General features: G+C 68.5%; 106 protein-coding genes and 2 pseudogenes (1 of these 108 running past the window's edge). 77 read left to right on the plus strand and 31 right to left on the minus strand.

The genetic code is table 11. The features are described from left to right. From QTI33_RS00005 to QTI33_RS00025, 5 genes and pseudogenes are all read left to right on the plus strand, one after another. Positions 1 to 194 (plus strand): annotated as a pseudogene (locus tag QTI33_RS00005) (methyl-accepting chemotaxis protein); the annotation flags it as partial. An 84-nt stretch (positions 195 to 278) separates the two neighbouring features. Further along, positions 279 to 2,243: a flagellar hook-associated protein FlgK gene (gene flgK, locus QTI33_RS00010; RefSeq protein WP_286503642.1), complete on the plus strand. Its 1,965-nt coding sequence runs from the start codon at positions 279 to 281 to the stop codon at positions 2,241 to 2,243. Between the two features lie 35 nt (positions 2,244 to 2,278). After that, entirely contained in the window at positions 2,279 to 3,490 is a 1,212-nt protein-coding gene (flgL, locus tag QTI33_RS00015) for a flagellar hook-associated protein FlgL (protein ID WP_286503643.1), read from the plus strand. A gap of 409 nt (positions 3,491 to 3,899) precedes the next feature. Beyond that, a complete protein-coding gene (locus tag QTI33_RS00020) occupies positions 3,900 to 4,772 on the plus strand; it encodes a hypothetical protein (protein WP_286503644.1) in 873 nt (290 codons plus the stop codon). Between the two features lie 64 nt (positions 4,773 to 4,836). Next, entirely contained in the window at positions 4,837 to 5,910 is a 1,074-nt protein-coding gene (locus tag QTI33_RS00025) for a TAXI family TRAP transporter solute-binding subunit (protein WP_286503645.1), read from the plus strand. 71 nt (positions 5,911 to 5,981) lie between these two features. Here the strand turns inward: QTI33_RS00025 and QTI33_RS00030 are convergent, their stop codons facing one another. The 15 genes from QTI33_RS00030 to fliF all read right to left on the minus strand — a co-directional run bounded on the left by QTI33_RS00030 (position 5,982) and on the right by fliF (position 18,285). Further along, entirely contained in the window at positions 5,982 to 6,416 is a 435-nt protein-coding gene (locus QTI33_RS00030; protein WP_286503646.1) for a hypothetical protein, read from the minus strand. Positions 6,417 to 6,421: 5 nt separating this feature from the next. After that, positions 6,422 to 6,754 carry a hypothetical protein gene (locus tag QTI33_RS00035; RefSeq protein WP_286503647.1) on the minus strand — a complete coding sequence of 111 codons (333 nt, stop codon included), beginning with the start codon at positions 6,752 to 6,754 and terminating at the stop codon, positions 6,422 to 6,424. A gap of 356 nt (positions 6,755 to 7,110) precedes the next feature. Further along, the gene (gene fliR, locus QTI33_RS00040) at positions 7,111 to 7,905 is read right to left on the minus strand and encodes a flagellar biosynthetic protein FliR (protein ID WP_286503648.1); all 795 of its coding nucleotides are present in this window, start codon (positions 7,903 to 7,905) and stop codon (positions 7,111 to 7,113) included. Further along, positions 7,905 to 8,174: a flagellar biosynthesis protein FliQ gene (gene fliQ, locus QTI33_RS00045; protein ID WP_286503649.1), complete on the minus strand. Its 270-nt coding sequence runs from the start codon at positions 8,172 to 8,174 to the stop codon at positions 7,905 to 7,907. Before fliQ ends, fliR begins: the two co-directional genes overlap by 1 nt. Before the next feature lie 96 nt (positions 8,175 to 8,270). Continuing rightward, positions 8,271 to 9,029: a flagellar type III secretion system pore protein FliP gene (gene fliP, locus QTI33_RS00050; RefSeq protein ID WP_506555359.1), complete on the minus strand. Its 759-nt coding sequence runs from the start codon at positions 9,027 to 9,029 to the stop codon at positions 8,271 to 8,273. Next, positions 9,023 to 9,436 carry a flagellar biosynthetic protein FliO gene (gene fliO / locus QTI33_RS00055; RefSeq protein ID WP_286503650.1) on the minus strand — a complete coding sequence of 138 codons (414 nt, stop codon included), beginning with the start codon at positions 9,434 to 9,436 and terminating at the stop codon, positions 9,023 to 9,025. Before fliO ends, fliP begins: the two co-directional genes overlap by 7 nt. Next, positions 9,433 to 9,867: a flagellar motor switch protein FliN gene (fliN, locus tag QTI33_RS00060; RefSeq protein WP_286503651.1), complete on the minus strand. Its 435-nt coding sequence runs from the start codon at positions 9,865 to 9,867 to the stop codon at positions 9,433 to 9,435. The genes fliO and fliN overlap by 4 nt, the downstream gene beginning before the upstream one ends. Further along, on the minus strand, positions 9,860 to 10,861 hold the full coding sequence (fliM, locus tag QTI33_RS00065) for a flagellar motor switch protein FliM (RefSeq protein ID WP_286503652.1): 1,002 nt from the start codon (positions 10,859 to 10,861) through the stop codon (positions 9,860 to 9,862). The genes fliN and fliM overlap by 8 nt, the downstream gene beginning before the upstream one ends. Before the next feature lie 21 nt (positions 10,862 to 10,882). Further along, positions 10,883 to 11,368 (minus strand): flagellar basal body-associated FliL family protein, encoded by a 486-nt coding sequence (locus QTI33_RS00070; RefSeq protein WP_286503653.1) that lies wholly within the window; start codon positions 11,366 to 11,368, stop codon positions 10,883 to 10,885. Between the two features lie 117 nt (positions 11,369 to 11,485). Next, positions 11,486 to 12,847: a flagellar hook-length control protein FliK gene (locus QTI33_RS00075; protein WP_286503654.1), complete on the minus strand. Its 1,362-nt coding sequence runs from the start codon at positions 12,845 to 12,847 to the stop codon at positions 11,486 to 11,488. A 20-nt stretch (positions 12,848 to 12,867) separates the two neighbouring features. After that, complete coding sequence (fliJ, locus tag QTI33_RS00080; protein WP_286503655.1) at positions 12,868 to 13,323, minus strand: flagellar export protein FliJ; 456 nt, start codon at positions 13,321 to 13,323, stop codon at positions 12,868 to 12,870. Positions 13,324 to 13,339: 16 nt separating this feature from the next. Further along, positions 13,340 to 14,749, minus strand: coding sequence for a flagellar protein export ATPase FliI (fliI, locus tag QTI33_RS00085; RefSeq protein WP_286503656.1), 1,410 nt, complete (start codon positions 14,747 to 14,749; stop codon positions 13,340 to 13,342). 3 nt (positions 14,750 to 14,752) lie between these two features. Beyond that, complete coding sequence (gene fliH, locus QTI33_RS00090) at positions 14,753 to 15,571, minus strand: flagellar assembly protein FliH (RefSeq protein WP_286503657.1); 819 nt, start codon at positions 15,569 to 15,571, stop codon at positions 14,753 to 14,755. Beyond that, entirely contained in the window at positions 15,558 to 16,556 is a 999-nt protein-coding gene (fliG, locus tag QTI33_RS00095) for a flagellar motor switch protein FliG (protein ID WP_286503658.1), read from the minus strand. The genes fliH and fliG overlap by 14 nt, the downstream gene beginning before the upstream one ends. Beyond that, the gene (fliF, locus tag QTI33_RS00100) at positions 16,546 to 18,285 is read right to left on the minus strand and encodes a flagellar basal-body MS-ring/collar protein FliF (RefSeq protein WP_286503659.1); all 1,740 of its coding nucleotides are present in this window, start codon (positions 18,283 to 18,285) and stop codon (positions 16,546 to 16,548) included. The genes fliG and fliF overlap by 11 nt, the downstream gene beginning before the upstream one ends. A 280-nt stretch (positions 18,286 to 18,565) precedes the next feature. Here fliF and fliE point away from each other — a divergent pair, with 280 nt between their 5' ends. From fliE to QTI33_RS00230, 26 genes are all read left to right on the plus strand, one after another. Next, positions 18,566 to 18,883: a flagellar hook-basal body complex protein FliE gene (fliE, locus tag QTI33_RS00105; RefSeq protein ID WP_286503660.1), complete on the plus strand. Its 318-nt coding sequence runs from the start codon at positions 18,566 to 18,568 to the stop codon at positions 18,881 to 18,883. Positions 18,884 to 19,057: 174 nt separating this feature from the next. Beyond that, the gene (locus QTI33_RS00110) at positions 19,058 to 20,707 is read left to right on the plus strand and encodes a FliC/FljB family flagellin (protein WP_286503661.1); all 1,650 of its coding nucleotides are present in this window, start codon (positions 19,058 to 19,060) and stop codon (positions 20,705 to 20,707) included. Between the two features lie 149 nt (positions 20,708 to 20,856). Further along, positions 20,857 to 21,210 (plus strand): flagellar protein FlaG, encoded by a 354-nt coding sequence (locus QTI33_RS00115; protein ID WP_286503662.1) that lies wholly within the window; start codon positions 20,857 to 20,859, stop codon positions 21,208 to 21,210. A gap of 43 nt (positions 21,211 to 21,253) precedes the next feature. Next, on the plus strand, positions 21,254 to 22,705 hold the full coding sequence (gene fliD, locus QTI33_RS00120; protein WP_286503663.1) for a flagellar filament capping protein FliD: 1,452 nt from the start codon (positions 21,254 to 21,256) through the stop codon (positions 22,703 to 22,705). A 22-nt stretch (positions 22,706 to 22,727) separates the two neighbouring features. Next, complete coding sequence (gene fliS / locus QTI33_RS00125) at positions 22,728 to 23,150, plus strand: flagellar export chaperone FliS (protein WP_286503664.1); 423 nt, start codon at positions 22,728 to 22,730, stop codon at positions 23,148 to 23,150. A gap of 32 nt (positions 23,151 to 23,182) precedes the next feature. Next, on the plus strand, positions 23,183 to 23,515 hold the full coding sequence (locus tag QTI33_RS00130; RefSeq protein ID WP_286503665.1) for a flagellar protein FliT: 333 nt from the start codon (positions 23,183 to 23,185) through the stop codon (positions 23,513 to 23,515). Positions 23,516 to 23,533: 18 nt separating this feature from the next. Next, positions 23,534 to 24,817, plus strand: a complete 1,284-nt coding sequence (gene fliK, locus QTI33_RS00135) for a flagellar hook-length control protein FliK (RefSeq protein WP_286503666.1) — start codon at positions 23,534 to 23,536, stop codon at positions 24,815 to 24,817. Continuing rightward, positions 24,814 to 25,107: an EscU/YscU/HrcU family type III secretion system export apparatus switch protein gene (locus QTI33_RS00140; RefSeq protein WP_286503667.1), complete on the plus strand. Its 294-nt coding sequence runs from the start codon at positions 24,814 to 24,816 to the stop codon at positions 25,105 to 25,107. Before fliK ends, QTI33_RS00140 begins: the two co-directional genes overlap by 4 nt. A gap of 327 nt (positions 25,108 to 25,434) precedes the next feature. Further along, positions 25,435 to 25,782, plus strand: coding sequence for a flagellar transcriptional regulator FlhD (gene flhD, locus QTI33_RS00145; RefSeq protein ID WP_286504516.1), 348 nt, complete (start codon positions 25,435 to 25,437; stop codon positions 25,780 to 25,782). Next, positions 25,779 to 26,387: a flagellar transcriptional regulator FlhC gene (gene flhC, locus QTI33_RS00150; protein ID WP_286503668.1), complete on the plus strand. Its 609-nt coding sequence runs from the start codon at positions 25,779 to 25,781 to the stop codon at positions 26,385 to 26,387. Before flhD ends, flhC begins: the two co-directional genes overlap by 4 nt. Before the next feature lie 66 nt (positions 26,388 to 26,453). Then, complete coding sequence (gene motA / locus QTI33_RS00155; RefSeq protein WP_286503669.1) at positions 26,454 to 27,314, plus strand: flagellar motor stator protein MotA; 861 nt, start codon at positions 26,454 to 26,456, stop codon at positions 27,312 to 27,314. A gap of 17 nt (positions 27,315 to 27,331) precedes the next feature. Continuing rightward, on the plus strand, positions 27,332 to 28,267 hold the full coding sequence (gene motB, locus QTI33_RS00160; RefSeq protein WP_286503670.1) for a flagellar motor protein MotB: 936 nt from the start codon (positions 27,332 to 27,334) through the stop codon (positions 28,265 to 28,267). A gap of 52 nt (positions 28,268 to 28,319) precedes the next feature. After that, positions 28,320 to 30,350, plus strand: a complete 2,031-nt coding sequence (gene cheA / locus QTI33_RS00165; RefSeq protein WP_286503671.1) for a chemotaxis protein CheA — start codon at positions 28,320 to 28,322, stop codon at positions 30,348 to 30,350. 75 nt (positions 30,351 to 30,425) lie between these two features. After that, positions 30,426 to 31,763 carry an EAL and HDOD domain-containing protein gene (locus tag QTI33_RS00170; RefSeq protein ID WP_286503672.1) on the plus strand — a complete coding sequence of 446 codons (1,338 nt, stop codon included), beginning with the start codon at positions 30,426 to 30,428 and terminating at the stop codon, positions 31,761 to 31,763. Positions 31,764 to 31,825: 62 nt separating this feature from the next. Next, the gene (locus QTI33_RS00175; protein ID WP_286503673.1) at positions 31,826 to 32,695 is read left to right on the plus strand and encodes a CheR family methyltransferase; all 870 of its coding nucleotides are present in this window, start codon (positions 31,826 to 31,828) and stop codon (positions 32,693 to 32,695) included. Then, positions 32,692 to 33,351: a chemoreceptor glutamine deamidase CheD gene (cheD, locus tag QTI33_RS00180; protein WP_286503674.1), complete on the plus strand. Its 660-nt coding sequence runs from the start codon at positions 32,692 to 32,694 to the stop codon at positions 33,349 to 33,351. Before QTI33_RS00175 ends, cheD begins: the two co-directional genes overlap by 4 nt. Continuing rightward, the gene (locus tag QTI33_RS00185) at positions 33,348 to 34,433 is read left to right on the plus strand and encodes a protein-glutamate methylesterase/protein-glutamine glutaminase (protein WP_444814786.1); all 1,086 of its coding nucleotides are present in this window, start codon (positions 33,348 to 33,350) and stop codon (positions 34,431 to 34,433) included. Before cheD ends, QTI33_RS00185 begins: the two co-directional genes overlap by 4 nt. A 30-nt stretch (positions 34,434 to 34,463) precedes the next feature. Continuing rightward, positions 34,464 to 34,853 carry a chemotaxis response regulator CheY gene (cheY, locus tag QTI33_RS00190; RefSeq protein WP_286371658.1) on the plus strand — a complete coding sequence of 130 codons (390 nt, stop codon included), beginning with the start codon at positions 34,464 to 34,466 and terminating at the stop codon, positions 34,851 to 34,853. 4 nt (positions 34,854 to 34,857) lie between these two features. Further along, positions 34,858 to 35,499, plus strand: coding sequence for a protein phosphatase CheZ (gene cheZ, locus QTI33_RS00195; protein ID WP_286503675.1), 642 nt, complete (start codon positions 34,858 to 34,860; stop codon positions 35,497 to 35,499). A gap of 111 nt (positions 35,500 to 35,610) precedes the next feature. Continuing rightward, on the plus strand, positions 35,611 to 36,750 hold the full coding sequence (gene flhB / locus QTI33_RS00200; protein WP_286503676.1) for a flagellar biosynthesis protein FlhB: 1,140 nt from the start codon (positions 35,611 to 35,613) through the stop codon (positions 36,748 to 36,750). After that, on the plus strand, positions 36,747 to 38,840 hold the full coding sequence (gene flhA, locus QTI33_RS00205) for a flagellar biosynthesis protein FlhA (protein WP_286503677.1): 2,094 nt from the start codon (positions 36,747 to 36,749) through the stop codon (positions 38,838 to 38,840). The genes flhB and flhA overlap by 4 nt, the downstream gene beginning before the upstream one ends. Positions 38,841 to 38,842: 2 nt before the next feature. Continuing rightward, complete coding sequence (gene flhF, locus QTI33_RS00210) at positions 38,843 to 41,365, plus strand: flagellar biosynthesis GTPase FlhF (protein WP_286503678.1); 2,523 nt, start codon at positions 38,843 to 38,845, stop codon at positions 41,363 to 41,365. A gap of 10 nt (positions 41,366 to 41,375) precedes the next feature. After that, the gene (locus QTI33_RS00215; protein WP_286503679.1) at positions 41,376 to 42,257 is read left to right on the plus strand and encodes a P-loop NTPase family protein; all 882 of its coding nucleotides are present in this window, start codon (positions 41,376 to 41,378) and stop codon (positions 42,255 to 42,257) included. 41 nt (positions 42,258 to 42,298) lie between these two features. Next, entirely contained in the window at positions 42,299 to 43,033 is a 735-nt protein-coding gene (locus tag QTI33_RS00220) for an RNA polymerase sigma factor FliA (RefSeq protein WP_286503680.1), read from the plus strand. 83 nt (positions 43,034 to 43,116) lie between these two features. Continuing rightward, positions 43,117 to 44,220, plus strand: a complete 1,104-nt coding sequence (locus QTI33_RS00225; protein WP_286503681.1) for a porin — start codon at positions 43,117 to 43,119, stop codon at positions 44,218 to 44,220. A gap of 118 nt (positions 44,221 to 44,338) precedes the next feature. After that, positions 44,339 to 45,703: a hypothetical protein gene (locus tag QTI33_RS00230; RefSeq protein WP_286503682.1), complete on the plus strand. Its 1,365-nt coding sequence runs from the start codon at positions 44,339 to 44,341 to the stop codon at positions 45,701 to 45,703. Here the strand turns inward: QTI33_RS00230 and QTI33_RS00235 are convergent. Beyond that, positions 45,687 to 46,331 (minus strand): DUF2238 domain-containing protein, encoded by a 645-nt coding sequence (locus QTI33_RS00235; RefSeq protein WP_286503683.1) that lies wholly within the window; start codon positions 46,329 to 46,331, stop codon positions 45,687 to 45,689. The two genes, QTI33_RS00230 and QTI33_RS00235, sit on opposite strands and share 17 nt — an antisense overlap. Before the next feature lie 10 nt (positions 46,332 to 46,341). Further along, complete coding sequence (locus QTI33_RS00240; protein ID WP_286503684.1) at positions 46,342 to 47,319, minus strand: LysR family transcriptional regulator; 978 nt, start codon at positions 47,317 to 47,319, stop codon at positions 46,342 to 46,344. Between the two features lie 101 nt (positions 47,320 to 47,420). On the opposite strand from QTI33_RS00240, the gene QTI33_RS00245 reads away from it, so the two are divergent. Genes QTI33_RS00245 through QTI33_RS00255 form a run of 3 tightly spaced genes read left to right on the plus strand, consistent with a single transcriptional unit; the run spans position 47,421 to position 50,741 of the window. Next, entirely contained in the window at positions 47,421 to 48,215 is a 795-nt protein-coding gene (locus tag QTI33_RS00245) for a gamma-glutamyl-gamma-aminobutyrate hydrolase family protein (RefSeq protein WP_286503685.1), read from the plus strand. A 24-nt stretch (positions 48,216 to 48,239) separates the two neighbouring features. Continuing rightward, positions 48,240 to 49,361, plus strand: a complete 1,122-nt coding sequence (locus QTI33_RS00250; RefSeq protein WP_286503686.1) for a M14 family metallopeptidase — start codon at positions 48,240 to 48,242, stop codon at positions 49,359 to 49,361. Positions 49,362 to 49,409: 48 nt separating this feature from the next. Beyond that, positions 49,410 to 50,741 carry an MFS transporter gene (locus tag QTI33_RS00255; RefSeq protein ID WP_286503687.1) on the plus strand — a complete coding sequence of 444 codons (1,332 nt, stop codon included), beginning with the start codon at positions 49,410 to 49,412 and terminating at the stop codon, positions 50,739 to 50,741. Here the strand turns inward: QTI33_RS00255 and QTI33_RS00260 are convergent. From QTI33_RS00260 to QTI33_RS00270, 3 genes are all read right to left on the minus strand, one after another. Beyond that, a complete protein-coding gene (locus QTI33_RS00260; protein WP_286503688.1) occupies positions 50,683 to 51,606 on the minus strand; it encodes a hypothetical protein in 924 nt (307 codons plus the stop codon). The two genes, QTI33_RS00255 and QTI33_RS00260, sit on opposite strands and share 59 nt — an antisense overlap. A 254-nt stretch (positions 51,607 to 51,860) precedes the next feature. Then, positions 51,861 to 53,036, minus strand: a complete 1,176-nt coding sequence (locus QTI33_RS00265) for a M20 aminoacylase family protein (RefSeq protein WP_286503689.1) — start codon at positions 53,034 to 53,036, stop codon at positions 51,861 to 51,863. A 7-nt stretch (positions 53,037 to 53,043) separates the two neighbouring features. Continuing rightward, positions 53,044 to 54,021 (minus strand): tripartite tricarboxylate transporter substrate binding protein, encoded by a 978-nt coding sequence (locus QTI33_RS00270; protein ID WP_286503690.1) that lies wholly within the window; start codon positions 54,019 to 54,021, stop codon positions 53,044 to 53,046. Between the two features lie 143 nt (positions 54,022 to 54,164). On the opposite strand from QTI33_RS00270, the gene QTI33_RS00275 reads away from it, so the two are divergent. Next, positions 54,165 to 55,049, plus strand: a complete 885-nt coding sequence (locus QTI33_RS00275) for a LysR family transcriptional regulator (RefSeq protein WP_286503691.1) — start codon at positions 54,165 to 54,167, stop codon at positions 55,047 to 55,049. Between the two features lie 40 nt (positions 55,050 to 55,089). Here the strand turns inward: QTI33_RS00275 and QTI33_RS00280 are convergent, their stop codons facing one another. Next, positions 55,090 to 56,631, minus strand: coding sequence for an alpha/beta hydrolase family protein (locus QTI33_RS00280; protein ID WP_286503692.1), 1,542 nt, complete (start codon positions 56,629 to 56,631; stop codon positions 55,090 to 55,092). A gap of 222 nt (positions 56,632 to 56,853) precedes the next feature. On the opposite strand from QTI33_RS00280, the gene QTI33_RS00285 reads away from it, so the two are divergent. Then, positions 56,854 to 57,156 carry a hypothetical protein gene (locus QTI33_RS00285; RefSeq protein ID WP_286503693.1) on the plus strand — a complete coding sequence of 101 codons (303 nt, stop codon included), beginning with the start codon at positions 56,854 to 56,856 and terminating at the stop codon, positions 57,154 to 57,156. Positions 57,157 to 57,172: 16 nt separating this feature from the next. Here QTI33_RS00285 and QTI33_RS00290 read toward each other — a convergent pair whose 3' ends face one another. Continuing rightward, complete coding sequence (locus tag QTI33_RS00290) at positions 57,173 to 57,961, minus strand: helix-turn-helix transcriptional regulator (RefSeq protein WP_286503694.1); 789 nt, start codon at positions 57,959 to 57,961, stop codon at positions 57,173 to 57,175. Between the two features lie 165 nt (positions 57,962 to 58,126). Here QTI33_RS00290 and iaaH point away from each other — a divergent pair, with 165 nt between their 5' ends. Genes iaaH through QTI33_RS00315 form a run of 5 tightly spaced genes read left to right on the plus strand, consistent with a single transcriptional unit; the run spans position 58,127 to position 64,044 of the window. Beyond that, positions 58,127 to 59,533: an indoleacetamide hydrolase gene (gene iaaH / locus QTI33_RS00295; protein WP_286503695.1), complete on the plus strand. Its 1,407-nt coding sequence runs from the start codon at positions 58,127 to 58,129 to the stop codon at positions 59,531 to 59,533. A gap of 34 nt (positions 59,534 to 59,567) precedes the next feature. After that, positions 59,568 to 60,716 carry a substrate-binding domain-containing protein gene (locus QTI33_RS00300; RefSeq protein WP_286503696.1) on the plus strand — a complete coding sequence of 383 codons (1,149 nt, stop codon included), beginning with the start codon at positions 59,568 to 59,570 and terminating at the stop codon, positions 60,714 to 60,716. A 7-nt stretch (positions 60,717 to 60,723) separates the two neighbouring features. Continuing rightward, positions 60,724 to 61,578, plus strand: a complete 855-nt coding sequence (locus QTI33_RS00305; RefSeq protein WP_286503697.1) for a branched-chain amino acid ABC transporter permease — start codon at positions 60,724 to 60,726, stop codon at positions 61,576 to 61,578. After that, positions 61,556 to 63,355: a branched-chain amino acid ABC transporter ATP-binding protein/permease gene (locus tag QTI33_RS00310; protein ID WP_286503698.1), complete on the plus strand. Its 1,800-nt coding sequence runs from the start codon at positions 61,556 to 61,558 to the stop codon at positions 63,353 to 63,355. Before QTI33_RS00305 ends, QTI33_RS00310 begins: the two co-directional genes overlap by 23 nt. A 5-nt stretch (positions 63,356 to 63,360) precedes the next feature. Further along, positions 63,361 to 64,044 carry an ABC transporter ATP-binding protein gene (locus tag QTI33_RS00315; RefSeq protein ID WP_286503699.1) on the plus strand — a complete coding sequence of 228 codons (684 nt, stop codon included), beginning with the start codon at positions 63,361 to 63,363 and terminating at the stop codon, positions 64,042 to 64,044. A 20-nt stretch (positions 64,045 to 64,064) separates the two neighbouring features. On the opposite strand, the gene QTI33_RS00320 is transcribed toward QTI33_RS00315, so the two are convergent. Then, the gene (locus QTI33_RS00320; protein ID WP_286503700.1) at positions 64,065 to 65,876 is read right to left on the minus strand and encodes an acyclic terpene utilization AtuA family protein; all 1,812 of its coding nucleotides are present in this window, start codon (positions 65,874 to 65,876) and stop codon (positions 64,065 to 64,067) included. A 153-nt stretch (positions 65,877 to 66,029) separates the two neighbouring features. On the opposite strand from QTI33_RS00320, the gene QTI33_RS00325 reads away from it, so the two are divergent. Next, complete coding sequence (locus QTI33_RS00325) at positions 66,030 to 66,590, plus strand: DUF2889 domain-containing protein (RefSeq protein ID WP_286503701.1); 561 nt, start codon at positions 66,030 to 66,032, stop codon at positions 66,588 to 66,590. 6 nt (positions 66,591 to 66,596) lie between these two features. On the opposite strand, the gene QTI33_RS00330 is transcribed toward QTI33_RS00325, so the two are convergent. Both QTI33_RS00330 and QTI33_RS00335 read right to left on the minus strand, forming a co-directional pair. Then, positions 66,597 to 66,887 carry a hypothetical protein gene (locus tag QTI33_RS00330; RefSeq protein ID WP_286503702.1) on the minus strand — a complete coding sequence of 97 codons (291 nt, stop codon included), beginning with the start codon at positions 66,885 to 66,887 and terminating at the stop codon, positions 66,597 to 66,599. Between the two features lie 237 nt (positions 66,888 to 67,124). After that, positions 67,125 to 67,667, minus strand: a complete 543-nt coding sequence (locus QTI33_RS00335; RefSeq protein WP_286503703.1) for a hypothetical protein — start codon at positions 67,665 to 67,667, stop codon at positions 67,125 to 67,127. 216 nt (positions 67,668 to 67,883) lie between these two features. On the opposite strand from QTI33_RS00335, the gene QTI33_RS00340 reads away from it, so the two are divergent. From QTI33_RS00340 to QTI33_RS00350, 3 genes are all read left to right on the plus strand, one after another. Beyond that, the gene (locus tag QTI33_RS00340; RefSeq protein WP_286503704.1) at positions 67,884 to 69,059 is read left to right on the plus strand and encodes an acyl-CoA dehydrogenase family protein; all 1,176 of its coding nucleotides are present in this window, start codon (positions 67,884 to 67,886) and stop codon (positions 69,057 to 69,059) included. Positions 69,060 to 69,227: 168 nt separating this feature from the next. Further along, positions 69,228 to 70,037 carry a TIGR03084 family metal-binding protein gene (locus tag QTI33_RS00345; protein ID WP_286503705.1) on the plus strand — a complete coding sequence of 270 codons (810 nt, stop codon included), beginning with the start codon at positions 69,228 to 69,230 and terminating at the stop codon, positions 70,035 to 70,037. After that, positions 70,034 to 70,903 carry a phosphatidylglycerol lysyltransferase domain-containing protein gene (locus QTI33_RS00350; protein ID WP_286503706.1) on the plus strand — a complete coding sequence of 290 codons (870 nt, stop codon included), beginning with the start codon at positions 70,034 to 70,036 and terminating at the stop codon, positions 70,901 to 70,903. The genes QTI33_RS00345 and QTI33_RS00350 overlap by 4 nt, the downstream gene beginning before the upstream one ends. A gap of 308 nt (positions 70,904 to 71,211) precedes the next feature. Here QTI33_RS00350 and QTI33_RS35055 read toward each other — a convergent pair whose 3' ends face one another. Continuing rightward, the gene (locus QTI33_RS35055) at positions 71,212 to 71,682 is read right to left on the minus strand and encodes a hypothetical protein (RefSeq protein ID WP_353506302.1); all 471 of its coding nucleotides are present in this window, start codon (positions 71,680 to 71,682) and stop codon (positions 71,212 to 71,214) included. A 201-nt stretch (positions 71,683 to 71,883) separates the two neighbouring features. Here QTI33_RS35055 and QTI33_RS00355 point away from each other — a divergent pair, with 201 nt between their 5' ends. Genes QTI33_RS00355 through QTI33_RS00380 form a run of 7 tightly spaced genes read left to right on the plus strand, consistent with a single transcriptional unit; the run spans position 71,884 to position 79,047 of the window. Beyond that, the gene (locus tag QTI33_RS00355; RefSeq protein WP_286503707.1) at positions 71,884 to 72,213 is read left to right on the plus strand and encodes an AMP-binding protein; all 330 of its coding nucleotides are present in this window, start codon (positions 71,884 to 71,886) and stop codon (positions 72,211 to 72,213) included. Between the two features lie 48 nt (positions 72,214 to 72,261). Next, the gene (locus QTI33_RS00360) at positions 72,262 to 73,413 is read left to right on the plus strand and encodes an amino acid adenylation domain-containing protein (RefSeq protein ID WP_286503708.1); all 1,152 of its coding nucleotides are present in this window, start codon (positions 72,262 to 72,264) and stop codon (positions 73,411 to 73,413) included. Then, positions 73,413 to 74,501, plus strand: coding sequence for a class I SAM-dependent methyltransferase (locus tag QTI33_RS00365; RefSeq protein WP_286503709.1), 1,089 nt, complete (start codon positions 73,413 to 73,415; stop codon positions 74,499 to 74,501). The genes QTI33_RS00360 and QTI33_RS00365 overlap by 1 nt, the downstream gene beginning before the upstream one ends. Then, positions 74,498 to 75,847: a condensation domain-containing protein gene (locus QTI33_RS00370; protein ID WP_286503710.1), complete on the plus strand. Its 1,350-nt coding sequence runs from the start codon at positions 74,498 to 74,500 to the stop codon at positions 75,845 to 75,847. Before QTI33_RS00365 ends, QTI33_RS00370 begins: the two co-directional genes overlap by 4 nt. A gap of 57 nt (positions 75,848 to 75,904) precedes the next feature. Next, positions 75,905 to 77,266 (plus strand): MFS transporter, encoded by a 1,362-nt coding sequence (locus QTI33_RS00375; RefSeq protein ID WP_286503711.1) that lies wholly within the window; start codon positions 75,905 to 75,907, stop codon positions 77,264 to 77,266. Beyond that, a complete protein-coding gene (locus QTI33_RS35060) occupies positions 77,256 to 77,516 on the plus strand; it encodes an acyl carrier protein (protein ID WP_353506303.1) in 261 nt (86 codons plus the stop codon). Before QTI33_RS00375 ends, QTI33_RS35060 begins: the two co-directional genes overlap by 11 nt. After that, entirely contained in the window at positions 77,503 to 79,047 is a 1,545-nt protein-coding gene (locus QTI33_RS00380) for an amino acid adenylation domain-containing protein (protein ID WP_286503712.1), read from the plus strand. The genes QTI33_RS35060 and QTI33_RS00380 overlap by 14 nt, the downstream gene beginning before the upstream one ends. A 616-nt stretch (positions 79,048 to 79,663) precedes the next feature. Here QTI33_RS00380 and QTI33_RS00385 read toward each other — a convergent pair. Together QTI33_RS00385 and QTI33_RS00390 are read right to left on the minus strand one after the other, a co-directional pair. Continuing rightward, positions 79,664 to 80,872, minus strand: coding sequence for a substrate-binding domain-containing protein (locus QTI33_RS00385; RefSeq protein ID WP_286503713.1), 1,209 nt, complete (start codon positions 80,870 to 80,872; stop codon positions 79,664 to 79,666). A gap of 28 nt (positions 80,873 to 80,900) precedes the next feature. Beyond that, the gene (locus QTI33_RS00390; RefSeq protein WP_286503714.1) at positions 80,901 to 82,787 is read right to left on the minus strand and encodes an acyl-CoA synthetase; all 1,887 of its coding nucleotides are present in this window, start codon (positions 82,785 to 82,787) and stop codon (positions 80,901 to 80,903) included. 198 nt (positions 82,788 to 82,985) lie between these two features. Here QTI33_RS00390 and QTI33_RS00395 point away from each other — a divergent pair, with 198 nt between their 5' ends. From QTI33_RS00395 to QTI33_RS00440, 10 genes are read left to right on the plus strand one after another with little or no spacing between them, the layout of a single operon-like run. Then, positions 82,986 to 84,605, plus strand: coding sequence for an acyl-CoA carboxylase subunit beta (locus QTI33_RS00395; RefSeq protein WP_286503715.1), 1,620 nt, complete (start codon positions 82,986 to 82,988; stop codon positions 84,603 to 84,605). A 10-nt stretch (positions 84,606 to 84,615) separates the two neighbouring features. Further along, positions 84,616 to 85,770: an acyl-CoA dehydrogenase family protein gene (locus tag QTI33_RS00400; protein WP_286503716.1), complete on the plus strand. Its 1,155-nt coding sequence runs from the start codon at positions 84,616 to 84,618 to the stop codon at positions 85,768 to 85,770. A 28-nt stretch (positions 85,771 to 85,798) separates the two neighbouring features. Further along, positions 85,799 to 87,802, plus strand: a complete 2,004-nt coding sequence (locus tag QTI33_RS00405; protein ID WP_286503717.1) for an acetyl/propionyl/methylcrotonyl-CoA carboxylase subunit alpha — start codon at positions 85,799 to 85,801, stop codon at positions 87,800 to 87,802. A gap of 14 nt (positions 87,803 to 87,816) precedes the next feature. Beyond that, entirely contained in the window at positions 87,817 to 88,599 is a 783-nt protein-coding gene (locus tag QTI33_RS00410; RefSeq protein WP_286503718.1) for an enoyl-CoA hydratase/isomerase family protein, read from the plus strand. Continuing rightward, on the plus strand, positions 88,584 to 90,152 hold the full coding sequence (locus QTI33_RS00415; protein WP_286503719.1) for an acyl-CoA synthetase: 1,569 nt from the start codon (positions 88,584 to 88,586) through the stop codon (positions 90,150 to 90,152). Before QTI33_RS00410 ends, QTI33_RS00415 begins: the two co-directional genes overlap by 16 nt. Before the next feature lies 1 nt (position 90,153). Beyond that, entirely contained in the window at positions 90,154 to 90,765 is a 612-nt protein-coding gene (locus QTI33_RS00420) for a methyltransferase domain-containing protein (protein ID WP_286503720.1), read from the plus strand. 13 nt (positions 90,766 to 90,778) lie between these two features. Then, positions 90,779 to 91,993, plus strand: coding sequence for an acyl-CoA dehydrogenase family protein (locus tag QTI33_RS00425; RefSeq protein WP_286503721.1), 1,215 nt, complete (start codon positions 90,779 to 90,781; stop codon positions 91,991 to 91,993). Then, positions 91,990 to 93,039, plus strand: coding sequence for a phosphotransferase family protein (locus QTI33_RS00430; RefSeq protein WP_286503722.1), 1,050 nt, complete (start codon positions 91,990 to 91,992; stop codon positions 93,037 to 93,039). Before QTI33_RS00425 ends, QTI33_RS00430 begins: the two co-directional genes overlap by 4 nt. A 16-nt stretch (positions 93,040 to 93,055) precedes the next feature. After that, positions 93,056 to 93,826: a glucose 1-dehydrogenase gene (locus tag QTI33_RS00435; protein WP_286503723.1), complete on the plus strand. Its 771-nt coding sequence runs from the start codon at positions 93,056 to 93,058 to the stop codon at positions 93,824 to 93,826. A gap of 24 nt (positions 93,827 to 93,850) precedes the next feature. Beyond that, the gene (locus QTI33_RS00440; RefSeq protein ID WP_286503724.1) at positions 93,851 to 94,849 is read left to right on the plus strand and encodes an NADPH:quinone oxidoreductase family protein; all 999 of its coding nucleotides are present in this window, start codon (positions 93,851 to 93,853) and stop codon (positions 94,847 to 94,849) included. Position 94,850: 1 nt separating this feature from the next. On the opposite strand, the gene QTI33_RS00445 is transcribed toward QTI33_RS00440, so the two are convergent. Next, positions 94,851 to 95,615 carry an SDR family oxidoreductase gene (locus QTI33_RS00445; protein WP_286503725.1) on the minus strand — a complete coding sequence of 255 codons (765 nt, stop codon included), beginning with the start codon at positions 95,613 to 95,615 and terminating at the stop codon, positions 94,851 to 94,853. Between the two features lie 161 nt (positions 95,616 to 95,776). Here QTI33_RS00445 and QTI33_RS00450 point away from each other — a divergent pair, with 161 nt between their 5' ends. From QTI33_RS00450 to QTI33_RS00495, 10 genes are all read left to right on the plus strand, one after another. Continuing rightward, a complete protein-coding gene (locus tag QTI33_RS00450; RefSeq protein ID WP_286503726.1) occupies positions 95,777 to 96,832 on the plus strand; it encodes a zinc-binding dehydrogenase in 1,056 nt (351 codons plus the stop codon). Positions 96,833 to 96,902: 70 nt separating this feature from the next. Next, positions 96,903 to 99,014, plus strand: a complete 2,112-nt coding sequence (locus tag QTI33_RS00455; protein ID WP_286503727.1) for a 3-hydroxyacyl-CoA dehydrogenase NAD-binding domain-containing protein — start codon at positions 96,903 to 96,905, stop codon at positions 99,012 to 99,014. A gap of 20 nt (positions 99,015 to 99,034) precedes the next feature. Continuing rightward, positions 99,035 to 100,219: an acetyl-CoA C-acyltransferase gene (locus tag QTI33_RS00460; protein WP_286503728.1), complete on the plus strand. Its 1,185-nt coding sequence runs from the start codon at positions 99,035 to 99,037 to the stop codon at positions 100,217 to 100,219. Positions 100,220 to 100,221: 2 nt separating this feature from the next. Further along, positions 100,222 to 101,787, plus strand: a complete 1,566-nt coding sequence (locus tag QTI33_RS00465) for a long-chain-fatty-acid--CoA ligase (RefSeq protein ID WP_286503729.1) — start codon at positions 100,222 to 100,224, stop codon at positions 101,785 to 101,787. A 67-nt stretch (positions 101,788 to 101,854) separates the two neighbouring features. Beyond that, positions 101,855 to 103,048, plus strand: a complete 1,194-nt coding sequence (locus QTI33_RS00470) for a substrate-binding domain-containing protein (protein ID WP_444814802.1) — start codon at positions 101,855 to 101,857, stop codon at positions 103,046 to 103,048. Positions 103,049 to 103,050: 2 nt separating this feature from the next. Further along, entirely contained in the window at positions 103,051 to 103,848 is a 798-nt protein-coding gene (locus QTI33_RS00475; RefSeq protein WP_286503731.1) for an ABC transporter ATP-binding protein, read from the plus strand. Continuing rightward, a complete protein-coding gene (locus QTI33_RS00480; RefSeq protein ID WP_286503732.1) occupies positions 103,841 to 104,587 on the plus strand; it encodes an ABC transporter ATP-binding protein in 747 nt (248 codons plus the stop codon). The genes QTI33_RS00475 and QTI33_RS00480 overlap by 8 nt, the downstream gene beginning before the upstream one ends. A gap of 17 nt (positions 104,588 to 104,604) precedes the next feature. Further along, entirely contained in the window at positions 104,605 to 105,639 is a 1,035-nt protein-coding gene (locus QTI33_RS00485) for a branched-chain amino acid ABC transporter permease (protein ID WP_444814803.1), read from the plus strand. Between the two features lie 9 nt (positions 105,640 to 105,648). Further along, complete coding sequence (locus QTI33_RS00490) at positions 105,649 to 106,719, plus strand: branched-chain amino acid ABC transporter permease (protein WP_286503733.1); 1,071 nt, start codon at positions 105,649 to 105,651, stop codon at positions 106,717 to 106,719. Then, positions 106,716 to 107,486: a crotonase/enoyl-CoA hydratase family protein gene (locus tag QTI33_RS00495; RefSeq protein ID WP_286503734.1), complete on the plus strand. Its 771-nt coding sequence runs from the start codon at positions 106,716 to 106,718 to the stop codon at positions 107,484 to 107,486. The genes QTI33_RS00490 and QTI33_RS00495 overlap by 4 nt, the downstream gene beginning before the upstream one ends. A gap of 10 nt (positions 107,487 to 107,496) precedes the next feature. On the opposite strand, the gene QTI33_RS00500 is transcribed toward QTI33_RS00495, so the two are convergent. Continuing rightward, positions 107,497 to 108,195: a GntR family transcriptional regulator gene (locus tag QTI33_RS00500; protein WP_286503735.1), complete on the minus strand. Its 699-nt coding sequence runs from the start codon at positions 108,193 to 108,195 to the stop codon at positions 107,497 to 107,499. Between the two features lie 197 nt (positions 108,196 to 108,392). Here QTI33_RS00500 and QTI33_RS00505 point away from each other — a divergent pair, with 197 nt between their 5' ends. From QTI33_RS00505 to QTI33_RS00525, 5 genes and pseudogenes are all read left to right on the plus strand, one after another. Then, positions 108,393 to 109,178, plus strand: a complete 786-nt coding sequence (locus QTI33_RS00505; protein ID WP_286503736.1) for an enoyl-CoA hydratase-related protein — start codon at positions 108,393 to 108,395, stop codon at positions 109,176 to 109,178. Between the two features lie 69 nt (positions 109,179 to 109,247). After that, the gene (locus tag QTI33_RS00510) at positions 109,248 to 110,327 is read left to right on the plus strand and encodes a phosphotransferase (RefSeq protein ID WP_444814787.1); all 1,080 of its coding nucleotides are present in this window, start codon (positions 109,248 to 109,250) and stop codon (positions 110,325 to 110,327) included. Between the two features lie 36 nt (positions 110,328 to 110,363). Further along, positions 110,364 to 111,566: an acyl-CoA dehydrogenase family protein gene (locus QTI33_RS00515; RefSeq protein WP_286503737.1), complete on the plus strand. Its 1,203-nt coding sequence runs from the start codon at positions 110,364 to 110,366 to the stop codon at positions 111,564 to 111,566. A 68-nt stretch (positions 111,567 to 111,634) separates the two neighbouring features. Further along, a complete protein-coding gene (locus QTI33_RS00520) occupies positions 111,635 to 112,489 on the plus strand; it encodes a helix-turn-helix transcriptional regulator (RefSeq protein ID WP_286503738.1) in 855 nt (284 codons plus the stop codon). A gap of 15 nt (positions 112,490 to 112,504) precedes the next feature. Then, a pseudogene (locus QTI33_RS00525) lies at positions 112,505 to 112,648 on the plus strand (SDR family oxidoreductase); the annotation flags it as partial. 23 nt (positions 112,649 to 112,671) lie between these two features. Here QTI33_RS00525 and QTI33_RS00530 read toward each other — a convergent pair. Next, positions 112,672 to 112,922 carry the final stretch of an intradiol ring-cleavage dioxygenase gene (locus QTI33_RS00530; RefSeq protein WP_286503739.1) on the minus strand. The gene runs 601 nt beyond the window's last position, so only the last 251 of its 852 coding nucleotides appear in the window; the start codon falls outside the window, past its right edge; the stop codon is at positions 112,672 to 112,674.

Raw genomic sequence — 112,922 nt, forward strand, 5'->3', positions numbered from 1 at the left:
AGACCTCGGGGATCGAGCAGATCAACCAGGCGATCACGCAGATGGACCAGGTGACGCAGCAGAACGCGGCGCTGGTGGAAGAAGCAGCAGCCGCGGCCGCATCGCTGCAGGGCCAGGCCGGCGGCCTGTCGCAGGTGGTGGGCGTGTTCAAGCTGCGGGAGTCAGGCGTCGTTCAGCCTTCAACTTTCGGCTGAGGCGGCCGATATAGACCCTGAGGGCATTGCAGCGGCGATGCCGAGAAGCAACACCCACCCACACCCAACCAGGTAATCGATCCCATGTCAGGAAACTTGTTCTTCACGGGTCTGAGCGGCCTCAATGTCGCCCGGACCGCGCTGATGACGACGGCCCACAACACGGCCAACGTCTACACCACCGGCTACAGCCGGCAGGTCGCCGAGGTCGCCACCAACGCAGCGGTCGCCACCGGCTCGGGCTACGTCGGCACCGGCGCCGGCGTCACCACGATCAGCCGCAGCTACGACCGCTACCTGACCTCGCAGCTGGCCACGGCACAGTCCTCCTCGGCGGCCCTGAATGCCTACGGCACCGAGATCAACCGCATCGACTCGCTGCTGGCCGACAAGACCTCCGGCATCAGCGTGCTGATGCAGACCTTCTTCACCGCGGTGCAGGGCGTCGCCAACACGCCGGCCGACTCGGCCGCGCGCCAGCAGCTCATCAGCTCGGCGCAATCGCTGTCGAACAAGTTCCGTTCGACCGACCAGTACCTGAGCGACCTCAACGCGTCGGTCAACGACCAGATCTCGGGCAGCGTCTCGCAGATCAACACCTACTCGAGCAAGATCGCCAGCCTCAACCAGCAGATCAGCATGATGACCGCCGTCGCCGGCGGCCAGCCGCCGAACGACCTGCTGGACCAGCGCGACCAACTGGTGAGCGAGCTGAGCCAGATCGTCGACGTCAAGGTGCTCGAGCAGGACAACGGCAAGTACAACGTGTTCATGGGCAACGGCCAGTCGCTGGTGACCGGCGACCAGGCCGCGACCATGAAGGCCGTGCCTTCGGCCGCCGACCCGACCCGCACCACGGTGGCGCTGGTGGGCATCGCCGGCAACGTCTCGGAGCTCGGCAGCGACGTCATCACCGGTGGCTCGCTGGGCGGCCTGATGAACTTCCGCACCCAGACCCTGATCCCGGCCCAGAACGCCATCGGCCGGCTGGCGATGGCGGTCTCGGGTGCCTTCAACGATCAGCACGGCCTGGGCGTCGACCTCAACGGCGCGCTGGGCACCGACTTCTTCACCACCGCCACCCCCGGCGTGTTCTCGAACGCGAAGAACACCGGCAACATGGTGCTGTCGGGTGTCGTGACCGACACCGACAAGCTCAGCACCAGCGACTACTCGGTGCAGGTCACCAACGTGGCGGGCACGCTGAACTACTCGGTGACCCGGCTGTCGGACAAGCAGTCGATGGGCACCTTCACGAGCTTCCCGATCAGCTTCGACGGCGTGAGCCTGTCGCAGGCGAGCGGCACGGCGCAGGCCGGCGACTCCTTCCTGGTGCAGCCCACCCGCACCGGCGCGCGCGACATGGACGTGCTGGTGCTCGACCCGGCCAAGGTGGCGGCCGCCTCGCCGATCGTGACCGGCAACAGCGCCGGCAACCAGGGCAGCGCCAAGCTGGGCCCGGCGACCGTCGACGCGAGCTACCCGGCGACGCCGCTGGCCGCCAACCTGACGCTGAGCTACGACTCGGCGACCGGCGCGCTGTCGGGCTTTCCCGCCACCTCCGCCGTCACCGTGACGCTGGCCGACGGCACCGCGACCACCTACGCGGCCGGCGCCGCGGTGCCCTACACGGCGGGTGCCCAGATCAGCTTCGACGGCCTCAGCATGACGATGACCGGCACGCCGGCCAACGGCGACACCTTCACCATCGGCAAGAACGCGGGCGGCGTGTCCGACGGCAGCAACGCGCTGCTGCTCGGCGCCCTTCAGCGCCAGACCACGATGGGCAACGGCACCACCACCTTCAACGGCGCCTACTCGCAGCTGGTCAGCGAGGTCGGCAACAAGGCGATGGAGATCAAGGTCGCCACCAAGACGCAGGAGAGCGTGACCAGCCAGATCAAGGCCAGCCAGCAGTCGATCTCCGGCGTCAACCAGGACGAGGAAACCGCCAACCTGCTGATGTTCCAGCAGATGTACCAGGCCAACGCGAAGGTCATCCAGACCGCCTCGACCATCTTCGACGCGATCCTCGGCATCAGCAGCTGAAGCGCGCCGAACCCACCCAGATCCAAGGAGCCGTGATGCGTATCAGCACCAGTTCGTTCTACGAGCAGAACACCCTCGCGATGGGCCTGCAGCAGCAGAATCTCTTCAACGTCCAGCAACGCCTGTCGGCGGGCACGAAGTTCCTGACCGCCGGCGACGACCCGGTGGGTGCCGCGCGGGCACTCGGCGTCGCCCAGACGCTGGCCGAGTCGTCCCAGTACGCCACCAGCCGCGAGCGCGCGACCCTGTCTCTCAAGCGCGAGGAAACCGCGCTCGACAGCACCACCCTGATCCTGCAGAACATCAAGACCCTGACCGTGCAGGCGGGCAACGGCACCCTGTCGGATGCCGACCGCGCCTCGCTGGCCACGGCGATCCAGAGCAATCTCGACCAGCTGGTGGGCATCGCGAACTCCGACGACGGCAACGGCCAGTTCCTGTTCGCCGGCTACAAGAGCGCCAGTCCGCCGTTCGCGGCCCAGGCCGGCGGCGGCGTGCAGTATGTCGGCGACCAGGGCCAGCGCCTCATGCAGGTCGACGTGGCGCGCCAGCTGGCGACCTCCGACGACGGCCGCACGGTGTTCCAGTCGGTGCAGGGCGGCGCGGGCTACGTGACCTCGGGCGCCGCGGCCAACACCGGAACCGCCGTCTTCGGTGCGGTCAGCGTGGTCGATGCCACCCAGGCCAGCTACGGCCAGGACTTCACGATCAGCTTCTCGGGCGGCAACTACACGGTGTCGACCAACGAAACGCCCCCCGTGGTGGCCGCCAGCGGCGCCTTCACGGCCGGCTCGCCGATCTCCTTCGCCGGGCTGCAGATCAGCATGACCGGCACGCCGGCGGACGGCGACACCTTCAACGTCACGACCGCCAAGAATGCCGGCACCGACATCTTCGCGACCATCGGCGAGCTGGTCACGGCGCTGCGCACCCCGCTGAGCGGCGGCGGCGCAGCGGCGCAGGCCAAGCTGCAGAACGCCCTGAGCACCGCCAACGTCAAGGTCACGAACGCGCACGACAACGTGCTGACCGTGTTGTCGTCGGTGGGTTCGCGCATGAACGAGGTCGACGCCCTCGACGATGGCGGCGCGTCGCGCGTGCTGATGGACAAGAGCTACCTGTCCTCGATCGAGGACCTGGACCCGGCCAGCGCGATCTCGGAGTTCTACCAGCGCCAGACCTCGCTGCAGGCGACCCAGCTGACCTTTGCCAAGCTGGCGTCGATCTCCCTGTTCAACTATCTTTGAGGAAGAGGCGGTTGGCCGCTTGCCGACACATGCGGGTCGCTGCTTCGGCAGGTCGACCCGCAGGCCTTGGTCGCGGCCGAAGAAGGCATCCGGCAGATGGCGGTTCTTCTCTTGGCCGGCGCCGGCGCTGGCGGCCGCGGCTTGCGGCGACATGCCGATCGCCTGATCCGGCGTCATCCCCGCCTTTGCCACCCTCTGTTCAAGGAAGCCCGGGTCCATGGTGCGGCCCGGTGCCAGAGGCGTCGAAGTCCTGGGCCTGAACCCGGCTACGTCGAATTGCCGGCGGCACCTTGAGCGACGACGCCTTGGACGAGTTGGCTGCCCGGATGGAGGGCGGTCGGCCCTGACGGGCTTGGATCGAGGTTAAAGTAGGTACAAAATCATTACATCGCTCAATCCTGGCGCGAGCATGAACCTTGTTCCGAAAATGGCGAACCTGGCCGATCTGGATCCATCGTTCTCGGTGCCCTGCAGGCGGTGTGCTGCCATGCTGCAGAAGGGGAACCGGTTTTGCCCTTTTTGTTTCGAGGATCAGCTGGCGCCGGCCGACACCGGCGATGCCGACATCGGGCCGCCGCCGGCCACGCCCGGCCGCGGCCTCTCCGTGGCCAAGGAGGTGCCGGCCCCGATGGTCATCGACTTCAGGGACACGGTGCAGCCGGAAGCGGACGAAGTCATCCATATTCCCGGCCCCACGGGCACGGCCGAGCGGGAGGCCGACGCCGAGATCGGCATGGTCCGGCCGGGCGCCTTCTGGCAGACCGACGTGCCGGGCGGCGGCAAGTCGAGCTGGCTGGCCCGCTTCGCGACCCCCCAGCGCATGGTGGCGGGCATTGCACTCGCCCTGGTCGTGGCCGGGCTCGCCGTCGTGGGGCTCGAGCGCGTCTATGTCAGCGGTGAGAACGAAGCCGGCAGGGAGCGTGCGTTCAGAAACGATGTCGAGCGGGTGCAGGGCGCCCTGAAGCGCGGCGACCTGACCACCGCCGAGCAGGTGCTCGAGGGTCTGGACGCCGAGCATTCGGACGATCCGGCGGTGCAGGCGCTGTGGCAGGCTTTCGACCAGCGCGCGCAGGCGCAGGCCGGGGGCGGGGCGCCCCTGCCGGACGTTCCGCTGAAGGCGTCCAGGGCGATCCGGCTGGAGCAGGCCGCTGCGCCCCCGGGCCCCACGCGGCCGGAAGCGCCGGTGGAGCCCGCGCCGGCGCCGGCCGCCGGCGCGGCCGCGCCGCAGGACCCGGGGTGCAGTGAGGCGTTGGCGGCGCTGGCCCTGTGCGCGAAGAAATAGAGCGAGCAAGCAACCATGAGCCAGGCATCTCCTGGCGGTGTCAGCAACCTTCGACGGAGCCAACATGCCAACAAGAATCCTGTCCATCGGGCTGTTGTGGATGGCCTTTCTCGCGTGCGCGGCCGCGGCCCCCCGGGCAGAGTACAAGATCGTCACCGCGTCGAAAACCGGCACCTACATCCAGATCGGTCGGGATCTCGCGACCTGGATCGCGGACCCGGCCGACATCGATCTCGAGGTCCTCGAGTCGAAGGGGTCGGCCGAGAACGTTCAGCGCATGCGCTTCGAGCCGGGCGTCAAGCTGGCGCTGGTGCAGTCCGACGTCTACCAGGCCTTCCTGGACGAGGCGAAGGCGGGCAACGCCGAGGCCGGCAACATCATCCGTCCGCTGCGCCTGATCATGCCGCTCTATGACGAGGAGATCTACTTCGTGGCCCGCGCCGACTCGCCGCTCAACAGCATCCACGAGATCAAGAACCAGAAGATCGGCGTCGGCCCGCTGGGCAGCGGCACCGCGCTCACCTCGCGAACGCTCTACCAGCTGATGTTCGGCGAGCCGCTGCCGCCCGCCAACGCGCAGTACCTGACCAACGAAGAAGCGCTGGCCAGGCTCACCGTCGACAAGTCGATCGACGTCGCGATCATCGTCGCCGGGCAGCCGGCCAAGCTGTTCACGGACATGAAGGCGGAGGCGCGCAACTACATCAAGATCCTGAAGCTCGACGAGGCGGCGCCGGAGACGGCGCGGGCGAAGAAGACCTACTTCCCGGCCGTGATCCGCGCCTCCAGCTACTCGACATGGCTCAAGGCCGACGTGCCCACCCTGACCGTGAAGGCCTACCTGGTCACCTACGACTACGGCCTGCAGTCGACGGTGGGCGCCCTGAGCCGCTTTGCCGACTCGCTCTGCACCAACTTCGACAAGCTGCAGGCCAACGGCCATCCCAAATGGAAGCAGGTGCGCCTGGAACTGCCGCCGCTGAGCCAGGGGTGGCGCTACTACGGGCCGATGGAAAAGCGCATGCGCAACTGCATCGCCCACCGCAGTGCCGTCAGTGCAGCGGCAGCGGCGGCGCCACCGCCGCTGCCGCGCAACTGCACCGAGCAGGAGCTGGTGCTGGGCATCTGCAGGCGGTGAATCGGAAGGGTGTCGCCGCTCGCTGTGCATGCCATTGCCTTGCCGTGCTTGTCCAGGATGGATCGGGCGGATCATTTCATCGTGAATTCAGCAGTCCAGGCATTGGTCATGGCGTTGATGGATGTAATCCTGGCTGTGCATATTGCGCCGTTGCTGGGTGTGACGGTAGCGTTGCGGACGAGAGTGCCACCGGTCGAAGTCGTATTCACGTAGACCGTACCGAAGGCGCATCGCTTTCTCCCCATGACATACTGAACAGTCGCCGTGGTGGCGTCGGGGCTCAATCGACTCGTGACCGTGTAGCTGTCGTTGAACAATGGTCTAACGGTCTTGGCAGGCTTGGGCGACGCATCTCTCTCGGTCGAACTTTGATTGACGTTTTCTACGGTGTAGTTTGCGGTTTCTGTGGTGTTGAGATTTTTGAACGTGATGGTGACTGACGGTCCGGCTTGAGCTGCGGCAGCAAGAAAAGTCGAGGCGATCACGAGAAATTCAAGAAGCTTCATTATTTTCACTCCCTGTTGAGTAATGCGGATATATTGCGTTCGTGAATTCTTGGAAACCCACTGAGTTTCCTTTGAACAGTATGTCGATTTGGCACGCTTCCTCCTGCCACCCTCGCCTTCAAAAAATCCGTTGCCTGCCGGGCACGCTCCAATAATTCCGGATCATCAGTGGCGGGAACCTCCTTGTCGCGTTGCTCATGGAGCGAGAGGTCCCAGGCCGACGCAGCGAGCGCCTTTCCGAATTCGCCAGCCTTTTCGGCCAATTGCGAACGGGTGAGCGTCTTCGCGCGTTCATCCGCAATTGCCGCCCTGGCTTCCATGATTGGCTCTTTTTTCATGGGAAAAAGGTATATCCAATAATTAGGACGAAGATCAGTTCGACGCCGGCAATTCAACGTAGCCCGGCTTCAGCCAAAGACCTTGTGGACTGTTCTCGATCGCAGGACCAGTCTCAACCCTCCATGGGTCGGGTCGCTGGCCGGCCTTCACCTGCCTGCTTGTCCGTTGGATTTCCATGTGACCTGGCGGTGGTCGGCCGCGACGTCGCCAGCCATGCATGCAAGTCGCGCCGATCCGGTGGCCAAGAAGCCGCAACGCGGCCAGGATCGGACGCAGGCAGTGACTCGTGCCGCACGCCACCGCGTGCAATGCGTCGCCCCGCAAGACGGCCTGGCCAGCGCCGGCCGCACCGATCTCAGCGCCGCAAGGCCCCCGCGAATTGCACCATCGCATCGAGCCCGGCCGCGAAGCGCGGCTCCAGGAACGCGCCCAGGTGCGGCATCAGCAGCTGCAGCATGCCGATGCCGGCCAGCAGCGTCAGCGGGAAGCCCACGGCGAAGATGCTGAACTGGGGCGATGCGCGGTTCAGGATGCCCATCGCCAGGTTCAGGATCAGCAGGGCGGCCACCAGCGGCAGCGAGAGCATCATGCCGCTGGCAAAGATGCGGCTCGCGCCCGAGACCAGGACCATCCAGCCCTGCGCCGACAGCGGTGCATCGGCGATCGGCAGGGCCTGGAAGCTCTCGGCCAGCGCGGCGATCATCAGCAGGTGGCCGTCGACCGCGATGAAGATCAGCATCGCCAGCATGTTCAGCAGCCGCGCCACCACCATCGTGGCGCCGCCGTTCATGGGGTCGAAGAAGGAGGCGAAGGACAGGCCCATCTGCAGGCCGATGTACTCGCCCGCGGCGAGCACGGCGGTGAACACCATGCGCATCGTGAAGCCCATGGCGACGCCGACCAGCACCTGCTGGATGATGATCCAGACGCCGCCGGCGGAGACCACCGGCACGTCGGGCATCGGGCCCAGCGTCGGCGCCAGCACCAGCGCGAGCATCGCCGCGATCGCGACCTTGATCCGCCGCGACACCCACGTTTCGCCGAAGATCGGCGCCGTGCTGACCAGCGCCAGCATCCGCACGAACGGCCACAGGAAGCCCACCAGCCAGGCGGTGAGCTGCGCCGAGGTGACCTCGAAGACGGGGGGCATCAGCCTACGAGCTGGGGAATGCTCATGAAGAGGGCGCGGATGTAGTCCAGCATCTGGCCGAGCATCCAGGGGCCGGCGATGACCATGGTCGCGAACACCGCCAGCAGCTTCGGGATAAAGGACAGCGTGGCCTCGTTGATCTGGGTCGCCGCCTGGAAGATGCTGATGACGAGGCCGACGACCAGTGCCACCAGCAGCAGCGGTGCGCCGAGCGCGAGCGACACCATGATCGCCTGGTTGCCCATCGACATGATGGTTTCGGGGGTCATGTCGGGCCTCCCGCCGGGCCGCCCCAAGGGAGGCCTGCACCCCCTCGGGGGGCAGCGAAGACACGAAGTGCGGAGCGTGGGGGCATTCAGTCTCTTTCAGGTATAGAAGCTCTGCGCCAGCGCGCCGATCAGCAGCTGCCAGCCATCGGCCAGCACGAACAGCATCAGCTTGAAGGGCAGGGCGATGCTGGCCGGCGGCACCATCATCATGCCCATCGACATCAGCACGCTCGCCACCACCAGGTCGATGATCAGGAACGGAATGAAGATGGTGAAGCCGATCTGGAAGGCGGTCTTCAGTTCGCTGATCACGAACGAAGGCAGCAGGATGCGCAGCGGCACTTCCTCGGGGCCCTGCATGTCGGGCACCTTGGCGAGCTTGGCGAACAGCGCCAGGTCGTTCTCGCGGGTCTGGCGCAGCATGAAGGTCTTGAAGGGCTCGATGCCGCGTTCCAGGGCCTTGTCGGCGCTGATCTTGTTTTCGGAGAAGGGCTTGTAGGCCTCGGTGTAGACCTTGTCGAACACTGGGGACATGACGAAGAAGGTCAGGAACAGCGACAGCCCGACCAGGATCTGGTTCGGTGGCGACGACTGCGTGCCGATCGCGGTGCGCAGCAGCCCCAGCACGATCAGGATGCGCGTGAAGCTGGTCATGCACAGCAACAGGGCCGGCAGGAAGGACAGCGAGGTCAGCAGCACCAGCGTCTGGACGCTGAGCGACCAGGTCTGGCTGCCGCCGGGGCCGGGCGTGCTGATCAGCCCGGGCAGGCCCTGGGTCCAGGCGGCCATCGGCAGCGCGGCCGCGAGCAGCACCAGGCCGGCCTGCAAGCCGCGGCGAAGAGGCCTGTTCACCATGACGCGGGACGGGCCTTGCCGGTCAGCGATTCGCGCAGCTTCTGCGCGAACAGGTCGACCGGGTTGCGTGCCGCCGAAGCCGGCTCGGCGGCGGCGCTGGCCACCGCCTGCGCGGGCAGCGAATGCAGGGTGTGGACCTGGCTGGCCGTCACGCCCAGCACCAGCCAGGTGCCCGCGACCTCGACCACCACCACCCGCTCGCGCTGGCCGACGCTGGCGCTGGACACGACCTTGACCACCTGGCCGCCGCCGCCGAAGCGCTGCAGCCCGAAGCGGCGCGCCAGCCAGGCGCAGCCGAAGATCAGGCCGAGCACCACCAGCATGCCGAAGCCGGCCTGCAGCAGGCCCGAGGCGCCGACCGCCGGCGCCATCTCGACCGCATGGGAAGGCACCGTGGGCAAGCTCATGAACGTGCCAGCTTCTGCATCCGCTCCGACGGCGTGATGATGTCGGTCAGCCGGATGCCGTACTTGTCGTTGACGACCACCACTTCGCCCTGGGCGATCAGGTAGCCGTTGATCAGCACGTCGAGCGGCTGGCCGGCCAGGCCGTCGAGCTCGACCACCGAGCCCTGCGACAGCTGCAGCAGGCTCTTGATGGTGATGCGCGTGCGGCCGATCTCGGCGGTCAGCTGCACCGGCACGTCCATCACGCGCGCGATGTCCACGGCGGAGACGCTGGCGGTGGAGGCCGGCTCCTGGATCTGCTGGAAGACCTGTGCCGCGGCGGGCGCCGGCACGGGTTCGGCCGCCGGTGCGGCGGGCGTGGCGGCGGTCTGCTCGGCCAGCGCGCTGGCCCAGTCGTCCGCGTCGCTGGCGGAGGAAATGTTGTCAGTCATGGTCGTTCTTCACATCGCTGTCTTGGTGGGAGATCATGTTTTGCACGCGCAGGGCGTAGCGGTCGTTCGAGGTGCCGAAGCCGCACTCCATCACCGGCACGCCGTCGACCCGGGCGATGACGGAGGACGGCAGCTCGATCGGCAGCACGTCGCCGACCTGGAGCTTCAGGACCTCGCCGATGGTCGAGGACATCTTGACGAAGTCCGCGGTCAGCTCGACGTCGGCGGCCTGCATCTGCCTGGACATCTGCTTGACCCAGCGCTTGTCGATCTCGACCTCGTCCTGGATCGGGTTCGACAGCAGGTCGCGGATCGGCTCGATCATCGAGTAGGGGATGCATACGTGCAGGAAGCCGCCGATGGGGCCGAACTCGATCTGCAGCGTGGTGTTGATCACCACCTCGTTGGGCGCCACGATGTTGGCCAGCTTGCCGTGCATCTCGGCGCGCACGTAGTCGAAGTCGAGCGGGTAGACCGGCTGCCAGGCCTCGCCATAGCACTGCAGCGAGAGGTCGAGCAGGCGCTTGATGATGCGCTGCTCGGTGCGCGTGAAATCGCGCCCCTCGACCCGCACGTGGTAGCGGCCATCGCTGCCGAAGAGGTTGTCGACCACCAGGAAGACCAGCTTCGGATCGAACACGAACAGCGCCGTGCCGCGCAGCGGCTTCATGTGCATCATGTTGATGTTGGCCGGCACCGGCAGGTGGCGCACGAACTCGGCGTACTGCTGGATCTGCACCGGCCCGACCGAGATGTCGGGACTGCGGCGCATGAAGTTCAGCAGCGCGCTGCGCAGGCCGCGCGCGAAGCGTTCGTTGATGACCTCCAGCGTGTGCATGCGGCTGCGCACGACCCGGTCGGGCGCGCCGAGGTCGTAGGCCGGCAGGCCGTCCGACGGCTTGGCCGGCTTGGAGGTCTGGTCGACGCTGCCGCCGGTGACGCCTTGCAGCAGGGCATCGACCTCGTCCTGCGAGAGGACTTGTTCATAGGCCATGGGTGGCTCGCCTGTTGGGGGTCACTGCACCACGAAGGTGTTGAAGGCGACGCTGGTGATGCCCTGCTCGGGCAGGTCGGCGTTGAGCGGCCGGTTCAGCTCGGTGCGGATCTCCTCGGCCAGCTTGGACTTGTCGTCCGGCGAGACCAGCGAGTCGGCGGTCCGGTTCGACATCAGCATCAGGGCCCGGCTGCGCAGCTCCGGCATGAACTCGGTGATCTGCGCCTTCGATGGCTCGCCGCGCACCTTGAGCGCCATGCCGACGTGCAGGAACTTGGCGCGGCCTTCGCCCTGCAGGTTGACGGTGAACGGTTCCAGGGTCACGAAGATCGGCTTTTCGGGCACCGGCTTGGCGGCCTCGGTCGGGTGCGCCGCGGCGGCCTTGGGGCCGAGGAAGACGTAGGCGACCGCGCCGGCGGCCAGCAGGCTGACCCCGATCAGGAGGCCGATCAGCAGCTTCGAGGAACGAGGCGCGGCGGCGGTGGAAGCGTTGGGAGTGGTGGCCATGGTGAAGTTCGATTAACTTGTTCGGTCTATTCTTTGCGAACTGAAGGCTGGGCGAACGGTCGATCAGGGACGGAAAAGCGCCTCAGATCCGTTCATTGCCTTCTGTCTCGCAAGCGCTCAGGCGAAGGTGTCCAGGCCGGCGTTCGCCGCCCGCGAGGCACGGGCCGGGGACACAGGCTGCTCTGCGGCCGCGGCGGCATCGACGCCCTGTCCGGCACCGGGGTAGGCCGGCTGGCCGGACGAGCGTCCCGGGTTCTGCTCGGCGAACCCGCCCTGCGGCGAGGGCTGGCGGCTTTCGGCGCCGACCGAGGTGTGGCCCAGGCTGATGCCCTGGTCGGCCAGCGTCGTGCGCAGCTGCGGCAGGGCGGCCTCGACCGCCTTGCGCACGCCTTCGTGCGCCGAGACGAACATCGCCTGGGCCTGGTTGTCGCCCATCGTCAGCGTCACCTTGAGCGGGCCGAGGCCGGCCGGGTTGAGGTTCAGCTCGGCCACCTGGTGGCCGCTGGCGCTCATGCGGATCATCTGCTGGCCGATCGCGGGGCCCCACTCGTGGCTGCCCACGGGCGGGGCGACCGACAGCACGGGCGTGGCGTTGGCGGTGGCGGCGGCACGGTCGGCCGTGGCCGGCAGCGCCGAGGCGACGGGCTGCAGCGTCGGCGCGCTCGATGCAGCGTCGGCGTCGAGCGGCTCGGCGGCCTTGGGCCCGGCCGCGACCGCGATCGAGGTCGCGGCGCCGGCGGCGGCCTGGACCGTCGCGGTCTTGGGCGCGTCGGTGGGCGCCGCGGCGGCTGCGGCGACGGCCTCGCCGGCGGCCGGTGTCGCGGCCTTGGCGCCAGCCACCGGCGGCACGAACGAGGAAGCCAGTGGCGCGGCGGCCGGCTGCGCAGCAGCTTGCGCGGCGTCGGCCGCCGGTTGCGCCACGGCGGTCCGGCTGGCCGCATCGGCCGCGCCGGCGGTCCGGGCCGCGGGGACAGCGGCCGGGGCATCGGCCTTCGCCTGCGGGTCGCCGGCCGCAGCCGGCGCCGCCGCTTCGGCGTCTGCGGCCTGCGAGGCCACGGCGGCCGCGTCCTCGGCGGTGGTCAATGGGGTGGCCGAGGCGTCCGCCGCGGCGCCGTCCGGCAGCACGCCGGTGGGGGCGGTGCCGGCGCCGGCCGCGTTGCCGGTGGCCCGGCGGCCATCGGCCGGGGTGCCGACGATCGGCGCCGCGATCGGCGCGGCCAGCGGTGCCAGCATGGCCAGCACGTCGGCCGCGCTGAGTTCGCTCTTGCGCTCGCCGTCGCGCACCGGGCGCCGGGGCGCGGTGGTCTCGGTCGCGGCATCGGCCGCGGCCGCCTTCGGGGTGCCGCTGCCGGCGCGCGAGCGCTCGAGCATCGCGCCGAAGCTGCGGCCGTCGGGCTCCTCGGCACTGCGGCCACGGGGCCCGGCCTGCGAGGCTTGCGGGCTGGCGAGATTGACGGAGGGCGAAATGAGTGTGGGCATGGGCGAATCCGGTCGGGACTTCAAAGGGTCGGATGGGCGGCGCGGTCGAAGAACTTCCGGGCCGCGCGTTCGTCGCTGTCGCGCTGTTCGCGCTTGGCCTGCAACAGCATTTCCTGGCGGCGCACGCGCTCGGCCAGGGTGTCGAAGGAGTTGAGGCGGCGCTTGTGGTGCTGCCAGTCGCTGCGGCCGTGGTCGAGCCGGCTGTCGGCCTGGGCCACGATCGCGCGCTGCTGCTCGATCGCGCCGTCGAGGGTGCCGAGGAAGGCCTGGAAGTTGCGCCACTGGGCGGTCGGCAGGCCCTTGTTCATGAGCTGGTGCAGCTGGTCGTAGTAGTCCTGGCGGTACTGCAGCAGCAGTTCGAGCTTCTGGCCGGCCCCGAGCCGGGCGCTCTGCAGGGCGCCGAGGCGGCGCGCGGCCTCGTCGGTCTGGGTCCGTGCCAGATCGGTCAGGGTGTCGAGCGGGAGTTTCTGGGCCATCGGTGTCCTTCCTTGCTCAGGCGGGTTCGAACAGCTTCGTCATGCGCGCGATCGACGCCGGGTAGTCGGTGGCCTCTTCCATCGACTGCTGCAGGAAGGCCTCGATGCGCGGGTACATCGCGATCGCCTGGTCCAGCTGCAGGTCGTGGCCGGGCGCGTAGGCGCCGACGCTGATCAGGTCGCGGTTGCGCTGGTAGCGCGACAGCATCTGCTTGAAGCGGCGCACGGTGTCGAACTGCGAGGGCGGGATCAGCGCCGTCATCGCCCGGCTGATCGAGGCCTCGATGTCGATCGCCGGGTAGTGGCCGGCCTCGGCCAGGGTGCGCGACAGCACCACGTGGCCGTCGAGGATGGCGCGGGCCGAGTCGGCGATCGGGTCCTGCTGGTCGTCGCCTTCCGAGAGCACGGTGTAGAAGGCGGTGATCGAGCCGCCGCGGCCGTCGGCATCGCGGGCACCGTTGCCGGCGCGCTCGACCAGCGCCGGCAGCTTGGCGAACACCGAGGGCGGATAGCCCTTGGTGGCCGGCGGCTCGCCGACCGCGAGCGCGATCTCGCGCTGCGCCATCGCATAGCGCGTGAGCGAGTCCATGATCAGCAGCACGTCCTTGCCGAGGTCGCGGAAGTACTCGGCCAGGCAGGTCGCGTAGGCGGCGCCCTGCAGCCGCAGCAGCGGCGAGTTGTCGGCCGGCGCGGCGACCACCACCGCCCGCGCCAGGCCTTCCTCGCCGAGCGTGTTCTCGATGAAGTCCTTGACCTCGCGGCCGCGCTCGCCGATCAGGCCGACGACGATCACTTCGGCGCTGGTGTAGCGGGCCATCATGCCCAGCAGCACGCTCTTGCCGACGCCGGAGCCGGCGAACAGGCCCATGCGCTGGCCGCGGCCGACCGTGAGCATCGAATTGATGGCGCGCACGCCGACGTCCAGCACCGAGTCGATCGGCGCCCGCGTGAGCGGATTGACCGGCGGCGACGACAGCGGCACCTTGCGGCTGATGTCGAGCGGACCCAGACCGTCGAGCGGCCGGCCCACGGCGTCGACCACCCGGCCGAGCATGCCCTCGCCGACCGGCAGCCGCTTGGTGTGGGCCTCGCCGGCCAGGCCCGAGCCGGGCGCGGCGCTGCGCGGAAACACCCGGGCGCCGGGCACCAGCCCGGCCACTTCGGTCTGCGGCATCAGGAACAGCCGGTCGCCGGCGAAACCGACCACCTCGGCCTCGGCATGGCGCTGCGGATGGCCGGGCGGCAGTTCGATCAGGCAGTCGCTGCCGACCGGCAGCTGCAGGCCGACGGCCTCCAGCACCAGGCCGACGGCGCGCGTCAGGCGGCCCGAATGGGCCGTCATCGCGCACTGGCTGACATCGCTGCGGGCCCGCGCGAGCGTGCTCAGCAGCGATTGCAGATGGGGGTTGGGCGCGAGGCTGGTCATGGCTCAGACCTCCTGGGCGTCGACGTCGCGGTGCAGGGCCGCGGTCACGCTCTTCCAGCGGGTCTCGAGGCTGGCGTCCATCTCGCCGGTGGCCGACTGCACGCGGCAGCCGCCGCGGGTCATCGTCTCGTCGGGCCGGACCTGCCAGCCGGCGGCCTGCAGCTCGTTGCCGAGGCTGTTGCGGACCAGCGCCACGTCGTCCGGATGCAGCAGCAGCCGCGGCTCGCCCTGCAGCGCCGGTTCGGCATGCAGCAGGTCCTGCACCATCGGCAGCACCCATTCGGGTTCGGCGCGCAGGGTGCGATGCACCACCTGGCGCGCGACGTCGAGCGCCAGCGTGAGCACCGCGTCGGCCAGCTCGCTGTCGGCGCGCCGCAGCGCGGCGGGCAGGCTGGCGGCCAGCGCGCGCAACTGTTCGGCATGCACGCTGGCCGCGGCCAGGCCGGCCGCCAGCCCCTCGGTGCGGCCCTGCGCATAGCCTTCGGCATGGCCCTTGGCGTGGCCTTCGCGCCGGCCTTCGGCGTCGCCGGCGCTGCGCGCCTCGCGGCGCAGGCTCACCAGCTCGGCGGCATGCAGCAGCGCCACCGACGGCGGTGCTTCGACAGCCGGCGGCACGCTGCCGCGGCCGGCGGGGCCCGGGGCAGGGCGCGGCGCCGGTTCGTCCAGCGTGTCCATCTCCCAGCGTTGCCAGGCCGACAGCACCGGCTTGGCCGGCTTGGCGCTGGCCGCGCTGCGCACGGGCGGCGCGTAGGCCGTGGCCATGCGCGAGCGCGTGCCGAAGGGCGACGCGGCGGCGGAGGAGGGGTACTTAGACGAAGTCATCGGTGCCCGGCGCAGCAATCACGATTTCGCCGGCTTCCGCCAGGCGGCGCGCGACCTGCAGGATCGCCTTCTGTTCGGTCTCGACCTGCGAGACGCGCACCGGCCCGCTGAGCTCCATGTCCTCGCGCAGCGTCTCGGCGGCGCGCTGCGACATGTTGGCCAGGAACTTGTCGCGCAGCTCTTGCGGCGCGCCCTTGAGCGCGATGATGAGCGAGTCGGATTCGATGTCCTTGAGCAGGCGCTGGATGCTGCGGTCTTCCAGGCTCAGCAGGTTCTCGAACACGAACATCTCGTCGATGATCCGCTGCGCCAGCGCCTCGTCGTGCTCGCGCACATGGGCGATCGCTTCCTCTTCCTGGGTGCTGTTCATCAGGTTGACGATCTCGGCCGCGGTCCGCACGCCGCCCAGGCGGCTGCGCTTCAGGCCCTGGCCCGAGAGCATCTCGGTCAGCACGTCGGTCAGCTCGTGCAGCGCCGACGGCTGGACGCCGCCGAACGTGGCCACGCGCATGATGACGTCGTGGCGCAGGCGCGTCGGCAGCTTCTCGAGCACCTCCGAGGCCTTCATGCGGTCCAGGTGAATCAGCACGGTCGCCAGGATCTGCGGATGCTCGTCGCGGATCAGCTCGGCCACCTCGCTGGCCTCGAGCTGGTTCAGCCGCTCGATGCCGCTGTGCGGCTCGTCGTTCTGCAGGATGTCTTCCAGCAGGTTGCTGGCGCGGTCGTCGCCCAGCGCCTTCTTGAGCACGGCGCGGATGTAGCTGCTGGAGCCCAGGTGCAGCGCCGACAGCTGCTCGGTCTCGTGGCGGAACTCGGACAGCACCGTGTTCAGCTCGTTCTTGGAGACCGAGGCGAGCTTGGCCATCGCCAGGCCGAGGGTCTGGACCTCGCTGGTGGCGAGGTGGGCCAGCGCCGCGGCGGCGCGGTCTTCACCGAGGGCCATCAACAGGATGGCGCTCTTGCGGGTTCCGATTTCACTGATCATGGTTGTTCATCCAGTGCTGGATCAGCGTGGCGACCAGCTTGGGATCCTGTTCGGCGAGTTGATGGGCATAGTCGAGGTCGGCCTTCTGGCGCAGGGCCTCGCGCTGGCGCAGGGCCTCTTCGGCCGAGATCGCCGGTTCATCGGACTCGGGCGACGGGTCGCCGGCGGCTTCGCCGTCCGCGCCGGGTTCGACCGCGGCCGGTTCCGCAGCGGGTGGCGGCGCCAGGTGCTTGCGCAGCAGCGGCCGCAGCACCGCGAACCAGGCGAACAGGGCCAGGAAGGCGAGCAGCAGGTACTGGCCGATCGACTTGCCGAGGTCGAGGTTGTCGCGGTCGCGCCAGAACGGCACCGCGGCGGCGGTCGGCTCCTTGTTGTCGTCCGCGAAGGCGCTGTTCACCACGTTGAGCGAATCGCCGCGGTCCTGGCTGAAGCCCATGGCTTCGCGCGCCAGGTTGCGGATCTGCTCGATCTCGACCGGGGTCAGCGCCCGCGGGCTGCTCTTGCCGGCGCCGTCGGTCGCGTCCTTGTAGTTCACCACCACCGCCACCGACAGCCGCTTGATGCCGCCGGCACCCTGCTGCACGTGGCGGATCGAGCGGTCGAGCTCGTAGTTGGTCGTGACGTCCTTGCGCGTGCTGCTCGGCCCGGTGGCTGCCGAAGTGGTCGTGCTCGCCGTGTTCGCGGCGCCCGGCGCCGCCGCCGGGGCGCCGGGCGTGCCGGGCCTGGGAGCGGTGGTGATCGGCGCGCTCGGCGTGCCCGGCGGCTGGTTCGACAGCGCCCCGGGGACGCCGCCGGGCGGCGTGCCGCCCTGCTGGTTCGATTCGCTCGACTGCTGGCTGCGCATCGCGGCCTTGCCGGGCTCCTGGTTGGGCTTGTACTTCTCGTCGGTGTGCTCCATCACCGAGAAGTCGATGTCGGCCGCGACCTGGGCGCGCACGTTGTTGGCGCCCACGATCGGCTGCAGGATGGCCTCGATGCGGCGGATGTAGCCCTGCTCGATTTCCTGCACGTACTTGAGCTGGCTCACGTCCAGGCCGCGCGCGCTGCTGTTGGCCGCCGACAGCAGGTTGCCGCGCTGGTCGACCACCGTGACGCTCTTGGGGTCGAGTTCCGGCACGCTGCTGGAGATCATGTGGACGATGGCGCTGACCTGGCCCTCGTCGATGCTGCGGCCGCGCTGCAGGGTCAGCACCACCGACGCCGAAGGCTTCTTCTGCTCGCGCACGAACAGCGAGGGCTTGGGCAGGGCGAGGTGGACCCGGGCCGACTCCACCGTGCCGACCGATTCGATCGAGCGCGCGAGCTCGCCTTCGAGAGCGCGCTGGTAGTTGACCTGCTCGGCGAACTGGCTGGTGCCGAACTTCTGGTTGTCCATCAGTTCGAAGCCGACGCCGCCGGCCTTGGGCAGGCCCTGGGCCGCCAGCTTGAGCCGGACCTCGGGCACCTTGTCGCCGGCGATCAGGATCGCGCCGCCGCCCTCGGCGAACTTGTAGGGCACGTTCATCTGCTGCAGCGACGCGATGATCGCGCCGCCGTCGCGGTCCGACACGTTGGTGTAGAGCACCTTGTAGTCGGGGCCGCGGTTCATCAGCGTGAACGCGGCGGCGGCGGTCACCAGCGCGGCCGCGCCGATGATCATCGGCAGCTTGGGCTGGGCGCGCAGGCGCTCGAGCAGCGGAGGCAGCGTGGACGCCGCGGGCGCGGCGATCGCGGGGGCCGTCGCGCTCATGGGCGAATCCCCGCCATGGCCGGTGCGCCGGGACGGTGCGTGGTCATGCAGAGGGAGAGGTTTTGTTGTTCAGAGGTCATGCCGTAGGCCGTTGAAGTCGTCAGCGGGCTTGTCGTTTCGCGGTTGATTGTGAGCAGCCGTAACAAATTCGATGGACCGAACAACGGTGGGTTTAGCCGTCTGTTGGCTGCTTGTATCGGGGTCTTCCCTTGCTACGCTGAAAGGACGACGGAGCGCCTGGGCGCTTCTATAGCAACACCAAAGTAATCAAAGGAAAGCCATGTCGATCACCGCCATCGAATCCGTCCTGCAGCAGATGCGGGCCACCGCCGTGCAGGCCGGGTTCTCGCCCGCCGCCGCCGCGCCCGCCGAGAGCGGGGGCTTCGCGGCCGAACTCAAGCGCTCGCTGGACAGCATCAGCGGCGCCCAGACCAAGGCCTACGGCCAGGCCGAATCCTTCGAACTGGGCAAGCCCGGCATCGCCCTGAACGACGTCATGGTCGACCTGCAGAAGGCCAACGTGGCGTTCCAGACCGGGCTGCAGGTGCGCAACCGGCTGGTGAGCGCCTATCAGGAAGTGATGAACCTGCCGGCTTGAGCCGCCGGGGTCGTGAACCGGGGGCTGGCGATTTTTTGTGCCGGGTCCCTAAATGTTTCAAAGGGTGTGCCGATAACTGAACCAACGGTGGCCTGAGTCTCACGGTGAGAGAAGGTCCAACGTTACGGCCAGAGGCCGGAAGTAGTCCACAACCTTTGTAAACAGGAGTCGAGCATGGCGCAAGTCATCAATACCAACAGTCTCTCGCTGCTCACGCAGAACAACCTCAACAAGTCGCAATCGTCGCTGAACACCGCGATCGAGCGTCTGTCGTCCGGCATGCGCATCAACAGCGCGAAGGACGATGCCGCCGGCCAGGCCATCGCGAACCGCTTCACGGCCAACATCAAGGGCCTGACGCAAGCATCGCGCAACGCCAACGACGGCATCTCGATCGCTCAAACGACCGAAGGCGCGCTGACCGAAGTCAACAACAACCTGCAACGCGTTCGCGAACTGTCGGTGCAAGCCGCCACGGGCACGAACTCGCAGAGCGACCTGGACTCGATCCAGGGTGAAATCACGCAGCGCCTCGACGAAATCAACCGCGTCTCGGAACAGACCCAGTTCAACGGCGTGAAGGTCCTCTCGGCCGACGCCGGCAAGCTGACGGTGCAAGTCGGTGCCAACGACGGTGAAACCATCGACATCGACCTGCAAGAGATCAGCGCCAAGACGCTGGGCCTCGACGGCTTCAACGTCAACGGCAAGGGCTCGGCCAACAAGACCGCGACCGAATCGGATCTCCTGGTCGCAGGCTGGAACAAGGGCGCGACGACCAACGGCGCCACGGCCTACACGAAGGGCACCACCGCCGCCACGGCCAACGACGTGCTCGGCAAGATGCAGGACAAGGGCACCGTGGCGGTCGGCAATGCCACCTACACCTACAGCGCCGCATCGAAGAGCTACACGGTCGCCGAAACGGGCCGCAGCGGCTCCGCGCTGACCGACTCGCTGAAGCCGCCGGCCGGCCAGAGCTACTCGGCCACCGTGACCCTGGGCGGCAAGGCGACCGACATCAAGATCGACAGCTCCGGTGGCATCACCGCAGCCGACGGCTCGGCACTGTTCGTCGACGCCACCGACGGCAACCTGACGCCGACCGACAACGGCGGCACCGCCGTCGCTGCGACCGTCTCGTCGCTGACTCAGGCCATGGCGACCGCCGGCGACACGATCAAGCTCAACAACACGGGCACCGTGTTCACGGCCACGGCGACCGCCGGCACGATGGACGTCAAGGGCGAGCCCGCAGCGGCCTCGACGGTCAACGCACTGGTCAACACGCTCGCGGCAGCCGCCACGATCGACATCGACGGCGCCGCCGGCGGCACCGTTGCCTACACCGTGGCGCAAACCACGGGTGCCGTCTCGAACGGTGCCGCGCAGTTCGTCGACATCAGCGGCACGCTCACCGCCGCCACGTCGGAAACGATCACGATGCAGCAAAACGGCGTCGTGACCGACAGCAAGGCGAACACGGTCTACGCGGACTCGGCCAAGGTCGGCAAGCTGACCACCAACGCGGTCAGCAACACCACCGCGACGGCCGACCCGCTCGCCGCCATCGACTCCGCCCTGTCGAAGGTCGACAAGCTGCGCAGCTCGCTGGGTGCGGTGCAGAACCGTTTCGACTCGACGATCGCCAACCTCGGCACCACCATCACCAACCTGTCCTCGTCGCGCTCGCGCATCGAAGACGCGGACTACGCGGTGGAAGTGTCGAACATGACGCGCGCCCAGATCCTGCAGCAAGCCGGTACCTCGGTGCTGGCCCAGGCCAACCAGACCACGCAAGGCGTGCTGTCCCTCCTGCGTTGATCAACTAACCGTCAATGAAAGGAATGCCAGGTCCCTCCCGCAAGGGAAGGTCCTGGCGGCGCCAGGCCTCGCGGCCTGCGCTGTGCTCTGCGGCCATGCCCGCGGCGAGGCCCCAGAGCACAGCGAACCCCGCAACCAAGGTGGAAAAGATGTCGAACCCGCTTGCCCCGATTCCCGCGAAGGACAACCCATGGACGCAGCTGCTTGCCGGTCGCGCCACGGGTGCCGCCGCCGGTGCGGCGGCCGCGGACGAGGCGGCGCAGCCGGTCGAGGAAGCGACGCCGGCGCAGATCGAGACCGCGGTGCAGGCGGTCAATGCCTCGCTGGAAACGCGTTCGATCAGCCTGCAGTTCGAGATCGACAAGGACACCGACAAGGTCATCGTCAAGGTGGTCGACCAGACCAACGGCGTGGTGATCCGCCAGATCCCGACCGAGGAAGTGGTTCGCATCGCGAAGGTCATGGGCGAGGCGCCCGGGATGCTGGTGAGCCAGCAGGCTTGAGCCGGGTCTTCTCTCTTCACACGTAATTCAGGAAAGCAACAAGATGGCAACGATCACCAGCCTGGGCGTCGGCTCCAACCTCGACCTGGCCACCCTGCTCACCCAGCTCCAGACGGCGGAGAGCCAGCCGCTGGTGGCCCTCGAGGCGAAGGCGAAGAGCTACACCAGCAAGCTGTCGGCCTATGGCACCTTGCAAAGCGCGCTCGGCGTGCTGCAGACCGCCGCCAAGAAGCTGTCGGACCCGGCGCTGTTCCAGACGGTCACCGGCACCCCGACCGTGAGCGGCATCCTGGCCGCCACGTCCAACGACGCCAGCTCGGCCGGCAACTACAGCATCACGGTGTCGCAGCTGGCGCAGTCGCAGTCGGCGATCGCGGCCGGGCAGGCGAGCACCACGGTCCCGATCGGCAGCGGCAAGATCACGATCGACTTCGGCACCGTCACCGGCGGCACGCTGGACCCGGCAACCGGCAAGTACAGCGGCGCCAGCTTCGCCGCCGACACCTCGCGGGTGGCCAAGCCGATCACCATCGACGCCAGCAACAACACGCTGGCCGGCATCCGCGATGCGATCAACGGGGCCGATGCCGGGGTCACGGCCAGCATCGTCAACGACGGCAGCGGCATGCCCAATCGGCTGGTGCTGGTGTCGACCCAGACCGGCGAGGCTTCGAGCATGCGGATCTCGGTGGACGGCGACGCGGCCCTGCAGAACCTGCTGGGCAACGACCCGGCCGGCACCCAGAACCTGCAGCAGACCGTGGCGGCCCAGAACGCCAAGCTCACGGTCAACGGGATCGCGATCACCAGCGCCAGCAACACGGTCAAGGAAGCGATCCAGGGCAGCACGCTGACGCTGGTGAACACCGGCACGACCGGCTTGTCGATGAAGGCCAACACCAGCTCGGTGACGACCGCGATCAACGATTTCGTCAAGGCCTACAACAGCCTGCAGAGCACGGCGACCACCCTGACCGCCTATGACGCCGACACCAAGACCGGTGCCGCGCTGATGGGCGACTCGACCCTGCGCAACCTCCAGACCCGCATCCGCCAGGCGCTCACGACGCCGCAGGCCGGCGGCACCGACGGCTTCAAGGTGCTGACCGAGATCGGCGTCAGCTTCCAGAAGGACGGCACGCTGGCGGTCGACTCGACCAAGCTCGACAAGGCACTCAGCAGCAACCTGGAAGGCGTGTCGAAGCTCTTCGCCAGCGCCACCGGCAGCACCGCCGGCTACGGCAAGCAGATCGACGCCCTGGTGACCGACCTCAACAGCACCGGCGGCTCGCTCAAGGTGGCCTCGGATGGCGTCACGGCGACGATCAAGCAGCTCGACGAGCAGTACGACGCGATGCAGACGCGGGTCGACGACACGGTGGCGCGCTACCGCACGCAGTTCAACCAGCTCGACGTCCTGGTCAACAGCATGAACAGCACGATGAGCTACCTGAAGCAGCAGTTCGATGCGATGAACGCCAGCGCCAGCAGCTAACACCCTTCACGGAAAGCCGTCGATGTACACACCCCACACCTTCAGGACCGGCGCCGGCGCCTATGCGCGCGTCGGCGTGGAAACAGGCGTCATGAGCGCCTCGCCGCACCAGCTGATCTGCATGCTGTTCGACGGCGCCCGGTCGACCATCGGCATGGCCCGCCACCACATGTCGACGGGCGACATCGGCCCCAAGGGTCAGGCGATCTCCAAGGCGGTCGACATCGTCGACAACGGCCTCAAGGCGGCGCTCGACGCCAAGGCCGCGGGCCCCGAAGGCGAGGCCCTGGTGGCCAACCTGTCGGCGCTCTACGGCTACATCATCCAGCGGCTGCTGCAGGCCAACCTGCGCAACGACACGCAGGCGCTCGACGAGGCCGACGCGCTGCTCGAAAACATCGCATCGGCATGGCGCGAGATCGAAGCCGGCCCGGCGCGCGCCTGACGCGCGCCCGAACAACGACACAAGGGAACACCATGGCGACCAGGAGTGAAGTCGTGCATTGCTACGGGCAGCTGGCCTCGGGCGTTGCGCTCATGGCGGAACTGGCCCGCTCCAAGGAGTGGGGCCGGCTGCCGGCGCTCGAGGAGCAATGCGCCGCGATCGTCGAACGACTCAAGGTGCTGGTGCCGCTCGAAGCGCTGGAGCCGAGCCAGTTCGACGAAGCGCTGCGCTTGATCGAGCGCATCCGCGTCGACCAGGACGAGGTCTGCGGGCTGGTCAAGCCGCAGATCGAACAACTGCTCACCCGCATGGGTTACCTGCATCAGCAGCGCAACCTGGGCAAGGCCTACGGGCCGCCGCACTGAGGCGAGAGCGAGCTGACCATGAGCGGACTCACCGGACTCATCGATGCGCTGCTGGCCGTCAAGGCTTCGCCGCGTCTGGACGTGCTCGCGATCAAGGCCGAGGCCCAGATCGGTGCGCCCGGCGCGGTGGCGCAGGTGCTGAAGGTGGAGAACGACGTCCGCCTGCCTTCGAAGGCGGCGCTCGACCGCGTGCTGCCGGGCGGGCCGCCCGGCCTGCCGCCGGCCGCCGCGGCCCGGCCGGCGCCCGAGGCGGAGCTGTCGGTGGCGGCGCGCGTCATCAGCGCGGTGCTGGCCGACCTCGAGTCCGATGCCGGTCCGGTGCGCGGCGCCGCCCCGGCGTGGCCGTCGCGGCAGGCGCCCTCGGCGCCGGCGCTGGCCGGCGCGCTGGCGCAGACCGTGGCCCGGAGCGGCCTGTTCTATGAATCCCACCTGCTCGAGTTCGCCGCCGGCGCGCGGCCGCTGGCCCAGCTGATGCAAGAGCCGCAGGCGCGCTGGGCGACCCCGCTGGCGGCGCAGCGCGCCGCCGAGGCGGCGCCCGTCGCAGCGGCCGCCGCGCCCGCCGCGGACGTGCCCACTTCGGAAGAAGTCGCGATCGCGGCGGCCGCCGAGGCGACGCTGGATGAAGCCGGCGCCTTGCCGCGCAGTGCCCAGCCGTCGGCCGCCACGGCCATCGTCAGCCGCGCCGCGCCGGCGGCCGCAACTGCCGCCGCCGTGGACAACGGCACGCCGGACGCCGGCCCGGCACCGACGGCCGACGCCGCCCGGCTGCAGGCGGCCTACGGACGCGGCGAGGCGCCCGCCCCGGTGCCGGCACCGGACGCGCCGGCGGCCGAACGGGTGGAGGAGGCCGGTGCCGCCCGCCATGCGGCGGCGCTCGCCCCGAAGACCGCGGCCCCGCTGGCCGAAGTGATCCATCCCCAGGCCGTGAACCTGGTGCATCAGCAACTCGACCTGCTCGCCACGGCGGTGTTCCGCTGGAGCGGCGAGGCCTGGCCGGGCGTGGCGATGAACTGGACGCTCGAGAAGGAAGCGGCCGACCCGTCGTCCGAGGGATCGGCCGAGGACCCGCCGCAGCGGTGGTCGACCACGGTCGCCATGAGCCTGCCCCGGCTCGGCCAGGTCGATCTCCGGCTGAGCCTGGCGGGCCCCGGCGTGCAGGCCCGGCTGGCCGCCAGCGAGGCCGGCACGGTCGCGACCCTGCGCGCCGACGGCGGCGCGCTGGTGCAGCGCATGGAAGCCGCCGGCCTGCGCCTGCAGGATCTGCAGGTGGCGCCGATGGCGCCGGCAGGAGCTGCCTCGTGAGCACGCCCATGGACGACCGGCACAGCGCGGTGGCGCTGTCCCATGCCGACAAGAACCGGGCACCGGTGGTGGTGGCCAAGGGCTATGGCGTGGTCGCCGAATCGATCATGCGCGAGGCCCGGCAGAACGGCCTCTATGTCCATGCCTCGGCCGGCCTGGTCAAGCTGCTGATGCAGGTCAACCTCGACCAGCAGATCCCGCCCCAGCTCTACCGCGCCGTGGCCGAGGTCATGGCCTGGGTCCACGAACTCGAAGCCCGGGCGGATGTCGCCGGGGCCCCGCAGGCATGAGGCCGGCGCCGTCGATGTTTTCTAAATGATACGTTTTGTTTCAGTGTCAATGAATGTTCATTGGATTTCCAGCGAATTTTAATGATTAACACTTTGTAGTTCAATCCAATTTTTAATACTTTCTAATCATCCAATTGCACGTTCCCGCCTATTTTCACCGTAAGTAGTTTGGACTACTTTTCATTGGAGAAACGGGCCGTTTGTAAGTCGAGTCCGACGGTACGTCAGATAAGTCTCACTTTCTGGAATGGCAGACGTTTGGGGGGGTGGAGTTGTTAGAAATTGTGTATAGACTGCAGACTTGATTGAATGGAGTGGAGAGTGGAAATGGATATCGATGGCGGCGTAAATAATGGCGACATCTCGAAAGAGATCGGCGACATTAACCTGGCCTATATGCTGCTCGCTCAAAAGCTTGCCAAGCAGGATCGCGCCGCGGCAATGTACCGCCTGGGCGTCGGTCGTGAATTGGCGGATTTGCTGGCCAACATGTCCCTGACGCAGATTGTCAAATTGGCGACATCCAATTTCCTGCTCTGCAGTTTCCGGCTCGACGACCATCCGATGTTCGCGGTGTTCGGCGAAGGCAAGGACACCACGCTCCAGCAGGCGCACATGTCGATCCTGATGGCCGCCCGGCAGCTCCAGCCCCGTGACACGGACGCCCTGGCATGAGCACGAAAAGCGTCCTCGGCGAGGTCCGGCAGGTCCAGCTCGCGGTTGAATTGATCGAGCTCGGCGCCCGCCTTCAATTCCTGGAAGCGGAAGTCGAATTGAGCCGCGAACGGCTAATTCGCCTGTACAAGGAGCTGAAGGGCGTCTCGCCGCCAAAAGGCCTCTTGCCGTTTTCGACCGACTGGTACATGACCTGGCTGGCCAACATCCATTCGTCCATGTTCTACAACATGTACCGTTTCATGCTGCATGAAGCCAATGAGCCCAGGCTGCAGGCGCTGATCAAGGCCTACCGCCTTTATTCCGAGCAGATCGAGGCCCATGGCGGCGAATCCGTGCTGGATTTCACGCGTGCCTACACGATGGTCCGCTTTTTCGACAGCGACATGCTGCAGCTCAGTGCCTGCAGCCGCTGCGGCGGGAATTTCGTCGCGCATGCCCATGACCACAAGCATGGCTATGTCTGCGTGCTCTGCCGCCCGCCATCGCGCGCCGGCAAGGTGCGCGGCCCGAAGCGCAGCGACGAGGTGGTCAAGACGCCGCAAGTCGCGGCGCCTCCGATTCTGGCAGTGCATTCCGCGTTGGGTGCCAACGGAGCGCATTGAAAACGGCAATTTTTCGCTGATTCGGCAATTTCTTGATTTGATGCCTGCGGGCAAAAGGGGACGCGCGTGCTCGTGCTGGTTGGATACCTGGTAGTGATAGGGGCCGTTTTCGGCGGCTACGCCCTCATGGGCGGGCATTTCGGCGTCCTGTTCCAGCCGGTCGAGCTGCTGATGATCGGCGGCTCCGCGCTCGGCGCCTTCATCGCCGGCAACAACGGCAAGACGATCAAGGCGACGATGAAGGAGCTGCCGCTGCTGCTGCGTTCGTCGAAGCACAACCGCCAGCTCTACATGGACCTGCTGGCCCTGCTGTACGAGCTGCTCGCCAAGGCGCGCAAGGACGGCATGATGAAGCTCGAGAACGACGTCGAGAATCCGGCCGAGAGCGAGATCTTCGGGCGCTACCCGGCCCTCATGGCCGACCACGAGCTGATGGAGTTTCTCTGCGACTACCTGCGCCTGGTCATCAGCGGCAACACCGACCCGTTCGAGATCGAGGCCCTGATGGACCACGAGATCGAGACCATCCGCCACGAGGCCGCCGTGCCCCAGCACAGCCTGGCCGGCGTGGCCGACGCGCTGCCCGCGCTGGGCATCGTGGCCGCCGTGATGGGCGTGGTCCACGCGCTGGCCTCGGCCAACCTGCCGCCCGACGAGATGGGGGCGCTGATCGCGCACGCGCTGGTCGGCACCTTCCTGGGCGTGCTGCTGGCCTACGGCTTCGTGGCGCCGCTGGCTTCGCTGATCGGCCAGAAGGTCGAGGAAGCCATGAAGATCTACCAGTGCGCCAAGGTCACGCTGCTGGCGAGCCTGAACGGCTACGCACCCCAGCTGGCCGTCGAGTTCGGCCGCAAGGTGCTGTTCTCGACCGAACGTCCTTCCTTCACCGAACTGGATGACCATGTTCGGGAAGTCAAGGCCCGCTGAGCAACGGGGCGGCGAGCATGAGCGCAGAGAAGCACCGCGTCATCATCAAGAAGGTGGCCGCCCACGGAGGCGGCCATCATGGCGGCGCGTGGAAGATCGCCTATGCCGACTTCATGACCGCCATGATGGCCTTCTTCCTGGTCATGTGGCTGCTGGCGATCTCGACGCCGAAGCAGCGCGCCGGCATCGCCGAGCATTTCCGCATGCCGCTCAAGGTGGCGCTCTCCGGCGGCGAGAAGAGCAGCCTCAGCAGCAGCGTGATCCCGGGCGGCGGCCCCGACGTGATGGCGACCGAGGGCGAGGTCCAGAAGGCCGACCCGAGCGAGGAAGAGCTCGACGCCCAGCGGCTGGCCGACATGAAGCAGAAGCTCGACGCGCTGATCGAGAACAGCCCGGTCTTCAAGCAGTTCCGCTCGCAGATTCTGATCGACATCACGACCGAAGGCCTGCGGCTGCAGCTGGTCGACAGCGACAACCGCCCGATGTTCGACCTCGCCAGCGCCCGCGTGGTGCCGCACATGCGGGCCATCCTGCGCGAGCTCGGGCCGAAGCTCAACGAACTGCCGAACAAGATGACGCTGTCGGGCCACACCGATGCCATCGTCTACACCAACGGCGACAAGGCCTACGGCAACTGGGAGCTGTCGGCCGACCGCGCCAATGCCTCGCGGCGCGAACTGGTGATCGGCGGCATGTCGGAGTCGAAGGTGCTGCGCGTCGTCGGCCTGTCCGACAGCATGCACCTGAACAACGCCGATCCGCGCAATCCGATCAATCGCCGCATCAGCATCATCCTGCTGAACCGCCAGACCCAGGAGCGCATCGAGCGCGAGAACAGCGGCGACGGCGCCGCCGTGCGCGCCAGCGTGCTGAAGGCCGGCAGCTCCGGCACGTCCGGCGCGGCGAGCGAGATGAAGCCGACCTCCTTCAAGCCTTCGAGCCCGACGCAGTAACCAACGACAGACCCAACGCCGGCGTTTGCAGCGCCGGCACCGGAACACACAGATGGACCTCAGCCAGTTTTCCCAAGCCTTCTTTGTCGAAGCGATCGAGCTTCTGGCGCAGATGGAGCAACTGCTCCTGGAACTCGACGTCGACGCGCCGGACAGCGAGCAGCTCAACGCGATCTTTCGTGCGGCCCATTCGATCAAGGGCGGTGCGGCCACCTTCGGCTTCACCGCGCTGACCGAAACGACGCACGTGCTCGAAACCCTTTTGGACCGGGCACGCCATGGCCAGTTGCGCCTGAGCGGTCCGATGATCGATGCCTTTTTGGAAACGAAGGACGCCTTGCAAGAACAACTCACTGCCTACCAGGCGGGCAAAGAGCCTGAAGCCGAACGTGTGGCGCACATCTGCGCCGTGCTGCAGCAACTCGCGCGCGAGAACGGCGAGGGCGCCGCCGCGCCCGCACCCGCTGCGGCGCCGGTCGCAGTGGCCGTCGCCACGCCCGCGCCGGCCGCGGCAGCCCCGTCGACCGGCGCACTGCGCATCCGCTTCGCCCGCCTGTCGGACAGCGAATGCGAGCTGCTCGCCGGCGAACTCGCCAACCTCGGCACGCTGACCTCCCGCACCCGCAGCAACGACCAGCTCACGGTGATGCTGGAAACCAGCTGCGAGCCGGATGACATCATCGCCGTCTGCTGCTTCGTGATCGACGAGTCGCAGATCGACATCTCGCGCGAAACGCCCGAGCCGCAAGCCGTGGCCGCGCCGGCCGCCGCACCGGCCGCAGCGCCTGCGGCCGAGCCGCCCGCCAAGGCCGCCGCGCCGGCCGCAGCCGCACCGGCCGCGGCACCCGCGGCCGCCGCCAAGGAGTCGAGCTCGATCCGCGTCGACGTCGAGAAGGTCGACCAGCTCATCAACCTGGTGGGCGAACTGGTGATCACGCAGTCGATGCTGACCCAGGCCGCCACCATGCTCGACCCGGTGGTCTACGAGCGCTTCCTGAGCGGTCTCGGCCACCTGGAGCGCAATGCGCGCGACATGCAGGAGTCGGTGATGTCGATCCGCATGATGCCGATGGACTACGTGTTCAGCCGCTTCCCGCGGGTGATCCGCGACGTCAGCGCCAAGCTCGGCAAGCAGGTCCGCCTGGACACCTTCGGCAAGGAGACCGAGCTCGACAAGGGCCTGATCGAGCGCATCATCGACCCGCTCACGCACCTGGTGCGCAACAGCCTCGACCACGGCATCGAGACCCCCGACATCCGGCTCGCCAAGGGCAAGGAAGCCACCGGCCAGCTGCTGCTGTCGGCGCAGCACCATGGCGGCAACATCGTGATCGAGGTCAGCGACGACGGCGCCGGCCTGAACCGCGAGAAGATCCTGGCCAAGGCCATGCAGCAGGGGCTGGCGGTGAGCGAGACCATGCCCGACGAGGAAGTGTGGCAGCTGATCTTCGCGCCGGGCTTCTCCACCGCGGAGCAGGTCACGGACATCTCGGGCCGCGGCGTCGGCATGGACGTGGTCAAGCGCAACATCCAGGAGATGGGCGGCCACGTCGAGATCCAGTCGCGCGGCGGCCACGGAACCACCACCCGCATCGTGCTGCCGCTGACCCTGGCGATCCTGAACGGCATGTCGGTCAAGGTCGGCAGCGAGGCCTACATCCTGCCGCTGAGCTACGTGATCGAGTCGCTGCAGCCGCTCGCCGAGCACCTGCATTCGATCACCGCCGACGGCCACGTGATCAAGGTGCGCGGCGAGTACCTGCCGCTGATCGAGCTGCACCGGGTCTTCGACGTCGCGGGCGCCCAGGTCGATCCGACGCAGGGCATCCTGGTGATCGTCCAGGCCGACGACGCGCGCTTCGCGTTGCTGGTCGACGAGCTGCTGGGCCAGCACCAGGTGGTGGTGAAGAACCTCGAGACCAACTACCGCAAGGTGCCGGGCATCTCGGCCGCCACCATCCTGGGCGATGGCAGCGTGGCTTTCATCATCGACGTCGCCGCCATGCCGCGCATCCAGCGCGCACAGGCCGCCAGCGCCGCGGCGCTGGCGGGCGCCGCCCGCCCGGCGACGGTTGCCGCTTGAGCCCTTCGCACGCCATGCCGCGGACATCCCGTCGCGCTGAACGCCTGACCCGAACACCAGACGGAGCCATCTGCCATGCGCTTTGACTTCTTTCGATCCGCGGGCGCGGGCGCCGCGAACGACAAGGGTGTCGCCGGCCTGCCGGCGCCAACCCGGGAGGACCCGATGGACGAGCTCGGGGGCCTGCGTGAGGCGAGCGGCTACGTGCGCTACGCGCTGCAGCTCGACCCGCAGCAACGGGTCAGGGGCTATCGCATGGCCTGGCTCGCGACGCCGGGCGCCGAGCCGGTGCCCGATGCGTCCAGCCAGTTCATCGCCCTGCTCGACAACATCGGCCGGCACCTGAATCCGCCGCGCACGGGCTGGCGGCTCGGGCGGCTGGTGCTGTTCCTCGACGTCACGGTGGACGGGCTGTTCCTGGCCGAGCTGCAGTCGCTGCCGCCGGAAAACGTGGTGCTGTGCATGGGCCTCGGCGACCTGAGCGACGTCGACACGCGCTCGATGCTGCTGTTCCTGCGCGAGCAGGGCTTCGGCTTCATGCTGAAGGATGCCGACGGCCTGCCGGCCGATCCGGAGCTGCGCGAGATCATCACGCACCTCGACGTCGGCGACGGCGACCCGGAGCGCGTGGCGCGGGTGCGCGCCCAGGAGCAGCCGGGCCGCGCGCCGGTGCAGCTGATCGCCACCCGCATCGACACCTGGGCCCAGGCCGGGGCCTGCGCCGACCTGCGGGTGGACATCTTCGTCGAGGGTGCGCTCGCCCATCCACCGGTGAAGGAGGGCGGCGACGCGCTGCAGCCCGAGTCGGTGATGATCGTGCGGCTGATGCACATGATCCAGCGCAACGAAAACGTGCGCAGCATCGAATCGGCGCTCAAGCGCGATGCGGCCCTGACCTACCGGCTGCTGCGCCACATCAATTCGCCCGCCATTGGCGCCGGCGTCGAGATCCATTCGCTGCGCCACGCGGTGGCGATGCTGGGCTACGCGCCGCTGTTCCGCTGGCTGTCCGTCCTGCTGGCCACCAGCAACCGGGCCAGCGCGCCCTTCATGACCAAGAAGGCCATCACGCGCGGCCGCTTCGTCGAGCTGATGGGCCAGGGGATGCTGCCGCCCGGCGAGGCCGACAACCTGTTCGTGGTCGGCATGTTCTCGCTGATCGACCAGCTGCTCGGCGTGCCGATGAAGGAAGTGCTCGCCAAGGTGCAGCTCGCGGGGTCGGTGCAGCAGGCGATCCTGGCGCGCGAAGGCGTCTACGCGCCCTTTCTCGCGCTGGCCGAAGCCTGCGAGACCGACGCCGCCCAGGCCGCCCGGCTGTCGGAAGCCCTGTTCGTGGGATCGGGCCAAGTCAACGCCGCGCACCTGGCGGCGATGGTCTGGTCGCAAGAAGCCGACGCCCACGACGCAGGCTGAGCTGCAGCGCGAGCAGCAAGGTATTTGTCCCGTTGATCGAACCATTGGAAAAGAGGCTCGCTATGTACATTGAGACCCAGGCACCGACGTCCACCGTGAGCACCGAATTTCTCTTCACCGACAGCGATTTCTCGAAGGTCCGCGCGATGATCCATCGGCGCGCCGGGATCGCGCTGGGCGAGCAGAAGCGGCAGATGGTCTACAGCCGACTGTCGCGTCGGCTGCGCGAGCTGCGGCTGCCGGAGTTCTCCTCCTACCTCGAGCTGCTGGAGTCGCGCCAGGACGGCGACGAGTGGCAGTCGTTCATCAACTCGCTGACCACCAACCTGACCTCGTTCTTCCGCGAGGCGCACCATTTCCCGGTGCTGGCCGAGCACGTGCGCAAGGCCCGGGAGCCGGTCACGATCTGGTGCTCGGCGGCCTCGACCGGCGAGGAGCCGTATTCGATCGCGATCACGCTGATCGAGGCGCTGGGCGACAAGGCCAACGCGGCCCGGGTGATCTCGACCGACATCGACACCGCCGTGCTGGCCAAGGCCCAGGCGGGTGTCTTCACCACCGACCAGGTCAAGGCGCTGTCGCCCGAGCGGCTGCGCCGCTTCTTCAACAAGGGGACCGGTTCGAACGCCGGCAAGGTGCGCATCCGCCCCGAGGTGGCGCAGCTGGTGAAGTTCTCGCGCCTCAACCTGCTCGACCCGTCCTGGTCGGTCAAGGAGCCGTTGGATGCGATCTTCTGCCGCAACGTGATGATCTATTTCGACAAGCCGACGCAGAAGAAGGTGCTCGACCGCTTCGCGCCGCTGCTCAAGACCAACGGCCTGCTGTTCGCGGGCCATTCGGAGAACGCCTCGCTGGTCAACCAGACCTTCAGGCCGCTCGGGCAGACGGTGTACGAGCTCGCGCGTGCGAAGGGCAAGGCAGGTTCTCCATGAATGCGGTCGTGCCGGGGTCGCTGGCCAATCATCACTATTTCGACCGCGACGTCGGCAGCATGGCAGTCAAGCTGCTGCCTTCCGAGTACTTCGTGACCACCACCGACACGGTGCTGACCACGGTCCTCGGCTCGTGCGTGTCGGCGTGCATCCTCGACACCGACAACGGCGTCGCCGGCATGAACCACTTCATGCTGCCGGAGGAGGGCGACGCGGTCGCCCGCGACGCCACCGAGTCGATGCGCTACGGCGCCTACGCGATGGACGTCCTGATCCGCGAGCTGATCCGTTCCGGCGCACGCCGCGAGCGGCTGCAGGCCAAGGTGTTCGGCGGCGCCGCGGTGCTGGCCAACATGACGACCCTCAACATCGGCGACCGCAATGCCGATTTCGTGCTGCGCTACCTGAAGGCCGAACGCATCAGCGTCGCGGCGCAGGACCTGCGCGGCCAGCATGCGCGCCGCGTCTGCTTCATGCCGGCGAGCGGCAAGGCGGTGGTGCGCAAGCTGCGGGGGCAGAACGACGTGCAGGCGATCCAGCGCGAGGAGGGCGAGCTGCTGCGCATGGCCCTGCCGCGACCGGCGCTCGACCTGCGCAAACCCAACGGCCCGGCTGGCGAGAGCGCGCTGCCGGCCAGAAGCAAAGGAAGCTGGTGAGCGCAAACAAGATCAAGGTGCTGTGCGTCGACGACTCGGCGCTGATACGCAGCGTGATGACCGAAATCATCAACAGCCAGCCGGACATGACGGTCGTGGGAACGGCCGCCGATCCGCTGGTGGGGCGCGACCTCATCAAGGTCACCAACCCCGACGTGCTGACGCTGGACGTCGAGATGCCGCGCATGGACGGCCTCGAATTCCTCGAGAAGCTGATGCGGCTGCGGCCGATGCCGGTGGTGATGGTGTCGTCGCTGACCGAGCGCGGCTCGGAGATCGCGCTGCGTGCGCTCGAGCTGGGCGCGATCGACTTCGTGACCAAGCCGCGGCTGGGCGTGCGCGACGGCCTGCTCAACTACACCGAGCTGATCGCCGCCAAGATCCGGACCGCGGCCAGCGCCCGGCTGCTGCCGACGCGCCATGCCGCGTCGGCCCGCCCGGCAGGCGAGCATGCGCCCGAGGCGCTGCTGCGCAGCCCGCTGCTGAGCACCGAGAAGCTGATCATCATCGGCGCCTCCACCGGCGGCACCGAGGCGATCCGCGAGGTGCTGACGCCGCTGCCGCCGGACAGTCCCGCGATCCTGATCGCGCAGCACATGCCCTCGGGCTTCACCAAGTCCTTCGCCCAGCGGCTCGATGGGCTGTGCCGCATCACGGTCAAGGAAGCCGAGCACGGCGAGCGCGTGCTGCCTGGCTATGCCTACATCGCGCCGGGCGGCTTCCACCTGTCGCTGGGCCGCAGCGGCGCCAACTACGTGGCGCACCTCGACCAGGAGCCGCCGGTGAACCGGCACCGGCCCTCGATCGACGTGCTGTTCGACTCGGCGGCCAAGCACGCCGGCAAGAACGCGATCGGAATGATCCTCACCGGCATGGGCAAGGACGGCGCCGAAGGGCTGCTGCGCATGAAGCGCGCCGGTGCCCACACCTTTGCCCAGGACGAGGCGAGCTGCGTCGTCTTCGGCATGCCCAAGGAAGCCATCGCGATCGGCGCGGCCGACGAGGTGGCGCCGCTGGGCGAGATGGCGCGCCGCGTGCTGGCGCACCTGCGCACCTTCGGCGCGCGCACGAATCGGGTTTGACAACGAACTGTTTGAGTGGAGAGAAACGTGATTGACAAGAGCATCAAGATCCTGGTCGTGGATGACTTCCCGACCATGCGCCGCATCGTGCGCAACCTGTTGAAGGAGCTCGAATTCCTCAACGTCGACGAAGCCGAGGACGGCGCCGCCGGCCTCGAGAAGCTGCGCGGCGGCAGCTTCGGCTTCGTGGTGTCGGACTGGAACATGCCCAACATGGACGGCCTGACCATGTTGCAGAACATCCGCGCCGATCCCGAGCTCGGCAAGCTGCCGGTGCTGATGGTCACGGCCGAGGCCAAGAAGGAAAACATCGTCGCGGCGGCCCAGGCCGGCGCCAACGGCTACGTGGTCAAGCCTTTCACGGCCGCCACGCTCGAAGAGAAGATCACCAAGATCTTCGAGAAACTGGCGAAGGGGTAAGGCCATGAGCAAGAACGCGTTCGACGCCGAACAAGGGAACACCGCTGAAGAGTTGCTGGGCCGCATCGGGCAGTTGACGCGTCAGTTGCGCGAAGGCCTGCGCGAGCTGGGCCTCGACAAGGAGGTCGCCAAGGCGGCCCAGGCCATTCCCGATGCGCGCGACCGGCTGGCCTACGTGGCCGCCACCACCGAGCGGGCGGCACACCGCGCGCTCAACGCCATCGATGTCGCGCAGCCGCTGCAGGAAGGCCTGGCCAGCGATGCCAAGGGCCTCACCAAGCGCTGGGACGAGTGGTTCGCCAACCCGATCGAGCTCGACCATGCGCGCGAGCTCGTGCTGGACACGCGCGGCTTCCTGCAGGACGTGCCGCAGAAGACCAACGCGATCAACTCGCAGCTCATGGAAATCCTGATGGCGCAGGACTTCCAGGACCTGACCGGCCAGGTCATCAAGAAGATGATGGAAGTGGTCAACGACGTCGAGACCCAGCTGCTGCAGGTGCTGATCGACAATTCGCCGGCCGAGAAACGGCAGGAGGTGGTCAGCAACAGCTTGCAGAACGGCCCGCAGATCGTGCCCGGCAATCCCGATGCGGTGGCCGACCAGTCGCAGGTCGACGATCTGCTGGAGAGCCTGGGCTTCTGATCCAGCGAGAAGGAGGGCGATTGCGCTCTTGATCGGGCGATTGTTCCGGCCCTTCGAATCGAATAATCAGTCATGTGCAGGCGTTCCTCGCCTGCTGCTCCAGGAGCATGAATGGCTGAGGAAAGCGATCTCGAAAAAACGGAACCCGCCTCCGAGCGGCGCCTCGAAAAGGCGCGCGAGGAAGGCAATGTGGCCCGCTCCCGCGAGCTGACCACGCTGGTGATGCTGTCGACGGCCATCGGTGGGCTCTGGTTCACCGCCGAGTCGCTCGGCGGCACCCTCAGCGCCGCCTTGCGGCGCGGCCTGCAGTTCGAGCGCGGCATCGCCTACGAGCCCCAGCAGATGCTGGCGCGCACCGCCTGGATGGCGATGCAGACGCTGCTGGCGATGGCCCCCCTGTTCGCCATGATGGTGGTGGCCGCGGTGGTGGCGCCGATGATGCTCGGCGGCTGGCTGCTGTCGGGCAAGGCGGTCTCGCCGAACTTCGGCAAGCTCGACCCGCTGGCCGGCATCGCGCGCATGTTCTCGACCCAGTCGCTGGCCGAACTGATCAAGGCGCTCGCCAAGTCGCTCTTGATCGGCGGCGTCGCCTACCTGGTCATCATGGACGACCTCGAGCACGTCATGGCGCTGCTCGGCCAGCCCGAGTCGACCGCCCTGCCGCACACCATCATGCTGGTCGGACGCAGCTGCGCCCTGATCGCGACCGCGCTGTTGCTGGTGGCGCTGGTCGACGTGCCCTGGCAGCTCTGGACGTACTACAAGAAGCTGCGCATGTCGCGCGAGGACGTGCGCCAGGAGCACAAGGAGAGCGAGGGCGACCCGCACATCAAGGCCCAGATCCGCCGCCAGCAGCAGGCGATCGCCAAGCGCCGGATGATGGCCGACGTGCCGAAGGCGGACATCGTGGTCACCAACCCGACCCATTTCGCGGTCGCGCTCAAGTACGTCGACGGCGACATGCGCGCCCCGCGCGTGGTGGCCAAGGGCACCGACCTGGTGGCGCAGCGCATCCGCGAGATCGCGGCCGACAACAAGATCGCGATCCTCGAGGCGCCGCCGCTCACCCGGGCGCTCTACAAGCACACCCGCCTGGGCGACGAGATCCCCTCGGGCCTCTACACCGCCGTGGCCGAGGTGCTGGCCTGGGTCTACCAGCTCAAGCGCTGGAAATCCGAAGGCGGCGAGGCGCCGCGCACGCCGACCGACGTCGCGGTTCCCGAAGAACTCCAATACACCGTCCCCGTATGAACGCGATGACCAACCTGATGCGTCTGCCGACGCAGTTCTTCTCCGGCAGCCAGTTCAAGGGGCTGGCCGGGCCGATCCTCATCATCATGATCCTGAGCATGATGGTGCTGCCGCTGCCGGCCTTCCTGCTCGACCTGCTGTTCACCTTCAACATCGCCCTGTCGGTGATGGTGCTGCTGGTCAGCATGTACACGATGAAGGCGCTCGACTTCGCCGCCTTCCCGGCCGTGCTGCTGTTCTCGACCCTGCTGCGGCTGTCGCTCAACGTGGCCTCCACCCGCGTGGTGCTGATGCACGGCCATACCGGTCCCGACGCCGCGGGCAAGGTGATCGAGGCCTTCGGCCACTTCCTGGTCGGCGGCAACTTCGCCGTCGGCGTGATGGTCTTCATCATCCTGGTGCTGATCAACTTCATGGTGATCACCAAGGGTGCGGGCCGGATCGCCGAGGTCGGCGCGCGCTTCATGCTCGACGCCATGCCCGGCAAGCAGATGGCGATCGACGCCGACCTCAACGCCGGCCTGATCGGCGAGGACATCGCCCGCAAGCGCCGCACCGAAGTCGCGCAGGAAGCCGACTTCTACGGCTCGATGGACGGTGCCAGCAAGTTCGTGCGCGGCGACGCGGTGGCCGGCCTCCTGATCATGGTCATCAACATCATCGGCGGCCTGGTGGTCGGCGTGGTGCAGCACGGGCTCGACTTCTCGACCGCCGGCAAGACCTACACGCTGCTGGCCATCGGCGACGGCCTGGTGGCGCAGATCCCGGCGCTGGTGATCTCGACCGCGGCCGGCGTGATCGTCTCGCGCGTGACCACCGACGAGGACGTCGGCAGCCAGCTCACGGGCCAGCTGTTCTCCAACCCGCAAGTGCTGTTCCTGACTGCCGGCATCATCGGCCTGATGGGCCTGATCCCGGGCATGCCGAACCTGGCCTTCCTGCTGATCGCCGGCGGCCTCGCCTGGCTCGGCCACGGCCTGCTCAAGCGCAAGCCGAAGCAGGCGGCCGAGAAGGCGGCCGCCGCCCAGGCCGCGCTGCCGGCGGCGCCCGAGGCGGCCGAGGCCAGCTGGGACGACATCGCGCTGGTCGATCCGCTCGGCATGGAGGTCGGCTACCGGCTCATCCCGCTGGTCGACCAGTCGCAGCAGGGCGAGCTGCTCGGCCGCATCAAGAGCATTCGCAAGAAGATCGCGCAGGAGATCGGCTTCCTGGTGCCGGTGGTCCACATCCGCGACAACCTCGAGATCAAGCCGAACACCTACGTCATCAGCCTGAAGGGCGTGGAGATCGGCCGCGGCGAGGCCTTCCCGAACCAGTGGATGGCGATCAACCCGGGCCAGGTCACGGGCAGCCTGCCCGGCACGCCGACCCAGGACCCGGCCTTCGGCCTGCCCGCGGTGTGGATCGACGGCAACCTGCGCCAGCAGGCGCAGATCCACGGCTACACGGTGGTCGATGCCTGCACGGTGATGGCGACCCACCTGAACCACCTGATCCAGACCCATGCCGCCGAGCTGCTGGGCCGCCAGGAAGTGCAACAGCTGCTCGACCAGATCGCCAAGACGGCGCCGAAGCTGACCGAGGACCTGGTGCCGAAGCTGATCTCGCTGAGCACGCTGCACAAGGTGCTGCAGAACCTGCTCGAGGAAGAAGTGCCGATCCGCGACATGCGCACCATCCTCGACGTGCTGGCCGAGCATGCGCCGACCGTCAAGGACGCGACCGAACTCACGACGCTGGTCCGCCTGGCCCTGGGCCGCGCGATCACGCAGCAGCTGTTCCCGGGCGATGCCGAGCTGCAGGTGATCGGGCTCGACGGCTCGCTCGACAGCGTGCTGCAGCAGGCCATGACCAGCAGCAGCGGCATCGAGCCCGGCCTGGCCGACAACCTGCTGCGCCAGGCCCAGGCCGCGATCGTGCGCCAGGAGCAGATGGGCCTGGCGCCGGTGCTGGTCGTCCAACACGCATTGCGCGTGCTGCTGTCGCGCTTCCTGCGCCGCAGCCTGCCGCAACTCAAGGTGCTCTCCCATGCGGAGATCCCTGACTCTCGCAACATCAAGATCACCGCCACCATCGGAGGAAGAGTTTGAACATGTCTACAGACGTGCGGACCACGGCCCGCAAATTCGTCGCGGCCACCAGCCGCGAAGCCCTGCGCCTGGTCCGCGAGGCCCTGGGGGCCGAAGCCATCGTGCTGAACCACCGCGCGATTCCCGAAGGCGTCGAGATCGTCGCCATGGTCGAGGGCGAGATGACCCAGGCGCTGGCGAGCGCCGCGCCGGTGGCGGCCGCCAGGGCACCGCTGCCGGCTGCGCCGGTCGCGCCGGTCATGCCGGTCATGCCGGTCATGCCGGTCGCGACGGTCGCCCCGGCAATGCCGGCAATGCCGGTGAGGGTGAAGCCCGTCGCCGCGCCGGCCGTCGTGCCGGCCCCGGCAGTGGTTCACGTGCCCGCCGCCCCGGCCGCACCGGCCGACCTGGTCATGAACGAACTCCATTCGATGCGCGGCATGCTCGAGGAGCAGCTCGCCAGCGTGGTCTGGAACGACCGCCAGCGCCAGGACCCGGTGCGCGGGCGCCTGCTGCGCACCCTGCTCGGCGCCGGCTTCAGCGCCAAGCTGTCGAAGGCCATGCTCGAGAAGCTGCCCACCGGCCAGAGCTACGCCGAAGGCATGGCCTTCGCGCGGGCCGAACTGATCCGCGCAGTGCCGGTGCACGAGGACGAGGACGCGCTGCTCGCGCAAGGCGGCGTGTACGCGCTCATGGGCCCGACCGGGGTCGGCAAGACCACCACCACCGCCAAGCTGGCGGCGCGCTGCGTGATGCGCTTCGGCGCCGACAAGCTGGCGCTGGTGACCACCGACAGCTACCGCATCGGCGCCTACGAGCAGCTGCGCATCTACGGCCAGATCCTCGACGTGCCGGTGTTCGCGGTCAAGGATGCGGCCGACCTGCACCTGGTGCTGCAGGACCTGCGCGACAAGCACATGGTGCTGATCGACACGGTCGGCATGAGCCAGCGCGACCGCTCGGTGTCGGACCAGATCGCGATGCTGTGCAACAGCCACCGGCCGGTCAAGCGGCTGTTGCTGCTCAATGCCACCAGCCATGGCGACACGCTCAACGAAGTGGTGCATGCCTATCGCAACGGCGGTGGCGGCAACGAGCTGGCGGGCTGCATCTTCACCAAGGTCGACGAGGCCACCCACCCCGGGGCGCTGATCGACACCGTGATCCGCCACCGGCTGCCGGTGCACTACATCTCCAGCGGCCAGAAGGTGCCCGAGAACCTGATGCTGGCCGACCGCGCGCAGCTGGTCGACAGCGTGTTCCAGCCGCGCCGCCACAACCCCCTGTTCGTGCCGGCCGAGGTCGACATGCAGGACGAAGTCGCGGGCGCGGCGCCGTCGGCCCAGGTGGTGCAGGCCCAGGCCGAGGCCGAGCGGCTGCGGCTGCAGTACCAGAACCTGATCCGCGCCATGGCGCACGATGCCCAGGAACTGGCGACGGCGGCCGGTGCGCTGGCCGGTGCGCAGATCGGCTTCGAGGGCGCGCGCCGGCTGTGGCGCCACGCGGGCGACGAGGCGGTCGGCCAGAAGGCCGTGCTGGAGGACCTGATGGTGCAGGCGCGCAGCGAGGTCGCGGCCGGCTGCGACACGCACGTGCTGGCGCTGTCGGGCCAGGTCGGCCTGCGCTCCGACGAGGGCGGCGACGCCTACGAATGCCAGGGCAGCCTGTTGCTGTCGGACCGCAGCGGCCTGCCGCTGGCGGCGCCCAACCAGTGGCTGTCGACGGCGGCGGTGGCGGGGGGCGCGGAGACGCGGCGCAAGCCCGGCCTGCGCCAGGTCCAGTGGCTGCGCCAGCAGTCGCTCGGCCGCACGCTGGTGCACCTGCTGCCGCGGCTGCCGATGCCCGAGTCGATGGTCGAGTGGCAGGCCCAGGGCCAGCGCTGGCTGGCGCGTGTGCCCGGCTCGACGGCGGTGCTCGACCCGGTGACCGAAGCGCCGGGCAAGCTGGCGCGGCTCGGCCTCGAATTCGGGCCGGCGCGTGCCGTGAGCTTCCGCGGCAAGCCCGCGCTGCAGTGCGAGGCGCAGGCCGAGGTGCTGTTGCGCCTCGGCGCCTCGGCGACGATCGACCGCCGCGCGCTGCCGGTGCTGCGCTGCGTCGTCACGCGGGTGCTCGACGCTCGCGGCCAGAAGATCCTGGCCCAGAGCTACCTGTTGTCGAACCTCGGCAGCGAGGTGGGCGCGCAGCAGCTCGCGCAATGGCAGGGCTGGGCGGCCGAGGCCGAGCCCTGCTTCCGCCTGCTGCGCCAGGGCGTGCAGCTGGTCGGCGGCATGGGCGAGCTGGGCGACCCGGACATGATGAAGCGGCTGCTGATCGCCGGCCAGGTGGGCACCACCGTGTGGCGGCTGCTGCAGGCCGGGGGCGAGTGGGCGGACCGCACGCGGGTGCTGCTGAACCAGCTCACGGGGCGCCCGGCGCGCTCCAGCCGGCCGCTGACCGGCAACGCGCTGTACGTCGGCGTGGGCAAGCTCTTCATGCTGCTCGAGGCGCTCGGCACCGAGTCCACCGCGCCGACGCAGCAGGCCAGGGCGCTGGAGCCGCAAGGTTGAGGAGCCGCACATGACCAAGCTGGTTGCAGATCAGGCCGACGGATTGCGGCGCCTGCTGGCCCACACGCCCACGCGCGTCGTCGCGGTCGCGGCGATGGGCCCGGGCGGCGGCGCCACGGAGGCCGCCATGAACCTCGGCGCGGCCCTCGTCCAGCAGGGCAAGGACGTGCTGGTGCTAGACGAACACGGCGGAACGGCGGCGGCGATCTGCGCCGCCTGGGCCATCGACCCGCTCGGCGACCTGGCCGACGTGGCCGACCGGCGGCTGACCCGCGAGGGCGCGATCGCCCGGGCCGGCTGCGGTGTCGGCGTGCTGCCGGCGCCGCTCGGCGACCGGCATGCCGAGATCGATCCGCGCCTGCTGTGCCGCGGCGGCGTGGTGCTGATCGCCGCCCGGATCGACGGCGAAGGCCGGCTGTCGGCGCTGGCCCAGGCGGCCGACGAGCTGCTGCTGGTGCTGCAGCCGAACGCGGCGTCGATCACCTCGGCCTACGCGGGCATCAAGCGGCTGCACTACGCGCATGGACTGAAGCAGCTGCGCTTCCTGGTCGACGGCGTGGCCGGGCCCGAGGAGGCGCAGCAGATCACCACCAACCTCGCGAGCACCGGCAGCCGCTACCTCGCGGTGTCGCTCGAAGCGGCCGGGTGGGTGCGGGCCGATCCGCACCTGGCGGACGCCCGGCGGCTGCGCCAGAGCGTGGTCGAGGCCTTCCCGGCCAGCGCGGCGGCGGTCGACTTCCGCCGCGTCGCGGTCGACATGGGCGGCTGGCCCTGGCGCACGCGCGCGCCCACGGCCCGTCCCGCACGCGCCGCGGCGCCGCCATCGCACGGGCTACGGGCCGAGCTGCCCCGGGCCCGCGCGACGGCCGCGGCGCGCTCCGCCATCGCCTGAGCCGGCGAACCGAACAACCGACATGCAACGAAGGACCGCACGTGTACACCGCACAGGGCACCATTGAGAAGTCTCACCTGCTGGAGCAGCATCAACCGCTGGTCCGGCGCATCGCGCTGCAGATGATCGCCAAGCTGCCCGCCAGCGTCGAACTCGACGACCTCATCCAGGCCGGCATGCTGGGCCTGCTGGACGCATCGAGCCGCTACCAGGACAACAAGGGCGCGCAGTTCGAGACCTTCGTGAGCCAGCGCATCCGCGGCGCGATGCTCGACGAGCTGCGCGCGAGCGACTGGGGCTCGCGCGGACTGCGCCAGTCGGCGCGCGCGGTCGAGAAGGCGGTCCATTCGCTCGAGCACCGGCTCGGCCGGGCCCCCTCCGAAGGGGAGATCGCGAAGGAGATGAAGATCGACCTCGAGGCCTACCAGTCGCTGCTGCAGGAGATCCAGGGCTGCCAGCTGGTCTACGTCGAGGATTTCGCGAAAGGCGAGGCCGAGAACCCCTTCCTCGACCTGCATGCACAACAGGCGCGCAAGGGCCAGGGCGCGAGCGACGACCCGCTCGAGCAGCTGATGGAGAGCGGCTTCCGCCACCAGCTGATCGACGCCATCTCGGCCCTGCCCGAGCGCGACCAGCTGCTGCTGAACCTGTACTACGAGGAGGAGCTGAACCTGCGCGAGATCGGCGCCATCCTCGAGGTGAGTCAGAGCCGGGTCTGCCAGCTGCACAGCCAGGCGATCAGCCGGCTGCGGGCCAAGCTGAAGGACATTCTCTAGGCTGCAGATTCGCCACACCGGCGCGGATCGCTCGTCTATCATCGCCGGCGGAGCGGGTGCGCGACGCGCAGAGGAGCTGCCCAATGAAAAGAGCCAGTCTTGCGGCCATCGCGGGGAGTGCCTTGTGCGCCTCGGGCGCGGCCTTCGCCCAGGCCAGCCAGGTGCAGGGGCCGGTCACCGGCAGCAGCGTCACGCTGTTCGGCGTGGCCGACGCGGGGGTGGGCTACGGCAGCGGCAGCATCGCCACCAAGACCCAGCTGTTCAGCAGCGGCAACTCCGCCTCGCGCATCGGCTTTCGCGGCATCGAGGACCTCGGCGGCGGCCTGGGCGCGGGCTTCTGGCTCGAATCAGGGGTCAGCCTGGACACCGGCACCGGCGTCGCGGGCAACAGCAACAACCAGGCGGGCGGTGCCACCACGGCCGACGCCATGAGCTTCAACCGGCGCGCCACGGTCAGCCTGATCGATCTCTGGGGCGAGGTGCGGCTGGGCCGCGACTTCACGGCGCACTACCGCAACCGCACCGACGTCGATCCCTTCGACAACAACGGCGTCGGCACGATCCAGCCGCAGGCCGGCTCGATCGGCGGGCCGACCTCCACCCGGGCCTCGAACATCGTCGGCTACTTCCTGCCGCCGGGCCTGGGCGGCTTCTTCGGCGAAGTGCAGTACTTCATGGGCGAGAACCTGAAGGACACGCCGACCTCGGACGACGGCACCGGCTTCAGCGGCCGCGTGGGCTGGCGCTCGGGCCCCTTCGGGATCGCGGTCGCGATGGCCCGCACCGACTACCAGCAGACCGCGACCAACGGCGACATCCGATCGACCAATGTTGGCGCCAGCTACGACTTCCGGATCGTCGAGGTCTCGGCCGGCTACTACCGCGACAAGGTCGAAAGCGTGCAGCCGGTCACCGCGACCGGCTATGCGGTCGGCGTGATCGTGCCGGTCGGCTTCGACCAGATCAAGTTCGCCTGGTCGCGCTACGGCACCGACGCCCTGGGCGACCCGGCGGCGCGCAAGTTGTCGCTGGGCTATGTCTACAGTTTCTCGAAGCGCTCGGTGGCCTATGCGACCTACTCGCACCTGAGCAACAGCGGCGGCTCGGCGGTCGGCCTGAACGGCGCGATCACGGCGCCCGACCGCAGCTCGAACGGCTACGACCTGGGGTTGCGCCACAGCTTCTGATCGGCGCCGTTGCCGACCGTGGGGTGCGAGAAGCCACCTGCCTCCGGCCATCAAGTTTGTTACAGTATGTTGCGTTTCGGCGCAACACAACAACACACAGACTGATGGAGACAAGCGAATGAGACAGTGGAACCTTGCCGCTGGCATCCTGGCGGCGGTGGCTTTGGCATCGTGTGGCGGCGGTGGAGGGGGCGGCGGCGGCCTGGCGGGCATCGCCGCCAAACCGGCCTTGACCGCGTCGGTGAAAATCAACGGGCAGGCCGCGACGGCGCAGGGCGCCGACTCGTACGCCGTGAAGCCCGGCGACAAGGTGGAGATCACGCCCAGCCAGAGCGTCTCCTGGAGCGGCAGCAGTGCGCCGGCCGGCATCACCACCAACGCCCTGGCCAGCACGCCCTCCCAATGGAGCGCGCAGCTGGTCAACGAGACCTCCACGGCGGCCACCTACACGGTGACCGCCTCGGCGGCTGCCGATGCGGCCAGCACCAGGTCGCTGCAGTTCGCCGTCTCGGGCGGCGACGCCCGCAACGGAAGCTACAAGGCCTTCGCCACCAACGGCACGCGGCAAACGCTCGCGCTCAACTTCGACACCGGCGCCTACACCTGGACCGACGGCAACAACGCCGTGGTCGGCGGGAGCTTCGCCGCGGATGCCGCCGAGTCGGGGACTTACGTGTTCCAGTCCACACGGATCACCACCGTGGCGAACACCGCGCGCTTCCACCTCAACCAGGACACCGTGATCGGCGCATTTCCCTTCGCCGTGACCCAAGCGGCGAACGAGGCCTACGCGATCCAGCCCTTCGTGGCCTCGCGGGCACTCGAAACGCAGCAGGCGGCGCTGGACGGCGTCTACAACCGCTTCGGCATCGACGTCGGCCCGACCACCCAGACCTCCAACATCTCGCAGTTCGAGATCTCGGCAGGCGGAACGAAGCTGGTGCGCTGCAACGACATCAGCATCTCCCGGATCGAGCTCTGCCAGCCGGCCGACCAGCAGACCTGGCTGATTTCCCCGGGCAGCGCGAGCGGCCTGTGGACCATGGCGGAGGCGGCTTCGCCGTCGAACACCGCCAACATCGCACTCGCGCGCATCGGCAGCCAGAAGATCTTCCTGATCGCGGGCAAGTCGGCGAGCGACCCGCGCACCGCCGTGTTCCGGATCGGCGTGCCCGAGAGCACGGCCTGGCCTGCCGGCACCGGCTACGGTTCTGCCACGCCAGGCTCGTGGGGCCGCGTGCAGGTCGCGGCCGACAACACGTCGACCCGCAATGGCGTGGCGACCGATGGCAGCGCGGTGCAGACCTTCAACACCTTCCAACCGATGGGCACCGGCCGACCGAACGGCATGCGCCAGCTGCCCAACACGACCACCGGCGCGACCTACTTCGCCATGCAGGGCGCCAACATCTTCGCCATCATCGGCGCCAACGATCCCTCGCATGGCACCAATGGCTACCTGCAGCTCAGCTTGATGGACTGAGGCCGCGGCTCGCACGGGCTGTCAGCGCGGCGATCTGGCGGTCGTGCAGCCCGGTGAGCAGCAGCGCCGCCAGGGCGCCGACCAGCGCCATGAACATGTCCGACTGCGTGTCCCAGGGGTCGCCCTGGGTGCCGAGGAATTCGTCCGCGCCCTGTCCCATGGCCAGGGCGGCGGCCCACTCGATCAGCTCGTAGGCGGCGCTGATCGCCATCGCGATGCAGACCACCACGAAGGCGAGCATCCTGCGGCCCTGCACGTGGCGGCCGCGGATCAGGATCTCGCGCGCGATCAGCGCCGGCACGAAGCCCTGCATGAAGTGGCCGATCTTGTCGTAGGGATTGCGGCCCAGCTGCATCAGGTCCTGCAGCCAGAAGCCCAGCGGAACGCGCGCATAGCTGTAGGCGCCGCCGAGCATCAGCACGCAGCAGTGCACGAAGATCAGCGCGTACACCAGCGGCGTGAGCGGGAAGCGGCCGCGGGTGGCCCACAGCAGCGGCAGCGCGATCAGCACCGGCGCCACTTCCATCCACCAGGTCGCACGATCGTGCGGGTGCAGGCCCGAGAGGACGAGCAGGGCGATGAGCGCGAGCGTGGCGATGAGCAGGGTGGGGGTGCGGGTGGCGGGCATGGGGCGCGCTTCAGCGAGTTGGTGCGGAGCGAGCATTCTTCAGCATGCGGCCTGGCCTGGCCTCCAGCCGCGCCAGTTCGCCGGCCGCATTCGCGAAGCTGGCCCGGATGAAGTCGAAGGCCCGCGCGGCGGCAGGCACCAGCGTGCGGCCGGCGCGATGGACGATCCCGAGCGTCAGGTCCAGGTCGAGTCGCGGCGTCACGTCGATCGGCACCACGACGCCGGCCCTCAGCGGATCGAGCACTGCAATGGCGGTCGAGGGCGTGACGGCGTCGCTGGATGCCAGCAGCGCATGGACGGTGCCGAGATCGCTGGTGCTGAGGGCGAAGTGGTGGCCGATCGGCATGCCGAGGCCGTACAGGTCGGCGATCCGGCGCTCGACCGACTGGTCGGCATAGCCCGCGGCAACGAGCGGATAGGCCGCGAGCTCGGCCATCGTGACCTTGCGCCTGGCCGCCAGCGGATGCGCCGCGCGCGCGAACCAGCCGAAGGTGCACGGGTAGATCGGCTCGATCACCATGTCGCGCTCGCGCCCGGCGATGCGGACGTCGCCGATGAAGAAATCGAGCTGCTCCTTGCGCAAGGCCTCGTGCAGCACGTCGGTGCTCTGCACCATGGCGCTGACGCGCAGCCCCGGCGCCTTGGCCAGCATCTCCAGCATCAGCGGCGCGAGCAGGAACTTGGCGATCGACGAGCCCATGCCGAGCGCCAGCGAGCCGAGTTCGCCTTCGCGCATCAGCGCCAGGGCGCGCGCCCCCTCGTTGTCGTCGAACACGATGCGCCGCGCACGCTCCACGTAGGCGAGGGCATAGGGCGTCGGGCGCAGGCGCCGGTCCTGGCGGTCGAACAGGGGCACCCGCAGGACGTTCTCGAGCGCGCGCAGGCTGCGCGACAGCGCAGGCTGGCTCAGGTGCACCGCCTCGGCGGCGGCGCTCAGCGAGCCGAGGTCGATGACGGCCAGGAAATGCCTCAGTTGCCGGATGTTCATTTCAGCCTTGGCTTGCAGATCCTGCAAGTTGATGCTGAATATTATGCAATTTACGCAAGCCGGGCGAATTCCTAGACTGCCTTCCGCAGCCCTCATTCGCCATGAAAAACCTCCCGCACCCGTCCGCCAGCCTGCGACCCGTCGTCGTCATCTCGTCCGACCGCATCGAGCGCCACGGCCATCCGGCGCATGCCGCCCTGCACGGCTACGTTCACGCCGTGGGCGAAGTCTCGGGCGCGCTGCCGCTGGTGCTGCCCGCCGTGGCGGGCGGGCAGCTGGCCGCCACGCTGGCGGCGTCGATCGACGGCATCGTCCTCACCGGCAGCCCTTCCAACGTGGCGCCGGCGCGCTACGGCCAGCCGCTGCCGCACCGCGAGATGCTGCTCGACCATGACCGTGACGCCGCCATCCTGCCGCTGCTGCCCGCGCTGGTCGCGGCCGGCGTGCCCGTGCTGGCCGTGTGCCGCGGCTTCCAGGAGATCAATGTCGCCTGGGGCGGGACGCTGGAGCCCGCCGTGCACGAGCAGGCCGGCCGGCTCGACCACCGCGAAGGCGATCACGAGCGCCCGATCGAGCGCTGGTACGACGACAGCCACGACCTGGCCCTGGTCGAAGGCGGCCTGCTGGCCCGATTGGCCGGCCGTACCCGGACCCGGGTGAATTCGCTGCACCACCAGGGCATCGACCGCCTGGGCGCCGGCCTGAGGGTCGAGGCCCGCGCGCCCGACGGACTGGTCGAAGCCTTCTCCATCGCGGAGGCCGCCCAGTTCACGCTGGCCGTGCAGTGGCATCCCGAGATGCGCACCGGCGACAGCGCGTTCGCGCGCGCCATCTTCGAGGCCTTCGGCGACGCCTGCCGGCTGCGCCAGCGGCAGCGCCTCGCCCCATCCCTCTGACCCACAACGAACCGACGGAGACATATGGAAAAGGAAAACAATGCCTGGATCGACGGGCTCTTCAGCCACAGCTATGCCGAAGCGCGGCAGAAATTCCTGAGCGCCGCGGCGCGGCGCGGCCTGGCGGTCGAATCCCATGAACTGGCGCTCGCCGGCGCCGACGGCGAAACGCTGGCCACGGACGTCGTCCTGGACGGCCCAGCCGATGCATCGAGGATGCTGCTAGTGATCAGCGGCGTCCATGGCGTCGAGGGCTTCTGCGGATCGGCCGTCCAGACCGGGATGCTGCTGCGCGCCCGCGAGGGCGCCGATGCCTTGCGCGACACGGCCGTGCTGCACGTTCACGCGGTCAATCCCTTCGGCTTCTCGCATCTGCGTCGGGTCACGCAGGAGAACGTCGACCTCAACCGGAACTTCGTCGACTTCGACAAGCCCTTGCCGGTCAATCCCGGCTATGCGGAGATCCACGAACTCCTGCTGCCGGCCGTGTGGCCGCCGCAGGCCGAGGTCGAAGCCGCGCTCGCGGCCTACCGCGACCGGCACGGCGCGCGCGGCCTGCAACGGGCCATGAGCCTGGGCCAGCACGGCTTCGCCGATGGCATGTTCTTCGGGGGCCATCGGCCGACCTGGAGCAACGTCATCTTCCGCCGCATCCTCCAGCGACATGCGCCGAAGGTGCGCCAACTGGCCTCGATCGACGTCCACACCGGGCTCGGGGCGTATGGCGTCGGCGAGCGCATCTTCGCGAGTTTCGACGAAGACCCCGCCGTGCTGGCGCGGGCCGAGCGGTGGTGGGGCGAACTGACCTCGGTCACCAGCGGCACCTCGACCAGCATCCCGCTCACCGGACCGATCCAGACCGCGATCACCGAAGAGTGCCGCGGCGCGCAGCATCTGGGCATCTGCCTGGAGTACGGCACCTGGCCGAGCGAGCGGGTCACCGGCGCCTTGCGTGCCGAGCACTGGCTGCACCGGCACGGCGACACCGACCCGGCGCGGGCCGCCGCCATCAGGCAGGCGCTCAAGGATGCGTTCTATCCCGACGCCGCCGACTGGAAGCTCGCCGTATGGCAACAGGCTTCGCAAGCCTGCCTGCGCGCGCTCGAAGGCTTGCAGGAAGACGCGTCCCAGGCCATGCTGGCCTGACGCGCGTCCGTTCTCGATCCCGACCCCGAACGAACCACGGAACACCCCATGAACGCGTCCACCCTGAATCCCGCCGGCCTGCCCCAGGCCGTCACGGCTGCGCGCAGCGCGCACCCCGTCGCCAAGACCGCCATCAGCCGCAAGGCCGTCGCCGCCGCCGTCGCGGGCAACGCCCTCGAGTTCTACGATTTCGTCATCTACGCCTACTTCGCCGTCTACATCGGCCGCACCTTCTTCCCGGTCAGCGGGGAGTTCGGCAGCCTGCTGGTGGCGGTGGCCACCTTCGGGGTCGGGTTCTTCACGCGGCCGCTCGGCGGCGTGCTGATCGGCGCCTTCGCCGACCGGGCCGGGCGCAAGCCGGCCATGATCCTGACGGTGGCGCTGATCACCGTCGGCACGCTGGGCCTGGCCGCGACGCCCAGCTACGCGAGCATCGGCATCGCCGCACCGGTGATCGTCGTGTTCTGCCGCCTGCTGCAGGGCCTGGCGCTCGGCGGCGAGGTCGGGCCGGCCACCGCGCTGCTGCTGGAAGCGGCGCCGCCCGGACGGCGCGGCTTCTATTCGAGCTGGCAGATCGCCAGCCAGGGGCTCGCCGTCGCGGTGGGCGGGGCGTTCGGCGTGGCGCTGTCGCTGGTGCTCACGCAGGAGCAACTGTCGTCGTGGGGATGGCGCGTGCCGTTCCTGTTCAGCCTGGTGCTCGTTCCCATCGCGCTCTATATCCGCCGCGGCCTGCCCGAAACCCACGAAGGCAGCGGCGATCGCACCGGCGCCCAGATCGTCGGCTCGGTGTTCAGCAAGCACCGCCGCGTGCTGGTGCTGGGCGTGCTGCTCACGGCAGCGACGGCGGTGGCGTCGCAGGTCGGCAACTACATGGTCAGCTACGCGGTCCAGGTGCTGAAGCTGCCGCCGGCGCTGGCACAGGGCAGCGTGCTGATGGGCGGCGTCATGACCTTCGCCTTCGCCCTGGTCGGGGGTCTCCTGTGCGATCGCTACGGCAGAAAGGTCACCAACCAGCTGCCCCGCATCGCGCTGATGCTGGCTGTCGTTCCGCTGTTCATGTGGCTGTCGGGAGCACCCGGCGCCACCACGCTGCTGATGGTGTCGGCGATCCTGGCCGCGCTGACGGCGATGTTCGGCGCCGCGGGGCTGGTGACCGTGCCGGAACTCCTGCCCATCGCCGTGCGCAGCACGGGCCTGTCGCTGGTCTACGCGATCGGCACCTCGGTGTTCGGCGGCACCACCCAGTTCGTCGTCACGTGGCTGATCGCCGTGACGCACAATCCGATGGCCCCGGCCTACTACGTGGCCGCGATGTGCGCGGTCAGCGTGGTGGCGATGTGGATGCTGCCCGAGTCGCGCGATGTGGATGTGACGAAGTAGCCGCCGCCCCCTCCCACCACCCGCTCATCAAGCCCTCGGGCCGGCGCCCGGCGAACACCTTGGCGCTTGCCTCCCAGGCGTCGACCCGCACGTCCAGCCCGGCGAAGATCCCGTAGCCGGCGCCGGCGCGGATCTCTTCCTCGGCGTGCAGGCTCTCGCCGGCCTTGATCGCGCCCGCCGCGAGGATCGCGCCGCGCGAGCGGATGCCCCAGCCGGCCTCCAGGTGCCGGCCGCAGTCGATCGAGGCGCCGGCCTCGATGCCATGGCCGGCGCGCACCGTGTCGCGGACGTCGATGGCGCCGCCGGCGCGCAGGCCCTTGCCGCAGCCCACGGCGCCCTGGGCGACCAGGTCCTGCCCGATCGCCGCACCGCCCGCGATCTCGATCGAAGCGGCCCCGCGCAGGTCCCAGCCCGCGCGCAGGTTGCCGCCGCAGCGGATCGCGCCTTCGGCCTCGATGCCCCAGGCGGCCTTGAGGTGGCCGCCGGCATCCAGCATGGCGCCGCCGAAGACGCCTGCGGCCGATTCGATGTCCTCGCCGGCGACGATGGTGCCGCCGGCGCGGATGCCGCCACCGGCGCGGATCGTCCGCCCGGCGCGCAGCACGCCGGCGATGTCGATGCCGGCACGCACCTGCAGGGAGCCCGCGAAGACGATCGCGTCGGCCTCGAGCGCGTCGAGCGCGAGCAGCGCGTCGGTCGGCCCGAACTGCGTCAGCAGCCAGCAGGCGTCGTCGACGCGGCCGTCGGCGACCAGCGCGTCGAGCAGGTGTTGGTAGTCGCAGTTGTCTTGTCCGTGGCGGATGAACCAGCGGTAGCCGTCGGCGCAGGGGCGCTTGGCCTTGACGAAATTCTTGGTGAGTTCCATGGTGATCCCAGGCGTGCAGGTTGAAGCGCCGCGAAGCCCTTCGCGGCGGATGAAGTGCAGAGCCGTGCCGGGGAGATCAGGAAATGGCTTCTTCCCGCTTTCCCCGCACGGCGTGGGAAAGCAGGGCGGTCGAGCCGCAGGCCGCGCACGCGCGCAGCGCCGCGCCATGCGGGGCATGGCGGCGGCGGGGGGCGTGCGGAATAGTCGGCATGGACGGACCTGGAAGGGCCGCCATTGTACCGAGGGGCCTTCGGTCAGGCCGCCAGGAAGCGCTCGGTCAGGAGCGCCCAGTAGGCCGAGCCGATCGCCACGTTGTCGTCGTTGAAGTCGTAGCCCGGGTTGTGCACCATGCAGGCGCCGGCACTGTCGCCGTCGCCGTTGCCGATGAACAGGTAGCTGCCAGGCAGCTTCTCGAGCATGAAGGCGAAGTCCTCGCTGCCCGGCAGCGCCGGTCCCTGCAGCGTGACCTGGTCGGCGCCGACCAGCTCCAGCGCCACTTCGCGCGCGAAGGCGGTCTCCTCGGGCGTGTTGACCAGCACCGCATAGCCCGGCCGCCAGTCCACCTGCGCCTGGATGCCGAAGCTCTCGGCCTGCGCGGCGATCAGCGCCTTGACGCGCCGCTCGAGCGTGGCGCGCACCTCGCGGTCGAGCGCGCGGATGCTGATCTCCAGCGTGGCCTGCTGCGGGATCACGTTGTTGGCCTTGCCGGCATGGAGGGCGCCCACCGTGACCACCGCCATCTGCAGCGGATCGACGTTGCGCGACACCACCGTCTGCAGCGCCATCACGATGCTGGCCGCGGCGACCACCGGGTCGGCCGCGCGGTGCGGCATGGCGCCGTGGCCGCCGACGCCCGTGAGGGTGACGGTGGCGTAGTCGGACGAGGCCATCGTCGGGCCTTCGCGCAGCACCAGGCGGCCCTGCGGCATGCCCGGCATGTTGTGCATCGCGAAGATGGCGTCGCACGGGTATTTGTCGAACAGGCCGTCTTCCATCATCTTGACCGCGCCGCCGCCGCCTTCCTCGGCCGGCTGGAAGATCAGGTTCAGCGTGCCCGAGAAACGGCCCCGTTCGGACAGATGGTGCGCCGCCGCCAGCAGCATCGCGGTGTGGCCGTCGTGGCCGCACGCATGCATCACGCCGGCGTTGCAGCTGGCATAGCCGAGGCCGGTGGCCTCGTCGATCGGCAGGGCGTCCATGTCGGCGCGCAGGCCGAGGCGGCGCTGTCCGTCGCCGCGCACCAGCCGGCCGACGACGCCGGTGCCGCCGAGCCCGCGCTCGACCTCGTAGCCCCAGGCCTGCAGTTTCTCGGCCACCAGGGCCGAGGTGCGGTGCTCGTCGAAGGCGAGCTCGGGGTGGTGGTGGATGTCGCGCCGAAGCCCGATGAATTCATCCGACTGGCTGTGCATGTGATCGAGGAGTGCGCTCATCGGGGCCTCATTGCGGTTGCAGGTTGATCGACTTGGCGATGGCGCGGTAGCGCGCCGTCTCGGCCTCGTAGAACCTGGCCGCCTCGGCCAGCGACACCGGCGGCGAGGCCAGCTGCGTCTGGGCCGCCAGTTGCGCCCGCACGCCGGGGTCCTTCAGGGTCGCCTGGATGGCCTTGTGCAGGCGCTGCACCACGTCTTCGGGCGTGTTCTTCGGCACCATGAAGCCGCTCCAGATCTGGAACGCGAAGTCCTTCAGCTCCTTGCCTTCGCTGACCGTGGGCACGTTCTTCAGCAGTTCGGAGCGCTGGGCGCCGAGCTGGCCGATCACCTTGAGGCGGCCCTGGTCGGCCATCGCGCCCATGCCGGCGCTGTAGACCAGCACCGCGAAGTCGACCTGGCCGCCGCCGATGTCGGTCAAGAGCGGCGCGTTGCCCTTGTAGGGTGCATGGATCAGCTGGATGCCGGTGCGCTTCTGGACGTCCTCCAGGATCAGGTGGTAGAGCGAGCCGATGCCCACGCTGCCGTAGGTCAGCGGCTTGTCGGCGGACTTGCGCGCCAGCGCGATCAGCTCGTCGATGTTGTTGGCCGGCAGGTCCTTGCGGGCGACCACCACCATCACGGCGTCGGTCACCGGATGGACCAACCGGAAGTCCTCGGCCTTGAGCTTGACCGCGGCGTTGGCCAGCGGCGCGAGGATGACCTCGTTGGGCGAGCCCTGGAACAGGTAGTAGCCGTCGGCCGGCGCCGCCAGCACCTTCTGCGCGGCCAGCGCGCCGGACACGCCGCCGAGGTTGTCGACGATCACCTGCTGGCCCAACTCCTTGCCCAGCGGCGCGGTGAAGATCCGGGCGGCGGCATCCGAAGGCCCGCCCGCGGGGTACGGCACCATCAGGCTGACCGGCTTGGTCGGGTAGCTCTGGGAGAACGCGGCGCCTGCGGCCAGCAGCAGCAGGCCGGCGATCGAACGTTGGAAGAAGGTCTTCATGGGGTTCCTGATGACGATGGGCTGTGGGGCCGTCCCTCTGGGCGGGGACGCGCTTGCATCGTAGGAGCGGCGCGTGAGAACATCCAATGCATTGTTGTCCGCCAAATGATTACTTCAATGCATGCATCCCGCGGAGCCGCCCGATGACGCTGGTCCAGCTCCGGCACCTGCTCGCGCTGGCCGAGAGCGGCTCGTTCAGCAAGTCCGCGCAGGCGATGTGCATCACCCAGCCGGCCTTCAGCCGCAGCATCCGCGCGCTCGAGGACGAACTCGGCATGCCGCTGTTCGACCGCATCGGGCATCGCAGCGAGCTCACGCCTTTCGGCCGCGACGTGGTGCTGCGCGCCCGCCAGCTGGTGTCCGAGGCCGGCGAGCTGCGCGACAGCGGTCGGCAGATGCGCGAAGGGCAGGGCGGTGCGATCCGCATCGGCATGGGCTCGGGGCCGGGCGCCATGCTGATGACGCCGCTGCTGATGCACATGGCGACCCACCACCCGAAGGTGCGGGTGGTGGTGGCACGCGGCGGCACCGAGCTGCTGGCGCAGGCCCTGCGCGCCCGCACGCTCGACGCCCTGGTGCTCGATGCGCGCTCGCTGGCGCCGGGGGTCGACCTCGAGGTGAGCATGCTGCGCGAGATGCGCGGCGTCTTCATGTGCCGGCGCGGCCATCCGCTGGCGCGCAAGCGCCAGGGCGTGAGCTTCGACGCGGTGCAGCGCTATCCGATCGCCTCGACGCCGCTGAGCGACGAGGTGGCGCGCAGCCTGATCGAGACCTATGGGCCCGAGGCGCATCCGGGGCAGTGCGTGACCTTGCAGTGCGAGGAAGTCGCCAGCCTGGTCGAGGTGGCGCGCCAGACCGATACGGTGCTGCTGGCGATCCGGGCGGCGGCGCCCGACCTGGTCGAGCTGAGGATGCAGCCACCGATGGAACGCAGCGCGCGCTTCGGGCTGGTCACGCTGCGCCGGCGCACGCAGGCGCCGGGGCTGGCGATCGTGCGTGCCCTCATGCAGGAGCTGCTGCACGACTGATGGGCGGCGCGGCCCCGCCCCGGCCGCGCCGCTCGGCCGCTCAGGACGGGCAGGCGCCGCCGCTGCTGCCGATGAGGGCACGCAGCTTGGCGGTGCTCGACGTCGGGCCGCCGTCGTCGGCGGTGATGGTGTTGTTGGTAAAGGTGCAGCCGTAGTTCGCGTCGGACACAACTCCCGGCGTCACGACGTCGTCGCCTGCGGGCTTCGGACCGCCGCCTTCCCACTTGATCATGGCGTCGAAGGCGGCCACCTGCTCGGCGACCGTGAAGTCGCAGTGGGTGGCGCCGCGGATGGCGCGCTGCACCAGCCAGTTGCCGTTGCCCTTGGCGGCCACGCGCTTCTGGTAGATCTGCTCCATGCTGAAAGGCACGTACAGGTCGCCCAGCGTGTGCAGCGTCACGACCGGGATCTTGAACTCGCCGTTGGCCTTGGGAATCCAGCGCAGGCCGTCGGTGCGCAGCCGATTGGCGTCGGCCACGGCCGTGAGCTTGAGCGCCGAGGCGTTGATCTGGTTCGACGTCGTCGCATCGCCGTCGACGGTGTAGGTGAAGCGGTTGGTGTCGATCACGCTCTTGTTGAGGATGCCGGTGATCGTGCCGTCGCCGCCGAACACGCCCCACACGGCCGAGAACGAGCCGCCGTAGGCGAGGCCGAGGTTGAAGATCGGGCGCGGGCCGCCGGTGAGGTTCTGGATCACCTTGGCGTATTTATCGCCGGTCGGCGTCACGGCTACCGGCGTGCTCATGCTGGTGAACAGCGCTCCCGTCACCTGCGCCGAGATGTCCGACCAGTTGATGAACGGGTACTTCGGCACCCCGGCCAGTGCCTGCGCCGTGACCTGCGCCGCGGCGAAGTAGTCGAACAGCTCGGTGTCGCCGACCACACCGCACATCGGCACCGCGCCGTTGTACTTGACCTTGTGGTTGGCGGTGGCGTAGGCCTCGTCCTCGATCGCCGCGGCCGTGATGTGGCCGCCCATCGAATGGCCCGTGATGTAGATCTTGCCGGGCGCCGCCAGCGTGCGGCCGGCCGCGGCGGCGATCTTGTTGAACTCCAGCGCCAGTGCATTGGTGTCCTCGACGCCGACCCGCACGTCGTAGTAGTTCTTGCTGTAGCTCGAGGCCGCCCAGGCGTAGCCGTTCTGGATCAGGTAGCGGCGGATCGACGGATTGCCGACGCCCAGCGCATTGCCGGTGCCGGCGTAGCCGTGGGCGTACATGACGAGCTTGCCGTTCCAGTTGGCCGGCACCTCCACGCGGTAGGCCGCGCCGCCCAGCACGCCGGCCCAGCGGCTGGTGGTGCTGTTGTCGACCGTGTCGGCAGGGTCGGCCGCCATCGCCGCGAAGGTGGTCGCGCTCGGGTCCGCGGGCACGAAGCTGTTGCGGTTGTCCTGCTCGCGCTTTTCTTCTGCCACCGGCGCGGGCGCCGGGGCGGGTGCAGCGGCAGGCGCCGCCGCCGCGGCCGCGGGGGCCGGCGCGGGCGCGGCCGCAATGAACGGGACGGAGCTGCTGCCGCCACCGCCGCAAGCGGCGAGGCTCAAGGTGGTGGCCAAGGCCAGGAACTGGACACGACTGGGTTGCATGGGGATTTGTCTCCGGGATTTCTTGGTTGATTTGTTGGCAAACACGGGGGACGCGAACGCCGGCAACGTCTTCGGCCTGGACCGAGCGGCATCACCGGCGGTCGCAGCGTAGGGGCGCGCGCCGGCACGGCGCTGCGGAGTTACCCGCGGCCGCTATCACGTTGGCGACAGTGGCGTTCAGGTCAGAATCCGACTGCGCCACGGTCGGCGCGGAGGCTGCAGGTGGCGATATTCATTGACCAGTGCAAGCGGCTCGAGGCGGCGACGGAGATGGGGTCGGCCGGCGGGTCCATGCTGTCGACCGCGATGGCGTGGCTTGAATTCATCTACTTCCTGCCCGCCAAGCTGGTGCTGCTGATTCCCGACGGCAACAGCGCCCTGGGGCGCTACTTCGAACTCGACTGCAGCAGCGGCACGCACTGGGGCGGCGCGCTGTTCTCGGGCGTGGTCTGGGTGGCGCTGCTGGTCGGCGTCTCGTTCGCCTGGGACGGGCGGGCCGCGAAGGCCGACAAGAGCGAGCGCTAGCCGACCGGCCGCGGAATCAGTTCGAAGCCGCGAGCGGGTCGTTGACCAGTGCCTGGGCCCTGGCCGCGAGCTGGGTCCGGTTCTCGACCCGCAGCTTGCGGAAGGCGTTCGCAAGATGGAAGCGCACGGTCGGCAGCCCGACCGCCATGCGCTTGGCGATCAGCTTGTCGGGGCAGCCCGAGAGCACCAGCGCGGCGGCTTCGGCTTCGCGCTGGCTCAGGGCCGAGCGCCGCTGCAGCAGCTCGGTGACGCTTTCGCGGGCCTGCGGCGACAGCATCGGGTCGGCCTCCCACTGGAAGCGCGCCAGCGCGGCCGCGAAGGCGGGCTCGACCAGGCGCAGCGCCTCGATCTCGTTGTTGTCGAAGTTGCCGCGCTCGCGGCGCCGCCAGATCCGCATGTCGCCGGTGCATTCGCCATGCGCGAAGACGTAGACGTTGACGCCCCAGTGCATGTGGTCGCGGGCCAGGAAGTCGTTGAAGAACTCGGTCCGCGCGAGGTCGCTCTGGCACAGGATCTGGGTCGCGAGCGTGGGGTGGCGCCGCTCCATCATCGGGAAGGTGAGCGGATCGACGAAGCGGTAGTACTCGTCCCAGCTGCGCAGGTTCTCGATCGACATGTTGAGCGCCTTCACGCGGTCGAAGCGCTGGGCGATCCGGTCCCAGGTGAAGGAGACGTAGGTGTCGGCCCGCAGCAGGTCGAGCATGGGCAGCGCGAGGTCGCCGCGCAGGGCATCGGGGTCGGTGGCCTCGGCCAGCAGACGCATGACGTCACCGAGCGCGCGGGTCTGTGCCGTGGCGAGATACATGGCGTGGGTAAAGCAAAGACCGTGCAAAGGGGGCGGAAGGCCATGCTAGCCCGCCGTACGCCGGCCGGTATATCGGTGCCGACCCGTAGGGCCCCTATCAATCGTGATAGGTGTGCGGGCCGCCCCCGCTTCCTAGCATTCGCTGACACGACCAAGGAACAGGCCATGAAGCTCACACAACTCGGTGTCGCCGAACTGCGGCGCCAACTCCAGGCGGGCGCCGTCACCAGCGTGGCGGTCGCCGACGCCCTGATCGCCCGCACCGAAGCCCATGCCGCGCTGGGCGGCTACGTCGCCTTCGACGCCGAGGCGCTGCGGGCCCAGGCGCGGGCGGCCGATGCCCGCATCGCGGCGGGCGAAGACCTTCCGCTGCTCGGCGTGCCGGTGGCGCTCAAGGACAACATCGACGCCGTCGGGCTGCCCAGCGGCGCCGGCACCGGCGCCCTGCACGGCCTGCATCCGGCCGGCGACGCCGAAGTGGTGCGCCGCCTGCGCGCCGCCGGTGCACTGGTGTCCGGCAAGACCAGCATGCACGAGCTGGCTTTCGGCATCACGACCAACAACTGCGTGACCGGGGCGGCGCGCAATCCCTGGGACCCGTCGCGGATCCCCGGCGGCAGCAGCGGCGGCTCGGGGGTGGTGGTGGCCGCCGGGCTGGTGCCGGCCGCGATCGGCACCGACACCGGCGGATCGGTGCGCGTGCCGGCCGCCCTGTGCGGCGTGGTCGGCCTGCGGCCGACGGTGGGGCGCGTGCCGGGGCAGGGCATCGCCCCGATCTCCACCACCCGCGACACCGCCGGCCCGATCGCCCGCAGCGTCGCCGATTGCGCGCTGCTCGACGGCGTGCTGGCCGGTGGCGGCGAGCCGCTGGGGCCGGTGGCGCTCGCGGGCCTGCGGCTGGGGCTGCCGCGCGCGCCGTTCTGGGAGACGCTGGAGCCTGGCGTGCAGGCCGTGGCGTACGCCGCCGTCGAACGCCTGCGCGCGGCCGGCGCGCAGATCGTCGAGGTGGCGCTGCCGGGGTTGACCGAGCTCAACGGGGCGGCCGGATTCCCGATCGCGCTGTTCGAATTCGTGCGCGACATGGGCCGCTACCTGCGCGAGGCCGGCCGCGGCGTCGACCTCCAGCAGCTGGTCGACGGCATCGGCAGCCCCGACGTCGCGGCCATTGCGCGGCCGCTGCTGGCCGGCGGCGCGGTGCCCGAGGCCGCCTACCGGGAGGCCCTGCAAGCGCGCGCCAAGCTGCAGGCGCTCTATGCCGACGTCTTCGCCGCCTCGGGCGTGCAGGCGCTGCTGCTGCCGACCACGCCCCTGACCGCGGCGCCGGTGGGCGACGACGAGACGGTGCTGTTCAACGGCCAACGCTGCCCGACCTTTCCGACCTTCATCCGCAACACCGACCCGGGCAGCAACGCCGGCATTCCGGGCGTCACGCTGCCGGCCGGGCTGGCGGCGGGCCTGCCGGTCGGGCTGGCGCTCGACGGCCCGGCCGGCAGCGACCGCCGCCTGCTGGCGATCGCCGCGGCGATCGAGGCCATCCTGCCTGCCGAGCCCTCCGCCCCCTGGCTGCGCTGAAGGCCCCACCCCCGATCACCACAGAGGAGTTTCCATGGACCGTCGTACCTTTCTTCATGGCGCCGCGGCTGCCGCTGCCCTGGGCAGCGCGGGCGTGCGCGCGCAGTCGCCGCTGAACGTGGCCGTGATGCTGCCGCTGAGCGGGCCGGCGGGCCTGTTCGGCCCTTCGGCCAAGGCCTGCGCCGAGCTCGCGGTGCAGACCCTGAATGCCAAGGGCGGCTTGCTGGGCCGCAGCATCAACCTGCTGGTCGGCGATGCCGGGCTGCCGCCGGCCGAGGCCTCGCAGGCCGCGCTGAAGCTCTGGAAGGGCTCGGGCGCGCAGGTGGTGATCGGCATGCACGACAGCGCGGTGCGCGGCGCGCTGGTGGGACTGTTCAAGGGCCAGGTGCCGTACTTCTACACGCCGGTGTACGAGGGCGGCGAATGCGCCAAGGGCACCTACGTCAACGGCGAGACGCCGGCCCAGCAGCTGGCGCCCGTGATCCCCTGGCTGGCCGCGGAGCGCAAGCCGAAGAAGTGGTACATGATCGGCAACGACTACATCTGGGGCCGCAACACCAATGCCGCGGCCAAGGGCTACATCACCCAGACCGGCGCCCAGGTGGTGGGCGACGAGTACCTGCCGTTCACGGTCGACAACTTCGATTCGAGCCTGGCCCGGATCCGCGACAGCGGCGCCGACGCGGTGCTGGTGTCGCTGGTGGGCGGGGCCTCGGTCGGCTTCAACAAGGCCTTCGCGAGCTTTGGCCTGGCCGACAAGGCGATCCGCCTCGGCACCCTGATCGAGGAGAACACGCTGGCCGGCATCGGCGCCGCGAACGCGCGCAACCTCTATTCGAGCGCCGGCTATTTCGCCAACATCCAGACCCCGGCGGCCAAGGCCTTCTCGGAGGCCTACTTCAAGAAGTTCGGCGCCCAGGCGCCGGCCCTCAACGGCCTGGCCGAATCGGTGTACGAGGGCTTCCTGATGCTGGACGCGATCAGTGCCAAGGCCAAGTCGCTCGACGTCGCCAGGATGGACCCGGCCAGCGAGGGCGCGAGCTACAACGGCCCGCGCGGCGCCGTGACCATGCATGCGCGGCATGTCGAGCAGGACATCTACCTGGCCGACGTCGACGACAAGGGCTTCCGGGTCGTCAAGACCTTCCCGCACATCGCTTCCGGCCAGACCTGCAAGGTGTGACGCTGCGATGGACACCAGCTGGCTGCTGCATGCGCTGAACCTGGCCTACGAGCTCTCGACCTTGGCGCTCACGACGCTGGGCCTGGCGGTGGTGTTCGGCCTGCTCGGCGTCATGAACATGGCGCACGGCGAGTTCGTGATGCTGGGCGCCTATGCGGTGGTCACGGTGCAGGCCTGGGGCTGGCCGATCGCCACCGCGATGCCGCTGGCGATCGTCGTCTGCGGCCTGCTGGGCTGGGTGGTCGAGCGCTGGCTGATCCGCCCGCTCTATGCCCGGCCCTTCGACACCCTGCTGGCGACCTGGGGCCTGGCGATGGTGCTGCGCAAGCTGGTCGAGGCGATCTACGGCCGCGGCTACCGCAACGTCGAGAGCAGCCTGGCGGCCCCGGTCACGCTGGCCGGCCTGCAGTACCCCGGCTATCGGCTGGCGCTGATCGCCTTCGCGGTCCTGCTGATGATCGGCCTGGCCTTCTGGTACCGGCGCAGCGTGATGGGCCTGCGCGTGCGGGCGATGACCGGCAACCCGATGCTGGCCCAGGCGCTGGGCATCGACACCCGCCGCCTGGCCTCGCAGACCTTCGTCATCGGGGTGGTGCTGGCGGGCGCGGCGGGGGTGCTGCTGGCGCCGCTGGTGCGCATCGAGCCCGGCATCGGCGTCGACTACCTGCTCGACGCCTTCTTCGTGCTGGTGGTGGGCGGCCTCGGCACGCTGGGCGGCTTCGCCGGCGGTGTCGGCGTGATCGGCGGCAGCCAGTCGGTCGTCAGCAGCCTCGCCGGCCAGACCAGCGGCTACGCGGTGGTGCTGATCCTTTCGATTCTCTTTCTCTGGCTGAAGCCGAATGGACTCCTTGGACGCCGTTGAACCCCCTCCCTGCGCGCCCCTGCGCCGGCCGGCCCGGCGCTGGCGCCTGCCGGGCAGCGAAGCGCTGTGGCTGGGCGCCGCGCTGGTGGCGCTGCCCTTCGCCAGCAACGACTTCGTCGCCTACCAGATCGCGTTGTTCCTGATCTACGGCATCGCGACCCAGGGCGTGGCCCTGTGCTGGGGCCGGCTGGGCTTCCTGCCGCTCGGGCATGCGCTGTTCTTCGGCCTCGGCGCCTACCTGGCGGGCGGCACGCTGAAGGCGGCGCAGCAGCAGCCGCTCTGGTATGTCGCGCTGCCGCTGGCCCTTCTGCTGCCCGCGGCCGTCGCCTACCTGACGGCGCGGCTGGTGTTCGCGCGCAGCCATCGCAGCGGACCCTTCTTCTCGCTCATCACGCTGGCGATGACGATGCTGGGCTTCCTGGCGGCGCAGCAATGGAGCGCGGTCACCGGCGGCTTCAACGGCATGGCCGACATTCCCGAGCTGCCCGGCACCGAGCGCTACAGCAGCTTCTACTGGGTGGTCGCCGCCTGCGCGGTCGGCAGCACCGCCTTGCTGGGCGGGGTGCTGCGGCGGCCGCTGGGCATGCTGTGGAGCGCGGTGGCGCAGAACGAAGACCGGCTGCAGCTCTTCGGCTATGCGACCGACCGCATCAAGGCCAACGCCTTCGCCTTCTCGGCGCTGCTGGCCGCCGCCGCGGGTGCGCTGTTCGCGCTGCACCAGGGCATCGTGACGCCGCTCACCATGGGCTTCGTGCTGTCGACCGAGTTCGTGATCTGGGCGGCGGTCGGCGGCAAGGCCAGCCCGCTCGGGGCGCTGCTGGGCGCCGTCTTCATCGGCTACGCCTCGTCGGAGCTGCGCGACCATTTCGCCTACTGGGAGGTCGCGGTGGGTGCGATCTTCATCGGGGTGGTGCGTTTCCTGCCCGAGGGGCTGGCGGGGCTGGGCCGGTCGCTGTGGCGGCGCGGGCCCGACGCGGCGCCGGGCGTGCCGGCCACCGACGCGCCCGACCGGCGCCCGCCGGCCGGGCGCATCGGCCTGGCCTTCGAGCAGGTCCATGCCGCGCAGGGTGGCGTGCGGATCCTCGATGGCCTGGCGCTGGCGCTCGACGGCCCCGGTCTGCGCTGCGTGATCGGCCCGAACGGCGCCGGCAAGACCTCGGCCTTCAACGTCATGACCGGCCGGCTGCCGCTGCGCGCGGGGCGCATCGTGCTCGACGGCACCGACATCTCGGGCGCCACCGCCTGGCGGGTGGCGCGGCGCGGCGTCGGGCGCAAGCTGCAGATTCCATCGGTGTTCTCCGAGCTCAGCGTGAGCCAGAACCTGGACGTGGCGCTGTGGGCCGGGCGGCTCGGCCCGGCCGCGTCGCTGGCGCGGGCGCCGCTCGCCTGGCGCAGCCCGCTGCGCGACGAACTGCTCGACCTGTTCCCGGCGCTGCGCGAGCAGCTCGGCACCCGCGCGGGCAGCCTCTCGCAGGGCCAGCGCCAGGCGCTGGAGTTCGTCATGACCGTACTGCCGCAGCCGCGGCTGGTGCTGCTCGACGAGCCCTGCGCCGGCCTTTCGCCGGCCGAGACCCACCACATGATCGACGCCATCAAGACCGTGATCGACCGCCTGGGCGCGGCCGCGCTGGTGATCGAGCACGACATCAGCGCCGTGGCCGCGATCGGCGGCGACGTCTACGTGCTGCACCAGGGCCGGCTGCTGGCCCGGGGCACGCTGGCCGAGATCCAGGCCGATCCGGCGGTGCGGGCGGTGTATGCGGGGGCGCGCAAATGAGCGGGATGTTGAACTTCGATGCCTTGGTGTGCGGCTACGGCGACACCATGGTGCTGCGCCGCCTGAGCGGCAGCGCGGCCCCCGGCCGGGTGCTCGGCGTGCTCGGCCGCAACGGCGTCGGCAAGACCACGCTGATGCGCGCGCTGGCCGGCTTCCTGCCGCTGCGCGAAGGCACGTTGACCTTCGACGGGCATGACCTTTCGCGGCTGGCGCCGCACCAGCGGCTGGCGCTCGGCATGGCCTACGCGCCGCAGGAGGACGTGGTGTTCGGCGACCTCAGCGTGCAGGAGAACCTGTGGCTGCACCTCGACGACCGCGACCCGCAGCGCTACGCGGCCTGCCTGCAGGCCTTCCCGCGCCTGGGCGAGCGGAGGGCGCAGCGCGCCGGCTCGCTGAGCGGCGGCGAGCGCAAGCTGCTGTCCTTCACGCGCACCCTGGGCCTGCGCGCCGCGCTCAGCCTGCTCGACGAGCCGACCGAGGGCGTCCAGCCCGAGAACATCGAGCGCATGGCGGGTTTGTTGCGGGCCCGCAAGGCCGAAGGCGCCGCCTTCGTGATCGTCGAGCAGAATCTGGAGTTCCTGCTCGCGGTGGCCGACGACCTGATGGCGATCGACCACGGCGAATGCCTGCTGAAAGGGGCGGCATCGGAATTCGGTCGCGCAGCGCTGGAGGCCCACCTGATGGTCTGATGCCGCGCGCCGTCCCGGGCTCACCGTCTCGCGCGCGCCGCCTCCGCCACGCGCCGCGGCACCCGCACGGTCGCATCCAGCAGCATCTGCGCCATGCCCTTGCCCAGCGGGTCCATGCGCATCGACGACGGGCCGCCGCCGTCCAGCGCTTCGTGCAGCAGCAGGTTCATCGAGGCGATGCCGGGCAGGTGGAAGCGCTCGACCCGGCCGTGCACCAGGTGGGCGAAGTAGTCCCCCACGAACTGCGGCGTGACGCGCGACCACAGCAGCGGCAGCCACTCCGGCCGGCGCGCGACCAGGCCGATGTTCGACAGGTTGCCCTTGTCGCCGCTGCGGGCCCAGGCGAGTTCGATCAGCCGCACCTCGACCTGCTCGCCACCGTCCTCCTCGAAGGGCGGCGGTTCGGTGGCCGGCGAGGCCGCCGCGCCGTCGGCGGCGGCGGGAATTGCCACCGCCTGCCGTTCGCCCCCGAGCACGAAGGCCACCGGCAGCGCGGCCTTGGCCAGCGTGAAGGCGAAGGGCTTGATCAGCGGCGACACCGCCGGTCGCCCGCCGCCGGGGCTGGTGGTGCCCGGCGCCCACGAGGTGCCCGATGGCGCGATCTCGCGCGCGAACATCGCCAGCGCGGCCTTCTGCGGATGGTTGGCGATCACCCGCATCGTGACCTCGCGCACCTCCCGCGTGCGCGCGTGCGGGCCGTACAGCCATTCGGAGCCGATCACCTCGATGTGGGTCGAGGTGAAGGGCGGCAGGCCCATCTGCTGCAGGATCTCGCCGGTGCGCTCGATGATCGCCTCGGCGGTGCGCACCGCCTTCTTCTCGGCGTCGATGCCGACGAAGACCATGCTGCCGGCGCAGCGGAAACCATCGAGCTGCGTGGCCGAGACCTTGTAGCTGGGGGAGGGCGCGCGCCCGCGCGCCGGGCCGACCCGCACGCGGTCGGCGCCGACTTGCTCGATCGCGACATCGCGGAAGTCGCAGCTGACGTCGGGCAGCATGTAGGCCCCGGGGTCGCCGATCTCGTAGAGCAGCTGCTCGGCCACGTTGGCGCGGATCACCTTGCCGCCGGTTCCCTCGGGCTTGGTGACGACGAAGCTGCCGTCGGCATGGCATTCGACGATCGGGTAGCCCATGTGGGCCCAGTCGGGGATGTCTTCCCAGTCGGTGTGCAGCCCGCCGGTGGCCTGGCAGCCGCATTCGATGATGTGGCCCGCGAGGCTGCCCGAGGCCAGCAGGTCGTAGTCGCCAGCACGCCAGCCGAACTCGTGCATCAGCGGCCCGAGCGTGACCGCGCTGTCGACGCAGCGCCCGGTGATGACGACGTCGGCGCCGACCGCGAGCGCGGCGGCGATCGGCAGCGCGCCCAGGTAGGCGTTGGCGCTCAGGACCTTTTCTGGCAGCGCCTCGCCGGTGAACATGTCGCGGGTGCCGGCCTCGCGCAGCTGCGGCATCTGCGCGCTGACGTCGTCGCCCTCGACCACCGCGATCCGCAGCGCCACACCCTCGGCCTCGGCCAGCGCCTGCAGCGCGGCGGCGCAGCCGTGCGGATTGATGCCACCGGCATTGCTCACGACCTTGATTCCCTGGCGCTTGACCTCGGCCAGCACGGATTTCATCGCGATGTCGACGAAGTCGGTCGCATAGCCCAGCTCGGGTTTCTTGGCCCGGGCCGAGGCCAGGATCGACATCGTGGTCTCGGCCAGGAAGTCGAACACCAGGTAGTCGAGCCGGCCGAGCTTCACCAGCTGGGGCGCCGCCACCATGCTGTCGCCCCAGAAGCCGGAGGCGCCTCCGATGCGGACGGTTTTTGGCGGGGTCGGGGGGGTGGTCATGGCGGTCTCGCTCCTCGGTGTCGACGGGGTGTCGCTGGAGCAGGGAGCTTAGCCAGCCGCCCCGCCCGAGGCTTGCGCCAACTCGCTGTCGAGGCGCAGCCATTGGGCGCAAGACGCGGCCCGCGCGTCGATGGCATCATCGATGCTCCTGCCATGCCATTGCCGCCTTCTTCCGCCGAACGCACCGAGGTGCACGCCCGCACCATCACGATCCGCGGCCATCGCCGTGTCGATGGCCTCTGGGACGTCGAAGGCCATCTCGAGGACGTGCGGGCCCACGACTTCCGTTTTCCGGGCGGCGAGCGCCGCGGCGGGACGCCGATCCATTCGATGTGGCTGCGGCTCACGGTCGATGCCACGGCGTTGATCGTCGATGCGGTGGCCGCCACCGACGCGGCGCCGTTCGACGAGGTCTGCGGCGCGATCGCGCCCGACTATGCGGCGCTGGTCGGGCTGCGCGTGGGGCCGGGCTTCAACCGCGCCGCGGTGCGCCTGTTCGGCGGCGTGCGCGGCTGCACCCACATGTCGGAGCTGCTGCGGACCATGGGCACCGGCGTGCTGCAGACGCTGGCAGGTGCCGACCTCGCGGTCTCGCAGACGCAGAAGCCCTTCCAGCTCGATGGCTGCCACGCATTGGCCACCGACGGGCCGCAGGTGGCCCTGTTCTATCCGACCTGGTACCGAGCGACGGGCGAGGACGAGCCGTCGCCTTGAACTGGGTCAGGCCCGCACGAACGTGAGCCGCGCCTCGTGCGCCAGCCCGTCGCGCACGATGTCGCGTGCCTCGTCGTCGGCGAAGTCGAAGAGGGCGTCGGGGATCTCGTCTTCCTCGAGCGCGAAGAGGATCTCGATCGCCTCCTGCTGGGCTTCGGAGAAGGTCTTGCCCTGGGCCAGCCGATCGAACTTCGCGGCGGTCTCCTTCGGTGCCAGCTGCCGCAGCTCGAGCAACTCGAGCACGAGCTTGATCTGCGACGGGGTCAGGGGCTTGGGGGCAGCGGCGGAAGGCTTCATGGCGATCGATCCTTTTCGGTGGGGCAAGGGACTTTTCCTTGGCCTCGGAACCAGTCTCTTCGTCGATCCTTAAGCGTGGCTGAAAAGCGCGCCGAAGTGCATTCCCGCGCGCCGAAACATCGCCGGCGTGTGAGGAAAGTCTCGGGTTGTCCGATCGGCCGTCGGCATGGATGCGACACCTGCGGGGCCGGCACCGGGCTGCCCGCTGCATGGATATCGGCCGCGGGCGCGCTTTCTTTAGACGGCGGCTTCCGGCGGGGCGAGCAGGCCGGCCACCTTGGTCGGCACCTCCCGGATCAGGTCCAGCGCCTCCTGGTTGCAACTGCGCAGCCGGTCCTCGGCGTCGAGGTCCTTCTCCATCGATGCCCGCAATGCCGCATAGGTGTTGCCGCCCAGCGCGATCACCTGGCCGATATAGGGCGTGACCCGGGCATAGAGCGCGTGGTCGAGCGCCGCCAACTGCATCTGGGCGCCCACCAGGGTCGCCACCTCGCCGTGGAACTCGACTTCGAAGGAAGCGAGCGCCTCGCGGCTGGCCTTGCCCGAGGTCAGGACCTTGAAGGTGGCCCACACCATCGAATGGGCGGTGGAGGCCAGCGTGCGGGCCACGGTCGCCACCGCCTCCCGCGTGTCGCTGCGATGCTGGTCTTCGCGCGAGCGCGACCATTTCTCCAGTGCCAGCTTCGACTGGCGCCAGGCCGCGAGCGCACCGCCGACGATGCCGGCGAGGGCGCCGACGGCCACGCCGAGCACGACGGCAAAGCCGGTGTCGAGCGTCATGAGGCGCTCCTTGGCGAGGGCGGCTTGCGGGAGGCCGGCGCGAACGCGGTCGGCCGGGATTTGCGGGTTCTTGCCATCACGGGAATCGAAGAGAGGTTGTGTCTGCTTGTATCCCGATTCTGACGCAAGACCGGGCTGCACACGGCCGCCGTGCAGCCAGTCGGCGCAAGACCAGACCGGCCCGCGCCGCTAGCCTCGTGGCAGACAGGAGACACCATGGAATTTCTCGAGGCACCGCCGCTGCCCTTCTATTTCACGCCCGAACACGAACAGTTCCGCGCCACGCTGCGCGAATTCATCGCGCGCGAGATCACGCCCTTCGTCGCCGAGTGGGACGAGGCCGAGACCTTCCCGCGCGAGCTGTACGCGCGCGCCGCTGAACTCGGCGTGCAGGGCCTGGGCTACCCGGAGGCCTACGGCGGCACGCCGGCCGACGTCTTCTTCCAGCTGATCGTGGCCGAGGAGTTCGCACGCTGCGGCGGGGGCGGGCTGCAGGCCTCGCTGAACTCGCACAGCATCGCGCTGCCGCCGATCCTGCACGCGGGCAGCGAGGCGCTCAAGCAGCGTGTCATCCCGCCGGTGCTGGCCGGCGAGAAGATCGCGGCGCTGGCGGTCACCGAGCCCTCGGGCGGCTCCGACGTGGCGGCGCTCAAGACCACCGCGGTGCGCGACGGCGACCACTATGTGGTCAACGGCGAGAAGACCTTCATCACCTCGGGCATGCGGGCCGACTTCATCACCACGGCGGTGCGCACCGATCCGGCGAACAAGGGCGCGGGCGGCATTTCGGTGCTGCTGATCGACGGCGACACGCCGGGGCTTGCGCGCACCGCGCTCAAGAAGATGGGATGGTGGAGCTCGGACACCGCGCACCTGCGCTTCGACAACTGCCGGGTGCCGGTCGCCAACCTGGTCGGGATCGAGAACAAGGGCTTCAAGACCTTCATGAACAACTTCAACACCGAGCGGCTGTTCATGTCGGCGCTGGCCTGCGGTTTCGCCGAGGTGTGCCTGAAGGAAGCGGTCGACTGGACGCGCCAGCGCGTCTCCTTCGGCATGCCCCTGTCCGAGCGCCAGGTGGTGCGCCACAAGCTGATGGACATGACCTTGCGCATCGATGCATCGCGCACGCTGGTCTACGACCTGGCCTACCGCATCGAGCACAAGCTGGCCGATCCGGCGCGGCTGGTGGCGCGCGTCTGCCTGGCCAAGGTGCAGGCCACGCAGGCGATGCAGTTCTGCGCCGACCAGGCGGTGCAGCTGCTCGGCGGCATGGGCTTCATGCGCGGCACGCAGAGCGAGCGCATCTACCGCGAGGTCAAGGTGATGATGATCGGCGGCGGCTCGGAGGAGGTCATGAAGGACCTCGCGGCGCGGCAGCTGGGTCTTTGAAGTGAACCACCCCCGAAGCGCCTGCGGCGCTTCCCCCTCGAGGGGGCGATACCAGCGGCCCGGCAAAGCCGGTTTCGCGGTATCCCTGGCATCGATCCCTGCTGTTTCATGCGCTGCAGGCCATGCGAGAGCACCGGGGTCAACTGAAATCCAAGATCAGGAAGCACGATGAAAGACACCGCCGCCGACCTGCGCGCCGAGTACCGCGAACTCGCCGACCTCTGCCGCGGCCTGACGCCCGCGCAGTGGCGCCTGAAGAGCGACTTCTACGGCTGGACGCCCTGGGACGAGGTGGCGCACCTGTGCTACTTCGACCAGACGGCGACCCTCTCCGCGACCGACGCCGAAGCCTTCGCGCGCGACACCGCGGCGCTGACCGAGGTGCTGGCCACCGGCCGCGAGATCAGCGCCATCGCCCGCGAGAAGTACGGCCACCTCGACGGCGCCGCGCTGCTCGCGCACTGGGAGCCGATCGCGATGCGGCTCGTCGACCTGCTGGCCGCGCTCGACCCCAAGGCGCGGCTGCCGTGGTACGGGCCGAGCATGAGCGCGCGCTCCTTCGCGTCGGCGCGGCTGATGGAGACCTGGGCGCACGGGCAGGACGTGTGGGACGTGGTCGGCCGCGAGCGCGCCGGCACGCCGCGGCTCAAGCACATCGCCCACATCGGCGTCACCACCTTCGGCTGGAGCTTCGTCAACCGCAAGCTGCCGGTGCCGCCGGTGGTGCCGTTCATCTCGCTCGATGCGCCCGGCAACGACACATGGCACTGGGGCGATCCGGCCTCGCCCGAATTCGTGCGCGGCAGCGCGCTCGATTTCTGCCTGCTCGTGACGCAGCGACGCAACCTGGCCGACACCACGCTGCGCTACAGCCAGGGCTCGGCGCGCGCGTGGCTGTCGATCGCCCAGTGCTTCGCGGGGCCGCCGGCGGATGCGCCCGCGCCGGGCGTGCGCAAGGTGGCGCGCCCGGCTGCATGAGCGGGGTGCCGCTCACGTTGGCGCTGCAGGTGCCGATCGAGGCGGCGCTGGTGCGGCTGCGCGAAGGCAGCGCCGAGCAGTGCCTGTCGGACCATGCCTTCTCCAACCTCTACCTCTTCCGGGACGCGCACGACTACCGCTACCTGCCCGGCGACTGGCCCTGCATCTCGGGCCGGGCCTACGACGGCACGCGGCACCTGATGCCGCTGTTCGGGCTGCATGAAGCGCCGCTCGACGTGCTGCGCCGGCTGCTCGACGGCCACGATTGCCTGTACCCGATCGCACAGCGTGATGCCGAAAGGCTTTCGCCGTCGCAGTTCCGCCTGTGGAGTTCGGCCGACGACGCCGACTACCTGTTCGAGGCCGGGCAGTTCAGCGACTTTCCGGGCCGGGCGCTCGCCCGGAAGCGCAACCAGGTCCGGCAGCTGCTGGCGGCCTGCGCGCCGCGCTGCATGTCATTCGGGGTCGAGACGGCGGACGCCGCGCGGCAGGTACTGCGGGGCTGGATGGCGCAGAAGGGCAAGGCCCACGGCGAGGCCGACGAGTCCGCCTGCCTCGAGGCCATCGCCGCGGCCGCTACCTTCGGTCTCGAAGGCTTCGTGCATTTCGCGGGCGACCAGCCGCTGGGCTTCGTGCTGGCGCAGGAGCTCCAGCCCGAGGCCTTCGTGATGCGCTTCGCGAAGGGGCTGGACAGCCGCGTCGGCATCTATCCCTACATGTTCCAGCACTTCTGCCGCCACTTTGCGCGCCCGGTGCGATGGCTCAACTTCGAGCAGGACATGGGGCTGGCTGGGTTTCGGCGCAGCAAGCGCTCGTACGGCCCTGCGGCGTTGATTCCGAAGCTGCGGGTTGCGCTACGGGAGTGAGGCGCTGGCCTGCTCACTTCGCCTCCCGCCGACGTGCACCGTGTGGAAGGCCCTGGGCGTTTCGAAGACCATGCTTCCATGGCCGCGGTCCGTGTCTCGGCAATCGAGACCCGGACCGCTCACCGGCGGAATGCCGTTCGCGTACTGCCAGACCGGTGGCGCGAACAACCAGAGGGCGGAGAGCCTGTAGTCGTCCTGTCATGTGCCTCGGTCATCGCCCTGCACGCCGCGTGCCGCAAATCGTGGTGAAGGCTGTGTAGTAGCCGCGCCTCGCAGCAATTCGGTGAGCTTTGCAGGATCAGCGATCCCTAGCCGATCAGGTTCGCGCTCTCCACGTACGTACAAGCAAATCGAAGGCGACGGACGCATTCGTCCTGGTCTAGCAAGTACATCACCTGCTCCGCACGCAGTGGGGAGCGACCCATCGAAGTCGCAACACATACGACGTTGGCTATGAGCGTTGACGGAAGCCCTTCGCACGCCGCGGTCCTATCCAAAATGTTCGCCGACGATTCAAGAGTCCACTGAAAGGCGACCGCTTCGGCTTCATCTGCAGTTCGGCGCAATACCTGGCAAACCGTTTGATAGCAGCCGTTACCAGCGGCTATGAGTAAGACCCCGTCCACTCGTAGACGCCTGGTCAGCAGCGGCCATGCCGCCTCGAGCGCATCGGCAGTCGACAAACCTGATTCAGACAGCTGACGGATGATGGCGCTGAACCGTCTTTCTGCAAGAAGCTGTAAAGCAAGACGAACAGACTGCTCTGGTGGCGAACTCATACATCCCCCTGATTACGCCGCGGCCCTACTCGGCGCGTCTCGCATATCAAACTCAATTATTTACATTGATCCCACAATAAATTGATGACTGCAATCTATTGTCACGCTTCACCGCAATGCATCGCATCGTGCTTATCATATGCATCATAGGGGGCGGACCGACGTACTTACGCACCGTTACACTCGCCTAAGGAGGCACTCATGTTGAACAATAGCGAATTGCAGCATTCGCTGCAGGGCGACAGCGCGAACATTTATTCGCATTTCGATCGTGCGATGAAAAAAAACGGTGACCGAATAGCGGTAGCTTGCGGTAGTGAATTTCTTACCTATCGGCAGCTTGAACACGAAGTAGACAAAATCGCGTTGGCCTTGCTTGTTGCGGGGGCCGTACCGACTCAAAGAGTCGGCATTGCAGTCGCACATAGCCAACGGCTGGTTGCATCTATTCTTGCGGTCCTGAAAATAGGTTGCACCTATGTGCCCATCGACACAAGGCATCCTCGGTCGAGAATTTTCCACGTAGTTTAAGACAGTAGCGTCAGCTTCGTTCTCTACAGCCGCGACAACAGCGACCTAGTGTCCGCCCTACCAGTAGTCGGAGGCATTTGCGTAGATAGTCTGCCTCCGGCCGGAGATTCGAACATAGCTCCTACGGAGGGATCCTCTCTTGCCTACATTCTGTATACATCTGGATCGACTGGGAAGCCAAAGGGTGTCGGCATAAGTCACGCAAACCTCGCGAACTATGTGCTGTGGGCGAGTGAATTCTATATTCGTTCAGTTGACGACAGGATTGCCCTTTACACGACACTCGCATTCGATTTCACTGTAACGTGCATCTTTCCTCCATTAATTGTGGGCGCCTCTATCGGGATATTCGACGGTGTCGCTGATCCTATGATAATTTTGGAAATACTCGATGACGCGCACATCAATGTTCTAAAGATTACGCCCTCGTACTTGTCGATTCTGCTTCAGTTGCTAGACCAAGAGACAAAACTGGAGCGGCTGATTGTAGGAGGAGAGGATCTGAAGACCGGTCTGGCAGCTCGAGTGCTCGCGAAGTTGAAGCCGGGTGCTCAGGTGATCAACGAATACGGCCCTACAGAGGCAACGGTCGGATGCATTTTCCACGTCTTCGATCCCAACTGCGATGCCACACCCTCTGTTCCGATTGGACGTCCGATTCCCAACGTGGAAGCCTTCATTCTCAATGAAGAAGGCTATACCGATGCAGTCAACGCGGAAGGAGAACTATGCATCGCAGGAAAGAGCCTTGCCGCTGGCTATCTCAATCTGCCTCAAAGAACGCGTGAGGCATTTCATCCCATTCCGCAGCGTCCGTGTGAATTGATGTATAAAACGGGGGACATCGTCAGACGATGTTCAAATGGAAATCTTCTCTTTATTGGTCGACGCGATGAACAAGTCAAAATTCGAGGGCATCGTGTCGAGCTCGGCGAAATAACCACCGCCATTCTTGCGAATCCGAAAGCTGAGGCGGTTCATGTCATTGCAATTCCCCAGCACGGGACGCATGCACTCGCCGCATTGGTGGCGAGTCAGCAGGCACTTTCCGCGCCAGAACTCATTGCTGGCATGAGGAATCGGTTACCTGACTATATGCTGCCCTCAGTCATCAAAATCGTAAGCGAGCTACCTCTGACAGCAAATCAGAAAGTTGATAGCGCCAAAGCTATGAAGCTTTTCAAACAGGGAGATGACTAATGAATTCAATTTCCAACGAACATGACTACGAATGCGAAGAAGCTTTAACTCTGCTTTGGGCAGAGCTGCTGGAAATGAACCTCGCTGATGTTCGTTCCGACACGGACTTTTTCAAGGCTGGGGGGCATTCACTTTCTGCGATGTTGCTGATCGCGCGGGTCCAAAAAGGCTTAGGCAAATTGGTCCCGCTGTTTGCGTTGGTTGAAAATCCTACGCCCGCAACCCTCGCGCAGTACATCTCAAACATGGGAGATCGTAAGATTGTGGAAGAACCAAAAGCACCGGATGGTTCGGCATCTCAAACTGAACGATTGCTGGGATACAACAATGAAGAGCGGCGTGATCGACGAAATGCCTGGTTCGATAAATACTATTCCTTAGCAATCACCAGCGCCGCTCATGCGGAGTTCTGTCGAAGGATATATGGTGAAAACTTTGGACAGCATGGCATGGCAGATTTTGTCCAAATCGATCAACTACTGGCGTACATGAAGCCAATTCCCGGCGACGTTGTTCTCGACCTAGGCTGTGGCTACGGTCTGATATCAGAATATATCTTTAAGAAGACCGGTGCATCTGTTGTGGGCGTGGATTTGGCTCCCAAAGCCATCGCCTTCGCGCAGACGTTGGCTGAACGAAACAGCAAGCTTCGGTTTCATTTAATGGACATTCAAAACATCACGTTCCCGGCAGGCACATTCAGTCACATCGTTTCCATCGACACCATCTACTACGCCACTTCCACCAAAAGCATTCTCGAAAAGTTCATCGAGATTGGACAGCCTGCCGTCAAAGTTGGGATTCTTCGGACATTTCCAATTCGAACCTTCACTAAAGAGACCTGGCACCCGGACAGAACGGAGTTGGCTGTTCTGCTTTCTGGTGCTTTTGGTGGATATCACGCTTCAGACCTCAGCAAAGAAGAAAACGAACACTGGCGCAAGAAGGTGCAGGTTCTGGAGACGCTGCGAGACGACTTCATAAAAGAAGGCAACCAAGAACTCTATGAGTTTCGCTACAAGGAAGCTAAATACGAGGCAGGAATCGAGCAGTTTCGATACATGTTTGTGTCGGAGCGATCACTATGACGGCCTTGGCAGCAGCGGCATCCGGCCCACTGCCCATTCGCGAGCATCCGACCTCAAACCACATTTCGTTCAATCAGGAACAGATCTGCCTGCTGGAGGCGTTCTATCCGAACAAAGGCGCTTACAACGCGCTGACTAAGATCCACATTCAAGGAAGACTCGACGTCAACTGCTTGGAAAAGGCCGTCACTCACATCGTGGGCCGTCATGAAATGCTCAGAACGACCATTGCTCTTGAAACCGATGGCTTTCGCGCGAATGTGCACCCCCACCACACCGTGAACATCAGCATTGACGATCTATCGGCACTGCCTGAGAAAGCACAGCTGCAGGCGTTCGACGAATGCTTTCGACGTGCGCTCGCCAGGCGCTTCCGTGTGGAGCAGCTGCCGCTGTTTGAGATTTGCGCCATTAAGTTTGGACCTGAAGCCTGGAAGCTTATTCAAGTGGAGCACCATGCCGTTCACGACGGTTGGTCGTTTGGGCGCCTTTGGACAGAAATCCAAACTGCGTACAACGCCTTTGATTCTGGCGACAAACCCTCCTTGCCCGCGTTGCCGACCCAGTACCAGCAGTTCGTCCATTGGCAGCGTGAGCGCCTGGCGGGTTCATACGGGACGGCAGCGCTCGAGTTTTGGTGCAGCTATTTGGCGGAGTTTGATCACCATCGGGTGGTCACCGTGTCGAGCAAGTCGCAAAGACAGGGCAAGATCAGTAACTTCACAACAGAAGTCTCTGAATCTCACTGTGTCCGAGTCGAACTCGCAGCTCGCAAGCTTGGCGTGTCGGCATTCGTGTTGATGTTTTCGACATTCATTCTCCTACTCGCCCACCGAACTGCCCAAGAGGAATTGACCGTGGGCACCGCGGTGAGTGCTCGCACTGAGCCTGATCTTGAACCGCTGATAGGGATGATTGTCAATACGCTGCCTATCCGAGTCAGTCTCGGTCACGACCGCTCCATCAGGACGACCTGTCGGCTAGTTCAGACATCGTTGTTCAAGTCGTTGCGGTACCCCGATGTCCCTCTGTCACTGATCGTTCGCCGTCTCGGGTTAACGGAGACGCGCGGTCGCAACCCAGTCTTCCAGCAGTGCTTCAGTTTTCACGACTCAGTGATTCCGAGAATCGAGTTAAACGGTGCAACAGGATTGATTGAGGAAGAGCACAATTGCGTCTCAAAGTTCGACATCAACGTTGTAGCTATTCCTCCAAATATAGCTCGCGGCACCAAGAGCATGCGCATGTTCTGGCAGTTTGCTGAAGGACTGCTTAGTGAAAGTGAGTGTGTCCGCTTTGCGGACGAGTATGCAGCGCTTCTCGTTCAAGTCGTAGCCAGTGCGTAGATGTGCAACGCGCAGCTTAAATAGAGGGACGCAGCTATGACAGCGAATGGGAGGTTCATGCCGGCGGTGATTCTGGGCATGGGGGCCTTCATGGCGACGTTCGACATCACCGCCGTTTCCCTTGCCCTGCCGTCCATCGGAACGACATTGTCAATACCGACGAACGATCTTGTCTGGGTCATGAACGTCTACAGCATGACGTTTACCGTCGTTCTCATTGTCGCCGGAACTCTAGCTGATCAGTGGGGCCCAAAACCGGCGCTCATCTTCGGAACATCGATCTTCCTAATCTCTTCAGGCGGTTGCGGGTTTGCGGACTCGTTTCGACTCCTGATTGCAGGGCGCCTCGTACAAGGGATTGGCGCAGCTTTCATCTTATGCGGCGGCTACGCAATGATGAGCCAACTCTACTCGGAAAAAGCGCAGCGAATCCAGGCCTTCGCTATCATGGGCACCATCAGTGGCTCCGCAATGGCCGTTGGTCCAGGACTTGGCGGCATCCTCTCCAGCACCCTCGGGTGGCCCTGGATTTTCTTCTTGAACATTCCTGTTTGCTTGGTCATTGTTGGAGCCCTGTGCCGCGTCAATTGCGTCAAATCTTCGGACTGCGCGACCTCCATTGATTTCTTGGGAATTGCCGCTTTTGGCGTGCTGATGCTCGTCGCCTCGTGGTGCATGATTCACGGGCCTTCCCTCTTCGACGTGCGCCTGAGCCTCGCCGTGGCGGCGGGCCTCGTTGCGTTCCTGGCTGCCCTCTTCATCGTGATTGAACTGACAGTCCGGCGACCCGCGGTGGACCTTACGCTCCTTGCGCGCAGAACGTTTTGCGGACTGGCTATCGTCCCGATTTGCCTTGCCTTTTCCTATTGGGCGCCGTTGGTCTTTCTTCCCATCCTGTTGGAGTCTGTCTTTCGGCTTGACGGCCTTTCGGCGTCGTACGTGATGCTCGCGTTCACCTGCCCCATGTTCTTGGTTCCATACTTGGCGACCGGCCTCGCAACACGCATCCATGAGGGTGTCTTCTTCTCCTATGGCCTACTCGGTGTCGCCACAGGTAGCTTGTTGATATCAGCTGGCGCTCATTTCGTGAGCATCGGTCTTTCGATGCTGGGCATGGCGCTTGCGGGCTCAAGTGCAGCTGCCATCCAAAACCAGGTATCGGGGGCCTTGATAGCCGCAGCGCCTGCAGACCGATCGGGCACGGTCACAGCCCTCATGACTATCCTTAGACAGGGAGGTTTTGTACTTGGAACGGCCCTGTTGTCCGCCGTCATGAGCGTTCTGCAAGGTATCTCCTCCAACGAGTTCCCGTTTATGTTTGTGGTTTGCGCCTCGATTTCACTTGTCGGCGCTGTCGCAACCCGCATCCTCGTGTCGAGGGATGAGAAAAGTACGCGAGGAGGAGCCTATGCAAACTGAGCCTCGAGCAGGCGAGCAATCTGAAGTCAATCAGAGCGTCGCTTCTATATGGAAGTCGATCTTGTGTTGTACGGCCGTTGGGCCCAGTGATGACTTCTTCTCATCTGGAGGGACCTCTCTGGCCGCCGTCAAGTTTCTGGCTGCTTTGGAGAAATGCTTTGGTGCTGAAGTCTTGACTCCCGAAGAGTTATACAAGGTTCGCACATTCGGAGCGATAGCCTCGGCGGTGGAGCGCCATGTCCAGCGGTGAGCCGAGTCAGTCCCGCGGGGACTTCCTACACCAATCCATTTGCGACGTGTTTGCCCGCCAAGTTGCTCTCCGACCGGGCGCAGTGGCCATCAGAACTGAGAAGCAGGCTGTTTCCTACATCGAACTGGATGCCGCGGCTGAGAGGGTCTGCTGCCTTCTACTTGAACGCGGCATTGAGCCCGGGATGACGGTGTCGATTGCAATTCCCAGAACTCCGTCGTACATCGCTTCGCTCCTTGGGGTCCTCAAAGCTGGTGCTGCCTACCTTCCTGTAGATCCAGCTTGGCCGCCGACCCGCGTCGCGGCCGTGATAGACACCGCTGCCGCAGCATTGCTTGTCGTGGGTGAGCGCGCGCCATTGCCAGAGCTTCCCCATGTCCCACGAATGGTACTTTCGGAAGATATTTTCAATCCAGGGAAGTCCTCCGCAGCCGCCCCACCGCAGCGCCGCCGCCCAGTGTCGGGGGCGGACGTGGCATACGTATGCTTCACATCCGGATCCAGTGGAACACCGAAAGGCGCGTTGATCCCCCACCGGGGTGTCGTCAGTCTCGTCCTCGATCAGAACTATGCGCATTTTTCGGAACGCACGGTGACTTTGCACCACACTTCTCCGGGATTCGACGTCGCCGCCGCCGAGATATGGACGCCGCTTCTCAATGGAGGAACGTGTGTACTGCTGAGTGGCGAGCTCGTCAGCATTGGTCGCATCGGCGCAGCGATTCGAGCGGGTAACGTGAACACCATGTTCATTACCACGTCGCTTTTCAACGTCATCGTGGATACGTCAGTCGAGATTCTGGAACGTCTGACGAGTGTTTTCATTGGTGGCGAGGCTCAGTCACCTCGGCATGTTCGTACAGCTAGTGCTCGTCTCCCAAACGTGGAGATCATGAACTTGTACGGTCCAACTGAAGCTTCGGTCACAACGACATTTTTTCCGCTCGACAAGTTGGCGCCGAAAGCGAAGAACGTACCGATAGGACGCTCGATTCGTCATCGAGAGATCTTGCTGGTCGGAGCCAATGGCACGATTGCCCAGCCCGGCGAAGCCGGGGAGATCTGGATTGCGGGACCTGGTCTTGCGCTGGGGTATGTCAATCGGCCGGACCTCACGGCGGAGCGCTTCGTTTGCGCTGCCCTAGGGTCTTCCGAGACTCGAACCTTTTATCGCACAGGCGACCTGGGGCAATTCAACAATGAAGGGGATCTGGAGTTCGTTGGTCGTTTAGACAACCAAGTAAAACTGAACGGATACCGCATCGAGGTGGGCGAGATAGAGCGTGCGTTGACGATGCATGCTTGCATTCGTCAAGCCGCTGTGGTGGCCCAAGGCGTTGATCTAGCTCGCAAACTGAAGGCAGTGCTGGTTACAACTGCGTGGCCTTTGGAAGACGTCGGCGAGTTTCTTGCAGAAGTACTTCCCAAGTACATGATTCCTGCCGAGTATCGGCGCGTCCAGGAGCTGCCGCGCAACTCCAGTGGGAAAGTTGATCGCCAGGCGGTAGCGTTGCTGTTCGACGAAACATAGCGATGCGCGACACGCCGCAGCGTCAATGCGGCATCTTGGATCGACTTGAGGAACGAGCGGTCGACCCCGTGTTGGGCTCGATTGGCCTGTGCGCATAGGTGGCGCGAAACTGATCGGCGCCACGTCCATCATTGGCGTCGACACTGTGCCGGCCCGGCCCGCCGTCGCTCGCGCGCTCGGCACCGACCTCGTGGTCGACTTCCGCCTGAGCGGCCTGGTGGACCAGATCACGGCTGACCGCAGGCCGCGGGTGTCCCTCCGCGTCAGAACAGTTGTCGCCTCGATAGAACCAAGACCCCGGGGGCGGCGATAAGGATGAGTGGCTCGATATGGACAGGCATCCAAGTGACCAGGAGGTGCGCAGGGACGCTGAAACTCAGAGGCTCATGCGCGGGCGCCTGCGAGATCGTCACTCAGAGCACGCGCAGGCAGTGACCAGCAGGCCGGGGCACGAACCGCACCGGGAGAGGCCCGCCGATTGCCACAGGTGCAGATTCGTTGTCTGGGCAGTGGGCGACTCCGCTGCGGGGCCGGTCGTGGCAAGACATGCCGAGAGCATAGCCCGCTGCAATCGGATCGTCGCGGTCGGCCGCCGGGGCACAGGGGGGCGCGGAAGCTACCCCCGCTTGTTCCGTATCGGCAGCTTGATCTCCGACGCCGGAATCTCCCGCACCAGTTCGAGGATGTCCCACTCGTCCCCCTGCTGCGCCCGCTTCTTCATCTTGAAGTGGTACATCGGCATCATCGCCTGGTGGTCTTCCGGGCGGAAGGTCATCGTGCCCTTGGGGGTCTCGAAGTCCATGCCTTCCATCGCCGCGATCAGTTTCTCGGTGTCGGTCGAGCGGGCCTTGCGGATCGCGGTGACGACCGCGCTGGCGGCCGAGAACCCGCCGCAGACGAAGAAGTCCGGCGGCATCTTGTAGCGCTTCATGTGCTCGGTCACCAGCCAGTCGTTGGCCTTGTTGCGCGGGAACTTGTAGTGGTAGTAGGTGCCGCCCTCCAGGCCCTCGAACTCGCGCCAGGTCTGCATCACGCTCAGCAGCGAGCCGCCGGGCGACAACTCGATGCCGAAGCGCTCGGGATTCATGCCGGCCAGCTTGCGGATCGGGTGCTCGCCGCCCCACGGGATCACCAGCACCTTGCGCCCGCTCGCGCCCTTGAGCGAGTCGGCGATGCGCTGGAACGGCGCCGTGAAGTCGGTCGTGCCCTGCGGCACGAATTCCTCGTGCCCCATCTTGGCCTGCGGATTGAGCCGCGCGAAAGCCTCCTTGTAGGCCGTGACGTTGTCGCGGCCGAAGACGTTGTCCTGGGCCAGGAAAGCCACCGTCACCGGCCCGCCGAAGGCCGACACCGAGGCGGTGGCGTCCAGGCTGGTGGTGCGCGCGACGCGGAACACGTAGCGGTTCCACTTGTCGCCGGTGATCGAGTCGGCCGCAGACGGCTCGACGATCAGGATCTTCTTGTACTCCTCGGCGATCGGCAGCGCCGCCACCGTGCCCGACGAGCCCCCCGCGCCGACCGCGATGTCGACCTTGTCGTCGGCGTAGGCCTCGGCCAGCAGCGCCTTCGACAGGTCGGGCCGCAGCTGGTCGTCCTTGACGATGATCTGCACCTTGCGGCCGTCGATCGCCATGCTGCCGCCGGTGAGGTATTCGAGCCCTATGCGGAAGCCCAGCTCGTCCTGCTTGGCATAGGCCTCGAAGGGGCCGGTCTTGGCGACGATCAGCGCCACCTTGATGTCGCCGGTCTGGGCCAGCAGGGTGCCGCCCGCGGGCAGCAGCAGGCCGGCGGCGGTCGCCTGGCTGAATCTTCTTCTCGAAATCATGCGCTTCGTCTCCTGGTGAATGAAGGGGTCAGCCGGCCGTGCTGCGAACCTGCAGCGCGAGGCCGGCGCAAAGCTCGGCGACGCGGGCGCGCGCGGCCTCGTCGGCCACTGCCACCACGGCGACGACGCCGTGCGTGCGGTCGTCGCGCACCTCGATGCCGGCATGCGGCAGGTCGCCGGCGGCGAACAGTTCGCGCAGGGTGCGCGCGATGGCCTGCTTGCGCAGCGTCGGCTTGAAGATCTTGCCGACGGCGGTGACCGGCATGCTGTCGATGCACTCGACCCAGTGGGGCGCGGCGGCGCGCTCGGTGACATGCGCCTTGGCGAAGGCCTTGAGTTCTTCCGCATCGGCACGCGCGCCGTGGCGCAGCTTGACGTAGGCGACCGGCAGCTCGCCCGCATAGGCATCGGGGCGGCCGACCGCGGCCACCAGTTCGACCTCGGGGTGTCGGGCCAGCGCTTCCTCGATCATCGACGGGTCGATGTTGTGGCCGCCGCGGATGATCAGGTCCTTGGCCCGGCCCACCAGCCAGAAGTAGCCGTCGGCATCGCGCCGGCCGAGGTCGCCCGAATTGAGCCAGCCGCCCGGCAGCCAGAGGCCGGCGTCGTGGCGCGGATCGCGGTAGCCCGGCGTGAGGTGCGGCCCCAGGATCGCGACCACGCCGATCTCGTCGGTGGCGGCATCGCGCACGTAGGCGCCGAGCTCGTCGAGGATCACGGTCTTCATGCGCCCGTAGGGCACCGGCAGGCCGATCGAGCCGACCCGGCGCTCGCCGTCGCGCGGGTTCACCGAGGCGCAGGCGGTGGTCTCGGTCATGCCGAAGCCTTCGAGCAGCCGGATGCCGGTGGCGCGCTCGAAGCGCCGGAACAGCTCGACCGGCATCGGCGCCGCGCCGCAGATGCCGAAGCGCAGCGAGCCGAGGTCGGCGCCCGCGATCGGCACGTTGAGCAGCGCCGCGTAGACCGTCGGCACGCCCGAGAAGGTGGTGACCCGGAAGCGCTCGACCAGGCGCCAGAAGCCGGCGACGAGCTTCGGATTGCGAAAGCCCTCCCGGCCCGCGAGCAGCACCCGCGCGCCGTGCATGAAGGGCGCGAGCCCGGTGACGACCACCCCGTTGACGTGGAACAGCGGCAGGCCGCAGACCATCACGTCGCTGGGCCGGATGTCGAACATCTCGCCCAGCATCCAGCTGTTGACGATCAGCGCGCGGTGCGAGAGCTGGGCGATCTTCGGCGTGCCGGTGGTGCCGCCGGTGTGGAAGCAGGCGGCCAGGGCGGCCGGCTCGCGCAGGGGCTCGAACACGGGCTCGGCGGGTTGGGCGGCCAGGGCATCGTCGAAGCGGCGCACGCCCGGCGGCAGCGCGGCCGGATCGGCGGCGCCGACCCACAGCGTCTCGCGCAGGCCCGGCAGTCCGGCCAGCACCGGCCCGAGCTTGGCCCACAGGTCCGGTGCCTCGGCGGGCGAGGCGGTGACCACCACCCGGGCGTCCAGCGCCTGGAGCAGGTCGGCGATCTGCGCCGGCTCCAGGAAATGGTTGACCGCCGCCACCCGGCAGACCGCCTGGGCGCCCCAGATGCAGAAATGCGCCTCGGGCACGTTCGGCAGCAGGTAGGCGACGCAGTCGTCGCGCTGCAGTCCGAGCGAGGCCAGGTGGTTGGCGGTGCGGACGATGCGCTCGTGCAGCCGCGCGTAGCTGACGTCGACCGGCATGGCCTCGGCGCTGCCCTCGGGCACGAAGGTCAGCGCCGGGCGGTCGGGCCAGGCGGCGGCCGCCAGGCGAAAGACGTCGAGGGTCGAGTCGATGCCGGCGAAGCGCTGGTCGAGGGCGACCGCCTCGCGCGCCAGCAGGTCGGCGCCGTCGCGGACCGGCGTGCGGGTCGGCCGTTGGTCGGAAGGGTGGGGAAGGATGGACATGGTTGTCGGTGCGGGGGCCGCGGGGATGCCGGTCAAGGCTAGCGGGCGGGGGCGTCGAACGCTTGCGTCCAGGCGCTGAAAGTCGCTTCGCGGCAAGCCGCGCGCGCAGCGAGTTTGCGCAAGACCTCGCCGTGGCCGATGCCTAAGCTTGCCGGACACACACCATCGACCCGCTCCAGCGCGGCGGGCAAAGCGCACATGGCAACCATCGAATCGACCATTTCCCCCGGCAGCGAGGCCTTCCAGGCCAACCGCGATGGCATGCTCGCGCTGATCGAGCGCGTCCACGGCTACGAGCGGCGCAGCGTCGCCACCTCGGCCAGGTCGCGCGAGCGCTTCGAGAAGCGCGGCCAGCTGCTGCCGCGCGAGCGGCTGTCGCTGCTGCTCGACCCGGGCACGCCGTTCCTGGAGATCTCCTCCCTGGCGGGGCTGGGCCTCGACAATCCCGACCTCGAAAAGAGCGTGCCGGGCGGAGGCGTGATCGGCGGCATCGGCTGGGTCTCGGGGGTGCGGGTGATGATCAACGCCTCCGATTCCGGCATCGACGCCGGTGCGCTGCAGCCGATGGGCATTCCCAAGCAGCTGCGCATGCAGGAGCTGGCGCTGGAAAACAAGCTGCCCTACATCCAGCTGGTCGAAAGCGCCGGCGCCAACCTCATGACCTACAAGGTCGAGGAGTTCGTGACCGGCGGCAACCTGTTCCGCAACATCGCGCGCATCTCGGCGGCGGGGCTGCCGGTGCTCACGGTGACGCACGGCTCGTCCACGGCGGGCGGCGCCTACCAGACCGGCCTGTCGGACTACATCGTGATGGTGCGGGGCCGCTCGCGGGCCTTCCTGGCCGGCCCGCCGCTGCTCAAGGCCGCCACCGGCGAGGTCGCGACCGAGGAAGAACTGGGCGGTGCCGTGATGCACACCGCGATCTCGGGCCTGGGCGACTACCTGGCCGAGGACGACCGCGACGCGATCCGGATCGCCCGCGAGATCATGGCCAACATCGACTGGAACCGCGACTTGGCCGTGGAGCCGCCGCGCCGCTTCAAGCCGCCGCGCTACGACGCCGAGGAACTGCTGGGCATCATGCCGATGGACCACAAGCGCCCGGTCGACATGAAGCAGGTCATCGCCCGCATCGCCGACGATTCCGAGTTCCTCGAATTCGGCGAGAACTACGGCGGCGCCACCGTGGTCGGCCACATCAAGATCGAAGGGCTGCCGCTGGGCATCGTCACCAACAACGGCCCGATCGACCCGGCCGGCGCCACCAAGGCGACCCACTTCATCCAGGCCTGCTGCCAGTCGAAGACGCCGATCCTCTACCTCAACAACACGACCGGCTTCATGGTCGGGCGCGACTACGAGGAGGCCGGCATCATCAAGCACGGTTCCAAGATGATCCAGGCCGTGACCAACGCCACGGTGCCGCAGATCACCATCTATTGCGGCGCGTCCTTCGGCGCCGGCAACTACGGCATGTGCGGCCGCGGCTTTCATCCGCGCTTCTGCTTCTCGTGGCCGAATGCCAAGACCGCGGTGATGGGCGGCGAGCAGGCCGCCAAGACCATGGTCATCGTGACCGAGGCCGCGATGAAGCGAAAGGGCGAGGTCGACCAGGCCAAGCTCGACGACCTCGAGCGCCGCATCATCGACCGCTTCGACAGCCAGATGAGCGTCTTCACGACCAGCGCGCGGCTGCTCGACGACGGCGTGATCGACCCGCGCGACACCCGCGCCGTGCTGTCCAAGGTGCTGTCGATCTGCCGCGAAGCCGAACTGCGCGAGCCGCAGAAGATGCAGTTCTCCGTAGCACGTCCCTGAGGGCCACGGCATGCAACTGACCCCCGAACACGAAGCCCTGCGCGACACGCTGAACCGCTTCATCGACAAGGAGATCAATCCCCATGTCGACGAATGGGAGCGCGAAGAGATCTTCCCGGCCCACCAGGTCTTCCGGCAGCTGGGCGCGCTCGGCCTGCTGGGCCTGACCAAGCCGGTCGAGAACGGCGGCTCGGGCCTCGACCCATCCTATGGCGCCGTGCTGGCCGAGGGCCTGGCGCGCATCAATTGCGGCGGCATCCCGATGGCCATCGGCGTCCAGACCGACATGGCGACGCCCGCGCTGGCGCAGCGCGGCAGCAAGGAACTGCGCGACGAGTTCCTGGCACCGGCGATCAGCGGCGAGTACGTGGCCTGCCTCGGCGTCTCCGAAGTCGGCAGCGGCTCCGACGTGGCCTCGATCAAGACCACGGCACGCAAGGACGGCGGCGACTACGTCATCAACGGCGGCAAGATGTGGACCACCAACGGCACGCAGGCCGACTTCTGCTGCGTGCTGGCCAACACCTCCGACGGCGCGGCGCACCGCAACAAGTCGCTGATCGTGGTGCCGATGAAGACCAAGGGCGTGACGGTGGCGCGCAAGCTGCGCAAGATGGGCATGCATGCGTCCGACACCGCCCAGCTGCATTTCGACGACGTGCGGGTGCCGCAGCGCCACCGCATCGGCGAAGAGGGCATGGGCTTCATCTACCAGATGGAGCAGTTCCAGCTCGAGCGGCTGTGGGGTGCGCTCAACAGCGCCGGCATGGCGCAGCGCGCGATCGACACCACCATCGGCTACACCCGCGACCGCCAGGCCTTCGGCCGTTCGGTGCTCGACAACCAGTGGGTGCACTACCGGCTGGCCGAGCTGCAGACCGAGGTCGCCTGCCTGCGCGCGCTCTGCTGGCAGGGCGTGGCCGAGGTCACGGCCGGCCAGGACGCGACCCGCACCGCCACCATGGCCAAGCTCAAGGCCGGCCGCGTGATCCGCGAGGTGGCCGACAGCTGCCTGCAGTTCTGGGGCGGCATGGGCTTCATGGACGAGAGCCCGATCTCGCGCATCTTCCGCGATGGCCGGCTGACGTCGATCGGCGGCGGTGCCGACGAGGTGATGCTGCAGATCCTCAGCAAGTTCATGGGCATCTACCCCCAGCCGGCCTGAACGCAGGCCCTCATCCGGACCCACTCTCATGACTGCCCCAACTCTCTCTACCCCCTCCGCCACGCCCTTCCACAAGGTCCTGGTCGCCAACCGCGGCGAGATCGCGCTGCGCGTGATTCGCAGCGCGCGCGCCATGGGCTACCGCACGGTGGCCGTGTATTCCACCGCCGATGCCGGCGCCCGCCACGTGCAGGAGGCCGACCAGGCGGTCTGCATCGGCGAGCCGCTGCCGGCCCAGTCCTACCTGCGCATCCCGGCCATCGTCGAGGCGGCGAAGCTCAGCGGCGCCGACGCGGTGCACCCGGGCTACGGCTTCCTGGCCGAGAACGAGGATTTCGCGCAGGCCTGCAAGGACGCCGGGCTGGTCTTCATCGGGCCCTCGGCCGAGGCCATCGTCGCCATGGGCCACAAGGCCGGCGCCAAGACCTTGATGCAGGCGGCCGGCGTGCCCTGCATCCCGGGCTACCAGGGCGAGGACCAAGGCGAGGCCCGGCTGGCCGACGAGGCGGCCCGCATCGGCTTCCCGGTGATGATCAAGGCCACCGCCGGCGGCGGCGGCCGCGGCATGCGGCTGGTGCCTTCGGCGAAGGAGTTTCCCGAGCTGCTGCGCAGCGCGCGATCGGAAGCGCAGAGCGCCTTCGGCGACCCCGAAGTCATCCTCGAACGCGCCATCGTCGAGCCGCGCCACATCGAGATCCAGATCTTCGCCGACCGCCATGGCAACGCGATCCACCTGGGCGAGCGCGACTGCTCGGTGCAGCGCCGGCACCAGAAGCTGATCGAGGAGGCACCGTCGCCCGCGGTCGATGCCGCGCTGCGCGAACGCATGGGCGCGACCGCGGTGGCGGCGGTCAAGGCGATCCGCTACGAAGGTGCCGGCACCCTCGAATTCCTGCTCGACCGTGAGGGCAATTTCTACTTCATGGAGATGAACACGCGGCTGCAGGTCGAGCACCCGGTGACCGAAGCCGTGACCGGCCTCGACCTGGTCGAACTGCAGCTGCGGGTGGCGGCGGGGGAGCCCTTGCCGCTGACCCAGGCGCAGGTGCGTTTCGAGGGCCATGCGATCGAGGTGCGCTTGTGCGCCGAGGACGCCGACCAGGGCTTCATGCCGCAGAGCGGCACGGTGGCGCTGTGGAAGATGCCGGCGCAGCTGCGGGTCGAGGATGCGCTGCGTTCGGGCGCCGAGATCCCGCCGTACTACGACTCGATGATCGCCAAGATCATCAGCCATGGCCGCACCCGCGACGAGGCGCGGCGCAAGCTGGCGGCCGGCCTGGAAGACGCGGTGGCGCTCGGCGTGACCACCAACCAGGCCTTCCTGCGCAGCTGCCTCGCGCATCCGGTGTTCGCCGCGGGTGGCGCCACGACGGCGTTCATCGGCCAGCACCAGGACGCCTTGCTGGCGGAAGATGAGGCCCTGCAGGCGCGTGCCGCGGCGCTGGCGGCCGTGCTGCTCTACGAGACCACGGGCGAGCGCCGGCAGCGCGCGGCCGGCCGGCGCCTGTCGCACAACCTGCCGATCTCGCTGCGCTTCGACATCGGCGGCAAGGTGCAGAACGCGAGCGTGACCTTGCCGCGGCAGCACCACTTCGAGGTCGCCCTCGGCGAGCGCAGCGTCGCGATCGAAGGGGTGGCCATCGCCGCCGATTCGGTCCGCTTCACCTGCGACGGCCTGCAGGAGCAAGCGACCTGGTTCCGCGACGGCGCGACCCTGCTGCTGCAGTACCGGGGGCTGGCGCTGCGTATCGAAGACAAGACCCGCGCCGCCTCGGCGCGGCAGGGCGAGTCGGGCGGCGACGGCAAGCTGCGCGCCTCGATGAACGGCCGCGTGGTCGCGGTGCTCGCGACGGTCGGCGACATGGTGGAGGCGGGGCAGCCGATCGTCACGCTGGAGGCGATGAAGATGGAGCACGTCCATGCGGCGCCGGTCGCCGGGCGGCTCACGGCCGTGCATGTGTCGAACGGGGAGCAGGTGGCGGCCAGCCGCGTGGTGGCCGAGATCGAAGTGGTCGCGGCGGCGGCTGCATGAGCAAGGAGACCCCCATGACGGATCAAACCCAAGCCGTGCTGCACGAGAAGCGCGACAGCGCCTTCTGGATCACCATCAACCGCCCCGACAAGCGCAACGCGATCAACAAGGACGTGATCGAGGGCATCCGCGAGGGCTACCGCCAGGCCCATGCCGACCCCGAGGTGCGCGTGATCGTGCTGACAGCCGCCGGCGACAAGGCCTTCTGCGCCGGCGGCGACCTGCAGCCCGGCGCGGGCTTCGCCTTCGACCTGTCGCGGCCCAACATCGACTACGCCGACATGCTGCGCGAGGCACAGGATTCGACCTTGCCGAGCATCGCGCGCATCAACGGCGTCTGCATGGCCGGCGGACTGGGCCTGCTCTGCATGACCGACATGGCGGTCGCCGCCGACCATGTGCAGTTCGGCCTGCCCGAGGTCAAGATCGGCCTGTTCCCGATGCAGGTGCTGAGCCTGCTGCAGCGCATCGCCCCGCGCCGCACGGTGCGCGAATGGTGCCTGTCGGGCGAGCCCTTCGATGCCGCCGAAGCCCGGGCCAACGGCCTGCTCAACCATGTGGTGCCGGCCGCCGAGCTCGACGCCAAGACCCAGTGGCTGATCGACCGTCTCGCCAACAAGTCCCCGACCGCGATCCGCCGCGGCAAGTACGCGATGCGGGCGCTGGAGGCCATGTCCTTCGACGAAGGCATCGCCTACACCGAGAGCCAGATCGCGCTGCTCGCGATGACCGAGGACGCGAAAGAGGGCCTGGCCTCCTTCAACGAAAAGCGGAGGCCGACGTGGACCGGGCGCTGACCGGCGCACCCACCGACCGCAGCGCCCACGCGGTCGGCCTGCACGAATGGCTCTCGCGCCGCGCCGGGCGGGTTCCGGATCGTCCGGCGCTGAGCTGCGGCGATGTGCGCTGGACCTACGGCGAGCTGCAGCAGCGCATCGAAGCCATGTCGGCGGTGCTGGCGGCCGGCGGCGTCGCGGCTGGCGACCGGGTCGGCTACCTGGGCCTGAACGACCCGATGTTCGTGGTCGTGATGTTCGCCATTTCGCGGCTGGGCGGCGTCTTCGTGCCGCTCAACTTCCGCCTGAGCGGACCCGAGCTGGCCTGGATCATCGGCGACGCCGGCATCCACACCCTGGTCGCGGGCGAGGCGCACGTGGCGGTCATCGACGGCGTGCGCGGCACGCTGGCTTGTCAGCGATTCATCCACCGGGCCGGCGGTGCGCCAGGCTGGGAATCGGCCGATGCGCTGATGGCCCGGGCCGGCGCGGCGGCGGCGGCAGTGCCGGCCACGGCCGACACGCTGGCCGTCATCATGTACACCTCGGGCACCACCGGCCATCCGAAGGGCGCGATGCTCACGCACGGCAACTTCTGGGCCAACAACCTCAACGAGATGCTGTTGTGGGACATGGTCTCGACCGACGTCACCCTCAACTTCGCGCCGATGTTCCATGTCGGCGGCCTGCTGTGCGGCAGCCTCAGCACCTTGCTCGCGGGCGGGCACCTGGTGCTGCAGCGCGCCTTCGACGTCGCCGCCGTGTTGCAGGCGGTGCGCGAGCACCGCATCACGGTCAGCTTCGCGGTGCCGGCGATGCTGCTGTTCATCAGCCAGCATCCGGGCTTCGCCGACGCCGACCTGAGGTCGCTGCGGCTGATCGCGGTCGGCGGCGCGCCGATGCCCGAGCCGCTGCTGCGCCTCTATGGGGCACGCGGCATTCCGGTGCACCAGGGCTACGGCATGACCGAGACCGCCTCGATGATCACCTTCCTGAGCCCCGACCGCGCGACCGACAAGCTGGGCTCCAGCGGCACGCCGCCGCTGCTCACCGAGATCCGGCTGATCGACGCGGTGGGCGAGCCGATCACCGAGCCCGGTGCCGCGGGCGAGGTCTGCGTGCGCGGCGCCAACGTGATGGCCGGCTACTGGAAGCAGCCCGAGGCCACGGCCGCGGTGTTCACGCGCGACGGCTGGTTCCGCAGCGGCGACGTCGGCTATCGCGACGCCGAGGGCTTCCTCTACATCTGCGACCGGCTCAAGGACATGGTCATCAGCGGCGGGGAGAACATCTATCCGGCCGAGGTCGAGAGCGTGCTCTACGACCATCCCGACATCGCCGAGGTGGCGGTGATCGGCGCGCCCGACGAACGCTGGGGCGAGCGCGTGGTGGCGGTGGTGGCGGCCAAGCCGGGGCGGGCGATCACGCTCGAGGCCTTGCAGGCCTTCGCCGAGACGCGGCTGGCACGCTACAAGCTGCCGCGAGAGCTCCGCATCGTCGACGCGCTGCCGCGCAACCCGACAGGCAAGGTGCTCAAGGCCAAGCTGCGCACGCCCGCGAAGGAGGGCACCTGACATGGCCGGCCCCGATGCCGCCTTCTGGCAGGCCCGCTTCGAGACCGGCACCACGCCGTGGGACCGCGGCGCCGCCAGCCCGCAACTTCTGCGCTGGCGCGACGAGGGCGCCTTCACCGCCGGCAGCACCGTGCTGGTGCCCGGCTGCGGCAGCGGCTGGGAGGTGGCCGAGCTGGCGGCGGCCGGCGTCGACGTGACCGGCCTGGACTACGCCGCCGCGGCGGTCGATCGCAGCCGGCAGCACCTGGCCGGACGCGGCCTGCAGGCCCCGGTGCTGCAGGCCGACGTGCTGCAGTGGTCGCCGGCCGCGCCGGTCGATGCGGTCTACGAGCAGACCTGCCTGTGCGCGCTGCATCCCGACCACTGGACCGCCTATGCGGCGCAGCTGCATGCCTGGCTGAAGCCGGGCGGCCGGCTGCTGGCGCTCTTCATGCAGGCCCCCGCGGCGGGTGCGCCCGATGGCTTCGTGACCGGGCCGCCGTACCACTGCGACATCCACGCCATGCGGGCGCTGTTTCCGTCACCGCGCTGGTCCTGGCCCAAGCCGCCTTACGCGCGCATCACCCATCCGCTGGGCGCCCACGAACTCGCGCTGGTGCTGACACGCCTCTGAGCAAGGACGTCCGATGGACTTCACCCATTCCGAGCGCTCGCTGGCGGTGCAGCGGCGCGTCGACGACTTCATGCAGCAGCATGTCTACCCGGTCGAAAACGCCTACTACGACGAGGTGCGCGAGAGCGGCCATCCGTACCGCACGCCGCAGGTGCTGCAGGCGCTCAAGGCCAAGGCGCGCGAGGCCGGCCTGTGGAACCTGTTCCTGTCGGGGGCGCACGGCAGCGGCCTCAGCAACCTCGAGTACGCGCCGGTCAAGGAGATCATGGGCCGGGTGCTGTGGGCGCCGGAGATCTTCAACTGCTCGGCGCCCGACACCGGCAACATGGAGGTGCTGGCCAACTACGGCACCGAGGCCCAGCGCGACCAGTGGCTGGCGCCGCTGATGGCCGGCACGATCCGCTCGGCCTTTTCGATGACCGAGCCGGCCGTGGCCTCCAGCGACGCGACCAACATCCAGTGCGAGATCCGGCGCGACGGCGACCACTACGTCATCAACGGGCGCAAGTGGTTCACCTCCGGCGCGCTCAACGAGGACTGCACGCTGCTGATCGTGATGGGCAAGTCCGCGCCCGACCATCCGGAGCGGCACAAGCAGCAGTCGATGATCCTGGTGCCCAAGGCCACGCCGGGGGTGCGCATCGTGCGCGACCTCACGACCTTCGGCTACGACGACGCACCGGTCGGCCATCCCGAGATCGTCTACGACGACGTGCGGGTGCCGGCCTCGAACATCCTGCTCGGCGAAGGCCGCGGCTTCGAGATCGCGCAGGGCCGGCTCGGGCCCGGGCGCATCCACCACTGCATGCGGCTGATCGGCTGCGCCCAGCGCGCGCTGGAGCTGATGTGCCAGCGCGCCAGCACCCGCGTGGCCTTCGGCCGGACCCTGGGCGAGCAGGGCTCGGTGCGGGAGGACATCGCGCATTCGTTCTGCGAGATCGAGCAGGCCCGGCTGCTGACCTTGCAGGCGGCCGACAAGATGGACCGCGAGGGCAACAAGGCCGCGCGCGACCTGATCGCCGCCGCCAAGATCGTGGTGCCCAGCATGGCGGCGCGGGTGATCGACCGCGCGATCCAGGTCTTCGGCGGCGCCGGCGTGTCGCAGGACACCTTCCTGCCGCGGGCCTATGTCTATGCACGCTTCATCCGCATCGGCGACGGGCCCGACCAGGTCCATCTGTCGGCGGTGGGCCAGCAGATGCTGAAGCGGCACGGCGCGCCGCGATGACCCACAGCGTCGTCAGCGCACCGCCGCTGGACCTGGACCGGCTGGGCGCCTGGCTGCAGGCCCAGGTGCCCGCCTTCCACGGCCTGCGGGACGCGCAGCGGCTGATCGGCGGCAACTCGAATCCGATCTGGCGGCTGCGCGCCGCGAGCGGCGACTACATCCTGCGCACCCAACCGGCCGGCGAGCTGCTGAAGTCGGCGCATGCGCTGGACCGCGAGTTCCGGCTGCTGACGGCGCTGCACGGCAGCGCGGTGCCGGTGCCCCGAATCCACGTGCTGTGCAACGACCTCGACGTGGTCGGCGTGCAGTTCTACCTGATGGACTTCATCGAGGGCGTGGTGCACCGGCACGTGGCGCTGCCCGAGCTGCCGGTCGGGCGCCGCCGTGGGGTCTATGGCGCGGCCATCGATGCGCTGGCCGCGATCCATCGCACCGACATCGATGCGCTGGGCCTCGCCGACTTCGGCCGGCCGGGCAACTATTTCGAGCGCCAGTTCCATCGCTGGTGCCAGCAGTACCGCACTGCGATGCCCGAGGGCGACCCCGAGATGGAGCGCCTGATCGCCGCGCTCGAACGCACGATGCCGCATGGCGAGCACCGGGTGGTGCTGCTGCATGGCGACTCGCGGCTCGACAACCTGATGTTCGCCGCCGACGAGGAGGCGGCGCCGCGCGTGATCGCCGTGCTCGACTGGGAGCTGTCGACCCTCGGCCATCCGCTGGCCGACCTCGGGCAGTTCCTCGCGGTCCAGTCGCTGCCCGCCGACTATCTGCTGCCCGGACTGGCGGGCGTGGACCGCGCGGCGCAGGGCCTCCCGAGCGAGGCCGAACTGCGCGAACACTACTTGCGCGCCATGGGCGACAGCCCGGTGGCCGACCTGCGCTTCTTCAAGGCCTTCGCGATGTTCCGCCAGGCCGCGATGTCGGCTGGCCTGCGCCGCCGCGCCGCGCTGGGCACCGCGGTGGCCGAGAGCGCGCTGCAGTTCGGCGACACGCTGGCGGTGTTCGCGCGCGTCGGGCTCGACATCCTCGATCGCCCCGACTGAATCACAAGGACAAGCCATGCCCGCTCCCATCACCCCCTTCGACCTGCACGGCAAGGTCGCGCTGGTCACCGGCTCGACCCACGGCATCGGCGCCGCCACCGCCCGCGTGCTGGCCCAGGCCGGTGCGCATGTGCTGGTCAGCAGCCGCAAGCCCGACGAATGCGAACAGGTGGCCCAGGCGCTGCGCGACGAAGGCCTGAGCGCCGAGGCGCGGGCCTGCCACATCGGCCGGATGGAAGACATCGCGGCGATGTCGGCGCACCTCGCGGCCACGCACGGCGGGCTCGACATCCTGGTCAACAACGCGGTGCTGAGCCCCTGGCGCAGCATCGACGACACCGACCCGGCGCTGTTCATGAAGGCCGTCGAAGTCAACCTGCGCGGCTACTGGTACCTGTCGGTGGAGGCGACCCGGCGCATGAAGCCGCGCGGCGGCGGCAGCATCGTCAACATCTCGTCGCTGTCGGCCTGGCATCCCGAGAAGATGCTGGGCCTGTACGGCACGCTCAAGACCGCGCTGCTCGGCATGAGCCGGGTCTTCGCGCTCGAATACGGCGAGTTCGGCATCCGCGCCAACACCGTGCTGCCGGGCGTGATCGACACCCGGCTGGCGCAGGCCTTCGACGGCGAGGCGCGCGAGCGCATCCTGAAGAAGACGCCGGTGCAGCGCCTGGGCCTGCCCGAGGAGATCGGCTATGCGGTGCTGTACCTGAGTTCGCCGGCCGGCGCCTTCGTCACCGGCGCCAGCCTGGCGGTCGACGGCGGCATGTCGATCTCGATGATCTGAACCCCACCTCCAAGGAATCCTGCCATGAAAGCAGTGCTCGCCAAGCGCCACGGCCCGCCCGAATCGCTGGTGTTCGAAGAAGTCGCGTCGCCGGTGCCGGGCGCCGGCGAAGTGCTGGTGTCGGTGCATGCCAGCGCGGTCAATTTCCCCGACACGCTGATCATCGAGAACAAGTACCAGTTCAAGCCGGCGCTGCCGTTCTCGCCGGGCGGCGAGGTGGCGGGCACGGTCAAGGCGGTCGGCCCGGGCGTCGAAGGCTTCGCGCGCGGCGACCGCGTGATCGCCGTCTGCGGCTGGGGCGGCTACGCCGAGGAGGTGCTGACCGAGGCCCGCAAGCTGGTGCGGCTGCCGGCCGGCATCGCGATGGAGGCCGCCGCGGCGCTGGTCATCACCTACGGCACCTCGCACTACGCGCTCAAGGAGCGCGCCGACATCCGGCCCGGCGAGACGCTGCTGGTGCTCGGCGCGGCCGGCGGCACCGGCATCTCGGCAATCGAACTGGGCAAGCTCATGGGTGCGCGCGTGATCGCGGCGGCATCCTCCGAAGAAAAACTCGCCTTGTGCCGCCAGGCCGGCGCCGACGAGACGATCAACTACGCCAGCGAGGACCTGCGCGAGCGGCTCAAGGCGATCACCGGCGGGCGCGGGGTCGACGTGGTCTACGACCCCGTGGGCGGCGTCTACACCGAGCCGGCACTGCGCAGCATGGCCTGGAAGGGCCGCTACCTGGTGATCGGCTTCACCACCGGCGAGATCCCGCGGCCGCCGCTCAACCTGGCGCTGCTCAAGGGCTGCGCGATCGTCGGCGTGTTCTACGGCGGCTTCGCCCAGGCCGAGCCGCGGCGCTACGACGAACTGATGCAGGAACTGCTCGGATGGCTGGCCGAGGGGCGTATCCGGCCGGTGATCACCGGGCGCTATCCGCTGGAGCGCGCGGCCGAGGCGCTGCGGCTGGTGGCCGATCGCAAGGCGACCGGGAAGATCATGCTGACGACGGCGCTGGGGCGGGCGTCGGTCGCCTGATTCAGTCCACCGCGCCCTGCCAGCGCCGCATCCCCCGCAGCCAGCGCTCGGGATCGGCTGCCTTGCGCTGCATCTGCGCGTGGATGAAGGGCTGCGGCAGGATCAGGAAGCGCTCCTCGCGCAGGCCGGCCACCACCGCCTCGGCGACCGCGTCCGCGCTCACGATGCCGTCGGCCATCAGCGCGCGGCGCTCCGGCGTCTCGGCGTCGAGCAGCGGCGTGGCCACGCCGCCCGGGCACAGGCAGCTGACGCCGATGCCGCGCGCGCCGTAGGTGATCGACAGCCATTCGGCGAAGGCCACCGCCGCGTGCTTGCTGACCGCGTAGGGCGCATCGAACTGCGACAGCAGGCCGGCCGCCGAGGCCGTCTGCAGCAGGTAGCCGCCGCCGCGCGCCAGCATCCGCGGCAGCAGGGCGCGGGCGGCATGCACATGGGCCATCAGGTTGACGTCCATCACGCGCTGCCAGTCGGCGTCCGGCAACTCGGGGCCGCCGCGCGCCGTGATGCCGGCGTTGGAGCAGAACAGGTCGATGGCGCCGTGCCGGGCCTCGGTCTGGTCGATCAGGCGCAGCAGCTGGGCCTCGACCGTGACGTCGACTTCGGCTGCCTGGGCGCCGATGGCGGCGGCTAGCGCGGCGGCCTGCCCACCATGGCGGTCCGCCACCACCACGGCCCGGGCGCCTTCCTGCACGAAGCGCCGCGCCATCGCCGCGCCGATGCCGCTGGCGCCGCCGGTGACGACCACCACCTTGTCCTTCAGTTCCATGGGGTTGCTCCGCGATCGGGAAAGGCCATGACCCGAGGCTAGGCGGGGCAGGGCGCCGCCGTCTTGCGTCCAGCGGCTGCACACGTCAGCGGCTGGACGCAAGAAAGTTGCCGCCCGCGCCACCAGACTGCGGCCATGTCAGACCGAGAAGCCCCCGCCCCATGAAAGCCGCCGTCTTCCGCGGCGCCGACCGCCTGCTGGCCATCGAGGAGCTGCCGCTGCCCCAGGCCGGCGCCGGCGAACTGGTGCTGCGGGTGCACTACTGCGGCGTCTGCGGCTCCGACCTGCACGCCACCCACCCGGGCTTGTTCACGGTGAAGGAAGGCACGGTGCTGGGCCACGAGTTCGCGGGCGAGGTGGTCGAGAGCGGCGCCGCCGGTTGGAAGGTGGGCGAGCGGGTCACCGCGCTGCCCAACAACGCCTGCCGCAGCTGCACCGACGAGGGCTTTCGCGAATGCCGCGAGGGCCTGGGCATGATCTGCCCGCACAACCGCCTGACCGGCTTCAGCCCGAACCGGCCCGGCGCGCTGGCCGAGTACGTCAAGGTGCCGGCCGGCCAGGCGATCCGGCTGCCGGGTGCGGTGAACGCCCGCGAGGGCGCCATGATCGAGCCGCTGGCCGTCGGCCTGCACGCGGTGCAGTCGGGTCGGGTCGGCCTCGGCAGCAGGGTGCTGGTGATCGGCGCCGGACCCATCGGCCTGGCCGTGGCCGCCTTCGCGCGCCAGGCCGGCGCCACCCGGCTGGCGGTCAGCGAACGGGCCCCCGGCCGGCGCGAGGTCGCGGCGCGTTTCGGCGCCACGGCGCTGATCGATCCGGCGGCGGAGGAGGTCGGCCCGGCTTTCGCCCGCCACGCCGGCGGGCCGCCGGACGTGATCTTCGAATGCGTGGGCGTCGCCGGGCTGATCCAGCAGTGCATCGAACTGGCCCCGCCGCGCGGGCGCATCGTGGTGGTGGGCGTCTGCGCCACCGAGGACCGGGTGGTGCCGCAGCGCGCCATGGCCAAGGAGCTGAACCTGCAGTTCGTGATGGGCTACGCCAAGGCCGACTGGCGGCGGGTGCTGGACCTGCTCGACGCCGGGCGGGTCGATCCGTCGGCGATGCTGACCGACGTGGTCGGGCTGGCGCAGCTGCCCGCCGCCTTCGAGGCGCTGCGGCGCCCCACGACCCAGATCAAGCTGCTGGTGGCGCCGGGCGGCGAGCTCCCGGTCAGCCTGTAGACGCAAGAGATTTGAAAGTCCCTTTGCTACCTTCGACTGACTCCCTCAACCCTTCGCCCCACCCGACGCCATGACATCCCCCGTGACCCTGAGCCGCCATGGCGACATCGCGCTGCTGCGCATCGACAACCCGCCGGTCAACGCGCTGTCGCCGGCGGTGGTGGCCGGGCTGGTGGCCGCCGTCGATGCCTTCGAAGCCGACGCCAGCTACCAGGCCCTGCTGGTCCATGGCGAGGGCCGCACCTTCGTCGCCGGCGGCGACATCGCCTCCTTCGACCTGCCGGATTTCACCACCCAGCCCTTCAACGGCACGCTGGCACGGATCGAGGCGCTGGGCCGCCCGGTGGTGGCGGCGCTGCACGGCACGGTGCTGGGCGGCGGCCTGGAACTGGCACTCGCCTGCCACTGGCGCGTCGCCCATCCCAAGACCCAGCTGGGCCTGCCCGAGGTCAAGTTGGGCATCCTGCCGGGTTCGCTGGGCACCCAGCGCCTGCCGCGCGTGGTCGGCGCCGAACTGGCGCTCGACCTGATCGCCAGCGGCCGCAGCATCGGCACCGCCGAGGCGCGGGAACTCGGGCTGGTCGACGAACTGAGCGATGCCGCGCCGCTGCAAGCCGGCATCGCCTTCACCGAGGCCCTGCTCGCGCGCGGCGGCGGCCCGCGCCGCATCAGCGAGCGCACGGTGGCGACCGAGTCGCTGGCGCCGGACTTCTTCGATCGCGCGCTGGCCGACGCGGCGCGCCGCAAGCCTTTCCATCCGTCGGCGCGCAACATCGTGCGCGCGGTGCAGGCCTCGTTGCTGCCCTTCGCCGAAGGCGAGGCGGCGGAGGCGCGCCTGTTCGAGGAGCTGCGCGTCTCGCCCGAATCGAAGGCGATGCGCCACCTGTTCTTCGCCGAGCGGCTGGCCGCCAAGATCCCGGGCCTGCCGCGCGACACGGTGCTGCGGCCCGTGCGCACGGTGGGCGTGCTCGGCGCCGGCACCATGGGCGGCGGCATCGCGATGAATTTCGCCAATGCCGGCATCCCGACGGTGCTGGTCGAGACCTCGCAGGCGGCGCTCGACCGCGGCCTCGGCATCATCCGCGCCAACTACGAGGCCAGCGCCGCCAAGGGCCGGTTGACCGCGGCGCAGGTCGAGGCCCGCATGGCGCTGCTGCGCGGCTCGCTCGACGACGCGGCCCTGGCCGATTGCGACCTCGTGATCGAGGCCGTGTTCGAGGACATGGACCTCAAGAAGCAGGTCTGCGCCCGGCTCGGCGCGGTCTGCAAGCCCGGCGCCATCATCGCGACCAACACCTCGACCCTCGACGTCGATGTGCTGGCCGAGGCCACGGGCCGCCCGGCCGACGTGGTCGGCATGCATTTCTTCAGCCCCGCCAACGTGATGCGCCTGCTCGAAGTGGTGCGCGGCGCGAAGACCGCGCCCGAGGTGCTGGCCACCGTGATGCAGCTGGCGCGCACGATCGGCAAGGTGGCGGTGGTCTCGGGCGTCTGCTACGGCTTCATCGGCAACCGGATGGCCGAGGTCTACATGCGTGAGGCCGAGTTCCTGATGATGGAAGGCGCCAGCCCGGCGCAGATCGACGGCGCGGTCGAGGCGCTGGGCATGGCGATGGGCCCCTGCCGCATGCTCGACATGGCCGGCATCGACGTCGGCGCCAAGACCGTCATCGAGTACGGCAAGGCCGGCGGCTTGCCGCCCGACGACAGCTACCGCGCGGTGGTGCGCCGGATGTTCGAGCTCGGCCGCTTCGGCCAGAAGACCGGTGCCGGCTACTACCGCTACGAAGGCCGCAAGCCGGTCGACGATCCCGAGGCCGCGCGCATCGCCGCCGAGCTGGCGGCGCAGCACGGCATCGCGCGGCGCAGCGACATCCCGCCGCAGGAGATCGTCGAGCGCCTGCTGTATCCGCTGATCAACGAGGGCGCGCGCATCCTCGAGGAGGGCATCGCCTACCGCCCCGGCGACGTCGACATGGTGTGGGTCGCCGGCTACGGCTTTCCCGACCACCGCGGCGGCCCGATCCACATGGCCGATGCGATCGGCCTGCCGGAGATCGCCGAGCGGCTGGCGCACTACGCGAAGCTGCGCGGCGATCCCCACGGCTACTGGAGCGTTTCGCCGCTGCTGGCGTCGCTGGCCGTGCAAGGCCAACGGCTGTCCGATGGGCAGGCCGCCTGAATCCCCTCACTGGAAACCCCATGAAAGAAGCCGTCATCGTCTCCACCGCCCGCACGGGCATCGGCCGCGCCTACAAGGGCGCGCTCAACCACACGAAATCGCCGACCATGCTGGCGCACGCGATCGCCCATGCGGTGCAGCGCGCCGGCGTCGACGGCGCCGAGATCGAGGACGCGGTGATCGGCTGCGTCCTCTCGGCCGGCACCGCCGGCATGAACCTGGCGCGCAACGCGGTGCTGGCCGCGGGCCTGCCCGACACGGTCTCGGGCCAGACCATGGACCGGCAATGCGCCTCGGGCCTGATGGCGATTGCCACCGCGGCCAAGCAGGTCATGGTCGACGGCATGGACGTCGTGATCGCCGGCGGGCACGACAACATCACGGCGGTGCAGGAGGCCTACATGGGCTGGGTCGCCAAGGAGAAGGACCCGAAGGTGATCGCGCGCGCCGCCCATGCCTACATGCCGATGCTGCAGACCGCCGAGTTCGTGGCCAAGAAGTACGGCATCGGCCGCGAGGCGCAGGACCGCTATGCGCTGGCTTCGCAGCAGCGCACGGCCGATGCCCAGCAGGCCGGTCGCTTCGACGCCGAAATCGTGGCCTTCGAGACCACCATGGCGGTGGTCGACAAGAACACCAAGGAGGTTTCGTTCAAGGACGTGACGCTCACCCGCGACGAGGGCAACCGCCCCGAGACCACGCTCGAAGGCCTGGCATCGCTCAAGCCGGTGATCGAGGGCGGCGTGGTCACGGCCGGCAACGCCAGCCAGCTGTCGGACGGCGCCTCGGCCTGCGTGATCATGGAACGGGGCCTGGCCGAGCGCCGCGGCCTCGCGCCGCTGGGCATCTACCGTGGCATGGCGGTGGCCGGCTGCGCGCCCGAGGAGATGGGCATCGGTCCGGTCTATGCGATCCCGAAGCTGCTCAAGCAGCACGGCCTGAAGGTGGCCGACATCGGCCTCTGGGAACTCAACGAGGCCTTCGCCTGCCAGGCGATCTACTGCCGCGACCACCTGGGGATCGACCCGGCGATCTACAACGTCGACGGCGGCGGCATCTCGATCGGCCATCCCTACGGCATGACCGGCGCCCGCGTGGTCGGCCATGCGCTGATCGAGGGCAGGCGCCGCGGCGTGAAATACGTGGTGGCGACGATGTGCGTGGGCGGCGGCATGGGGGCCGCGGCACTGTTCGAAGTGGCATGAACATGGACGACCGCACCCTGATCGACAGCCTGCGGCGCCAGCTGCGCGAGCGCCCCGACGCGCTGGCCTACCGCCGGGGCGAGCGCAAGCTCAGCTTCATCGACGTGGAACGCACCACCAACCGCATCGCCAACGCGCTGGCCGCCATGGGCGTGGGCCGCGACAGCCGGGTCGCGGTGCTCACCAAGCACCACATCGAGACCCTGCTGCTGACCCTGGCGGCCTGCAAGCTCGGCGCGGTCTGCATGCCGGTCAACTGGCGGCTGGCGGCACCCGAGATCGCCTACATCCTGAAGAACGGCGCGGCCCCTTTCCTGATGGCCGACCAGGCCTTCATCGCCACGGTGCAGGCCGCCGGACTCGACAGCGTCCGCACGCTGGTCTGCACCGAGCAGGCGCACGATGGCCTGCCTTCCTTCGAAGACTGGTATGCGGCCCACGGCGACAGCTTCACGGCGGTCGAGGCCGACACCCACGACGCCGCGCTGCAGCTCTATTCGTCGGGCACCACCGGCCTGCCCAAGGGCATCGTGCTGAGCCATGCCGGGCTGCTGTCGACCTCGCGCGTGGTCGCCAAGGAGTGGGCGTTCGACCAGCGCCACGTGCTCGGCAACCCGCTGCCGGTGTTCCACGTCGCCGGCATGACCATGCTGCTGCTGACGCTCTACACCGGCGGCCAGACCAGCGCCTATTCGGAGTTCGATCCCGCCGGCTACATCCGCGCCATCGGCGAGCACGGCATCACCCACACCTTCATCGTGCCGGCGATGATCCTCTTCATGCTGCAGTCGCCCGAGGTGAAGCACGGCGACTACGGCCGCCTGCAGCTGATCGCCTACGGCGGCTCGCCGGTCAGCGAGACCACCTTGCAGCAGGCCTTCGAGACCTTCGGCTGCCAGTTCCTGCAGGTCTACGGCCTGACCGAGGTGTCGGGCCCGGCCACCTTCCTGATGCCCGCGGACCATCGCGCGGGCGATGCCGAACGGCTGCGCTCGGCCGGGCGCCCGATCGGCGGCGGGCGCCTGCGCATCGTCGACCCGGTGACGCTGAAGGACCTGCCGGACGGCGAAGTCGGCGAGATCTGGATCGAATCGGACCGCAACCTCAAGGAATACTGGCGCAACCCCGAAGCCACGGCCGCGGCCTACCCCGAAGGCCGCAACGCCAACGGCGGCTGGTTCCGCTCCGGCGACGGCGGCTACCTCAAGAACGGCTACCTCTACATCAACGACCGCATCAAGGACATGATCCTGTCGGGCGGCGAGAACATCTACCCGGCCGAGGTCGAGAACGTGCTGATGAAGCACCCGGCGGTGGCCGACGGCGCCGTCATCGGCGTGCCCGACCCCACCTGGGGCGAGGCCGTCAAGGCCTGCGTCGTGCCGCGTCCCGGCGTGGCCGTGACCGAGCGCGAGATCATCGATTTCATGCGCGCCAACCTGGCGCACTACAAGTGCCCCAAGTCGGTCGACCTCGTGACCGAGCTGCCGCGCAACCCGAGCGGCAAGGTGCTCAAGCGCCTGCTGCGCGAACCCTATTGGCGCGGCCAGTCGCGCGCCATCGGCTGAATTTGCCAAACCGAGAAACGACCCGGCGAGGTCGTCCCGCCCATCCACCTGGAGACATGACATGCCTTTGAAGAAACTGATCGCCGCCGCCTTCGGCGCCCTTGCGCTGCTGGGCGCGGTGTCCATCGCGCAGGCGCAGGACAAGCCCATCAAGATCGCGCTGATCGCGAGCAAGACCGGCCCGTCCGAAGCCTATGCGCGCGACACCGAGCGCGGCCTGCGCCTGGGCCTCGAATACCTCACGCAGGGTTCGATGACCGTGCTCGGCCGCAAGATCGAGGTGATCGTCAAGGACGACCAGATGAAGCCCGAGCTGTCGAAGGCGATGCTCACCGAGGCCCTGTCCGACGACAAGGCCGACATCGCGGTCGGCACCTCGTGGTCGGGCGGCGCGCTGTCGATGGCGCCGGTGGCCGAGGAGTACAAGAAGGTGCTGATGGTCGAGCCGGCGATTGCCGATTCGCTCACCGGCTCGGCCTGGAACCGCTACCTGTTCCGCGCCAGCCGCAACTCCTTCCAGGACGCGCTGGCCAGCGCCGCCGGCCTGAAGGAGGGCGACAACCTGGCCTTCCTGGCGCCCGACTACGTCTACGGGCGCGACGGCGTCAAGGCCTTCAAGGACGCGATGGCCGCGACCCAGAGCAAGGCCAGGATCCTGCACGAGGAGTTCATCCCGCTGTCGACCACCGACTTCACGGCGCCGATGCAGCGCATCTTCGACGGCATGAAGAACGCCACCGGCAAGAAGTACCTGGTCGTGATCTGGGGCGCGCCGAACCCGATCCGCAAGATCTCCGAGCTCAACCCGGGCCGCTACGGCATCGAGTTCCTGTCGATCGGCGGCGCCAACCTCGAGAACACCAAGCCCTGGAAGGGCCTGGACGTGAGCGGCGGCACCTTCTACTACTACGGCTTTCCGAAGAACCCGATGAACGACTGGCTGGTCACCGAGCACCAGAAGCGCTTCAAGATGCCGCCGGACCTGTTCACCGCGGGCGGCTTCGTCACGGCCAGCGCGATCATCGCGGGCCTCAAGAAGGCCGGCTCGGCCGACTCCGAGAAGCTGATCGCCGCCATGGAGGGCATGGACTTCGACACCCCCAAGGGCAAGATGACGTTCCGCAAGGAAGACCACCAGGCGATGCAGGCGCAGTACCAGTTCAAGATGAAGAAGGCGCCCGCCAGCGAGTGGGACCTGCTCGAACTGGTGCGCGAAATCCCGGCGTCCGAGATGCCGGTTCCGATCACCGTGAAGCGCTGAACATGGCGGCGCCCCGCGCGCCGGTGCTTTCCAGCACCGGGCTCAGCATCCAGTTCGGCGGCCACGTGGCGGTCAACGCGGTGACGACGCAGTTCGACGCCGGCAGCCTGACGGCCATCGTCGGCCCCAACGGGGCCGGCAAGACGACCTACTTCAACCTGCTGTCGGGCCAGCTGCGCGCCAGCGCCGGCAGCGTGCATTTCAAGGGCGAGGACATCACGCGGCTCGGCGCCCCGCAGCGCACCAGCAAGGGCATCGGCCGCGCCTTCCAGCTGACCAACCTGTTCCCGAAGCTCTCGGTGCTCGAGAACGTGCGCCTGGCGGTGCAGAGCCGCCACAACGCCGGCTTCAACATGCTGGCCGTGTGGCGCAGCCGCCGCGACCTGATCGACCAGGCGGCGCACTACGTGGCGCAGGTCGGGCTGGCGGCGCGCGCGGATGACGTCTCGGCCAAGCTGCCGCACGGCGACAAGCGCAAGCTGGAAGTCGCGATCCTGATGGCGCTGGAGCCCGAGATCCTGATGTTCGACGAGCCCACCGCGGGCATGAGCGTGGACGAGGTGCCGGTCATCCTCGAACTGATCGGCCGACTCAAGAAGCAGGGCGACAAGACGATCCTGCTGGTGGAGCACAAGATGGACGTGATTCATTCCCTGGCCGATCGCATCATCGTGCTGCACAACGGCCGGCTGGTGGCCGACGGCCTGCCGGCCGAGGTGATGGCCTCGCCGATCGTGCAGGAGGCCTACCTGGGCAAGCGCAGCGCGCCGCGGGCGGCGAAGGCGGTGGCCCATGCCTGAGCAGCACAACGACGCGGGCGGCCTGCTGCTGACGCTCGCCGGCGTCCACACCCACATCGGCGAATACCACATCCTGCAGGGTGTCGACCTGCAGGTGCCGCGCTCGGGCCTCACGGTGCTGCTGGGCCGCAACGGCGCCGGCAAGAGCACCACGCTGCGCACCATCATGGGCCTGTGGCACGCCAGCGCCGGGCGTATCGTGTTCGACGGCCAGGACATCACGGCGGCCGAGACGCCCGCGATCTCGCGCAGCGGCATCGCCTTCGTGCCCGAGGACATGGGCATCTTCTCGGGCCTCACGGTGCAGGAGAACCTGCGCCTGGCGGCCATCGGCGGCGCCTTCGACGACGAGCGGCTCGAATGGATCTTCTCGCTGTTCCCGGCCCTTAAGCGCTTCTGGCTGCGGCCGGGCGGCACGCTGTCGGGCGGCCAGAAGCAGATGGTCGCGATCGCCCGCGCCATCATCGAGCCGCGCAAGCTGCTGCTGATCGACGAGCCGACCAAGGGCCTCGCGCCCTCGATCGTCGACAACCTGGCGCAGGCCTTCGAGGAACTGAAGGCGCGCGACACCACCATCCTGCTGGTCGAACAGAACTTCAACTTCGTGCGCTCGCTCGGTGACCACGTGGCGGTGATGGACGACGGGCGCATGGTGCACAGCGGGTCGATGGAAGAACTGTCCGAGGACGAAGGCCTGCAGGCGCGCCTGCTCGGCCTGCATGCAGGAGCCGTGCATTGAACGCCGCCACCCACCCCATCCCCCCGCCGGCCGCCGAAGGCGCGCCCGCGCCCGAAGCGCTGGAGGCGCTGCCGGGCCGCCGGCGCGACCTCGTGCCCGGCCTGCTGATCCTCGCCTTCATCGGCCTGGCGCTGCCGGTCATCGGCAGCTTCCCGACCTGGGTCACGCTGACCGTCGCCGCGCTCGCGATGGGCATGATGCTGTTCATCATGGCCAGCGGCCTGACCCTGGTGTTCGGCCTGATGGACGTGATGAACCTCGGCCACGCCGCCTTCGTCGCGGTCGGCGCCTACACCGCCACGCTGCTGGTCGGGCCGCTCAAGGGGTTGCTCGAATCCGAGTCGGTCTGGGCCAGCCTGGCGGCCATCGCGGCGGTGATCCTGCTCTCGATGGGGGTGACGGCGGCGCTCGGCTGGGTCTACGAGCGGCTGTTCGTGCGGCCGGTCTATGGCGACCATCTGAAGCAGATCCTGATCACCATCGGCGCGATGATCATCATCGAGCAGATCGTGCTGGTGCTGTTCGGCGCCAACCAGATGATGCTGCCCATGCCCGAGGCGCTGCGCGGCTCGCTGCTGCTCGGCGACGTCGCGATCGAGCGCTACCGGCTGGTGGCGGTGGCGGTGGGGCTGGTGGTGTATGCCGGGCTCACGCTGCTGCTGACGCGCACGCGGGTCGGCCTGCTGATCCGCGCCGGGGTCGAGAACCGCTCGATGGTCGAGGCCCTGGGCTACCGCATCCGCAACATCTTCATCGCGGTCTTCGTCGGCGGCTCGGCGCTGGCCGGCCTGGGCGGCGTGATGTGGGGCTTCTACCGCGAGCAGTTCACCGTGGCCATCGGCGCCGAGGTGCTGGTGCAGATGCTGATCATCGTCATCATCGGCGGGCTCGGCTCGGTCACCGGCTGCTTCGCCGGCGCGATGCTGATCGCGCTCAGCACCAACTACGTGAGCTTCCTGCTGCCCGACATGGCACTGGTCTCCAACATCCTCGTGATGATGGTGGTGCTGCTGTGGCGGCCGCAGGGGCTCTATCCGGTCAACAAGCACTAGGCGGGCGCCATGTTCAATTCGATCCTTTCGGGCGACCTGCCGCGCAGTCGCTGGCTCACGGCGCTGCTGGTGCTGGTGGTGGCGTACCTCGCCACCGCGCCCTTCCTGTTCTCGGGCGCCCGCTCGCTCAACGTGGCGGCGACCATCTGCGTCTTCGTGGTGCTGGTGGCTTCCTTCGACCTGCTGCTGGGCTACTGCGGCGTGGTGTCGTTCGCCCACGCGATGTTCTACGGCATCGGCGCCTACGGCGTCGCGATCGCGATGTACAAGCTCGGGCCGACCTGGAGCGCGATGGGGGTCGGCGCGCTGTCGGGACTGGGCCTCTCGCTGGTGCTGTCGCTGCTGATCGCGCTGGTGTCGCTGCGTGTGAAGGCGATCTTCTACACGATGATGACGCTGGCCGTGGCCGCGGCCTTCGGTGCCCTGGTCACGCGCATGAGCGGCCTGACCGGCGGCGACGACGGCCGCACCTTCAAGCTGCCCGAGTCGCTGTCGCCGGGCTTCCGCCTGTTCGAGAACGACATCCTCGGCACCACGGTCAACGGCAAGGTGCTGGCGTACTACCTGGTCTTCGCGAGCGCCGTGCTGCTGTTCCTGCTGATGCTGCGGGTGGTCAATTCGCGCTTCGGCCGCGTGCTGGAGGCCATCCGCGAGAACGAGTTCCGCGCCGAGGCGATCGGCTACCGCACGCTCTACTACCGCGTGGCGATCAACTGCCTGGCGGCCGCGCTGGCCACCTGCGCCGGCATCCTGATGGCGCTGTGGCTGCGCTACGTCGGGCCGCAGACCACTGTCGGCTTCAACGTGATGCTCAACATCCTGCTGATGGCGGTGATCGGCGGCCTCGGCACGGTCTACGGCTCGGTGGTCGGGGTGGCGCTGTTCGTGGTGGCCGAGAACTACCTGCAGAGCCTGATGGGCGGCATGAGCAGTTCGCTCGGCGGGGTGCCGCTGCTGGCCGCGCTGTTCCATCCCGACCGCTGGCTGCTGTGGTTCGGCACGGTCTTCGTGCTGTCGGTGTACTTCTTTCCGAGCGGCATCGTCGGCAAGCTGCGGGCGTCCAACAGGGAGGCGACATGAATCCGCCGGTGGTCCTGGTCAGCGTGCAGGGCGCGGTCCAGGTCATCACGATCAACCGGCCAGCGGTGCGCAACGCGATCAACAAGGAGGTCGCGGTCGCGCTGGCGGCGGCCCTGGTCGAACTCGATGCGCGGCCCGAACTGCATGTCGGCATCCTCACCGGCGCCGCAGGCAACTTCTGCGCCGGCATGGACCTGAAGGCCTTCGCGGCCGGCGGCGACGAGCCGATCGTCGAGGGACGGGGCTTCGCCGGGATGTGCGAAGCGCCGCCCGCCAAGCCGTTGATCGCGGCGGTGGAGGGCCATGCGGTGGCCGGCGGCTTCGAGATCGCGCTGGCCTGCGACCTGATCGTGGCGGCGCGCGGCGCCAGCTTCGGCCTGCCCGAGGTCAAGCGCGGGCTGGTCGCGTCGTCCGGCGGCCTGATGCGGCTGCCGCACTGCGTCTCGCGCAACCTCGCCATGGAACTGGCGATCATCGGCGACCCGATCACGGCCGAGCAGGCGGCCGCCTGCGGGCTGGTCAACCGGCTGGTCGAGAACGGGGGCGCGCTCGACGCGGCGCTCGAACTCGCCCGCCGCATCGATGCCAACGCGCCGCTGGCGGTGGCGGCCAGCAAGCAGATCGTGGATGCTTCGCGCACCTGGACCGACGACGAGATGTTCGAGCGCCAGCGGCCGCTGGCGCGCAAGGTCAATGGCTCGTCGGATGCGCGGGAAGGCGCGACGGCCTTTGCGCAGAAGCGCGCGGCGGTCTGGCAGGGGCGCTGACGGCCCGCCTTCAGAGCAGCGAGAAACTGCTCATCCGCGGCAGCGTCCGCTCGCCGCTCTTCTGCAGATGGCGCCGCATGCGGCTCTCCGCCTTGGCCTCGTCGCCCTCGAGGATGGCTTCGGTGATGGCGCGGTACTCGGCCACCATCGCCTTGAGGTCGGCGGTGGTCAGCGAGTGATAGAACTGGGCCCGGAACAGATGCGCCCGTGCCTGCGGCAGCACGCGGTTCAGCTCGCTGCTGTCGGCGATCTCGAACATCACCTTGTAGTAGTTGGCGCGTTCGTCGAGCACGCGGTCCAGCCCCTCGGGCGTGCGGGCGCTGACCAGCTTCTGCGCTGCCGCCTCGAAGCGCTTCGCATTGCCCTCGCGGTGGATGTTGGCGGCCGCCAGCCGGGCGGCCAGGCCCGACAGCACCTCCAGCACGCCGAGCAGGCTGGCCGCATCCTCGCGCGTCAGCGAGCGGATCACGGCGCCGCGGTGCGGCGTCAGGTCGACCACGCCGCTCGACGCCAGGATGCGCAGCGCCTCGCGCACCGTGCTGCGGCTGACGCCGAGGTCGCGCGTGAGGTCGGCCTCGACCAGCCGCTGGCCCACCGTGAAGCGGCGCATCAGGATGCCCTTGCTGATGGCGTCGGCCACGCGGTCGGGCGTGCTGCGCGGGTGGCGCGTCTCGGGGGTCTTGGACGCAGCGGTCTTGGTGGTGGTCATGCGAATTCGCGCGCTCGGGCAAAGACCCGAAATTGTTGACGTGATTGTCAGGCAATTTTGCAGCCCCGAATCGCTCCGGCATCGGGTCCAACCCTTGAAAGCCCAAACTCGCAGCGAGTTGGCACAAGACGGGTGCCGGGGCCTTGCCTACGCTCGGCCATCGCTGCCAAGGGGCTGTGTTTTCACCGAGGTTCTGGATGTCCGACTCCGTACTGCTGGAGCGTGCAGGCGCCGTCGCACTGCTCACGCTCAACCGGCCCGAACGGGCCAATGTGCTCGATCTCGAGACCGGCCAGGCGCTGGTCGACTGCATCCAGCGGCTGGCCGCCGACACCGGCGTGCGCGCGGTGCTGCTGCGGGCCCGCGGCCGGCAGTTCTGCGCCGGCGGCAACATCGCCGACTTCGTCGCATCGCGAGACGACCTGGCCGGGCTGCTCGATCGCACGATCCCGCCGCTGCACCGTGCGATCCATGCGCTGGCGACCTTGCCGGTGCCGGTGGTCAGTGCGCTCAACGGGCCGGTCGGCGGCGGCGGCATCGGCCTCGCGCTGTGTGCCGACATCGTGCTGGCGGCCGAGTCGATGAAGCTGCGCGGCGGCTATTCGGCCATCGGCCTGACGCCGGACGCCGGTTCGTCCTGGCTGCTGGCGCGCCGGGTCGGCGCCGCGCGCGCCAAGGAAATCTTCCTGACCAACGAGCCGCTGAGCGCGCGCGAATGCCTGGCGATCGGCGCGGTGTCGCGCGTGGTGGCGGACGATGCCCTCGAGGCCCACGCCCTGGCGCTGGTGGAGGCATTGGCCGCGGGCGCCACCGCCGCGCTGGGGCGGACCAAGGCGCTGCTCGACGGCGTGGCCGGCCGTTCGCTCGAAGCCCAACTGCATGTCGAACATCGCGGCATGGTCGCCTCGGGGGCGACCGCCGACGCGGCCGAGGGCGTCACGGCCTTCCTAGAGAAACGAAAACCGTGCTTTATCGGGCGATAGTGTCGGACAAACCCTGATGTATTGTCAGACAATGTGGCCTACCATGGGCCGCATGCAAGGACTTGCCCAGTGAGTGCAGCGCTCCCCGAAACCGCCTCGCGGCCCCTGGACACGGGCCGCCTCGCCGAGTGGCTGCAGGGGCGGATTCCCGGCCTGCGCGGTCCGCTGGCCGCCCTCCGGTTCAAGGGCGGGCAGTCCAACCCGACCTATCAGCTGACCGATGCCGGCGGTGCGCGCTACGTCTTGCGCAAGCAGCCCGACGGCGCGCTGCTGCCCTCGGCCCATGCGGTCGACCGCGAGTACCGGGTGCTGCACGCCCTCCGCGGCACCGGGGTGCCGGTGGCCCGGGTGCATTGCTTCTGCGACGACCCGGCGGTCGTCGGCACGCCGTTCTACGTGATGGACTTCGTCGACGGCCGCGTGCTGTGGGACCCGGCGCTGCCCGGCATGCAGGTGCCTGAACGCACGGCCGTCTACGAAGAGATGAACCGCGTCGTCGCCGCGCTGCACGGCGTCGACTGCCACGCCGTCGGCCTGGCCGACTACGGCCGGCCCGGCGCCTTCTTCGAGCGCCAGATCGCGCGCTGGACGCGGCAGTACCAGGCGACGGTCGAAGGCCCCGGCGGCGTCGAGGCGATTCCCGCGATGGAGCGCCTGATCGAATGGCTGCCGGCGAACGTCCCCCCCGGCGACGAGAGTTGCCTCTTCCACGGCGACCTGCGCATCGACAACATGATCTTCCACCCGAGCGAGCCGCGCGTGCTGGCGCTGCTCGACTGGGAACTGTCCACGCTGGGCCACCCGCTGGCCGACTTCGCCTACCACGCGCTGCCCTGGCGCCTGGGTGCGCAGCAGTTCCGCGGCATGGCCGGCGCCGACTTCGCCGCGCTCGGCATCCCGGGCGAGCGCGCCTACCTCGATGCCTACTGCCGCCGCGTCGGCCGGGCGCCGGTCGATCCGTCGCACTGGGAGTTCTACCTGGCCTACGCGATGTTCCGGCTCGCCGCCATCCTGCAGGGCATCCTGAAACGCTCGCACGACGGCACGGCGTCGAGCGCCGAGGCGCGCGAGACCGGCGCCCGTGCGAAGCCGATCGCGCAGGCCGCATGGCGCCAGGTCGAAGCCCATTTCCCCAGGTCCGCGCGCTAGTCGCGGCCCCCATTCACTCCATCCGAAAGCCAATCCGTGTTCGAGTTCTCCCCCAAGGTCCAGGACCTCCAGCAACGTCTCGCCGCCTTCATGGACGAGCACATCTATCCGAACGAGAAGCGCTACTACCGCGAGGCCGAGGAACTGGGCCCGTGGAAGGTGGCGCCGGTGCTCGAGGAGCTCAAGCCCAAGGCGCGGGCGGCCGGCCTGTGGAACCTGTTCCTGCCCGAGTCCGCGCACGGTGCCGGCCTGACCAACTTCGAGTACGCGCCGCTGTGCGAGATCATGGGCCGCTCGCACCTGGCGCCCGAGGTCTTCAACTGCTCGGCGCCCGACACCGGCAACATGGAGGTGCTGGCGCGCTACGGCACGCCCGAGCAGCAGGCGCGATGGCTGGTGCCGCTGCTGGCCGGAGAGATCCGCTCCTGCTTCGCGATGACCGAGCCCGACGTGGCCTCCAGCGATGCGACCAACATCGCGTCGAGCATCGTGCGCGACGGCGACGACTACGTCATCAACGGCCGCAAGTGGTACACCACCAATGCCACCGATCCGCGCTGCAAGATCTGCATCTTCATGGGCAAGTCGGACCCCGACAACGCCGACCGCCACCAGCAACAGTCGATGATCCTGGTGCCGCTCGACACGCCGGGCGTCACCGTGGTGCGGCCGATCGCGGTGTTCGGCTTCTACGGCGTGCCCGACCGGGCATCGGAAGTCACCTTCGAGAACGTGCGCGTGCCGGCCTCGAACATGCTGCTCGGCGAAGGCCGCGGCTTCGAGATCGCCCAGGGCCGGCTCGGCCCGGGGCGCATCCACCACTGCATGCGGCTGGTCGGCCTGGCAGAGCGGATGCTCGAGCTGATGTGCCGCCGCAGCCTGTCGCGCGTGGCCTTCGGCAAGCCGGTGGCGCAGCAGGGCGTGACGGTCGAGCGCATCGCCGAGTCGCGCATCCTGATCGAGCAGGCCCGGCTGCTGACGCTGAACGCGGCGCACCGCATGGACACCGTTGGCAACAAGGTCGCCAAGGCCGAGATCGCGATGATCAAGGTGGCGGCGCCGAAGATGGCCTGCCAGGTGATCGACTGGACCATCCAGGCCTTCGGCGGCGGCGGCACCAACAACGACCACGGCATCGCCTCGGCCTATGCCACGGCGCGCCTGCTGCGGCTGGCCGACGGCCCGGACGAGGTGCACCGCAACCAGATCGGCCAGCTGGAGCTCAAGAAGTACCGCTAGGCAGGACCACGAACTGCCGCCGTCCACAGGCATCCCGGAATCGACAGAACAGACGCAAGGAGACAACCGTGCACATCGAACTCGACCCTTCCGCATCTCCCATCGCCTTGCCCGCCCAGGCGCCGGCCCGGCACGAGCCGCTGATGTGGCTCAACGCGGATCGCGTGCTGTACGTCGGCCTGCTCGGCGCGCCTTCGGTGCGCACCTTCGGTGCCTATTCGATCTACGTGTCGCTCAGCAAGCCGCACCGCATCAGCGTGGCCGGCGGCGCCTGGGAGGAGGCCGAGGTGTCGGTGGTCCCGCCCAGCGTGCCGCACCGCATCGCCGCCGGCGAACGCATGATCTGCAACATCCTGATCGAGACCGACAGCGTGGCGCCCGGCCGGTTGCCGGACTACATCGCCCGCGGTTGCGGCGAGGTGCGCGACCCCGACGTGCTGCGTGGCCTGCGCGCCGCGCTCGAGCGCTTCCGCTGCAGCGGCTCGCGCCAGTTTCCGCAGACCGCCGACTTCGACCGCAGCGTCTTCGGCGAGCCCCTGGTGCCGCGGGCCATCGACCGCCGCATCCGTGCCAGCCTGGCGCGCATCAAGGACGACCCCAACAGCCACACCTCGGCCCAGGATTGCGCCGACGCGTCGCACCTGTCGGTGTCGCGCTTCCTGCACCTGTTCAAGGCCGAGGTGGGCACGCCGTTCCGCAGCTTCCGCACCTGGCAGCGGGCCCGCAGCGTGCTCTATTACGTGACGCAGAACGCCAATCTCGCGAACATCGCGCTCGACGTCGGCTACCCCGACTCGACCCACTTCAGCCATTCGATCCGGCAGGTCTACGGCCTGACGCCGAAGTCGATCTTTGCCGGCAGCCGCAGGCTCGAGCTCTACGGCCGGGCGGCCGCGGGCTCGCCGCGCTATCAGTTCGCCTGATTCTTCATCGAGGGGGTGGTCGACATCGACCTGGTCGGCAGCTTCCACGTGCTGCGCCAGGCTCATGCCTGCGCGGCCAAGGCCGGCGTCGGCCAGCTCACGCGGGTGATGGCGCTCGAATGGGGCGGGGAGGGCGCGCGCATCAACTCGATCTCGCCCGAGGCGGCGGGCGCTGCGGCCGCCTAACCCTTGCCCGGCATCAGCGCGGCCACCCGCGCCGCGCCTTCCAGAACCGGCGGCTGGGGTGGAGGTCCGTCTGGCCGACCTCGCCCGGGTCCGCCCGCGCGGCCTGGCGGCCCCGGCCTGCCGGGCATCGGCCGCCGTTCGGGGACCGGGCGGGCCGTGGGGTCCGCCACCAGGGTCAGGCTGGCGACATAGCTTTCTGTTTCCTCGCGCACCGCCCCATGCACGGTCGGGCCGGCCTCCAGGGCGA

Origin of the sequence: Variovorax davisae, assembly GCF_030316845.1 — a bacterium.
In the GTDB taxonomy this organism is placed as follows: domain Bacteria; phylum Pseudomonadota; class Gammaproteobacteria; order Burkholderiales; family Burkholderiaceae_C; genus Variovorax; species Variovorax davisae.

Coding starts and splice junctions, on each gene's coding strand:
- flgK (WP_286503642.1), top strand. CDS start 279: ATGTCAGGAAACTTGTTCTTCACGGGTCTGAGCGGCCTCAATGTCGCC.
- flgL (WP_286503643.1), top strand. CDS start 2,279: ATGCGTATCAGCACCAGTTCGTTCTACGAGCAGAACACCCTCGCGATG.
- QTI33_RS00020 (WP_286503644.1), top strand. CDS start 3,900: ATGAACCTTGTTCCGAAAATGGCGAACCTGGCCGATCTGGATCCATCG.
- QTI33_RS00025 (WP_286503645.1), top strand. CDS start 4,837: ATGCCAACAAGAATCCTGTCCATCGGGCTGTTGTGGATGGCCTTTCTC.
- QTI33_RS00030 (WP_286503646.1), bottom strand. CDS start 6,416: ATGAAGCTTCTTGAATTTCTCGTGATCGCCTCGACTTTTCTTGCTGCC.
- QTI33_RS00035 (WP_286503647.1), bottom strand. CDS start 6,754: ATGAAAAAAGAGCCAATCATGGAAGCCAGGGCGGCAATTGCGGATGAA.
- fliR (WP_286503648.1), bottom strand. CDS start 7,905: ATGCCCCCCGTCTTCGAGGTCACCTCGGCGCAGCTCACCGCCTGGCTG.
- fliQ (WP_286503649.1), bottom strand. CDS start 8,174: ATGACCCCCGAAACCATCATGTCGATGGGCAACCAGGCGATCATGGTG.
- fliP (WP_506555359.1), bottom strand. CDS start 9,029: ATGGTGAACAGGCCTCTTCGCCGCGGCTTGCAGGCCGGCCTGGTGCTG.
- fliO (WP_286503650.1), bottom strand. CDS start 9,436: ATGAGCTTGCCCACGGTGCCTTCCCATGCGGTCGAGATGGCGCCGGCG.
- fliN (WP_286503651.1), bottom strand. CDS start 9,867: ATGACTGACAACATTTCCTCCGCCAGCGACGCGGACGACTGGGCCAGC.
- fliM (WP_286503652.1), bottom strand. CDS start 10,861: ATGGCCTATGAACAAGTCCTCTCGCAGGACGAGGTCGATGCCCTGCTG.
- QTI33_RS00070 (WP_286503653.1), bottom strand. CDS start 11,368: ATGGCCACCACTCCCAACGCTTCCACCGCCGCCGCGCCTCGTTCCTCG.
- QTI33_RS00075 (WP_286503654.1), bottom strand. CDS start 12,847: ATGCCCACACTCATTTCGCCCTCCGTCAATCTCGCCAGCCCGCAAGCC.
- fliJ (WP_286503655.1), bottom strand. CDS start 13,323: ATGGCCCAGAAACTCCCGCTCGACACCCTGACCGATCTGGCACGGACC.
- fliI (WP_286503656.1), bottom strand. CDS start 14,749: ATGACCAGCCTCGCGCCCAACCCCCATCTGCAATCGCTGCTGAGCACG.
- fliH (WP_286503657.1), bottom strand. CDS start 15,571: ATGACTTCGTCTAAGTACCCCTCCTCCGCCGCCGCGTCGCCCTTCGGC.
- fliG (WP_286503658.1), bottom strand. CDS start 16,556: ATGATCAGTGAAATCGGAACCCGCAAGAGCGCCATCCTGTTGATGGCC.
- fliF (WP_286503659.1), bottom strand. CDS start 18,285: ATGAGCGCGACGGCCCCCGCGATCGCCGCGCCCGCGGCGTCCACGCTG.
- fliE (WP_286503660.1), top strand. CDS start 18,566: ATGTCGATCACCGCCATCGAATCCGTCCTGCAGCAGATGCGGGCCACC.
- QTI33_RS00110 (WP_286503661.1), top strand. CDS start 19,058: ATGGCGCAAGTCATCAATACCAACAGTCTCTCGCTGCTCACGCAGAAC.
- QTI33_RS00115 (WP_286503662.1), top strand. CDS start 20,857: ATGTCGAACCCGCTTGCCCCGATTCCCGCGAAGGACAACCCATGGACG.
- fliD (WP_286503663.1), top strand. CDS start 21,254: ATGGCAACGATCACCAGCCTGGGCGTCGGCTCCAACCTCGACCTGGCC.
- fliS (WP_286503664.1), top strand. CDS start 22,728: ATGTACACACCCCACACCTTCAGGACCGGCGCCGGCGCCTATGCGCGC.
- QTI33_RS00130 (WP_286503665.1), top strand. CDS start 23,183: ATGGCGACCAGGAGTGAAGTCGTGCATTGCTACGGGCAGCTGGCCTCG.
- fliK (WP_286503666.1), top strand. CDS start 23,534: ATGAGCGGACTCACCGGACTCATCGATGCGCTGCTGGCCGTCAAGGCT.
- flhD (WP_286504516.1), top strand. CDS start 25,435: ATGGATATCGATGGCGGCGTAAATAATGGCGACATCTCGAAAGAGATC.
- flhC (WP_286503668.1), top strand. CDS start 25,779: ATGAGCACGAAAAGCGTCCTCGGCGAGGTCCGGCAGGTCCAGCTCGCG.
- motB (WP_286503670.1), top strand. CDS start 27,332: ATGAGCGCAGAGAAGCACCGCGTCATCATCAAGAAGGTGGCCGCCCAC.
- cheA (WP_286503671.1), top strand. CDS start 28,320: ATGGACCTCAGCCAGTTTTCCCAAGCCTTCTTTGTCGAAGCGATCGAG.
- QTI33_RS00170 (WP_286503672.1), top strand. CDS start 30,426: ATGCGCTTTGACTTCTTTCGATCCGCGGGCGCGGGCGCCGCGAACGAC.
- QTI33_RS00175 (WP_286503673.1), top strand. CDS start 31,826: ATGTACATTGAGACCCAGGCACCGACGTCCACCGTGAGCACCGAATTT.
- cheD (WP_286503674.1), top strand. CDS start 32,692: ATGAATGCGGTCGTGCCGGGGTCGCTGGCCAATCATCACTATTTCGAC.
- cheZ (WP_286503675.1), top strand. CDS start 34,858: ATGAGCAAGAACGCGTTCGACGCCGAACAAGGGAACACCGCTGAAGAG.
- flhB (WP_286503676.1), top strand. CDS start 35,611: ATGGCTGAGGAAAGCGATCTCGAAAAAACGGAACCCGCCTCCGAGCGG.
- flhA (WP_286503677.1), top strand. CDS start 36,747: ATGAACGCGATGACCAACCTGATGCGTCTGCCGACGCAGTTCTTCTCC.
- flhF (WP_286503678.1), top strand. CDS start 38,843: ATGTCTACAGACGTGCGGACCACGGCCCGCAAATTCGTCGCGGCCACC.
- QTI33_RS00215 (WP_286503679.1), top strand. CDS start 41,376: ATGACCAAGCTGGTTGCAGATCAGGCCGACGGATTGCGGCGCCTGCTG.
- QTI33_RS00225 (WP_286503681.1), top strand. CDS start 43,117: ATGAAAAGAGCCAGTCTTGCGGCCATCGCGGGGAGTGCCTTGTGCGCC.
- QTI33_RS00230 (WP_286503682.1), top strand. CDS start 44,339: ATGAGACAGTGGAACCTTGCCGCTGGCATCCTGGCGGCGGTGGCTTTG.
- QTI33_RS00235 (WP_286503683.1), bottom strand. CDS start 46,331: ATGCCCGCCACCCGCACCCCCACCCTGCTCATCGCCACGCTCGCGCTC.
- QTI33_RS00240 (WP_286503684.1), bottom strand. CDS start 47,319: ATGAACATCCGGCAACTGAGGCATTTCCTGGCCGTCATCGACCTCGGC.
- QTI33_RS00245 (WP_286503685.1), top strand. CDS start 47,421: ATGAAAAACCTCCCGCACCCGTCCGCCAGCCTGCGACCCGTCGTCGTC.
- QTI33_RS00250 (WP_286503686.1), top strand. CDS start 48,240: ATGGAAAAGGAAAACAATGCCTGGATCGACGGGCTCTTCAGCCACAGC.
- QTI33_RS00255 (WP_286503687.1), top strand. CDS start 49,410: ATGAACGCGTCCACCCTGAATCCCGCCGGCCTGCCCCAGGCCGTCACG.
- QTI33_RS00260 (WP_286503688.1), bottom strand. CDS start 51,606: ATGGAACTCACCAAGAATTTCGTCAAGGCCAAGCGCCCCTGCGCCGAC.
- QTI33_RS00265 (WP_286503689.1), bottom strand. CDS start 53,036: ATGAGCGCACTCCTCGATCACATGCACAGCCAGTCGGATGAATTCATC.
- QTI33_RS00270 (WP_286503690.1), bottom strand. CDS start 54,021: ATGAAGACCTTCTTCCAACGTTCGATCGCCGGCCTGCTGCTGCTGGCC.
- QTI33_RS00275 (WP_286503691.1), top strand. CDS start 54,165: ATGACGCTGGTCCAGCTCCGGCACCTGCTCGCGCTGGCCGAGAGCGGC.
- QTI33_RS00280 (WP_286503692.1), bottom strand. CDS start 56,631: ATGCAACCCAGTCGTGTCCAGTTCCTGGCCTTGGCCACCACCTTGAGC.
- QTI33_RS00290 (WP_286503694.1), bottom strand. CDS start 57,961: ATGTATCTCGCCACGGCACAGACCCGCGCGCTCGGTGACGTCATGCGT.
- iaaH (WP_286503695.1), top strand. CDS start 58,127: ATGAAGCTCACACAACTCGGTGTCGCCGAACTGCGGCGCCAACTCCAG.
- QTI33_RS00300 (WP_286503696.1), top strand. CDS start 59,568: ATGGACCGTCGTACCTTTCTTCATGGCGCCGCGGCTGCCGCTGCCCTG.
- QTI33_RS00305 (WP_286503697.1), top strand. CDS start 60,724: ATGGACACCAGCTGGCTGCTGCATGCGCTGAACCTGGCCTACGAGCTC.
- QTI33_RS00310 (WP_286503698.1), top strand. CDS start 61,556: ATGGACTCCTTGGACGCCGTTGAACCCCCTCCCTGCGCGCCCCTGCGC.
- QTI33_RS00315 (WP_286503699.1), top strand. CDS start 63,361: ATGTTGAACTTCGATGCCTTGGTGTGCGGCTACGGCGACACCATGGTG.
- QTI33_RS00320 (WP_286503700.1), bottom strand. CDS start 65,876: ATGACCACCCCCCCGACCCCGCCAAAAACCGTCCGCATCGGAGGCGCC.
- QTI33_RS00325 (WP_286503701.1), top strand. CDS start 66,030: ATGCCATTGCCGCCTTCTTCCGCCGAACGCACCGAGGTGCACGCCCGC.
- QTI33_RS00330 (WP_286503702.1), bottom strand. CDS start 66,887: ATGAAGCCTTCCGCCGCTGCCCCCAAGCCCCTGACCCCGTCGCAGATC.
- QTI33_RS00335 (WP_286503703.1), bottom strand. CDS start 67,667: ATGACGCTCGACACCGGCTTTGCCGTCGTGCTCGGCGTGGCCGTCGGC.
- QTI33_RS00340 (WP_286503704.1), top strand. CDS start 67,884: ATGGAATTTCTCGAGGCACCGCCGCTGCCCTTCTATTTCACGCCCGAA.
- QTI33_RS00345 (WP_286503705.1), top strand. CDS start 69,228: ATGAAAGACACCGCCGCCGACCTGCGCGCCGAGTACCGCGAACTCGCC.
- QTI33_RS00350 (WP_286503706.1), top strand. CDS start 70,034: ATGAGCGGGGTGCCGCTCACGTTGGCGCTGCAGGTGCCGATCGAGGCG.
- QTI33_RS35055 (WP_353506302.1), bottom strand. CDS start 71,682: ATGAGTTCGCCACCAGAGCAGTCTGTTCGTCTTGCTTTACAGCTTCTT.
- QTI33_RS00355 (WP_286503707.1), top strand. CDS start 71,884: ATGTTGAACAATAGCGAATTGCAGCATTCGCTGCAGGGCGACAGCGCG.
- QTI33_RS00365 (WP_286503709.1), top strand. CDS start 73,413: ATGAATTCAATTTCCAACGAACATGACTACGAATGCGAAGAAGCTTTA.
- QTI33_RS00370 (WP_286503710.1), top strand. CDS start 74,498: ATGACGGCCTTGGCAGCAGCGGCATCCGGCCCACTGCCCATTCGCGAG.
- QTI33_RS00375 (WP_286503711.1), top strand. CDS start 75,905: ATGCCGGCGGTGATTCTGGGCATGGGGGCCTTCATGGCGACGTTCGAC.
- QTI33_RS35060 (WP_353506303.1), top strand. CDS start 77,256: ATGCAAACTGAGCCTCGAGCAGGCGAGCAATCTGAAGTCAATCAGAGC.
- QTI33_RS00380 (WP_286503712.1), top strand. CDS start 77,503: ATGTCCAGCGGTGAGCCGAGTCAGTCCCGCGGGGACTTCCTACACCAA.
- QTI33_RS00385 (WP_286503713.1), bottom strand. CDS start 80,872: ATGATTTCGAGAAGAAGATTCAGCCAGGCGACCGCCGCCGGCCTGCTG.
- QTI33_RS00390 (WP_286503714.1), bottom strand. CDS start 82,787: ATGTCCATCCTTCCCCACCCTTCCGACCAACGGCCGACCCGCACGCCG.
- QTI33_RS00395 (WP_286503715.1), top strand. CDS start 82,986: ATGGCAACCATCGAATCGACCATTTCCCCCGGCAGCGAGGCCTTCCAG.
- QTI33_RS00400 (WP_286503716.1), top strand. CDS start 84,616: ATGCAACTGACCCCCGAACACGAAGCCCTGCGCGACACGCTGAACCGC.
- QTI33_RS00405 (WP_286503717.1), top strand. CDS start 85,799: ATGACTGCCCCAACTCTCTCTACCCCCTCCGCCACGCCCTTCCACAAG.
- QTI33_RS00410 (WP_286503718.1), top strand. CDS start 87,817: ATGACGGATCAAACCCAAGCCGTGCTGCACGAGAAGCGCGACAGCGCC.
- QTI33_RS00420 (WP_286503720.1), top strand. CDS start 90,154: ATGGCCGGCCCCGATGCCGCCTTCTGGCAGGCCCGCTTCGAGACCGGC.
- QTI33_RS00425 (WP_286503721.1), top strand. CDS start 90,779: ATGGACTTCACCCATTCCGAGCGCTCGCTGGCGGTGCAGCGGCGCGTC.
- QTI33_RS00430 (WP_286503722.1), top strand. CDS start 91,990: ATGACCCACAGCGTCGTCAGCGCACCGCCGCTGGACCTGGACCGGCTG.
- QTI33_RS00435 (WP_286503723.1), top strand. CDS start 93,056: ATGCCCGCTCCCATCACCCCCTTCGACCTGCACGGCAAGGTCGCGCTG.
- QTI33_RS00440 (WP_286503724.1), top strand. CDS start 93,851: ATGAAAGCAGTGCTCGCCAAGCGCCACGGCCCGCCCGAATCGCTGGTG.
- QTI33_RS00445 (WP_286503725.1), bottom strand. CDS start 95,615: ATGGAACTGAAGGACAAGGTGGTGGTCGTCACCGGCGGCGCCAGCGGC.
- QTI33_RS00450 (WP_286503726.1), top strand. CDS start 95,777: ATGAAAGCCGCCGTCTTCCGCGGCGCCGACCGCCTGCTGGCCATCGAG.
- QTI33_RS00455 (WP_286503727.1), top strand. CDS start 96,903: ATGACATCCCCCGTGACCCTGAGCCGCCATGGCGACATCGCGCTGCTG.
- QTI33_RS00460 (WP_286503728.1), top strand. CDS start 99,035: ATGAAAGAAGCCGTCATCGTCTCCACCGCCCGCACGGGCATCGGCCGC.
- QTI33_RS00465 (WP_286503729.1), top strand. CDS start 100,222: ATGGACGACCGCACCCTGATCGACAGCCTGCGGCGCCAGCTGCGCGAG.
- QTI33_RS00475 (WP_286503731.1), top strand. CDS start 103,051: ATGGCGGCGCCCCGCGCGCCGGTGCTTTCCAGCACCGGGCTCAGCATC.
- QTI33_RS00480 (WP_286503732.1), top strand. CDS start 103,841: ATGCCTGAGCAGCACAACGACGCGGGCGGCCTGCTGCTGACGCTCGCC.
- QTI33_RS00490 (WP_286503733.1), top strand. CDS start 105,649: ATGTTCAATTCGATCCTTTCGGGCGACCTGCCGCGCAGTCGCTGGCTC.
- QTI33_RS00495 (WP_286503734.1), top strand. CDS start 106,716: ATGAATCCGCCGGTGGTCCTGGTCAGCGTGCAGGGCGCGGTCCAGGTC.
- QTI33_RS00500 (WP_286503735.1), bottom strand. CDS start 108,195: ATGACCACCACCAAGACCGCTGCGTCCAAGACCCCCGAGACGCGCCAC.
- QTI33_RS00505 (WP_286503736.1), top strand. CDS start 108,393: ATGTCCGACTCCGTACTGCTGGAGCGTGCAGGCGCCGTCGCACTGCTC.